Annotated in this window: 91 protein-coding genes, 1 tRNA gene and 2 pseudogenes (1 of these 94 cut by a window edge); 43 read left to right on the top strand and 51 right to left on the bottom strand. The window is 45.5% G+C overall.

Translation table 11 applies throughout. The features are described 5' to 3' along the window. Positions 1 to 433: 433 nt before the first annotated feature. Positions 434 to 2,185, bottom strand: a complete 1,752-nt coding sequence (gene recN / locus QZW47_RS15950; protein WP_293128482.1) for a DNA repair protein RecN — start codon at positions 2,183 to 2,185, stop codon at positions 434 to 436. Between the two features lie 101 nt (positions 2,186 to 2,286). Here recN and QZW47_RS15945 point away from each other — a divergent pair, with 101 nt between their 5' ends. Beyond that, positions 2,287 to 3,582 (top strand): TAXI family TRAP transporter solute-binding subunit, encoded by a 1,296-nt coding sequence (locus tag QZW47_RS15945; RefSeq protein ID WP_293128480.1) that lies wholly within the window; start codon positions 2,287 to 2,289, stop codon positions 3,580 to 3,582. Positions 3,583 to 3,650: 68 nt separating this feature from the next. Here the strand turns inward: QZW47_RS15945 and ruvB are convergent, their stop codons facing one another. Beyond that, positions 3,651 to 4,757 carry a Holliday junction branch migration DNA helicase RuvB gene (gene ruvB, locus QZW47_RS15940; protein WP_293128478.1) on the bottom strand — a complete coding sequence of 369 codons (1,107 nt, stop codon included), beginning with the start codon at positions 4,755 to 4,757 and terminating at the stop codon, positions 3,651 to 3,653. Between the two features lie 71 nt (positions 4,758 to 4,828). On the opposite strand from ruvB, the gene QZW47_RS15935 reads away from it, so the two are divergent. The 7 genes and pseudogenes from QZW47_RS15935 to QZW47_RS15905 form a co-directional block, all read left to right on the top strand. Beyond that, positions 4,829 to 5,392, top strand: coding sequence for a hypothetical protein (locus tag QZW47_RS15935; protein WP_293128476.1), 564 nt, complete (start codon positions 4,829 to 4,831; stop codon positions 5,390 to 5,392). A 200-nt stretch (positions 5,393 to 5,592) separates the two neighbouring features. Beyond that, positions 5,593 to 6,399 (top strand): ABC transporter permease, encoded by an 807-nt coding sequence (locus tag QZW47_RS15930; RefSeq protein ID WP_293128514.1) that lies wholly within the window; start codon positions 5,593 to 5,595, stop codon positions 6,397 to 6,399. 174 nt (positions 6,400 to 6,573) lie between these two features. Continuing rightward, positions 6,574 to 7,986: an ABC transporter ATP-binding protein gene (locus QZW47_RS15925; RefSeq protein ID WP_293128474.1), complete on the top strand. Its 1,413-nt coding sequence runs from the start codon at positions 6,574 to 6,576 to the stop codon at positions 7,984 to 7,986. Between the two features lie 15 nt (positions 7,987 to 8,001). After that, positions 8,002 to 9,522 (top strand): methyltransferase, encoded by a 1,521-nt coding sequence (locus QZW47_RS15920; RefSeq protein ID WP_293128472.1) that lies wholly within the window; start codon positions 8,002 to 8,004, stop codon positions 9,520 to 9,522. Between the two features lie 136 nt (positions 9,523 to 9,658). Further along, positions 9,659 to 15,055: a glycosyltransferase gene (locus QZW47_RS15915; RefSeq protein WP_293128470.1), complete on the top strand. Its 5,397-nt coding sequence runs from the start codon at positions 9,659 to 9,661 to the stop codon at positions 15,053 to 15,055. Positions 15,056 to 15,084: 29 nt separating this feature from the next. Next, positions 15,085 to 16,113, top strand: a complete 1,029-nt coding sequence (locus QZW47_RS15910; RefSeq protein WP_293128469.1) for a bifunctional 2-polyprenyl-6-hydroxyphenol methylase/3-demethylubiquinol 3-O-methyltransferase UbiG — start codon at positions 15,085 to 15,087, stop codon at positions 16,111 to 16,113. A gap of 223 nt (positions 16,114 to 16,336) precedes the next feature. After that, positions 16,337 to 17,935 (top strand): annotated as a pseudogene (locus QZW47_RS15905) (class I SAM-dependent methyltransferase); the annotation flags it as partial. Positions 17,936 to 17,946: 11 nt separating this feature from the next. Here the strand turns inward: QZW47_RS15905 and QZW47_RS15900 are convergent. Next, positions 17,947 to 18,090, bottom strand: coding sequence for a hypothetical protein (locus QZW47_RS15900; protein WP_293128466.1), 144 nt, complete (start codon positions 18,088 to 18,090; stop codon positions 17,947 to 17,949). Between QZW47_RS15900 and QZW47_RS15895 the strand changes: the two genes are divergently transcribed. Continuing rightward, a complete protein-coding gene (locus tag QZW47_RS15895; RefSeq protein WP_293128464.1) occupies positions 18,081 to 19,361 on the top strand; it encodes a glycosyltransferase family 4 protein in 1,281 nt (426 codons plus the stop codon). The genes QZW47_RS15900 and QZW47_RS15895 overlap by 10 nt on opposite strands. Positions 19,362 to 19,600: 239 nt before the next feature. On the opposite strand, the gene gatC is transcribed toward QZW47_RS15895, so the two are convergent. Next, positions 19,601 to 19,882 (bottom strand): Asp-tRNA(Asn)/Glu-tRNA(Gln) amidotransferase subunit GatC, encoded by a 282-nt coding sequence (gene gatC / locus QZW47_RS15890; protein ID WP_293128462.1) that lies wholly within the window; start codon positions 19,880 to 19,882, stop codon positions 19,601 to 19,603. A gap of 214 nt (positions 19,883 to 20,096) precedes the next feature. Then, positions 20,097 to 20,618 (bottom strand): photosystem I assembly protein Ycf3, encoded by a 522-nt coding sequence (locus QZW47_RS15885; RefSeq protein ID WP_293128452.1) that lies wholly within the window; start codon positions 20,616 to 20,618, stop codon positions 20,097 to 20,099. Between the two features lie 389 nt (positions 20,619 to 21,007). Here QZW47_RS15885 and QZW47_RS15880 point away from each other — a divergent pair, with 389 nt between their 5' ends. Next, a complete protein-coding gene (locus QZW47_RS15880; protein ID WP_293128451.1) occupies positions 21,008 to 22,321 on the top strand; it encodes a hypothetical protein in 1,314 nt (437 codons plus the stop codon). A 431-nt stretch (positions 22,322 to 22,752) separates the two neighbouring features. Here QZW47_RS15880 and QZW47_RS15875 read toward each other — a convergent pair whose 3' ends face one another. Both QZW47_RS15875 and QZW47_RS15870 read right to left on the bottom strand, forming a co-directional pair. Further along, positions 22,753 to 23,019 (bottom strand): hypothetical protein, encoded by a 267-nt coding sequence (locus QZW47_RS15875; protein WP_293128450.1) that lies wholly within the window; start codon positions 23,017 to 23,019, stop codon positions 22,753 to 22,755. A 179-nt stretch (positions 23,020 to 23,198) separates the two neighbouring features. Beyond that, positions 23,199 to 24,374 (bottom strand): SpoIID/LytB domain-containing protein, encoded by a 1,176-nt coding sequence (locus QZW47_RS15870; protein ID WP_293128449.1) that lies wholly within the window; start codon positions 24,372 to 24,374, stop codon positions 23,199 to 23,201. A 269-nt stretch (positions 24,375 to 24,643) separates the two neighbouring features. Between QZW47_RS15870 and QZW47_RS15865 the strand changes: the two genes are divergently transcribed. The 5 genes from QZW47_RS15865 to secA all read left to right on the top strand — a co-directional run bounded on the left by QZW47_RS15865 (position 24,644) and on the right by secA (position 29,991). Further along, positions 24,644 to 25,582 carry a ribonuclease Z gene (locus tag QZW47_RS15865; protein ID WP_293128448.1) on the top strand — a complete coding sequence of 313 codons (939 nt, stop codon included), beginning with the start codon at positions 24,644 to 24,646 and terminating at the stop codon, positions 25,580 to 25,582. 183 nt (positions 25,583 to 25,765) lie between these two features. Then, positions 25,766 to 25,984: a hypothetical protein gene (locus QZW47_RS15860; protein WP_293128446.1), complete on the top strand. Its 219-nt coding sequence runs from the start codon at positions 25,766 to 25,768 to the stop codon at positions 25,982 to 25,984. After that, positions 25,977 to 26,402 (top strand): retroviral-like aspartic protease, encoded by a 426-nt coding sequence (locus QZW47_RS15855; RefSeq protein WP_293128444.1) that lies wholly within the window; start codon positions 25,977 to 25,979, stop codon positions 26,400 to 26,402. The genes QZW47_RS15860 and QZW47_RS15855 overlap by 8 nt, the downstream gene beginning before the upstream one ends. A gap of 99 nt (positions 26,403 to 26,501) precedes the next feature. Further along, a complete protein-coding gene (locus QZW47_RS15850) occupies positions 26,502 to 26,801 on the top strand; it encodes a hypothetical protein (RefSeq protein ID WP_293128443.1) in 300 nt (99 codons plus the stop codon). 373 nt (positions 26,802 to 27,174) lie between these two features. Continuing rightward, on the top strand, positions 27,175 to 29,991 hold the full coding sequence (gene secA / locus QZW47_RS15845; RefSeq protein WP_293128441.1) for a preprotein translocase subunit SecA: 2,817 nt from the start codon (positions 27,175 to 27,177) through the stop codon (positions 29,989 to 29,991). Between the two features lie 499 nt (positions 29,992 to 30,490). Here secA and QZW47_RS15840 read toward each other — a convergent pair whose 3' ends face one another. Both QZW47_RS15840 and QZW47_RS15835 read right to left on the bottom strand, forming a co-directional pair. Further along, complete coding sequence (locus QZW47_RS15840; protein ID WP_293128439.1) at positions 30,491 to 30,784, bottom strand: DUF3288 family protein; 294 nt, start codon at positions 30,782 to 30,784, stop codon at positions 30,491 to 30,493. Positions 30,785 to 30,930: 146 nt separating this feature from the next. Continuing rightward, positions 30,931 to 31,482, bottom strand: coding sequence for a tetratricopeptide repeat protein (locus tag QZW47_RS15835; protein ID WP_293128437.1), 552 nt, complete (start codon positions 31,480 to 31,482; stop codon positions 30,931 to 30,933). Between the two features lie 271 nt (positions 31,483 to 31,753). Between QZW47_RS15835 and QZW47_RS15830 the strand changes: the two genes are divergently transcribed. Both QZW47_RS15830 and QZW47_RS15825 read left to right on the top strand, forming a co-directional pair. After that, the gene (locus QZW47_RS15830) at positions 31,754 to 31,909 is read left to right on the top strand and encodes an SDR family NAD(P)-dependent oxidoreductase (protein ID WP_293128435.1); all 156 of its coding nucleotides are present in this window, start codon (positions 31,754 to 31,756) and stop codon (positions 31,907 to 31,909) included. Further along, positions 31,902 to 32,495 carry an SDR family oxidoreductase gene (locus tag QZW47_RS15825; protein ID WP_293128433.1) on the top strand — a complete coding sequence of 198 codons (594 nt, stop codon included), beginning with the start codon at positions 31,902 to 31,904 and terminating at the stop codon, positions 32,493 to 32,495. Before QZW47_RS15830 ends, QZW47_RS15825 begins: the two co-directional genes overlap by 8 nt. A 374-nt stretch (positions 32,496 to 32,869) precedes the next feature. On the opposite strand, the gene QZW47_RS15820 is transcribed toward QZW47_RS15825, so the two are convergent. Both QZW47_RS15820 and QZW47_RS15815 read right to left on the bottom strand, forming a co-directional pair. Then, complete coding sequence (locus tag QZW47_RS15820) at positions 32,870 to 34,909, bottom strand: serine/threonine-protein kinase (protein WP_293128431.1); 2,040 nt, start codon at positions 34,907 to 34,909, stop codon at positions 32,870 to 32,872. Between the two features lie 236 nt (positions 34,910 to 35,145). Further along, positions 35,146 to 35,382, bottom strand: a complete 237-nt coding sequence (locus tag QZW47_RS15815; RefSeq protein ID WP_293128429.1) for a hypothetical protein — start codon at positions 35,380 to 35,382, stop codon at positions 35,146 to 35,148. Positions 35,383 to 35,461: 79 nt separating this feature from the next. Here QZW47_RS15815 and msrP point away from each other — a divergent pair, with 79 nt between their 5' ends. After that, entirely contained in the window at positions 35,462 to 36,445 is a 984-nt protein-coding gene (gene msrP / locus QZW47_RS15810) for a protein-methionine-sulfoxide reductase catalytic subunit MsrP (protein ID WP_293128427.1), read from the top strand. A 176-nt stretch (positions 36,446 to 36,621) separates the two neighbouring features. Continuing rightward, a complete protein-coding gene (locus QZW47_RS15805) occupies positions 36,622 to 42,765 on the top strand; it encodes an AAA family ATPase (RefSeq protein ID WP_293128425.1) in 6,144 nt (2,047 codons plus the stop codon). A 171-nt stretch (positions 42,766 to 42,936) separates the two neighbouring features. On the opposite strand, the gene miaA is transcribed toward QZW47_RS15805, so the two are convergent. Beyond that, the gene (miaA, locus tag QZW47_RS15800; RefSeq protein ID WP_293128423.1) at positions 42,937 to 43,848 is read right to left on the bottom strand and encodes a tRNA (adenosine(37)-N6)-dimethylallyltransferase MiaA; all 912 of its coding nucleotides are present in this window, start codon (positions 43,846 to 43,848) and stop codon (positions 42,937 to 42,939) included. A gap of 263 nt (positions 43,849 to 44,111) precedes the next feature. On the opposite strand from miaA, the gene QZW47_RS15795 reads away from it, so the two are divergent. From QZW47_RS15795 to QZW47_RS15785, 3 genes are all read left to right on the top strand, one after another. Then, positions 44,112 to 49,010 carry an ATP-binding protein gene (locus QZW47_RS15795; protein WP_293128422.1) on the top strand — a complete coding sequence of 1,633 codons (4,899 nt, stop codon included), beginning with the start codon at positions 44,112 to 44,114 and terminating at the stop codon, positions 49,008 to 49,010. A gap of 340 nt (positions 49,011 to 49,350) precedes the next feature. After that, positions 49,351 to 50,067 (top strand): heme oxygenase (biliverdin-producing), encoded by a 717-nt coding sequence (locus QZW47_RS15790; protein WP_293128421.1) that lies wholly within the window; start codon positions 49,351 to 49,353, stop codon positions 50,065 to 50,067. 567 nt (positions 50,068 to 50,634) lie between these two features. After that, a complete protein-coding gene (locus QZW47_RS15785) occupies positions 50,635 to 51,498 on the top strand; it encodes a sterol desaturase family protein (RefSeq protein ID WP_293128419.1) in 864 nt (287 codons plus the stop codon). Positions 51,499 to 51,803: 305 nt separating this feature from the next. On the opposite strand, the gene QZW47_RS15780 is transcribed toward QZW47_RS15785, so the two are convergent. Next, positions 51,804 to 52,469 (bottom strand): S-layer homology domain-containing protein, encoded by a 666-nt coding sequence (locus tag QZW47_RS15780; protein ID WP_293128417.1) that lies wholly within the window; start codon positions 52,467 to 52,469, stop codon positions 51,804 to 51,806. Between the two features lie 120 nt (positions 52,470 to 52,589). Next, a complete protein-coding gene (mfd, locus tag QZW47_RS15775; RefSeq protein ID WP_293128415.1) occupies positions 52,590 to 56,147 on the bottom strand; it encodes a transcription-repair coupling factor in 3,558 nt (1,185 codons plus the stop codon). Positions 56,148 to 56,761: 614 nt separating this feature from the next. On the opposite strand from mfd, the gene QZW47_RS15770 reads away from it, so the two are divergent. Next, positions 56,762 to 58,093, top strand: coding sequence for a hemolysin family protein (locus QZW47_RS15770; RefSeq protein ID WP_293128413.1), 1,332 nt, complete (start codon positions 56,762 to 56,764; stop codon positions 58,091 to 58,093). Positions 58,094 to 58,314: 221 nt separating this feature from the next. Here QZW47_RS15770 and QZW47_RS15765 read toward each other — a convergent pair whose 3' ends face one another. The 5 genes from QZW47_RS15765 to QZW47_RS15745 are packed head-to-tail and all read right to left on the bottom strand — an operon-like array spanning position 58,315 to position 62,804. After that, positions 58,315 to 59,649, bottom strand: a complete 1,335-nt coding sequence (locus QZW47_RS15765) for a hypothetical protein (RefSeq protein ID WP_293128411.1) — start codon at positions 59,647 to 59,649, stop codon at positions 58,315 to 58,317. Positions 59,650 to 59,655: 6 nt separating this feature from the next. Further along, complete coding sequence (locus QZW47_RS15760) at positions 59,656 to 60,981, bottom strand: hypothetical protein (protein ID WP_293128409.1); 1,326 nt, start codon at positions 60,979 to 60,981, stop codon at positions 59,656 to 59,658. Between the two features lie 19 nt (positions 60,982 to 61,000). Then, positions 61,001 to 62,227, bottom strand: a complete 1,227-nt coding sequence (locus QZW47_RS15755) for an SGNH/GDSL hydrolase family protein (protein WP_293128407.1) — start codon at positions 62,225 to 62,227, stop codon at positions 61,001 to 61,003. A gap of 4 nt (positions 62,228 to 62,231) precedes the next feature. Continuing rightward, positions 62,232 to 62,396, bottom strand: coding sequence for a DUF5989 family protein (locus tag QZW47_RS15750; protein ID WP_293128405.1), 165 nt, complete (start codon positions 62,394 to 62,396; stop codon positions 62,232 to 62,234). After that, the gene (locus QZW47_RS15745; protein WP_293128403.1) at positions 62,397 to 62,804 is read right to left on the bottom strand and encodes an SxtJ family membrane protein; all 408 of its coding nucleotides are present in this window, start codon (positions 62,802 to 62,804) and stop codon (positions 62,397 to 62,399) included. It lies immediately after the preceding gene. Between the two features lies 1 nt (position 62,805). On the opposite strand from QZW47_RS15745, the gene QZW47_RS15740 reads away from it, so the two are divergent. After that, positions 62,806 to 62,940 (top strand): hypothetical protein, encoded by a 135-nt coding sequence (locus QZW47_RS15740; RefSeq protein ID WP_293128401.1) that lies wholly within the window; start codon positions 62,806 to 62,808, stop codon positions 62,938 to 62,940. A 270-nt stretch (positions 62,941 to 63,210) separates the two neighbouring features. Here the strand turns inward: QZW47_RS15740 and QZW47_RS15735 are convergent, their stop codons facing one another. The 5 genes from QZW47_RS15735 to QZW47_RS15715 form a co-directional block, all read right to left on the bottom strand. Continuing rightward, positions 63,211 to 65,271, bottom strand: coding sequence for a carbamoyltransferase (locus tag QZW47_RS15735; protein WP_293128399.1), 2,061 nt, complete (start codon positions 65,269 to 65,271; stop codon positions 63,211 to 63,213). 180 nt (positions 65,272 to 65,451) lie between these two features. Further along, positions 65,452 to 65,850, bottom strand: a complete 399-nt coding sequence (locus tag QZW47_RS15730; RefSeq protein ID WP_366930886.1) for a hypothetical protein — start codon at positions 65,848 to 65,850, stop codon at positions 65,452 to 65,454. A gap of 340 nt (positions 65,851 to 66,190) precedes the next feature. After that, a complete protein-coding gene (locus QZW47_RS15725; RefSeq protein WP_293128395.1) occupies positions 66,191 to 67,543 on the bottom strand; it encodes a sorbosone dehydrogenase family protein in 1,353 nt (450 codons plus the stop codon). A 200-nt stretch (positions 67,544 to 67,743) separates the two neighbouring features. Beyond that, positions 67,744 to 68,250 carry an autotransporter gene (locus tag QZW47_RS15720; RefSeq protein ID WP_293128393.1) on the bottom strand — a complete coding sequence of 169 codons (507 nt, stop codon included), beginning with the start codon at positions 68,248 to 68,250 and terminating at the stop codon, positions 67,744 to 67,746. A gap of 198 nt (positions 68,251 to 68,448) precedes the next feature. Beyond that, the gene (locus QZW47_RS15715) at positions 68,449 to 68,628 is read right to left on the bottom strand and encodes a hypothetical protein (RefSeq protein WP_293128391.1); all 180 of its coding nucleotides are present in this window, start codon (positions 68,626 to 68,628) and stop codon (positions 68,449 to 68,451) included. A 417-nt stretch (positions 68,629 to 69,045) separates the two neighbouring features. Between QZW47_RS15715 and QZW47_RS15710 the strand changes: the two genes are divergently transcribed. Next, positions 69,046 to 69,681 carry a L,D-transpeptidase gene (locus QZW47_RS15710; protein WP_293128389.1) on the top strand — a complete coding sequence of 212 codons (636 nt, stop codon included), beginning with the start codon at positions 69,046 to 69,048 and terminating at the stop codon, positions 69,679 to 69,681. Between the two features lie 69 nt (positions 69,682 to 69,750). Here QZW47_RS15710 and QZW47_RS15705 read toward each other — a convergent pair whose 3' ends face one another. From QZW47_RS15705 to QZW47_RS15690, 5 genes and pseudogenes are all read right to left on the bottom strand, one after another. Then, on the bottom strand, positions 69,751 to 71,619 hold the full coding sequence (locus QZW47_RS15705) for a tetratricopeptide repeat protein (RefSeq protein ID WP_293128387.1): 1,869 nt from the start codon (positions 71,617 to 71,619) through the stop codon (positions 69,751 to 69,753). A gap of 65 nt (positions 71,620 to 71,684) precedes the next feature. Further along, positions 71,685 to 72,584, bottom strand: coding sequence for a Uma2 family endonuclease (locus QZW47_RS15700; RefSeq protein ID WP_293128385.1), 900 nt, complete (start codon positions 72,582 to 72,584; stop codon positions 71,685 to 71,687). A gap of 22 nt (positions 72,585 to 72,606) precedes the next feature. Next, on the bottom strand, positions 72,607 to 75,510 hold the full coding sequence (locus tag QZW47_RS15695) for a HEAT repeat domain-containing protein (protein ID WP_293128383.1): 2,904 nt from the start codon (positions 75,508 to 75,510) through the stop codon (positions 72,607 to 72,609). Between the two features lie 239 nt (positions 75,511 to 75,749). After that, positions 75,750 to 75,965, bottom strand: a pseudogene (locus QZW47_RS30165) (type II toxin-antitoxin system MqsA family antitoxin); the annotation flags it as partial. Between the two features lie 281 nt (positions 75,966 to 76,246). Then, a complete protein-coding gene (locus QZW47_RS15690) occupies positions 76,247 to 76,441 on the bottom strand; it encodes a DUF433 domain-containing protein (protein WP_293128382.1) in 195 nt (64 codons plus the stop codon). A 42-nt stretch (positions 76,442 to 76,483) separates the two neighbouring features. On the opposite strand from QZW47_RS15690, the gene QZW47_RS15685 reads away from it, so the two are divergent. From QZW47_RS15685 to QZW47_RS15660, 6 genes are all read left to right on the top strand, one after another. Further along, positions 76,484 to 77,296 carry an ABC transporter ATP-binding protein gene (locus tag QZW47_RS15685; RefSeq protein WP_293128381.1) on the top strand — a complete coding sequence of 271 codons (813 nt, stop codon included), beginning with the start codon at positions 76,484 to 76,486 and terminating at the stop codon, positions 77,294 to 77,296. After that, positions 77,293 to 78,051: an ABC transporter ATP-binding protein gene (locus tag QZW47_RS15680; protein WP_293128379.1), complete on the top strand. Its 759-nt coding sequence runs from the start codon at positions 77,293 to 77,295 to the stop codon at positions 78,049 to 78,051. The genes QZW47_RS15685 and QZW47_RS15680 overlap by 4 nt, the downstream gene beginning before the upstream one ends. Beyond that, a complete protein-coding gene (locus tag QZW47_RS15675) occupies positions 78,048 to 78,920 on the top strand; it encodes a DMT family transporter (protein ID WP_293128377.1) in 873 nt (290 codons plus the stop codon). Before QZW47_RS15680 ends, QZW47_RS15675 begins: the two co-directional genes overlap by 4 nt. 830 nt (positions 78,921 to 79,750) lie before the next feature. Further along, the gene (cobN, locus tag QZW47_RS15670; protein WP_293128375.1) at positions 79,751 to 84,052 is read left to right on the top strand and encodes a cobaltochelatase subunit CobN; all 4,302 of its coding nucleotides are present in this window, start codon (positions 79,751 to 79,753) and stop codon (positions 84,050 to 84,052) included. Between the two features lie 57 nt (positions 84,053 to 84,109). After that, on the top strand, positions 84,110 to 85,639 hold the full coding sequence (locus QZW47_RS15665; RefSeq protein WP_293128373.1) for a hypothetical protein: 1,530 nt from the start codon (positions 84,110 to 84,112) through the stop codon (positions 85,637 to 85,639). Between the two features lie 306 nt (positions 85,640 to 85,945). Further along, the gene (locus tag QZW47_RS15660) at positions 85,946 to 86,866 is read left to right on the top strand and encodes an NAD(+) kinase (RefSeq protein ID WP_293128371.1); all 921 of its coding nucleotides are present in this window, start codon (positions 85,946 to 85,948) and stop codon (positions 86,864 to 86,866) included. A 706-nt stretch (positions 86,867 to 87,572) separates the two neighbouring features. Here the strand turns inward: QZW47_RS15660 and QZW47_RS15655 are convergent. The 4 genes from QZW47_RS15655 to QZW47_RS15640 form a co-directional block, all read right to left on the bottom strand. Next, on the bottom strand, positions 87,573 to 88,139 hold the full coding sequence (locus tag QZW47_RS15655) for a DUF924 family protein (protein WP_293128369.1): 567 nt from the start codon (positions 88,137 to 88,139) through the stop codon (positions 87,573 to 87,575). 280 nt (positions 88,140 to 88,419) lie between these two features. Further along, positions 88,420 to 88,785: a peptidoglycan-binding domain-containing protein gene (locus QZW47_RS15650; protein ID WP_293128367.1), complete on the bottom strand. Its 366-nt coding sequence runs from the start codon at positions 88,783 to 88,785 to the stop codon at positions 88,420 to 88,422. A gap of 666 nt (positions 88,786 to 89,451) precedes the next feature. Beyond that, entirely contained in the window at positions 89,452 to 90,090 is a 639-nt protein-coding gene (locus QZW47_RS15645; RefSeq protein ID WP_293128366.1) for a ThiF family adenylyltransferase, read from the bottom strand. A 293-nt stretch (positions 90,091 to 90,383) separates the two neighbouring features. Then, on the bottom strand, positions 90,384 to 91,211 hold the full coding sequence (locus QZW47_RS15640; protein ID WP_293128365.1) for a hypothetical protein: 828 nt from the start codon (positions 91,209 to 91,211) through the stop codon (positions 90,384 to 90,386). Between the two features lie 153 nt (positions 91,212 to 91,364). On the opposite strand from QZW47_RS15640, the gene QZW47_RS15635 reads away from it, so the two are divergent. Continuing rightward, positions 91,365 to 91,757, top strand: coding sequence for a DUF4189 domain-containing protein (locus tag QZW47_RS15635; RefSeq protein WP_293128364.1), 393 nt, complete (start codon positions 91,365 to 91,367; stop codon positions 91,755 to 91,757). 315 nt (positions 91,758 to 92,072) lie between these two features. Here QZW47_RS15635 and QZW47_RS15630 read toward each other — a convergent pair whose 3' ends face one another. Further along, positions 92,073 to 92,414, bottom strand: a complete 342-nt coding sequence (locus tag QZW47_RS15630; protein WP_293128363.1) for a hypothetical protein — start codon at positions 92,412 to 92,414, stop codon at positions 92,073 to 92,075. 28 nt (positions 92,415 to 92,442) lie between these two features. Between QZW47_RS15630 and QZW47_RS15625 the strand changes: the two genes are divergently transcribed. Continuing rightward, a complete protein-coding gene (locus QZW47_RS15625) occupies positions 92,443 to 92,769 on the top strand; it encodes a hypothetical protein (protein WP_293128362.1) in 327 nt (108 codons plus the stop codon). A gap of 128 nt (positions 92,770 to 92,897) precedes the next feature. After that, a complete protein-coding gene (locus QZW47_RS15620; RefSeq protein ID WP_293128361.1) occupies positions 92,898 to 93,209 on the top strand; it encodes a DUF433 domain-containing protein in 312 nt (103 codons plus the stop codon). Between the two features lie 20 nt (positions 93,210 to 93,229). Here the strand turns inward: QZW47_RS15620 and QZW47_RS15615 are convergent, their stop codons facing one another. The 10 genes from QZW47_RS15615 to QZW47_RS15570 all read right to left on the bottom strand — a co-directional run bounded on the left by QZW47_RS15615 (position 93,230) and on the right by QZW47_RS15570 (position 101,532). Beyond that, positions 93,230 to 93,604 (bottom strand): type II toxin-antitoxin system PemK/MazF family toxin, encoded by a 375-nt coding sequence (locus QZW47_RS15615; protein ID WP_293128360.1) that lies wholly within the window; start codon positions 93,602 to 93,604, stop codon positions 93,230 to 93,232. Beyond that, positions 93,601 to 93,780 carry a hypothetical protein gene (locus tag QZW47_RS15610; RefSeq protein ID WP_293128359.1) on the bottom strand — a complete coding sequence of 60 codons (180 nt, stop codon included), beginning with the start codon at positions 93,778 to 93,780 and terminating at the stop codon, positions 93,601 to 93,603. The genes QZW47_RS15615 and QZW47_RS15610 overlap by 4 nt, the downstream gene beginning before the upstream one ends. 145 nt (positions 93,781 to 93,925) lie before the next feature. Continuing rightward, positions 93,926 to 95,173: a hypothetical protein gene (locus QZW47_RS15605; protein WP_293128358.1), complete on the bottom strand. Its 1,248-nt coding sequence runs from the start codon at positions 95,171 to 95,173 to the stop codon at positions 93,926 to 93,928. Positions 95,174 to 95,177: 4 nt separating this feature from the next. Then, the gene (locus tag QZW47_RS15600; protein WP_293128357.1) at positions 95,178 to 96,611 is read right to left on the bottom strand and encodes a hypothetical protein; all 1,434 of its coding nucleotides are present in this window, start codon (positions 96,609 to 96,611) and stop codon (positions 95,178 to 95,180) included. A gap of 380 nt (positions 96,612 to 96,991) precedes the next feature. Next, positions 96,992 to 97,456 carry a hypothetical protein gene (locus QZW47_RS15595; RefSeq protein ID WP_293128356.1) on the bottom strand — a complete coding sequence of 155 codons (465 nt, stop codon included), beginning with the start codon at positions 97,454 to 97,456 and terminating at the stop codon, positions 96,992 to 96,994. Positions 97,457 to 97,601: 145 nt separating this feature from the next. Beyond that, positions 97,602 to 98,273: a hypothetical protein gene (locus tag QZW47_RS15590; RefSeq protein ID WP_293128355.1), complete on the bottom strand. Its 672-nt coding sequence runs from the start codon at positions 98,271 to 98,273 to the stop codon at positions 97,602 to 97,604. Positions 98,274 to 99,215: 942 nt separating this feature from the next. Further along, positions 99,216 to 99,287 (bottom strand) — tRNA-Ile (locus tag QZW47_RS15585). A gap of 370 nt (positions 99,288 to 99,657) precedes the next feature. Beyond that, positions 99,658 to 99,858, bottom strand: coding sequence for a hypothetical protein (locus QZW47_RS15580; RefSeq protein ID WP_293128354.1), 201 nt, complete (start codon positions 99,856 to 99,858; stop codon positions 99,658 to 99,660). A gap of 130 nt (positions 99,859 to 99,988) precedes the next feature. Next, positions 99,989 to 100,192, bottom strand: a complete 204-nt coding sequence (locus QZW47_RS15575; protein ID WP_293128353.1) for a radical SAM protein — start codon at positions 100,190 to 100,192, stop codon at positions 99,989 to 99,991. A gap of 377 nt (positions 100,193 to 100,569) precedes the next feature. Continuing rightward, positions 100,570 to 101,532, bottom strand: coding sequence for a GNAT family N-acetyltransferase (locus QZW47_RS15570; RefSeq protein ID WP_293128352.1), 963 nt, complete (start codon positions 101,530 to 101,532; stop codon positions 100,570 to 100,572). Positions 101,533 to 102,073: 541 nt separating this feature from the next. Here QZW47_RS15570 and cpeB point away from each other — a divergent pair. The 7 genes from cpeB (at position 102,074) to QZW47_RS15535 (ending at position 108,524) form a co-directional block, all read left to right on the top strand. After that, on the top strand, positions 102,074 to 102,628 hold the full coding sequence (gene cpeB / locus QZW47_RS15565) for a C-phycoerythrin subunit beta (RefSeq protein ID WP_293128351.1): 555 nt from the start codon (positions 102,074 to 102,076) through the stop codon (positions 102,626 to 102,628). 76 nt (positions 102,629 to 102,704) lie between these two features. Next, a complete protein-coding gene (locus tag QZW47_RS15560; RefSeq protein ID WP_293128350.1) occupies positions 102,705 to 103,199 on the top strand; it encodes a bleomycin hydrolase in 495 nt (164 codons plus the stop codon). 319 nt (positions 103,200 to 103,518) lie between these two features. After that, positions 103,519 to 104,799, top strand: coding sequence for a HEAT repeat domain-containing protein (locus tag QZW47_RS15555; protein ID WP_293128349.1), 1,281 nt, complete (start codon positions 103,519 to 103,521; stop codon positions 104,797 to 104,799). 273 nt (positions 104,800 to 105,072) lie between these two features. Beyond that, a complete protein-coding gene (locus tag QZW47_RS15550; RefSeq protein ID WP_293128348.1) occupies positions 105,073 to 105,684 on the top strand; it encodes a HEAT repeat domain-containing protein in 612 nt (203 codons plus the stop codon). A 322-nt stretch (positions 105,685 to 106,006) separates the two neighbouring features. Next, the gene (locus tag QZW47_RS15545; RefSeq protein WP_293128347.1) at positions 106,007 to 106,534 is read left to right on the top strand and encodes a hypothetical protein; all 528 of its coding nucleotides are present in this window, start codon (positions 106,007 to 106,009) and stop codon (positions 106,532 to 106,534) included. 56 nt (positions 106,535 to 106,590) lie between these two features. Next, on the top strand, positions 106,591 to 107,961 hold the full coding sequence (locus QZW47_RS15540; protein ID WP_293128346.1) for an AAA family ATPase: 1,371 nt from the start codon (positions 106,591 to 106,593) through the stop codon (positions 107,959 to 107,961). Next, positions 107,961 to 108,524 carry a hypothetical protein gene (locus tag QZW47_RS15535; protein ID WP_293128345.1) on the top strand — a complete coding sequence of 188 codons (564 nt, stop codon included), beginning with the start codon at positions 107,961 to 107,963 and terminating at the stop codon, positions 108,522 to 108,524. Before QZW47_RS15540 ends, QZW47_RS15535 begins: the two co-directional genes overlap by 1 nt. A gap of 73 nt (positions 108,525 to 108,597) precedes the next feature. On the opposite strand, the gene QZW47_RS15530 is transcribed toward QZW47_RS15535, so the two are convergent. From QZW47_RS15530 to QZW47_RS15515, 4 genes are all read right to left on the bottom strand, one after another. Next, positions 108,598 to 109,071: a DUF2656 domain-containing protein gene (locus tag QZW47_RS15530; RefSeq protein ID WP_293128344.1), complete on the bottom strand. Its 474-nt coding sequence runs from the start codon at positions 109,069 to 109,071 to the stop codon at positions 108,598 to 108,600. Between the two features lie 8 nt (positions 109,072 to 109,079). Next, positions 109,080 to 109,961 (bottom strand): HEAT repeat domain-containing protein, encoded by an 882-nt coding sequence (locus QZW47_RS15525; RefSeq protein ID WP_293128343.1) that lies wholly within the window; start codon positions 109,959 to 109,961, stop codon positions 109,080 to 109,082. A gap of 9 nt (positions 109,962 to 109,970) precedes the next feature. Further along, positions 109,971 to 110,249, bottom strand: coding sequence for a hypothetical protein (locus QZW47_RS15520; protein WP_293128342.1), 279 nt, complete (start codon positions 110,247 to 110,249; stop codon positions 109,971 to 109,973). An 87-nt stretch (positions 110,250 to 110,336) separates the two neighbouring features. Beyond that, positions 110,337 to 110,945 (bottom strand): phycobiliprotein lyase, encoded by a 609-nt coding sequence (locus tag QZW47_RS15515; RefSeq protein WP_293128341.1) that lies wholly within the window; start codon positions 110,943 to 110,945, stop codon positions 110,337 to 110,339. A 181-nt stretch (positions 110,946 to 111,126) separates the two neighbouring features. Here QZW47_RS15515 and QZW47_RS15510 point away from each other — a divergent pair, with 181 nt between their 5' ends. Continuing rightward, positions 111,127 to 111,948: a pentapeptide repeat-containing protein gene (locus tag QZW47_RS15510; RefSeq protein WP_293128340.1), complete on the top strand. Its 822-nt coding sequence runs from the start codon at positions 111,127 to 111,129 to the stop codon at positions 111,946 to 111,948. A 201-nt stretch (positions 111,949 to 112,149) separates the two neighbouring features. Here QZW47_RS15510 and QZW47_RS15505 read toward each other — a convergent pair whose 3' ends face one another. Next, positions 112,150 to 112,881: a phycoerythrobilin:ferredoxin oxidoreductase gene (locus QZW47_RS15505; RefSeq protein ID WP_293128339.1), complete on the bottom strand. Its 732-nt coding sequence runs from the start codon at positions 112,879 to 112,881 to the stop codon at positions 112,150 to 112,152. Between the two features lie 7 nt (positions 112,882 to 112,888). Continuing rightward, positions 112,889 to 113,623: a 15,16-dihydrobiliverdin:ferredoxin oxidoreductase gene (locus QZW47_RS15500; protein ID WP_293128337.1), complete on the bottom strand. Its 735-nt coding sequence runs from the start codon at positions 113,621 to 113,623 to the stop codon at positions 112,889 to 112,891. A 274-nt stretch (positions 113,624 to 113,897) separates the two neighbouring features. Here QZW47_RS15500 and QZW47_RS15495 point away from each other — a divergent pair, with 274 nt between their 5' ends. Beyond that, positions 113,898 to 114,476 carry a phycobilisome protein gene (locus QZW47_RS15495; RefSeq protein WP_293128335.1) on the top strand — a complete coding sequence of 193 codons (579 nt, stop codon included), beginning with the start codon at positions 113,898 to 113,900 and terminating at the stop codon, positions 114,474 to 114,476. Between the two features lie 339 nt (positions 114,477 to 114,815). Here the strand turns inward: QZW47_RS15495 and QZW47_RS15490 are convergent, their stop codons facing one another. Next, on the bottom strand, positions 114,816 to 115,343 hold the 3' portion of the coding sequence (locus QZW47_RS15490; RefSeq protein WP_293128333.1) for a HEAT repeat domain-containing protein. Its footprint extends 138 nt past the window's final position; the window shows 528 of its 666 coding nt (coding positions 139–666); the start codon falls outside the window, past its right edge; it ends in the stop codon at positions 114,816 to 114,818.

Here is a 115,343-nt window from a genome sequence, read left to right as displayed (position 1 = left end):
ACTAGCGGCAATTGTGACACCAGCAGTTGCTAGTGATGTGTGCCCTTCTGTACACAATTGTGGTTTTTAACTATAAATTCTGTCAATTTTGCTGCTATTGGTTTCATCCCGGGACTAAAGTCACGCGGCTTTCAGCTTTTTTGTGGAATTCGCAGTTGCCCTTTTTAGTGTAACCTCCGGTTCTGAAAAAACTCCGCCTTTTTGACCCCCCGATCGGATCGAGGGTGAGGTAAGGATGCGATCGACTGAGTGTGACGCGGTGGGTTGTCGGTTGTGGGTGGGAAATTTTATTGGCAGTTTTGCGCCGGGAAACTGGTTTTTTAAGTTCGATCGTTCTACAAAGCTTGAATCAAATGTCACAACAGCAGTTTGTCCGAGTGGAAACCCTCGTTGACTGTTTTTGAGGGGTGATGCGGGAGAAATTGTCCGAGAGTCAGGGTTGGGCGGACTGAGTTTGTCGCAATCCGGCTGCTTCGACTAGCAGGGATTCGGCGAAGGCGATCGCCTCTGTGGCCGATCGGCCGCTGGCGAGTTGGGCGAGTTCTTCCCGCCGCTGCTGGCTGTTGAGGGCCGCAACTCTCACTACAGTGCGTTCGCCGGACTCGGAGTTGGCTGTTTGGCCGTTACTTAGTTCTGCTTCGATCGTCTGTTTGTTAACGCGAAAATGACAATCAGCCATGGCGGCGATCAGTGGCTGGTGGGTGACGCAGAGAACTTGGTGTTTGTCGGAGAGTTGATAGAGCTTTTTGGCGATCGCGCTGGCGACTCTCCCGGAGACTCCGGCGTCGATTTCGTCAAAAATTAAGGTTCCGGCGCCGTCTATCTGCGAAAAACAGGCTTTGATGGCGAGCAGAAAGCGACTCATTTCTCCCCCGGAGGCGATCGCCCCAAGCGGTTGCAGCGGTTCGCCCGGATTCGGGCTGAAACAAAAGGCAATTTGGTCGGCACCGGTGGCGGTTGGGGTACAAGGCGAGAGCTCAACTTGAAATTGGACTTTTTCCATCGCTAAGGGCTTGAGTTCTCCGACGAGGTGGGTTTCGAGTTTCAGGGCTGCTTCGCGCCGCAGGATGGTGAGGTGGCTGCAAGCGTCTTTTAATTGGTCTAAAGCGGTGTGATATGCGAGTTCTAAGGCTTCCATTGACTCGCCTCCTTCTAAAAGTTCGTTCAGTTCGTTTTGAATGCTTTGGTAGTAGGCGATCGCTTCAGAGAGCGGCCCGTATTTGCGGCAAATTTGTTTGAGTTCGCGAATCCGATCTTCAACTTCTTCGAGTCTTTGGGGATCTGCTTCTAATTGTTCGCCGTAGCTGCTAATTTGCCTGCTGGCTTCTGTGGCTTGAGCTAAGGCATCGCTGACCATTTCGAGGATTGACTGCAACTGGACATCGTAAACTGTCATGTCGCTTAAAATTTCCTCGGCTTTGCTCAACAAGTCGGCGGCTGAGGCGCTGTCGCCGTCGTTTTGGTAAAGGGCCTGGTGAACTTTGTAACTCTGCTGCTGCAATTCGACGATGTGGCCCAGGCGGATTGATTCTTGTTCTAACTGTTCGAGTTCGTCGCCGTCTTCGATGTGGGCTTCACTGAGTTCTCGGACTTGGTATTCTAACAAATCCAGTCTTTGCAGCCGCTGCTGTTCTGACTGGCGCCTGCGGTTGAGGGCTGTTTTGGCGGTGCTCGCTCCCAACCAAGCGGTGGTGATTGTCGATCGCGCCTCGGTCAATTTTTTGCCGCCGTACAAGTCGAGCCATTCTCGCTGGAGGGTTTCTTGTCCGAGGTGGACGGTTTGGCCTTGGGCGGTAATTTCCACGAGCCGATCGCGCAGTTGCTCCATTAGCTGGCGGTTGACGAGAATTCCGTTCAAACGCGATCGGCTCCGCAGAGTACCGCTAGAAGCGTTAATTTCCCGGCTGCAAACGGCTAAATTGCCGTCTATGGGTTCGATTTCTTGCTCGAAGAGCCACTTGGCGGCGGATGAGTCGAGTTCAAAGGTAGCCTCCAATATTGCCCGCCCTGCTCCGGTGCGAATCGATCGGCGATCGACTTTCCCGCCCAAAACTGCATCGATCGCATCTAAGATAATCGATTTGCCGGCGCCGGTTTCCCCTGTAAATACGTTCAAACTCGGGCCAAAGTCTAGATCCAGGCGGTCAATTAGGGCAAAGTTTTCGATGCTGAGGGATAGTAACATGGGAAATTGGGAATGGGGAAGGGGTAATTGGGAATTCTAATTTTCAACTACAATACTTGTAATTTTGCCATTTTGGCATTTTCGATCGAGTCTCAACATCAATGCAAAATAAATTTCTGCTGCCCCTTGCTCTATTAAGCTTCGTCCTGATTGGAGCTTTTGGCTGGAAGGTTTACCAAGACAAAGAGCGAGTCTATGAATTAACGCTGGCGACGGGCACAAAAACGGGTAATTATCATCCTTTCGGAGAGGCGCTTGCTGAGGTCGTCGCGCAACAAAATCCGCACATCCGCATTAAAGTTATTGAAACTCAAGGTGCTGAGGAAAATATGCACAAGCTTCAGGCAAATCAGGCTCAGTTGGCGATCGTACAAAACGATACGGCAGCAGTGCCTTCGGCTCGGGTAATTGCTTCGTTGTTCAAGGAAGTTTTTCACTTAATTGTTTCCGAAAAATCTGGGATTCAGAGTGTTGCTGATTTAAAAGGAAAACGTATTGCACTGATGGCTAAAGGCAGCGGCTCTTACAGTTCTTTTGGGTTTATGAGCGAACATTATGGATTGAAAGAAACCGATTTTATATCTACTTCTAATTCTTGGATTGAGGCAGGTAAATTATTTAGTAATGGCGAGGTAGATGCTATTTTTCGGGTACTGCCTCCCGGCAGCGATTTGGTGAGAGATTTGCTGCAAAATACGCGGGGCCGATTAGTGCCGATCGACCAAGGAGCAGCCATGAAAATTAAGTTACCTTACTTGGAAGCGGATGTAATTCCTAAGGGTACTTACAAGGCAGATCCGCCTGTTCCCGATGCAGATTTGGCAACAGTGGGAGTGCAGGCTACTTTGTTGGCCAGGGAGGATGTCAATCCGGAAGTCGTGCGGGAAATTACGCGGATTTTGTTCGAGTACCGCCGCAATTTGGTGGCTGCTAATTCGCTGGCGGCAATGATTAGTCAGCCGGGAGGGAGCGGGGGTTTGGCTTTGCCGCTGCATGAGGGGGCTCAGGCTTATTACGATCGCGAAAAGCCGGATTTTTGGGTAGCTAATTCTGATTTTCTGGCTTTGTGGCTGTCAATCCTCACGCTTTTCGTGTCTTGGCTGTGGCAGTTGCGATCGCGTTTTGTAGAAAAACAAAAAAATCAAGCGGATCAGTTTAATTTGGCGATTTTAAGTTTGATTAAAAAAATCCGCCAAGCGAAAACATTGCAACAAATCGATTTGTTGCAAGAAGAGTTATTTAATATTTTTCAGCAGGTGATTGTGGATCTGGATGAAGATCGCATTGATTCTGATTCGTTTCAATCTTTTACTTTTACTTGGGAAACTGCTATGAAAATTGCGCGCGAGCGAGAAAATATGTTGCGGGATTTGCGGCTGGCTTCAGATAATTTATGATTGTAATTATTATTGGATCGAATATCGATCCATCGGGAAACCGCAGATATCAGGCAGCTCAACCAAGATTAATTTTCAAATAATTTAGGCGAGACAAAACCTAAATGTTTCCAAGCAGCCGCTGTGGCAATTCTGCCCCGACTTGTTCGCTGCAAAAATCCGATTTGCATTAAATAGGGTTCGTACACGTCCTCAATTGTTTGAGTGTCTTCTCCGGTGGAAGCTGCGAGAGTTTCTAAACCCACCGGGCCGCCGTTAAAGTTTTCGATCATTGCTGTCAAAAGAGAGCGATCTGTCCAATCCAAACCTAGCGGATCGACGTTGAACAATTCGAGGGCGACGGATGCAACTTCGGCGTTAATTGGCTTTAAGTTTTTGACTTCGCTGTAGTCTCTGACTCGGCGCAACAAACGGTTAGCAATCCGGGGTGTTCCGCGAGCTCGGCGGGCAATTTCTTCAGCTCCTTCTGGGGTGATTTGAGTGTCGAGAACTTGGGCGCTTCTTTGGACGATTAGACTGAGTTCGTCTATTTCGTAGTAGCGCAGTCTTTGGATTAAGCCGAAGCGATCGCGCAATGGAGATGTCAGCGATCCAACTTTTGTAGTTGCACCTACTAAGGTAAAGGGTTTCAGGGGAATGCTGCGGATTTTGGCGGTTTTTCCTTGACCGATCGTAATATCTAAGCGGCAGTCTTCCATCGCCGGGTAGAGGATTTCTTCGGTAACTTTAGATAAGCGGTGAATTTCGTCGATAAACAGCACGTCGCCTGCTTTGAGGCTCACGAGCAATCCGACAATATCTCGGGGTTTTTCTAGGGCGGGGGCGGTGGTGATTTTGCATTCTACTTCCATTTCAGCCGCTAGAATTAGCGACATTGTGGTTTTTCCTAACCCGGGCGGGCCGTACAGTAACAGGTGATCCATCGGTTCGCCGCGGGATTTGGCTGCTGCAATTGCGATCGCCAAAACTTCTCTCAAGTCTTTTTGTCCGATGTATTCAGCTAAACGCTGGGGCCGGATTTTGTCTTCTTGTTTGTTGTTGATTTCGTCTGGTAATTCTTGGGATTCCAGCAAGGATTGTGTCTGGGGTTTGACGGCTTTTTTGCGGGTGGCTGGGGCTATGTCTTCGGGTAGATTTGGATCGGGGGGCTGTTGTTTGGAGGAGATAATTGCCATATTTATTTGCGCTCGCGCGACAGGGATTGTTTACAATTACTAGCAGAATGTTGACAATTATTGAGTTCGTTATGAGTATCCCATCTTCTTTACTAGCACCGGAAAGTATAACTTTTGAGGGGGCGATCGAGCTGACTCAATCTTTACTTTCGCTGATTGAAGCCGATTCCCTACGGGATAGCTACGCTTCACGACTTTTAGAGGCTGAGATCGAACAAGCTGTTACATCTCTGGTGAAAACGCAGAATGGTGCTAGAGGTTTTTTTGTCACCTATCTGACGGACGATTCACTCGTAGCAGACCGGCCGTCACCCGGAGTTGTCGAGGCGCTGCGATCGGCTCCTGAGATCGTAGCAGAACTGCTGGTGAAAAATGTGGCGATGTCCTCGGCTATGGTGTTGCATCATTCGCGCCATCAAAATCAGGAGATGGCAGCGAGTTCTGCTAGAGTGCAGGAGCGATCGCGCAATTTGATTGAGATGCTGCAACTGCCAGCCTGTCAAACTGTAGCGTCGCAAATGCTGGCAAGTGTGCAGAATGCTAGCGGCGAGTACGAGGAATTTTTTCGGCGCTGGGGCTACGACGAAGAGCAAAGACGAGCGATCGGTGCGGCAGTGCGATCGGCGATCGGCTAAAATAACTAACCGGCGATTCCCGCTGCTGGGGTGACAGATGCTTGATCAAAGCGGCGGGGCTGTGGAATAATTGCGGTTTAACAAAAGCTGCACGATTGTAGCTGGAGTTGATTTAGGTGTGATGGTAGTGAACGAGGGCGAAAAAATTGCACAGAACGGTGAAAGGAGTTGCCCAAAAAGCCCGAACAGTCGGCGGCAGGCTGCCGGCAAGCAGCCAGCGGTGGGCGAATTTCAATCTGCTGCTAACATTGGTGCGGCGGGACTTAGAAGCTCAATATAAAGGCTCGATTCTGGGCAATTTGTGGCCGCTGCTGAATCAGCTATCGCAATTGGTGATTTACACATACGTATTCTCGATCGTCCTTAAGGTAAAACTGAAGCTGGCAGGTTTCCCGGAAAACAGCGACATCACATTCGGAGTCTGGCTGTTTGCAGGTTTGTTACCTTGGAGTGCATTTACCAGCGGTTTGATCAAGTCGGGAGTATCGGTGGTAGGGCAGCCGAATTTAGTGAAAAAAGTGGTATTTCCCCTCGGTTTGCTGCCGCTAGTCCCGATTTGTACAGCTTTTATTGAAAGTTCTATCGGTTTAGCAGCTTTGATCGCGATCGTAGCAGTGTCAACGCAAAAGCTCAACGCTACTTTACTTTTGCTGCCTCTGGTTTGGGTGCCTCAGTTATTGATTACAGCCGGCTTGGGATATTTGACGGCGGGCTTGACGGTGTTTTTGCGAGACATTCCCCAGACTTTAGGTGTTATTCTAAATTTTTGGTTTTATCTGACGCCGATCGTCTATCCAGCATCGATCATCCCGGAAGAATGGCGAGTTTGGATATTTTGGTTGAATCCAATGGCGGCAATCTCGGAGGTTTACCGAGATTTGATACTGCTTGGAGAAGTCAAGCACTGGGGCGAATGGGGTGTCGCCACGCTGATTTCTGCTGCTATATTTTGTGGAGGTTTTGCGGTTTACCGGCGTTTGCGTCCCGCTTTTGCCGACGTGCTGTAAATTAGTTTGAGAATGAAAGTTAACCTAAAATCTCAAATCCCAATCAACGTTTGTAGTCAGGACTTGCATTCCTCATGCAAATCTCAGGGCTGGCATTCCGATCGCTCAAACCTATGTTTTGTCCCAGGGGACATAAGATCCATCTCAACTCTAAAACCTCAAATCTAAAATCGGATGACAGAAAATGTAATTTCACTAAAAAATGTTTCCAAATGCTTTAAGCGGTACGATCGCCCTGGAGACCGCTTAAAGGAAATTATTTATCCCAGCAAAAAACTCGCTGACGAATTTTGGGCGCTACACGACATCAATATCGACATTCCTCAGGGACAAACTCTGGGAATCGTCGGCCGTAACGGTTCGGGAAAAAGCACTCTTTTGCAAATAATTGTAGGAACCCTGACGCCTACCGCCGGCAGCGTGGAGGTGAAAGGGCGAGTCTCGGCTTTGTTAGAACTCGGAAGCGGGTTCAACCCAGAATTTACCGGGCGGCAAAATGTATTTTTCAACGCTCAGATACTGGGCTTCAATCAAAAAGAAACAGCAGAAAAGTTTGACGAAATAGCTAGTTTTGCCGATATTGGAGATTTTATCGACCAGCCGGTCAAAACTTATTCTAGCGGTATGTTTGTCAGGCTAGCTTTTGCCGTGGCGACGAGCGTCGAGCCGGATATTTTGGTGGTTGACGAGGCGCTTTCGGTGGGCGACGAAGCTTTTCAGCGCAAGTGTTTTGCTCGCCTGCAAAGCATTCAGGAAGGCGGCGGCACGATTTTATTTGTTTCTCACGCTGCTACTTCTGTGGTACAACTTTGTACCTCGGCGATTTTAATGGATAGCGGTGAATTGCTGCTGGCTCATTCGCCAAAGGTAGTAATTTCTAAGTATCAAAAGCTGATTTATGCCGATCCGGATTTGGTTGTGGGGTTGAAGTCGGATATTCGATCTCTGAACCAACTGACAAAGCAGGAAACCGAAGAAAACCTTGAGGATGCTAATTTAGAAAGCACCAAAACGGAAGTTAAACCCGATCAACATTTCTCCAAACCCAAGGAATATTACGATGAATTTTACGATCCGGGAATGATACCGTCGAATACGGTGAGGTATCCGTCTCGTGGAGCGGAAATTATCAACCCCCGCATCGAGACGCTGAAGGGAAAAATCGTAAATCACTTGCTGGGGCGTCAAGATTATATTTACACTTACTCTGTCACGTTTGCGCGCTCAACTTCTAAAGTTAGGTTTGGAATGTTGATTAAAACAATCAGCGGTTTTGAGTTAGCTGGTGCATCTTTGAAGGCTTCGAGTCAGTCAGTTAGATATGTGGAAGCGGGAACGACAATTGTTGTGAAGTTTCACTTTAAATGTTTGCTGAATCCGGGAGTTTATTTTTTGAATGCAGGGGTAGTGGGAACGGTGGATGGGGATTTAACTTATCTCGATCGCTGCGTAGATGTGGCGATGTTTAGAGTTCAATCTTGTACGGAGTCCTGCGGTAACGGCATCGTTGACTTGCTGATCGAACCGTGTTTAACTGTTGTTAATTCTGAGGCTATGGTGCCAGAGGCGTCAACCGAAGTTATCTAAAATTTAGTGAAAATAATGAGCGAGATTGATTTTAATTCCGTTGAAAATCCGGTAATCAAAACGTTTATTCGAGAACAAGCTAAGTTTCCCGAAGATTTTAAACCGAATATCTGCGAAGACGATGAAATGTATTTGTTTGCTCTGAGCAATACTAAGGACGATCGCGATCGGGCTTTGGTGCGCTATTATTCCCTGGGCCGTCGCATCCTGGATACCGTCAAACAAGTTGTGGACTGGCATTTTGGCAGTTTTGACAACGTACCGTCTTTTCTAGATTTTGCCTGCGGTTACGGGCGATTTACGCGGTTTTTGATTCAAGAAATTCCTCCGGAACGAATTTGGGTTTCCGATATTTATGCTAACGCGGTCAAGTTTCAAAGTGAATACTTCGCTGTCAGCGGTATTGTCTCGACGGGGAAACCAGAAAATTATTTAATAGAGCGAAAATTTGACTGCATTTTGGCTAATTCTTTTTTCAGCCATATGCCGGAAAGAACTTTTACCAGTTGGCTGCAAAATTTGTACGATTTGTTGACTCCTCAGGGCATTTTGATGTTCAGCGTTCACGATGAGTGTTTGCGGGCTGCTCATGTGGAAATGCCGGCCAGCGGTATTTTATTTAGTCCCCTCAGCGAAAGTCAGTCTTTGGATAAGGAGGAATACGGCACTACTTATGTAACCCAAAAGTTTGTCAAAGACATGGTGGCGAAGGTTAGCGGTGGCAAAGCTTTTGTACACCGCATCGAAAAAGGCATTTGCAGGTTTCAGGATTTGTATCTGGTTACAAATGAGCTAAATAGAGATTTTTCGGAGTTGAAATTTAACCACCACCCCGAAGGATATATTGATGTTGCGGCTTTTACAAATAACGAGAATTTGTATCTGGAAGGATGGGCGGCAGATATGAATGTCGGCGGTAAGATTGAGGAGGTGCAAGTGCTGGTAAACGGCAAGTTAGTGCAGAGGTGCGAGCCTTTTTACGATCGCCCGGATGTGGCCGGACATTTTGAAAGCGAGCTCGCTTTGCAGTCGGGGTGGAACTGTTTTTTACCTAAAAATACTGTGGGGGCGCAGGATGTGCTGACAGTCAAAGCCATCAATAACTGCGGTGGGGAATGGATTATGGACAATTGCACTGTGGAATCCCTTGTGGGTCAAAGGCAATCGCAGTATTTGTTGGGTTCTACCCAGACCAAACTCAAATTAGTTGAGACTAAGTTAGTAGAGGCTCAATTAAAATGGGAGCTAAGTGAAAACAATTTAATGATTACAGACACTAAGTTGGCAGACTCACAAAAAAAATTGCAAGAAACCCAAAATCAGTTAATTTCAACTCAAAGTCAGTTAGAGCAAACTCAAAGTCAGTTAATTTCAGCGCAAATGCAGTTGGAACAAACTAAAAATCAGCTAAGCAATCTCAAGCAAGAATTAAACAAATCGCAAACTCGGGTTGTGGCAATGGAAAGCAGCAAGTTTTGGAAGATCAGAAGCGCGTGGTTTCAAGTCAGGCGTTCGCTGGGCTTAGCAGGAGAATAAGACAAGAGTATTTGAGATTTTGGATGGGGGAGAGATGGTGGACTAAGTGTTGGGATATTACCTAAGGTTGCATTTTGGGGTAAATAGGGTAACGAGTAAAAAAAAACTGTGGGCATTAGGGTGAGGGAGAGAAATTGTGAGTATAAATGACAGCAAACCGTCGGTTTTTATTGTGACTGGAATGCACCGTTCTGGTACGTCTTTAACGGCTTCTTTGTTTCAGAAAGTCGGGGTTGATATTGGCAAAAAGTTGGTGGGCCCGGCAGACGGAAATGTCAAAGGTCATTTCGAGAATGTTGATTTTGTGGAGTTTCACAAGCGTGTTTTACGATCGCACGGTATAGATGAACTCGGCTGTACGTTTGAAAAAACGATTCCGGTAGCAGCGTCAGATGTGGAAATCGCCAAACGGGCGATCGCCCAAAACCAACTTCCTCACAACCACTGGGGCTGGAAAGACCCGCGAACCGCCTTGTTTTGGGATTTTTGGCTGAAGTTGCTCCCCGAAGCCAATTTCATCTGCGTTTATCGATCGCCCTGGGAAGTAGTCGATTCGCTGTACCGCCGGGGAACCGATGTTAGCTTGCTGCAAAATCCCCAAATGGCAGTAAAAATGTGGATTCACTACAACCAAAAAGTCTTAGAATTGTGCGAAGGTTTTCCCGATCGCTGTCTGCTAGCCAACGTTTACCCGATCGGCAACACTCCGGAACTTTTTATCGATCGAGTCAACGACAAATTTAACGTTAATTTAAGTGCAATACCTGCCGACAATTTTGAAGAATCTTTATTAATCAACGATATTGTCAAAAGCCACAAACCGAGTTTAATAGAACAATATTTTCCCGAAGCACTAGAACTATATCAAATATTGGAATCCCGAGCCAAAAATCTCAGCAGCGAATCGAACTTTGCCGATAAAAATATTCATTTCCCAGCATCTGCTGTCGGGGCTTTTGAAGATTGGCTAAAAATTCGCTTGCTGGAAAAACAGCAAAAAACCAGCAATTCCGAAGTCAAACAATGGCAAGAACAATTTCAACAAGCCCAGACGAAAGTGTTGGGAATGGAGAGAGAATTAGGAGAAACTCAAGTACAGCTTGCGGGCAAAGAAGCGAATTTTCAAGAAGCTTTAGCAAAACTGCTCGGATTAGAAACAGAATTAGGACAAACTCAAGCACAGCTTGCAGGCAAAGAATCGCAATTTCAAGCAGCTTTAACAAAAGTCTTGAAATTAGAAGCAGAATTAGGTCAAACTCAGGTACAGCTTGCAGGTAAAGAAGCGAATTTTCAAGAAGCTTTAGCGAAACTGCTCGGATTAGAAACAGAATTAGGACAAACTCAAGCACAGCTTGCAGGCAAAGAATCGCAATTTCAAGCAGCTTTAGTAAAAGTCTTGAAATTAGAAGCAGAATTAGGGCAAAGCCAGGTAAAAATAGAAGAAAAAGAATTTAATATTCAGGAAAAATCAGCCCAATTGCAGCGGTGGGAAACATTACAAAGTCAAACTGAGGAAAAATTAAATCAAACTCTGCAAGACTTAGAACAATCTCGCCAAGAAACAGAAATAAGTCGGGCAGAAATTGCTGAAATCAAGTCTTCTGACTGGTGGCAACTGAGAGAAAAATGGTGGGAATTTCAGCGCCGAATCCGCGACTTGTTCCCGAAATTTGTATTTTCGTTAGACAAACCCACTACTTGGCAAGTTTGCGATGCCCGCGTGGAAATTGTGGGCTGGGTTTTTCACACCCAAAAACAGATTAAAGCAGTCCGCGCTAGAATAGAGGGTCAGAGTTTTCCCGCTGTTTACGGCATCGAAAGAAACGATATAGCACTGGCACACTCGAATGTTCCGGCGGCGATTGAAGCGGGTTTTACGATTGAATTGGAAGCACCAGCCGGACGGCACGAAGTGGTGCTGGAAGCGCAAGACGATCGCGGTAAATGGCACTTGTTAGCAGCTTATCCGTTGTTGGTGTCAACGATTCAAGCATCGTTAGATGTACCAGTAGTTTGGGAACAGCGTCAAGGTCAAATTTTGTTTGCAGGTTGGTGCTGTCACCACGATCGCAAAATTGTTAAATTAAGCTTGTTGTGCGGCGATAATTCTGTAGAATGCGCCTATGGTTTGCGGAGAAAAGATGTCGGCGAAGTGTTTCCTGACTGGATTAACAGTTCCGAAAGCGGCTTTGAAGCCCTGGTCAATTTGCCTCCGGGGGAATGGCACGTTTCTCTGCAAGCTGAGTTAGATAACGGGGAAATTTTGTATTTTCAAGCGCCGCAAATATTGACTGTACGGCGCTACCATATCTGGCAGCGAAGTGCTGATAAATTTGAGGAATTTTCGAGCTTTGTAGAGGCAATCAGGCAGCGGGCGAGGGAGAGAAAGCAGCGTCTGGGTAGAATTGTGCCGATGCCTTGGGAAATTGTCAAGGTAATGCGCCAGTTTGGCAAGATTTACCGACAGCAAAAACTGTTGACTGCGCCGGGGGATTTGCTGCCGCCTGCGGGTTTTGTGGTGCCGAAACCGATTGATAGGTACGATGCTTGGCTGGAGGTGAATCAGTGGAACGATCGCGCGCGCGATTACCTGATTTCTCGGTTAAAATCTTGCCGGGAACCGCTGCCGAAAATTTCTGTGGTCATGCCGGTGTACAATCCGGAGATAGATTTTCTCGATCGCGCGATCGACAGCGTAATCGCTCAAGTTTATGCTAACTGGGAACTCTGCATCGCGGACGATCGCAGTACCGACGCTACGGTTGCTGACACTTTGAAAGATTGGGCCGAAAAGGACGATCGTATCCGCATCACATTTCGCACCGAAAACGGCAATATCAGCGCCGCCACCAACAGCGCCGCCGCCCTCGCCACAGGCGATATCATCCTGTTTTTAGACAACGACGACGAACTAACTCCCGACGCCTTAGGCGAAGTCGCCCTATATTTTGCCACCCATCCCACCACCGATTTTCTCTACTCAGACGACGACAAAATCGACACCAAAGGTCGCCGTTTTGCCCCACAATTCAAACCGCAATGGTCGCCAGAACTGCTACTTTCCTATATGTATCTCGGTCATTTGTGCGCCGTCAGAAAACATATTTTTGAAGAAATAGGCGGTTTGCGCCTCGGTTTTGAAGGCTCGCAAGATTACGATTTTGCCTTAAGAGCAACCGAAATTTCTCGCCACGTCGCGCACCTGCCTTTAGTGCTGTATCACTGGCGAACAGCACCCGGTTCTACAGCCATATCTGGGGCCGCCAAACCCGCCAGTTTTGGCGCAGGTCAAAAAGCAATTCAAGAGGCACTCAACCGCCGAAAAATTAATGGCAATGTCGCTCAGCACGCCTGGGCTACCAAAGAAAACTTGGGCATATTTGCCCAGGACTTCCCCGATGACGGCCCCTCAGTAACAGTAATTGTCCCGACTAAAAATCAGTTTAAATTGCTGAAGGCCTGTCTCGATTCTCTGGAAGCTACCACCTACAAAAACTTTCAAATTGCCGTCATCGACAACGAAAGCGACGATCCGAAAACCCTAGAATATTTAAAAGAATTAACCTGCCAAGTTTTGCGGATTAAAAATCCTGGTGGTAAGTTTAGTTTTGCGGCAATTAACAACCGGGCTGTGGAAAAAGTTGACAGCGAATACGTGTTGTTTTTGAACAACGATACTGAGATAATTAACCCACGCTGGCTGAGTCAAATGGTGGGATACGCTCAAATTGACGGCGTTGGTGCAGTGGGCGCGCGGCTGTTATATCCCGACGGCAGAATTCAGCACGCGGGTGTAATTCACGGCTTGCATCACGGTTTGGCGGGTCACGCTTTTAAGCTGATGAACAGTGACAATCGAGGCTATCTTTCGCAAGCGATGGTAACGCGAAATTACTCGGCGGTAACTGCTGCGTGTACGATTACTCCGCGTCAGTTGTTCTTAGAATTGGGCGGTTTTGATGAGGATGATTTTGCTGTTGCTTACAATGATGTCGATTACGGCTATCGATTGTTGGAACGGGGTTATCGGTGTGTTTATTGTCCGGATGCCGAGTTGTTGCACAAGGAGGGAACTTCGAGAGGTTTTACTGACAATCCTCTGGAAGTTGCGGCTTTTCGGCGCAAATATGCGGGAAGAAATGACAGTTTTTACAGTCCTCATTTGTCTTTGGAAGATGAGTATTTTCATATTCAACCCCGACGGGTGTTTATGCAGGGAGAGGGAAAGAAGGAAGAAGGAAGAGGGAAGAAGGAAGAAGGAAGATTAGCAACGGATTTTGTAGCGGATTTAACGGATGTCACTGATGGAAGGGACAAGGGAGAGTTACAATTTGTTGATTCTGGTTTGTTGTCAGTAGCAAAGGCAAATAATTCTATTCATCCTGTTAGGGTTTTGATGTGCAGCAATTCGTTGGATTTTACGGGGGCGCCGCTGCATCAGTACGAGATTGCGGTGAAGTTGGCGGCTGAGGGTGCGATTTTGCCGATCGTACTTTGCGCCACAGACGGGCCACTGCGTCAAGCTTACGAACAGCAGGGAATTAAAGTAATAGTGCACGACAATCCCCTCGAACATATCTACCAACGCGATGCTTACGATGAAGCTATCCGCAGTTTTAGCCAGGAAATAGAAAGTTTAAAAGTTGATGCAATTTATGCCAATACTTTAGAAAACTTTTTTGTAGTTGACGCCGCGCACCACATCGGAATTCCCGTAGTGTGGAACGTGCACGAAAGCGAACCATGGCAAACTTATTTTAACCGATTTGGTTCGGAGATTGCGGCGAGAGCCCTAGAGTGTTTCCGCTTTCCTTACAAGGTAATTTTTGTGGCGGATGCAACGCGGGACAGATATTTGTCTCTCAACAGCCACCACAATTTTAAAGTGATTCACAACGGCTTAGATTTGAGCAAACTGGAAAATTCCGAGAAGTCAGAAGAGGCTAGACAAACTTTAGGTGTAGCAGCCCAAGATGTCGTATTATTGCTGTTGGGGACAGTCTGCGAACGTAAAGGCCAGCAAGATTTAGTTCAAGCGCTTTCACTTTTGCCCGACAAATGGCACAATAAGATTAGATGTTTCATTGTGGGCGATCGGCCGAGTATTTACAGCAACAAATTAGCCGATATGGTCGCCCAACTGCCGGCCCAGTTGCGACAGAGAGTGACAGTAGTCCCGGAAACTGGGGAACCAGGAAAATATTACAAAGCGGCGGATATATTTGTTTGCACTTCTCGCGTTGAAAGTTTTCCGCGAGTGATTTTGGAGGCGATGGCTTGCGACTTACCAATTATTACATCGCCAGTTTTTGGAATTAAGGAACAAGTGAGGCCGGGAATTAACGGTTTGTTTTATACGCCCGATCGCCCAGACGAATTAGCCGCCGCTTTGATCAGCTTATTGGAAGATAAATCATTGCGCCAGCAGTTAGCTGAAAATGCTAAATATGTCTTGGATTCACTCAATACTTTTGAGGAGATGACTCAAGCTTATGCGGAGATTTTTTGCGAAGCCTATTTTGCGAAGAAATAAACGTTCAAGAAGATTCAAAGGTCAAAAGTATGCGATCGAATTCCTCTGATATACAAGATGAAAATACCGAGAAACAAACAGCTCAAACCAACAGCGAATCTCACCCCAACCCTGTGATTTCTCAGGAGAGTAACTGGTTGTCGAATCCGATTATTGAAAAAGCTGTAAATTATCGGCTATCTGGCGGAAAAACAGAAGGTTACTGGTTAACCTGGCTAGTAAATAGCTTCTTCAAAAAGCAACGGTTCGATAATCTTTTGTCTGTGGGTTGCGGAGTCGGAAATCAGGAAATCCTGATGGCGAAACTAGGATTGGCCCGCCACATAGACGCCTTTGATTTATCCGAAACTTCTTTAAAAATTGCGAAAAAAGATGCCGCCGCAGCGGGAGTCAAGATTAATTTTTATCAAGATGACTTTAATTCATTTACTATAGACACCAACAAAAAATACGATTTAGTTTTTTGCTCTGGCTCGCTGAATCACGTCCAAGAAATAGAACGATGCTTATCAACCATTCAGAAATGTTTAAAGCCCAATGGATATTTTATTGTCAATGAATACATAGGAGATTGCTATAATATATACAATGAAAATCAAGTCAATTTAATCGATCGCATTTACAAATGTTTTGACGGCACCCTCAAGTCGGGAACAACTGAAACCTTTGCCAGTCAAAGCATTGAGACAGCGTTGACTAAATATCCTTCAAAAGCAATCCGCTCAAAGCTGATACTGCCTTTCTTGAAATTCTACTTTGATATCGAAGTATTGAATCAAGCCGGTGGGGGTCTTCTTCACGAAATGTACCCTTTGCTAAATCGCGATCGACTGTCAGATGGAGATCCAAAAAATGAAACAATTGTCAAGTTATTACTGGAGATGGAAACAATCTTAATGGATTTGCCGGGAGGACTCTCAAGTGATTTTTGTTTGTGCATTCTGAGACATAAAAATCCAAAAATTTTAGAAAAATTGTGGCTGGGAATGTGGAGGAAAGCCAATCGTGGTAAACTTATTTTAACAAGTTTGGTTCGCAGATGGCGGCGAGAGCTTTAGAGTGTTTCCAATTTGGCGGGTGATTTTGGTGTTGGATGCAGCGCAAAAAAATATTTCTCTCTCCATAGCTAGCACATTTTTACAGAGATTCACTTCCCCTAAAATTTTTTCCCAAAGCTGATTTTATCAAAAAATATACGTTCAATGCAACTCAAGATTTAAAAAAAGTATGTTATCAAATTCTGAAAACAGACAACATGAAAAAGCCCATAAATTAACAGCTAAAAAATACTGGGAATCTAGCCCAACAGGCGGATTTACCAAGGAGGGTTACTGGTTATCCAATCCGATTATCGCCCAAGCTATAAATTATCGGCTATCAGGCGGACAAACAGAAGGTTACTGGTTAACCTGGCTAGTAAATAGCTTTTTTAATAATCAACGGTTCGATAATCTTTTGTCTGTGGGTTGCGGAGTGGGAAATCACGAAATTTTGATGGCGAAATTAGGATTGGCCCGCCACATAGACGCCTTTGATTTTTCGGAAACTTCTTTAGAAATTGCGAGAAAAGACGCAGCCGCAGCGGGAGTAGAGATTAATTTTTATCAAGACGACTTTAATTTATTTGTTTTAGATAAGAATAAAAAATACGATCTAGTTTTTTGCTCGGGTTCGCTGCATCACGTCAAAGAAATCGAACGATGTTTGTCAATTATTCAGAATTCTTTAAAACCGGATGGATATTTTATTGTCAACGAATACATCGGAGATTGCTATAATATATACAATCCAAATCAACTCGATTTGATTAATCGCATTTACAGATGTTTTGACTCAAAGCTTAGATCGGGAACAAGTGAAATATTTTTAAGTCCAAGTATTGATAAAATATTTGCGAAAGATCCTTCAGAAGCAGTCCGGTCAAAACTGATACTTCCTTTCTTAAAATTATACTTCAATGTGGAAGTATTGAATCAAGCCGGTGGTGGTTTGCTTCACGAAATTTACCCTTTGTTAGATCACTGTCAGCTTTCTGACGGGTCTCCAAAGAGTGAAACAATTGTCAAACTATTGCTGGAGATTGAGAAAATATTAATGGATTTGCCGGGAGGACTCCCAAGTGATTTTTGTTTGTGTATTCTGAGACATAAAAAGCTAAAAACAATGGAAATAACACCGCCTAAAATAGACTACGAAGCCGCATGGGACAGCTACGCCACAGAATGGAATAAAAATAATCCTGAACTGGCTTATCTGGGCGATGAATGGGTGGGAAAAGGTGCGGGTGCAGCCAACTCATTAGCGGAATATGAAGCGCTGATCGAACAGGAATTTATTGCACCGTATATCACAAAAGAACATAGTGTTTTAGAAATCGGTATCGGTGGCGGAAAAACGGGTTCGCTGTTACTGAAACATTGCGATCGCCTAATTTGCGCCGACATTTCCAGTCAAATGCTGCAAGCCGCCCGATCGCGCTTGGGAACAGATCGCGTTTCCTACGTCAAACTCGACGGTTTAACACTAGACGGCATCGCCCCGGCTGGTGCGGACGTGTGTTTTTGCTACGATACAATGGTACACGTAGAGCCTGTGGACATATTCAACTATTTAACTCGAATTCCCAAACTGCTGCGGGGCGATCGCATTTGCGTCTTCCACCACGGCAATATTCTCAGCGAATTAGGGTGGCAAAAATTTGCCGACGAGTGGGACAAAAACTTGCTGGGACGCCGAGATGGCACTGCATTCTCAGTAATGACAGATACAATTATGGAAAAATTTCTCAACCATTTAAACTATGAAATCATCCTGAAAAACACATCATCCGTACCCCGAGATTGCGTCTGGATCTGCAAAGCGCCACCCTACAAGGAATAAAATTAAAGCTTTTACTCGCAGTTAAATACTGAGTTTCTGCTAACAACTGCCAACTGAGAGGGCGGGCACGGGGGCACCGCCCCTACCAACTGCCAACTACCAACTGCCAACTGCCAACTGCCAACTGCCAACTGCCAACTGCCAAATGAAAGCATTATTTCTCCACCCCAACTTCCCCGCGCAATACCGCCACATTATCACGGCTTTAGGCGCAGATCCCAAAAATAAAATTGTTTTCGGAACTAAAAACGAGCGTCCCGAATGGAACATTCCCGGAGTTACCAAAGCAGCATTTACCCCCAGCCGCGAACCTAACCCGCAAACTCACCAATACGTGCGTCCTTTAGAAAGTGCCGTCATCTACGGACAAGCCGTATTTAGAATGGCCGAACAACTCAAAGCAGATGGTTTCGTACCCGATGTGATCTGCGGACATTCTGGTTGGGGGCCGACACTGTTCGTCAAAGAAGCTTTTCCCAATACGCCACTATTGTGTTATTTTGAGTGGTTTTATCACGCGATCGGTTCCGACGCAGATTTCGATCCGGCGGAACCTTTAACAGTTGACGACATGGCGAGAATTAGAATCAAAAATGCGCCGATTCTGATCGATTTATACTCTTGCGATTGGGGTTTGTCGCCGACTTATTGGCAGCGATCGCAATTTCCGCCAGAATTGCAACAAAAACTGTCCGTACTCCACGACGGCGTAGACACCGATTACTTCAAACCAGATCCAGGCGCTAAACTAATTTTGCCTAACTTAGATTTGTCCGGCGTTGATGAAATTGTCACCTACGTATCGCGCGGGATGGAACCATATCGGGGCTTTCCAGAGTTCATTGAGTCGATCGCCTACGTGCAAGAACGCCGCCCCAACTGTCACGTTGTAATTGTTGGTTCAGACAGAGTTTGTTACGGTCGTTCTTTACCAAACGGCGAGTCTTACAAAGACCATATGCTCAAAAAAGTGCCGCTAGATATGTCGCGAGTACACTTTGTCGGGCCGCTACCTTACGGACTGTATTTAAAAGTAATTCAAGCATCAGACGTACACGTTTATTTAACCAGACCTTTCGTGTTATCTTGGTCGATGATTGAATCTTTATCAGCAGGATGTTTAGTCATCGGTTCTGACACCGGGCCGGTGAGAGAAGTTATCCGCGATGGAGAGAACGGCTTGCTAGTCGATTACTTCTCGCCGAAACAAGTAGCCGATCGCATCGACGAAGTTTTAGACCATCCTACCCGCATGGCAGAAATTCGCGTCAAGGCTCGTCAAACCGCCCTAGAACGTTACAATTTAACTCAAATGCTGCCGCAGCACTTACAATTGATCGAGCAAGTAGCCAATCGTTCTATGCCGCCGACAGTTGGTATGCAGCCAGAAAGGGAATTAGCCGCATCTTTTGGAGTGAGAATTTAGTCGGTATTAAAAAGTGTAGTTTACCTCTTGCAAAAATAGCTAGGAACAGGCAAGATGCCTGTTCCACAAAAAACCTTTTTTTCTTGTGGAATGGGCATCTTGCCTGTTCCAAAATTTGATTAAAAGGACTTTTGCAAGATATCTAGTAGTAGTCGGCGGTTGAAACCGCCCCTACACAAACAAAACCCGCCTCCGCGGGTTGAAGAGTTAGTTTGGTATTAAAGCAATCTGTCGGCATCCTACATAATCTTAGGCACTTTGAAAAACTCCCCATCGCGATCGGGAGCACCAGCCAAAATGCTCTCGCCGTTAGCAAAAGGTTGCAAATCGTCCGATCGCATGACATTGCTAACATCGATCGCCCGAGTTGTCGGTTTTACCTTACTCGTATCCAGTTCGCTCAACTGCTCAAAATAATCCAAAATACCGTTCAGTTGACCAGTAAACTGCTCTTCTTCCTCCGGCGTTAATTCCAATCGAGCTAAATTCGCTACTTTCCGAACTTCTTCTTTGTCAATCATAATAATCTGGAATTGGGAATTGGGAATTGGGAATTGGTCATATCATATCCGGTCGATTACCATACTAAAAAATGGTTCGTAGTGCGTCCTGGCGTCCGCATCCAAAGAAGGACTAAACCTTACTACAAACCTGCATCCAAAGAAGGACTAAAGTCCTCACTACAAACCAATCTTATTATGGGAGTTCTAGGAGCGCACGATATAACAACCGAGGTTAAAAATACACATCAATCTGCGATCGCCCTGTCGTCTTCAGCCAATTCTGCACCTCAATGTAATTGTTCGGCGCCAAGCGAATAGCCTCCTTCCAATAATCAGCAGCTTTGTCGAACAGCCCTTCCGCCCCTTCAACATTGCCAGCTTCCTTTTCCTTTTCGCCTTGATAGTGATAAATCACAGCAATATTGTTTAGGGCTTGCGGCATTCTCGGATTGAGTTCCAGCGCTTCGCTGTAATACTCCAAAGCTTTATCGTGTTCGCCGTTGCTAGTATGGATCAGACCCATATTGTACAAGACATAACTGCGATCGTAAGGATCTTCCTCCAGCTTCAGCGCTTCATGATAATTGTCCAGCGCTTCAGCATATTCGCCATCAGCTTGAGCCGACATACCATCCCGATAATAAGCAAAAGCTTCCTTAGCCTGCTTTTTTGCCGGCATAATCTTCAGAATGATATCGGCCATTACCGTGAAACTTTTGTCAATAAAGTTATCGTTGCGTTGAGTTCTGGGCATAATTCAATTCTTTGGTTAGTGGCTGAGCGGGAAAATTAGCCTGTAAAGTTTTCGTATTAAGACTTTTGCAACTGTTTGGGTTGAGAGTTGCGCCGAGGACGTTCTCAAACGGCGATCGCACACAACGGCAAACCTGTAAACACGCGCTTGCCAGGTAAAACTCGTGTAAGTCTCATCTATTTTAAAGAACTATTGCCAGACTTGCAAAAAAAACCACATTTCTTTAACCTATTTGCCGTGCTCTGCGGGCGATCGGGCAAGACATAGCAAGATTTCGCCCCAAAGTCAAGGGTGCCAGCAAAAAGTTTTATAAACTAGGCAGTCAAAACGGGATCGAATGCCCGCAATATATAATAAAAAAAACGGGTAATTTTTAGAGAGAGAAACCTATGGCTCCGAATCCCACCATTATGCAAGCAGTCGAACAACTTGGCTACCGCGTTACGGTTGGAGACGTGGCGGCAAAAGCAGGATTAGATATCAATTTTGCCCAGCGAGAATTGTTAACCCTCGCCTCCGAAGCAGGCGGCAACCTGCAAGTAGCAGAATCCGGCGACATTGCCTACCTATTTCCCAACAACTTTCGAGATATTTTGCGAAACAAATTCTGGCGCTTGCAGTTGCAGGAATGGTGGCAAAAAATCTGGAAAATTCTATTTTACTTGATTCGGATATCTTTTGGCCTACTGCTGGTAGCTTCCATCCTCTTAATTGTTGTCTCTATCACGCTTTTAATCTCCAGCATGAACAGCGACAATAACGGGGGAGGCGGCGACAGCGGGGGAGGCGGTGGAGGTGACGGAGGCGGTGGCTTTTTCTTTTTTCCCTACTTCTGGAATGACTTAATCTGGATATTTTACTGGAATCATGACGAACCTTCCTACCAGCGATCGCGCGTCAGCGGCCAAAAACCCGAGATGAGTTTTCTCGAAGCAGTTTTCTCCTTTATATTTGGAGACGGGAATCCTAATAAAAATCTAGAAGAGCGCAAGTGGAGCAATATTGCCGCCGCAATTCGCAATAACCGAGGCGCCGTCGCCGCCGAACAAATTGCGCCCTATCTCGACAATCTGGGGCAGGGATACGCCAGAGAATACGAAGAATATATGCTACCAGCCCTCGCGCGCTTTGACGGGCTCCCCGAAGTCAGTCCCGAAGGGCAAATAATCTACCATTTTCCGCAACTGCAAACCACGGCTATCCTACAAAATCCCGAACCAGTAACAGCTTATTTGCGAGAAATGCTGTGGCGTTTCAGCCAAGCTAGCTCCGGCCAAGTCATGCTCGCAGCAGGGTTAGGAGCCGTCAATCTTGTCGGTGCGTTAGTTTTGGGGAATCTATTGACTAAAAGTGCGATCGCCAGTGGATTTATCGGCTTCGTCAGCGGTATTTATCCAATGCTACTGATTTACGGCGTCGGATTTCTGACAATTCCCCTAATTCGCTACTTCTGGATTCAGTGGAAAAATAGCCAGATAGAAGCTCGAAATCAAGAGCGGCAGCAGCGAGCCATGTTATTAAACCAACCCGATGCCAACTTGCAGCAAAAATTAGCCTACGCCCGGGAATTTGCCGCCGAAAACGTTCTGACGGGAGAAGACCTAGCTTATACCACAGAAACCGAATTAACGCAACAAGAACTAGAACAATCAGCAAAAATAGATGCTGAGTGGCAGCGGCGAATTGGGCGATCGGACAACTAATAATAGATGACAAAAAACAGGTGTCTGTGGTTAAGCTAGGTTAAGCGGAAATCTGGCACTATTTTCAAGAACAGACTTTCTGGCCAGTTTCACAAATAAATATATTAATTCTTGTGGAATGGGCTTCTAGCCCCTGCCCGTTCCCCAAGCAAACAAATATATTGATTCTTGTGGAACGGGCTTCTAGCCCGTCCCCGTTTTCCAAGCAAAAAAATATATTGATTCTTGTGGAATGGGCTTCTAGCCCGTTCCAGTTCCCCAAGCAAATATATTGATTCTTGTGGAATGGGCTTCTAGCCCGTTCCAGTTCCACAAATATATTGATTCTTGTGGAATGGGCTTCTAGCCCGTTCCAGTTCCCCAAGCAAATATATTGATTCTTGTGGAATGGGCTTCGGCTTCTAGCCCGTTACGGAGAATGATGCGAAAAGTCAATTTTTATGTGTCTGAGACTCTTTCGTATTCCGAGTTTTTTTAACAACCTTAGGGCGTTTAAAAATCAAACAATTTTGGTCATACTTCGAGTCATGGCGCAGAGCCACAAGTTCCCACCCTTCATCCCCCAACTGATTTACAAATAGATGTAGCGAGCCTTGTTTCCAATCTCGCAGTTCCTCACCATTGACATATAAACTAATTAGCTTATTTCCAAAAGGATACATATTCGCATCCACAAATAGATAATCCCACTTTTGCATAGCAATCCTTAATTTAATTAGTCATTAGTAGTCAGTTGACAGTTGGCTGTTGACAGTTGGCTGTTGGCAGTGGACAGTTGGTTAGTTATTAGTTATTAGTTATTACTTGTTATTGGTTATTTGTTATTTCTTACCAATGCCCAATGCCCAATGCCCAATGCCCAATGCCCCATTACCAATTACTGCACAGCAATTCTAGCCAAGGCAGCACCCCGGTAATAGTGCAACAAAATCTGCTGGTAGCCGTATCCCTGCCTAGCCAAATTGTAAGCCCCCCACTGACTCATCCCCACAGCGTGACCGAAACCTTTGCCAGCAACTTGAAAACCCGTAGGAGGCTTCCCGCTATTTTGGCCACTAAAAATCCCGCCGTACTGAGGAATCACAGTAAAGCGGGTACTCCTCAAATTTAGAACCCGACGCAAATCCGCGCCAGTCATCACCCTAGAACCGCCATCTCCGACCACTTTCATCGACAAAACGCTGCCGTAAGCGGTGGTGCGTTCTGGCTTCATCGAGATGACATTCCCCACGCCAGAAATCTTGCTACTCATTTGAGCGCGGGAAAAATTTTCTTTCCACTGGTAAACCGGCGCGCCTTGGTCAAAATCAGGAACAGCCCGCAAATAAGGCAGGGGCTCCGTCCAAACATCCTCGACATTTTCTGTATGTCCGCCAGACGCCGAGTGGAAAACGGCTAAAATAATCTGACCGTTGTAAGTCAGAACTTGACCGGCAGTGGCATCGACTGCGGCATAAGTGCCAGAAGATTCTGTTTGCAGTCCTTTGTACACCTGCGAAGACTGAGTGTCGTCCACATCGTAAAGGTCGGTGTCGCTTTTGAGGCGCTTGTGGAGAGCGTAGGAACGGGCGGCGACTGCTTGGGCTTTCAAAGCCTCTTGAGGCCAATTGCCACTCATTTCGGCACCGAGAACGCTGTAGAGATATTGTTCGATATCGACGTAGTTGACGGCAGTCAAGGCTCCTTTGTCGGGAACTAGAAGCGTGCGTCCCCGATACCATCGATCGCCAATCCAAACATAACCGTTTCCGGTCGGCTCGATCCAAATTTGATTGGCAGCCCAGGCGCCAATTGCCACGGTACCCGATCGAAATTGAGCCGACTGAGAACTATTTGCCGGCAGTTCGCCCAAATTGCGCCCGCTACCGTCGCGGATTGCAGCCTTAGTAGAACTACCGACTTTGATCTGACTTGTCCCGTCTTGTACCGCAACTCGCAAAATCAGCGCGGCCTGTGCTGGGGCTACCATTACCAGCCACAACAACAGCGACATCCAAAAGTAGCGTTTTTTTAATATCGAAACAAGGGAACCAAAGAATACTCCTGACTGCATTTGAAAAATTTCCTCCTGTGCTATATGAGTTTGAGAATTTTTAAGGGGAAGGTTCAATTCGGGAAAAAGGAAGCGGAACGGCAGAAAGAAAACGTTAGAATTGGGTTTGGCACTTGGTGCGCCAATGGCAATGATTGGAGCGACTAGACGATCGCAGGAACAGCGATTTATCCCGGTTCCTGCCTGCGACTATTTCCTTTATGTCGGATTGGCCGCACTCTGGATATATGTAACATATTTTTTAAGATTTAATTGAGGTGATTTGAGTCTTGCAGATTACATTTCTCGGAACTAGCTCCGGAGTCCCCACGCGATCGCGCAACGTTTCCAGCATCGCCCTGCGCTTGCCCCAGCGAGCGGAACTCTGGCTGTTTGACTGCGGCGAAGGAACCCAGCACCAATTCCTCCGTAGCGAGCTCAAAGTCAGCCAACTGAGCCGCATTTTCATCACTCACCTGCACGGCGACCACATTTTCGGGTTAATGGGTTTGCTGGCTAGCTGCGGTTTGGCGGGGAATGTCAAGCGCATCGATCTTTATGGGCCTCCGGGACTTGAAGAATATTTGCAAGCTGGCGTTCGCTATTCTCAAACTCATTTTTCTTACCCGGTGAAAGTCCACAAAAGTCACGAAGGAGTTGTCTATGAAGATGACGAATATATTGTTAGTTGTGCTCCTTTGAAACACCGAGTTACTGCTTTTGGTTATCGTGTCACCGAGAAAGATCGTCCGGGACATTTTGATGTCGAAAAAGCGAAGGCAGTCGGTATTCCTTCCGGGCCAGTTTACGGTCAATTAAAACAAGGAAAGACGGTAAAATTATCTGACGGGCGAGAGTTTAAAGGTAGTGATTTTTGCGGCCCGGATCAAGTCGGGCGCAAGTTTGTGTATTGCACTGACACGGTTTTCTGTGACGGGGCGGTGGCATTGGCGAAGGATGCCGATTTGTTGGTGCACGAAGCGACTTTTGCCCATCAAGATGCTCAAATGGCATTCGATCGCCTGCATTCAACCTCGACAATGGCGGCTCAAGTTGCTTTCCTAGCCGGAGCCAAGCAGTTAATTATGACGCATTTTAGCCCGCGTTATGCTCCGGGAAATGCGATCGTCCTAGATGATTTGCTCAAGGAAGCCCAGGCCATTTTTCCGAATACGAAAATGGCTTATGACTTTTTGACTTACGAAGTGCCCAGGCCTGTTGAAGAGTAGGGTTAATCTCACATCTTACACCATTCTCAATAACAGGCTCTCCGGCCTGTTCCACAATCAAATTCATTCTTTGTGGAACAGGCCGGAGAGCCTGTTCAGGAATTAGAGATTGACACTACTGTTTTGGAGTGGTTTAAATCTCAAGGTCGTGGTAAAATCAAAAAAACAATTCAATAGCGTTTTATGTCAAATCTTAAATTATTAACCCAACTTCAGCAATTGTCCCGTACTGATAAATTTCAGATCATGCTGTTTTTAATAGCAGAATTGGCGAAAGAAGAAGGAATTGTCATGGGCAACGAATCTGCTGAAATCATGTATTCCGTGCATACTTCTAATAGTGCAGCAGAGCAATTAATGCAGTTACTAGAAACAGAACAAAAACAAACTCAAAATGTTTAATGGTAGGCGATATTCTTTTCAAGCTAAACGAGATGAGTCAGGTGTTTTAGCTGATGTTCCGTATCTGCCTTTAACACTAACTTATCAAAATCGTTCTGTTGAGGTTATGGGTTTACTGGATACAGGAGCTAGCGTAAATGTTTTGCCCTATAATGTTGGGGTGCAATTAGGGGCAATTTGGGAAGAGCAAAGATTTTCTGTTACTTTAGCGGGAAATTTAGCGAGTGCTGAAACGAAAGGGTTATTAGTCTTGGCAAAAGTAGGGGACTTTGATCCAGTTCAGTTAGTTTTTGCCTGGACTAGGGTGAATAATATTCCCATTCTTTTAGGGCGAACTAATTTTTTTACTGAGTTTGATGTTTGTTTTTATGGATCACAATTAGCGTTTGAAGTGTCTCCTAAATTTAAGAATAGTTGAAATTATCAATCTTTTAAAATCCTGCGTTGCAGCCCGGTATATAAACTGGAAAATACTAATTTTTTTGATATTGACAGGACATAAAATATGCAGTAAATTATGAAATATGTAATTATCATAATAGTTAGAAAAATGGAAGAAAACGATTTGCTCGCTGGAATCGCTGCACTTGGTGGTTGTTCGTCATTGGCGGGTTCAATTACAATTGCCACCGTACCTATAGCCACTACTGCAACAGTGCCGGCTGCTGGTGTCGCAGGTTGGTTGGGCTTGACAACGACAGCCACAACTATTGTTGCTGCTCCAGTGACTCTCCCAATTGCAGGAATTGTGGCAGCAGGGGCACTTTTAACCTACGGAGGTTATAAAGCTTATAAGTTCGTCAATAAAAATCAGTAACCGTTTTGTTGACTACAGGACTTACGCATCTATGGTCTGTCATTCCGATCCCGACCCGGAGTTTACTTGCAGAACGGAGTGAAGGATTCTGCAAGTAAACTCCGGGTCGGGATCTCGCTCGATTCTTCGCAGTCCTGAGCCTTGCGAAGGATCAGAACGACATAATTACAGAAGTCACTTTTTCAATCCCAAATCCCAAATCCCAAATCCCAAATCCCAAATCCCAAATCCCAAATCGCCCCCAACGACCGCAGCGACGGCCTAGGACTGCCAATGATTGCTACAATCGGGAAAGGTAAACGCTGTGGCTAACACTACAGCCCATAACCCTGAAAGCTAATAGCTAAATTATTAAAAATCTGCCTCTCCTGCCATGTTTAAAAATCTGCTAGGCGACCCCAACGCGCGCAAACTGAGAAAATTTCAGCCTTGGGTAGCTGATATCAATATTTTGGAAGAAGACTTCCGCACCCTCTCAGACGACGCCCTCAGAGGCAAAACAGCGGAATTTAAAGAACGTCTGGCCAAAGCCAAATCTCTTAACGAAGAGAAAGAGATCCTAGACGAAATCTTGCCGGAAGCTTTTGCAGTGGTGCGGGAAGCGGGACAGCGAGTTTTAGGAATGCGCCACTTTGATGTCCAACTCCTCGGCGGCATCATCCTGCACAAAGGCCAAATTGCCGAAATGAAAACCGGTGAAGGCAAAACTCTGGTAGCGACGCTGCCGGCTTACCTCAACGCCCTCAACGGTAAAGGCGTGCACATCATCACCGTCAACGATTATCTCGCACGGCGGGACGCGGAATGGATGGGACAGGTGCACCGCTTCCTGGGCTTGACTGTGGGACTGATCCAGCAGGGCATGGATCAGGTGGAACGCAAGAAAAATTATAGCTGCGACATTACCTACACGACTAACAGCGAAGTGGGATTTGACTACCTGCGCGACAACATGGCTACTGTCATGGAAGATGTAGTGCAGCGTCCTTTTAATTTCTGCGTAATTGACGAGGTTGACTCGGTGCTGATCGATGAAGCTCGGACGCCTCTGATTATTTCCGGTCAGGTGGAACGCCCCAGCGAGAAGTACATCCGGGCTGCTGAGGTGGCGGCTGCTCTGATCAAGGAAAATGAGGAACATTACGAGGTTGACGAAAAGGCGCGGAATGTGCTGTTAACCGATGAAGGGTTTGGCGAAGCTGAGAATTTGTTGGGCGTTACGGATTTGTACGATCCGGCTGACCCTTGGGCGCATTACATTTTTAATGCGATTAAGGCGAAGGAATTGTTTATTAAGGATATTAACTACATCGTCAATCTCGATCGCGAAGTGGTGATTGTCGATGAATTTACAGGGCGGGTGATGCCGGGACGGCGCTGGAGTGACGGTTTGCACCAGGCGATCGAAGCGAAGGAACACGCAGAAATTCAGCCGGAAACTCAAACGCTGGCGACGATTACCTATCAGAATTTCTTTTTGCTGTATCCGAAACTGTCGGGGATGACTGGGACGGCGAAGACTGAAGAAACCGAGTTTGAGAAGATTTACAGTCTGGAAGTAACGCTAATTCCGACTAACCGGATTCCTAGCCGTGGCGACCTTTCGGATATGGTTTACAAGGCAGAGGCCGGCAAGTGGAAGGCGATCGCCCAAGAATGTGCGGAAATGCACGAAATCGGTAGACCAGTGCTGGTGGGTACTACGAGCGTGGAAAAATCCGAATTGCTGTCGCGGCTGCTTCAGGAACTCAAGATTCCTCACAATTTGCTGAATGCGAAACCGGAAAATGTCGAGCGGGAGTCGGAAATTATTGCTCAAGCCGGACGCAAAGGCGCTGTGACGATCGCCACCAACATGGCGGGACGCGGTACAGACATCATTTTGGGCGGTAATTCTGAGTACATGGGACGCCTGAAGTTGCGCGAGTATTTGATGCCGCGGATCGTGCGCCCCGATGATGAGGAAGGGTTTACGCTGGTGCAAGCCCCCGGTATGGGCGGCCGCCCCGCAGCTCAAGGTTTTGGTCAAACTGCGAAAAAAACTAAGTCTTGGAAAGCTTCGGCGCAGATTTTCCCCACGGAACTATCGAAAAATGCCAAACAAATGCTCGTGGAGGCGGTGGAATTGGCGGTGAAAGAGTACGGGGAGCGATCGCTCACTGAATTAGCAGCCGATGACATCGTGGCTGTAGCCTCGGAAAAAGCGCCGACCAAAGACATCGTAATTCAAAAATTGCGGGAAGCTTACAACCGCACTCGCGGCGAGTACGATGCTTTTACCAGCACCGAACACGATGAAGTTGTGGAGTTGGGAGGCTTGCACGTTATCGGTACCGAACGCCACGAATCGCGCCGGATTGACAATCAGTTGCGGGGCCGGGCGGGACGCCAAGGAGACCCGGGTTCTACGCGGTTTTTCTTGAGTTTGGAAGACAATTTGCTCAGGATTTTTGGCGGCGAACGAGTAGCTGGTTTGATGAAGGCTTTCGGTGTTGAGGAAGATATGCCGATCGAATCTGGAATGCTAACTCGTTCCCTCGAAGGCGCTCAGAAAAAAGTCGAAACCTACTATTACGACATCCGTAAACAGGTATTTGAATACGACGAAGTGATGAACAATCAGCGTCGAGCAATCTATGCCGAACGCCGCCGAGTCTTGGAAGGTTTGGACTCGAAGGAACAGGTAATTAAATATGCCGAACAAACGATGGACGACATCGTGGGAGCATACATCAATCCCGATTTACCTTCGGAAGAATGGGAACTCGACAAACTCGTCAGCAAGGTAAAGGAATTTGTTTATCTGCTGGCTGATATGACACCCGATCAATTAGAGGATTTGTCAGTTGAAGAAACTAAAACTTTCCTCCACGAACAAGTCCGCAACGCTTACGACATGAAAGAAGCCGAAGTTAATGCCATCCGTGCCGATTTAATGCGGGATGCTGAGCGGTTCTTTATCTTGCAGCAAATTGATACTTTGTGGCGCGAACACTTGCAGCAAATGGATGCTTTGCGCGAGTCTGTGGGATTGCGCGGTTACGGACAAAAAGACCCGCTGATCGAGTACAAAACTGAAGGTTACGAGCTGTTTTTGGACATGATGACGGATATTCGCCGCAATGTTGTTTATTCGCTGTTCCAGTTCCAGCCGCAGCCTGCAATGCCTGTTTCGGCTGAGATGGTTTAGAGGGAATTTGTTGGGACACAACTTTCGTTGTGTCCCGATGATTTGGCGCCAGTGCGATGTGGGTTCGATCGTTCGGACTTTAGTCCTTCTTGAATGCGGACTAAAGTCCTCACTACAAACCAATTTGACTGTATTAAGCCCAGTCTTCGTTGTGTCCTGATGATTTGGCGCCAGTGCGATGTGGGTTCGATCGTTCGGACTTTAGTCCTTCTTGAATGCGGACTAAAGTCCTCACTACAAACCAATTTGACTGTATTAAGCCCAGTCTTCGTTGTGTCCTGATGATTTGGCGCCAGTGCGATGTGGGTTCGATCGTTCGGACTTTAGTCCTTCTTGAATGCGGACTAAAGTCCTCACTACAAACCAATTTGACTGTATTAAGCCCAGTCTTCGTTGTGTCCTGATGATTTGGCGCCAGTGCGATGTGGGTTCGATCGTTCGGACTTTAGTCCTTCTTGAATGCGGACTAAAGTCCTCACTACAAACCAATTTGACTGTATTAAGCCCAGTCTTCTTGGTCACTTTTTTGCAGCCGATAAACTTCACCTGTAGCGTGAATTTTACGGGTTTGTTCATAAAGAGTTTCTTCGGTATAATTCCATTGTTGCAGGGCTTTTTTTAAGTCTGCTTGGATATCTCTAGCGCCGGGAAATCCTCGGTAGCGAATGATTAATCTTGCTAATTCTGATAAATTGCGATCGGTTGGTTCTTTTCCTAATAAACTATCGACGGTGGCTCGATCGCGTTTGTATTGCGGGTGCTGTTGGTCTTGATTTTTTTGTGCTAAATCCATGTTTTTGTTCCTGTAAATACGCTTAATTTTTGTTTGAAAAATCTGCTTTTATAATTTTCATAGTGAATCAAACAAATGTTTTTTTAACCGCAGAGGGCGCAGAGGACACAGAGGAGGAGGAGAAAAGAGAGGGTTTGGTTGTTAATTTATTTGTTGTCAATTTTTCCTAAGTCTGGCTCTAAGTTCAAAGCTTTTTGTTGATAAATTAAACCTTCATTAATTCGCCCTTGCTGTTCTAATACTTTGCCTAAGTTCCAGTAGGCTGCTGCTAAGTCGGGCTGCATAGAAATAGCTTTTTGGTAGTAGGTTATGGCTTCGTCTAACAAGCTTTGTTTGTAACACATACTGCCTAGGTTAACATAGGCGGCGACTAATTTTGGGTCGCATTCGATCGCCTTTGAGTAGGCGCGCATTGCTGCGTCTGTCTTCCCTTGGGCTTGCAAAATATTCCCGAGGGTTTTGTAGGCGGGGGCGAAATTGGGTTGCTGGCGCAGTGTTTGGTAGCACTCGGCGATCGCCTCTACATATTTCTGTTGCGTATAATAAATTTCTGCTATCTTGCTGCGTGCAACAGCCGCATCCGGTTTGAGTGCTAGTATTTTTTGGTATTGGGCGATCGCCTCATCAAATTTTCCTGATTGGTGGAGGTTCTCGCCCTCTGACAAATACTGCTCTGTTAACTCGGAATTTACGGTCATAGATTTTTAGTTTAACAGCCGACTCTACTTTACCACAGATGTTGGTTAGCAAGTACAATGCTTACAGATACTTTGATTGAGATTTTAAATTTGTTGCTGTACCGGAATCAGAAATTACGTCGGGAGGTTAGAAACCGGGTTTCTACGAGTTTTGAGTTGAGTTGCGAGAAATCGCGCCAGAAACCGGGTTTCTGAGGTCTATGTGTACCGGAGGAAAAAAATAGTATGATTATTTTGAAGCAGCATCAATCTTAATTGCGGAGCAAATTTGATGGCATCACTAGCAGGAAAAGTGGCAATTGTGACTGGTGCTTCGCGGGGAATTGGACGCGCGATCGCTCTGAGATTATCCCAAGAAGGCGCATCGGTTGTCGTCAACTACGCCTTCTTGAGCAGAAGCTGCTCAAGATGTGGTGTCAGTGATTGAAGCAGCAGGCGGCACAGCATTAGCCGTGCAAGCCGATGTCAGCAAAACCGCAGAAATTTGCAATTTGTTCGATCGCACTCTCGAAACCTACGCAAAAGTCGATATTTTAGTCAATAATGCGGGAGTAAGTGTTTACAAATCTGTGGCGGAAGTTACCGAAGCTGAGTTTGATAATCTGTTTGCCATTAACGTCAAAGGCACATTTTTTGCTTGTCAAGAAGCTGCTAAACGTATGTCAGATGGAGGCAGAATAGTCAACTTTTCCAGTTCTATAACTGCTATGCTGCTGCCAAAATACGGGGCTTACATGGCGACAAAAGGCGCGGTGGAACAGCTAACTCGATCGTTGACTAAGGAATTGGGCGATCGGCAAATTACAGTCAATGTCATTTCTCCGGGCCCCACGGATACAGAACTTTTCACTGTCGGCAAAACTCCCGAACAAATCCAAAGTTTTACGCAAATGACTGCTTTGGGAAGACTCGGAAAAGTTGACGATATCGCTGATGTGACAGCATTTTTGTGCAGCGAACAAGCCCGCTGGATTACCGGACAAAATATCCGCGTTAACGGCGGTATTGCGTAAACAGATACCTGATACCAATTTTATAAAGATTTGCTAGAGATGAACTCTTAGCCCCCCCTTAGTAAGGGGGGGTTGGGGGGGTGATTGTATAACACTACTTTAGAAAAATGGTATGAGATCGTGTCCCGTCAATTACTCGTAATAAAAACGGTTTGATCGTTCGGACTTTAGTCCTATAATGGATGCGGACTAAAGTCCGAACGATCAAACCCATTTTATTATGGTTGTTCTCTTCGGAGAACATGATATTAGTCCGCTGGGAGTGGACGAAAGTTTGTTTGGCGTGCGATTTCAATCGCCAAATCCCCACCAGAATCTTTGATTTGGTTGGGGATTGTTGAAACTCATGTCGCCCGGACAGTCAATCGCCCCAATTAAGGAGACACTTGCCACACCTTAATCGTGTCATCATAACTGCCGCTGATTAGGGTTTTGTCCTGAGGATTAAAAGCTAATTCCACCCAAGTCGAATGACCTTTGAGCGTGCCCTGTTCCCCGCCATCCATCGCCCACAGCTTGATAGTTCCGCTCAAATCGCCACTGGCTAGCGTCGCGCCGTCTGGACTGAAAGCTAGAGACTGAATTCGATCGCCATGACCGGGAAAAGTCACCTCGCCCGACGGTTCTGGCCCGTGATCCGTGGTGATATCCCAAATCCTGACCGTATTGTCCCAGCCGCCGCTGCCCAAAATTGTACCGTCGGGGCTGATGGTAAGAGCGGAAACAGCATCGACATGACCTGTGAGAGTGGCTTGGTATGCCCCTGTTTTCCAATTCCACATCTTGATCGTACCGTCGCCGTTGCCGGTAAACAAAGTGTCTTTATAGGCACTGAAAGCCACCGAATGCACTTCGTCTGTTATTCCTTTGAGTGTTTGCAACTCGGCGCCGCCTTCGACTTGCCACAGCTTCAAAGTATTGTCTTTGCCTACACTGCCGAGGGCTTGGCCGTCGGGACTGAACACCACCGAGAACACGCCGTCTTTGTGTCCGTTCAATGTCCGAATTAACTGGCCAGAATAGAAATTCCACAGTTTAATCGTACCGTCAGCGCCACCGCTGGCGATCGTCCTGCCGTCGGGACTGACTGCTACCGACCACACGGGCCCCAAATGTGCCCGCAAAACCTTGAGCACTTTGCCGTGACGCTTGTGCAGCAGGTGAATTGTGCCGTCGTCATTGCCGCTGACTATGACGCGGCCGTTGGGAGTGACTGCTACGGCCCACACTGGGTTTTTTTCTTGCTCGACCAGAGTCCGCACCGCAGGCCGTGACAGCGATGGCTCGCTGCTGAAGTTCTGCATGGGGGGCGGATCGAACCGAATGTCTGGAATGGTAGAAACAGGCTCGCTGGAAGTGAAAGCCTCCGATACCGGAGAGGGTAAGCGAGAACCCAGCAGTATTGAAATCAAGGCAACTACGGCAGAACCCCACACCGCCAAAGTCCACTTGGGTTTGCTGAGAATTACTTCTACTGGTGTCGGGCCGTATTTCATGTCTGTGAGAATTGCCTCGATCGATCGATAGCGTTTTGATGGTTCTCGATCGACCATTTGATCCAGGATGCGGCCGAGTCTCGCCGAAACCGGTACTTTCAAATAATGCCTCCAGGCCCAACTGTCGGCTTTGATGTCAAACAAATCAAAGGGCGACATTCCCGTTAACAAGTGAATGCAAGTCACGCCCAAACTGTAGATGTCGCTGCTCTTAGTTGCTTGACCTTTAATTTGTTCTGGGGCCGCGTATTCGGCAGAACCCGTCACTGTTTCTGTTTTGAGCGGCCCGCTGTTGGCCCCAATTGCTGCGCCGAAATCGACTAAAACGAGTCCGGATTCCTCTTCCCAAGAATAAAGATGCTCTTTCCCGGCTATTGCTGCTGAGGTTTGGGAAGATTTGCGGTGAATAATATTCGACGGTTTGATATCTCGGTGAATCAGTTGATTTTCGTGCACAAATTGCAGCACGGGCAACAATTCGCTCAGCAGGAACCAAATGTGAATTTCTTTAAAAGCACCTTTTTCTGAAAGCCGATCGGCTAAATTACGCCCTTCGATGTATTCTTGCACTAAATACTGGCAGCCTTCAACTTCAAAAGATGCCAGCAGTTTCGGTATTTGCGGATGTTTGCCCAACTTGTCGAGAACACAGGCCGAGCCTCTCCACGTCCGGTTGATCTCTTTTTGACCGTCGGCGACTGACGGCACGGGCCCGCAGAACTGTTGAATGACGCAGCGAGGTTGCGCTGGTTGGTCTTCATCGGCTGCTAGGAAGGTGCGGCAAGCGATACTTTCACCGAGGGTGTGAAAGACTCGGTAGCGCTCTTTTAGCAGCAAGTTTGAGTCGCAACTCGTGCAGACTGTCGCGCGATCGAGATTTTGGGGATTCTGGCAATTGGGATTGATACAGTAACTCATTTGTCTTGCCGCTGGAGACCCCCGTCCGACTTAAAGAAAGGAGTGGGGGAGGAAAGCGGGGCGGTGCGTGCCGCTTCCTGTGGACAAATTAAATAATTTGAATCTTTGCTTTATGATAATTGTTTCACAGATTTTAGCCACAATTGTTTCAGTCGATCGCGCCTAAATTCTTGCTGACACCTCTTTCCTCAAATAATACAACTGTAGAAAAAATCACAACCCCCCGAGCGCGTCAGTCATCCCCAATCCCCAATCCCTAATCTCCAATCTAAAATCTCAAATTGTAGGATTTTTCTGCGATCGAGATTTGGTAGGTCGATCGCCCGGGTGCTGTGAGATTGCTGTGCGCCCGCGGCTGTGACGGAATTAGAGTATACTGTGATTGCAAATACAGTAATTGCGATCGCCGATGACAACTGGCGCGATCGAGAGGCGTTGCCAAATATCCGGAATCTTTCGTTCTCTGGAATCAATCTCAACTGTCAAATCGATTGCAACATTGAAATTTGTGCAGTTGTCGCCCAACTAACTACTAACTTTTAACTATTACTTATGCCGTTAATTCGCGTTCCCAAACCTTGGGAAATTCTCGACTCGCAAATTACTTCAGAAACAGCTTTTATGAACCGCCGCCGCTTCATGAGCAATTTAATCGGCGCCGGCGTGACTGCTTCGGTGCTGCCGCTAACCGGCTGTCAAAGCAATAATGGCTCAAAAACAGCTTTGGATAAAGGTTCAACCCCAGCATACGCCGGATTGACGCGGAATCCAAACTTCGCAAAAGTCGATCGGGAAATTACCGACCAAGCTTTATCTACAAAATATAACAACTTTTACGAATACGGCGGCACCAAATCTATTTGGCAAGCCGCCCAAGCTTTACCAACCGAAAACTGGAAAGTAGAAGTAGCAGGTTTAGTAAAAAATCCCCGCACCTACGATATTGACGATCTCCAGAAAAAATTCCCCATCGAAGAACGAGTTTATCGATTTCGCTGCGTAGAAGCGTGGGCGATGGTAGTTCCTTGGGTCGGATTTCCCATGAAATTACTCATGGCTGATGTCGAACCAAAATCGAACGCTAAATTTGTGCGCTTCACCTCGTTTTACGACTCCAAAATCACTCCCGGCCCCGGTTTGATGTCGCAATTTTATCCTTGGCCTTACACCGAAGGTATGCGAATCGAGGAAATGGCTAACGATTTAGCATTTTTTGCCACAGGTTTGTACGGGCGGCAGCTACCCAAGCAAAATGGTGCCCCCCTGCGGCAGGTGATTCCGTGGAAATACGGTTTTAAGGGCGCAAAGTCGATCGTTAAAATTGAATTTGTCGAAAAACAACCAGCCACTTTTTGGAATACAATCGGCCCCAACGAATACGCTTTTGAAGCCAATGTCGAACCCGACAAACCCCACCCCAGATGGTCACAAGCCAGCGAACGAGTAGTCGGCCCGGGTAACAGTTGGTCGTGGGAAACTCGCCCGACTTTGCCCTACAACGGTTACGGCGAATATGTAGCTAGTCTTTACAGCTAAGACCGCAGTTGAAACTAGGTTGAGACAAACAAAGCCCGGATGGTGCGCGGTGTAAAGAAAATAACATAATTTGAATTTAACCCGCTCTTCTAGGGTTTTGTCTGTAGAGACGCCGTTTCAACCGCCCGGTCTTATTCTAAGTTAATTTCCAGTTCGCAAAAAAGGGAAACTATGCAATGCTTGAAATCCCCGGCATTCAAATATTAAATCAAATATACGAAAATTCTATTTCAAGAGTTTACAGAGCTATTACAGAAAAAGATCGACAGCCAATCATTCTCAAACTGCTCAACGAAGACTATCCAACTCCCGCCGAAATAGTCCGCTACAGACAGGAATACAAAATCCTTCAAACCATCAACCTCCCAGGAGTCATCAAAGCCTGCGATTTACAAAAATATCGCAACACACTCGTTCTAATATTAGAAGATTTTGGCGGTTCCTCATTGAAACAAATGCAGGAACAGCAAAGCTTTAGTCTGTCTGAATTCCTCAACATCGCCATTCAAACTGCCGCAATTTTAGGACAAATTCACGCAGCAAATATCATCCACAAAGATATCAACCCCGGCAACATTATTTTCAACCAAACAACCGGAAAAATCCAAATCATCGACTTCGGTATTTCCACGCTACTAACCCGCGAAACTCCCACCCTAAAAAATCCGCATATTTTAGAAGGAACTTTAGCTTATATTTCACCGGAACAAACCGGGAGAATGAACCGTTCTCTAGATTACCGTACAGATTTCTATTCTCTGGGTATTACTTTTTACGAACTGCTAACCAACCAGTTACCTTTTGACAGCAAAGATGTAATGGAATTGGTACACTCTCACATTGCCAAACAGCCATTACCAATCGAGCAAATCAAACCAGAAATTCCAGCCGCAGTTTCATCAATAGTTATGAAACTGTTACAAAAAAATGCCGAAAACCGCTACCAAAGTGCTTGGGGAATTCAAGCAGACTTAGATAAATGTCTCCGTCAATTGCAAACAACAGGAACTATTTTAGAGTTTCCTTTAGGTGAAGAAGATATTTCCGAGGGATTTCAAATCCCTCAAAAACTTTACGGGCGGGCGGCGCAAGTCGAGGCTTTGCTATCCGCATTCGAGCGAGTTGCGAACCCAGAACATAATTTTTCGGGAACCGAAATGATGTTAGTAACTGGTTATTCTGGCATCGGCAAATCATCGCTTGTACAAGAAATTTACAAACCAATTACTGAAAAACGCGGCTATTTTATTTCCGGCAAATTCGATCAATTTCAGCGCGACATTCCCTATTCAGCAATTATTAGTGCTTTCTCGGGATTGGTGCGGCAATTGCTAACAGAAAGCGCAGAAACACTCGCAGGGTGGCGCACCAAACTTTTAACTGCATTGGGTGCCAACTGTCAAGTAATTATTGATGTAATTCCCGTAGTAGAATTGATTGTTGGCAAACAGCCACAGGTAGCCGAATTGAGATCGAATGAAGCGCAAATTCGTTTTTATTTTGTATTTGAAAAATTTATTCGCGTGTTTTGTTCGCCGGAACATCCTTTGGTGATTTTTCTGGACGATTTGCAGTGGGTAGATGCGGCAACGCTCAATTTAATTCGATTGATGGTGGCGGATACAGACACGCAATATTTATTGATAATTGGTGCTTATCGAAATAATGAAGTCAGTGCCGATCATCCTTTAATGATTACTGTACGCGAGCTGCAACAAGAAAAAGCGACAATTAATTTTCTTCATTTGGATAACTTGGGTCAGGAAGATATTAGCAACTTGATGGTTGACACTCTACACAATGATGCAGAGTCTGTGCAATTTTTAGCAGAATTAGTTTTACAAAAAACTAACGGCAATCCTTTTTTTGTAAATCAGTTTATGAAAACTTTGCATTCAGAAAATCTGATAACTTTTCACTTTCCGGAGTCTTCCGACACACGCATGAAGGGAGGCAACAGCCGAAAAAACAAAGGTGAGAGAGGGTTTTGGCAGTGGAATATTGCTCAAATCCAAGCAACAGATATCACTGATAATGTCGTGGATTTAATGGTAAATAAGTTAAAAAGATTGCCGGAAGCTACACAAAATATTTTGCGTTTAGCAGCTTGTGTCGGGGCATATTTTGACTTGACTACTTTGTCTAAAATATGTGCTAATTCGCCGACTTCTGTTTTTGATGATTTGAGTCCGGCGCTGCAAGCTGGTTTGATTTTTCCGGTGTCAGAGTTGGATGTTGAACTGTTGTTTGAAGACTACAAATTTTTGCACGATCGCGTCCAACAAGCTGCTTATGCTTTGATTGACGAAGAGCAGAAAAAAGCGGTTCATTTGCAAATCGGTCGCTTGTTATTAGATAATACCGACGGTGGGGAATTGTCGGAGGACCTTTTTGAAATTGTCGATCAGCTCAATCTGGCGGTAGAGGTGAAAGAAGGGGAGTTTTCCCGAGAGATCGATCGCACGGAAAGAGATAAAATTGCTAAACTCAATCTTTTAGCTGGTAAAAAAGCCAAAGCTGCTACGGCTTACGTGGCTGCTGTCAATTATTTATCTTCTGGGATCGAACTTTTGGCTGCGGATAGCTGGGAAACTCAATACAGTTTGACGAGACAGTTATATCTCGAAGGTGCGGAATTAAATTATCTGCTAGGCAATTTCGAGCGATCGCAATTTTTGATAAATTTGGCACTGCCGCAGTCGCAATCGGCGGTGGAAAAAGCGGAGTTGTTCGATCGCCTAATTACGCTGCATACGATGTTGGGCGAATACGAACAAGCCATTGAATTTGGGCGTCAGGGCTTGAGTTTGTTGGGGGTTGATTTGCCTCAAAAGAAGCTGCTGCAAGCGCGCAAAGCCGAACTTGCTGCCGCAGAAGCTCAATTAGGCGATCGCCCCATTGCTGCTTTGCTGCACGTGCCGGAAATGACGGTGCCCGAAAAAATAACCGCGATGAAACTTCTCGATAAAATTATTCCCGCGAGTTTGTTTTCTGATCCGATACTTTACCAAATAGTTGTTACCAAATCTGTCAATCTTTCTTTGAAATACGGCCCGGTGGCGGAATCATCTTACAGCTATGCTTGCTACGGCTTGGTTTTGTCGGCTGCGATGGCTGATTGTCGATCGGGCTACGAGTTTGGGATGTTAGCTCTCAATTTGAGCGATCGCTTCCACGATTTGACGCAAAAATGCAAGGCATCGCAGATGCTTGTCGCTCATTTCAATCACTGGCTACAGCCTTTGAAACTGTCGGATTCGATTAGCAGTAATGGCTATCAAGCGGGCATAGACTCGGGCGAATTACAATTTGCAGGTTACATTCAGCTTTATAACATGATGTATTCTATCGTGCAGGGAAAAAATCTGGCATCTCTGCGTGTTGAAGTCTGGAATTTCCTGCTATTTAATTTTAAAACTAACAATCAAATCGCTACAGATTATTTACTAGGCTGTCAGCTAGCACTGTTTAATTTACTGGGAGAAACTTCGGATTGTGAGGTTTTTGGTAATGGCGAAATTAGTGAAGGGCAATATTTAGAGCAGTGTTACAATCGCGGCAGTTTTTTGGCGATTTGCGGCTATCAAGTTTTGAAATGCCAGGTTTTGTATTTGTACGGAGAGTATGCAGCAGCTCTCAGTTATGCTGTGGAAGCTGAGAAAAAATTGGGTTTGGCGATCGGCACAATTATTGTAGCCGAGCATAATTTTTATTACTCGCTAAGTTTAACTGCGCTTTACCCGCAAGCTTCCCAGGGCGATCGCCAAAAATACCTCAGAAAGCTCAAATCCAACCAAAAACAGATGAAAATCTGGGCTGATAGCTGTCCAGACAACTTTGAGCATAAATACTTATTGGTGGCTGCCGAGATGGCGCGGATTGGGGGTAAGGAGATGGAGGCGATCGATTTGTACGATCGAGCGATCGCTTCAGCCAGAGACGGCGAGTTTATCCAAAACGAAGCCTTAGCCGCAGAATTAGCAGCCAATTTTTGGCTGAACAAAGGTAAAGCAGAATTTGCCCAAATTTACCTCAAAAAAGCGCACTACAATTATCTAATCTGGGGCGCAAAACGCAAACTACAAAAGCTAGAAACAACTTACCCCGAATTATTAATAAAATCCGCCCCAGACACTCAATTTTCTAATGCCAGAACACTAACTGTAGCCAGCAAATTAAACACCCGCGGTGTAGGAAGTTCAGCTTTAGATTTAGCTGCGGTAGTGAAAGCCAGCCAAGCCATTTCTGGAGAAATTGTCCTGGATAAGTTGCTGGCGGCTTTGATGAAAATACTCATCGAAAATGCCGGAGCACAACGAGGCTATTTAATTTGGCATTCCCACTGTGAGTCGGGCGACAATTCCGGGGAATTGCGGATCGAAGCTGCTGGTGCGATCGATTCCGACAACATTCCGGTATTGCAGTCAATCCCTATAGATAATAACCTACCTGTATCGATCGTCAATTATGTCGAGCGCACAGGAGAAACAGTAGTTTTAAATAAAGCATTTGCCAGCAAAAATTTTAATACTGACCCCTATATCAAACAGAATCAAAGTAAATCAATATTGTGCGCCCCCCTGCTGAACCAAGGTCAACTTATCGGCATAATTTATTTAGAAAACAACCTGATCGCAGGAGCATTTACATCAGACAGAGTGGAACTGCTAAAAGTCTTATCTGCCTCAGCAGCCATCTCGATTGAAAATGCTAGACTTTATAATAATTTAGCCGAGTCCAACCGCACCTTAGAAACAAAAGTAGAACAACGCACCTCCGAACTCGCTTTTGCCAAGAAAAAAGCCGAAGTAGCCAACGAAGCTAAGAGCAGCTTTTTAGCCAACATGAGTCACGAATTGCGATCGCCCCTCAACGCCATCCTCGGTTTTTCTCAAATCATGCTCCGCAGCCACAATCTGCCCAAGGAACATCAAGAAAATGTCGGAATTATTATTCGTAGTGGCGACCATTTGCTAACTTTAATTAACCAAGTATTAGATTTATCTAAACTTGAAGCAGGCCGCACTCATCTTAACTATAAAAATTTTGATTTTTATCAATTTATAGACGATATCGAAGATATGTTTCATATCAAAGCTGACGATAAACAACTGCAATTAGTAGTAGAATACAGCCCAGATGTTCCCAGATACGTGCGCGCTGACGAGGTGAAATTGCGACAAGTTTTAATAAATTTACTCAACAATGCTCTCAAATTTACTCAAACAGGAGGAGTTTCATTAAAAGTTAATCTCAAACCAGAACTAAGCAGGCTAAAAGAATCGGAAAATTTTCAGCTTCCGGACAATTCGCACAATTTAAATCTTCCTCCAAATCCCAGTCTTGAAAATTCAAAAATCAGCCCGCTTGAAAATATTAGCGATTTAGATTCTGCATCTTCGTGCTTCCTGATTTTTGAAATTTCCGACACTGGCCTCGGTATCGCCACCGATGAATTAGATATTCTTTTTGAAGCTTTTGTGCAAACTCAAACAGGCAAAAACTCGCAAGAAGGAACTGGTTTGGGACTGCCAATCAGCCGCAATTTTGTAGAGTTAATGGGGGGAAAAATGACTGTCACTTCAGCAGTTGGGATTGGTACACAATTTTTATTTAACACTTTAGTTGGTGTCATTTCATCCAGGGAAATAGAAGGTAAAAAGGCTGCCGTACAAGTGATTTCTCTTGCACGGAATCAACCCCTCTATCGAATTTTGATAGTTGATGACAAACCCAGCAATAATTTGCTGCTTTTCAAACTGCTTTCTCCCCTCGGTTTTGAACTTAAAGAAGCCTGTAACGGTCAAGAAGCGGTTGAAATTTGGAATACTTGGGAACCGCATTTAATTTTGATGGATATGAGAATGCCAGTCATGGACGGGTACGAAGCCACTAAACAAATTAAAGGCACTGTTAAAGGTCAAGCTACTGCCATTATCGCGGTGACAGCCAGTGTTTTAGAAGAAGAAAGAGCGGTGGTTTCTTCAGCAGGCTGCGATGACTTTATCCGCAAACCGTTTCGGGAAGCAGAATTATTTGAGGCCCTGCACAAACATATAGGCGTGAAGTTTATTTATGACGAACCTGCTAGCAATAATGATTTAACTAAACTCGATATCCAATCGGCTTTGAGTGCCTCGGTTTTAGCCAAGTTGCCACGTGAATTGTTGGCTGCCTTATTGGAAGCTTCCAGCCTCTGTGACATGAATCAAATTGACATTTGCATAGAACAAATCCGCGCAGTCGATAGAGTGGCGGCTGAGGCTTTTGCTTTTTTGGCAAATGATTTTGATTATGCTCAGATAGTTTCTTTAGTTTAAAAATTGTAGGTTCGTAGTGAGGACTTTAGTCCGCATCAAAGAAAAAAGTGAAGTCCTCACTACAGGTTCGTAGTGAGGACTTTAGTCCGCATCAAAGAAAAAACTGAAGTCCTCACTACAGGTTCGTAGTGAGGACTTTAGTCCGCATCAAAGAAAAAACTGAAGTCCTCACTACGAACCTGTGATAATAAACTCCTGCACTTTCTGCCAAACTCGTTCTAGCAAATCTGGTGCGCTAACATCAAACCATTCAATTTCAGGATATGCTCGAAACCAAGTCCGCTGTCTCTTGGCAAATTGCCGCGTGTGCAAAACAGTCAAATTCTTAGCTTCCTCAAGCGTAATGTCGCCCGCTAAATATTGTTTGATTTCCTGATAACCGAGGGTGTTCAACAGCGGTAAGTCGCAGCCGTATTTTTTACACAAATATTCTACTTCAGCCAGCCAACCTCGTTCTAGCATTTGTTCGGTGCGCTGTTGGATTCGATCGCCCAAAACATCCATCTCGCAGTCCAATCCAATCTGTAGAATAGGATAATTGGGAGGATTTTCGCCCTGTTGCTCGGAAATAGGGCGACCGGTGACATAAAATACTTCCAGTGCTCGTAAGGTTCTGATGCTATCGTTGAGGTGAATTTTCTCGGCGGCGGGGCGATCGACCTGCTGCAACATCGCATAACATTGAGATTGTCCGAGATCCGTAAGTTGCGATCGCAATTCGGGCGCTGGGCCTACCCTCGGAATTTTCAAACCCTTGACAATCGATTTGATATATAAGCCCGTCCCTCCCACCAACAACAGCCCAGGAGAAACGGCACAATCGACATCAGCAATTATTTTTTGAGCTTGCTGCTGGAACTCGGCGAGTGTTAGAGTTTCAGTCGGATCGCAGATGTCAATTAAGTGATGCGGTACAGCAGCCCGATCGCCCTTTGTCGGTTTTGCGGTTCCGATGTCAAATTCGCGGTACACTTGACGGGAGTCTGCGCTCAGGATCGAAGATTTTAGTCGATCGGCTAAAGCCACAGCCACTCCCGACTTCCCCGTCGCCGTCGCCCCGCAAATTGTAATTAATCTAAACATAAGCTGTCGCACACTAAAAAAACATATTTCATTTCCCGATCAAAACCCTCAAATGCCTTTCTCCTCTCTTCTGTGGCCTATTGACGGCGCTGCACCTAGGAAATGGGCAAACAATCTCAAAACTACTCCTCTCCCTCCCCCCGATAAATTTGCATTTAGAAAGCCCTAGCATCGCCTTTAACGGTTTTGTGCTATAATTTTATGAGTTTTCCCATTTTAGAAGCTTTTGGGGCTTTAGGCCTCATTATTGGAGCTATTTTTGTATGACCAGCAGCTACAGCGCCGACCAGATTCAAGTTCTCGAAGGTCTCGAAGCAGTCCGCAAACGACCGGGGATGTACATCGGTACCACCGGCCCGCGAGGACTCCACCATCTAGTTTACGAGGTTGTGGACAATTCCATCGATGAGGCGCTGGCTGGCCACTGCACTCACATCGAGGTTGACTTCAACGCCGACGGTTCAGTCACTGTCACGGATGATGGTCGTGGGATTCCCACCGGTATCGTTGCCAAAACTGGCAAATCGGGAGTAGAAACAGTGATGACTGTACTGCACGCCGGCGGTAAGTTTGGCGGCGGCGGTTACAAGGTTTCTGGAGGTTTGCACGGTGTAGGTATTTCCGTTGTGAACGCACTTTCGGAGTGGGTAGAGGTGACGGTTTGGCGCGACCAAAAAGAACATTTGCAGCGCTATGAAAGAGGTTTTCCAGTTAGCGAACTTGATGCAAAGCCCTGCAAGGGAAATCGCACGGGTACTTCAGTTACTTTCTTGCCAGACACTCAGATATTTAGCACTGGGATTGAGTTTGATTACGCTACAGTTGCCGGACGTTTGCGAGAGTTGGCTTATCTGAATGCGGGCGCGAAAATTACGTTTGGCGATCGGCGTTTGGAATTGCTCAAAAGCACCGAGCCCCGCGTCGAAACCTATTGTTATGAAGGTGGCATCAAGGAATATGTCAACTACATGAACCGCGAGAAGCAGCCCCTGCACGAAGAGGTGATCTACGTCCAAGGCGAACGTAACAACGTGCACGTGGAAGTGTCTTTGCAGTGGTGTGTTGATGCTTTTAGCGACAACGTTCTGGGGTTTGCGAACAACATTCGGACGATCGACGGCGGTACACACTTAGAAGGTTTGAAGGCCGTTTTGACGCGGACGATGAACTCGATCGCCCGCAAGCGCAACAAAATCAAAGAAAACGAGCCCAACCTCGCCGGCGAAAACGTCCGTGAAGGTTTAACAGCCGTAATTTCCGTCAAAGTTCCCGATCCAGAATTTGAAGGTCAAACTAAAACTAAGCTAGGCAATACCGAAGTTAGAGGAATAGTTGATTCCTTGGTAGGCGAAGTATTGACCGAATATTTGGAGTTTCGCCCCCAAGTAGCAGACGCTATTTTGGAAAAGGCAATTCAGGCATTTAAAGCCGCTGAAGCAGCCCGCCGCGCCCGCGATTTAGTACGCCGAAAATCCGTCTTAGAGTCCTCTCCTTTGCCCGGAAAATTAGCGGACTGTAGCTCCAGAGACCCCGCCCTGTCTGAGATATACCTGGTCGAAGGGGATTCAGCCGGGGGCTGTTTTTTTTCATTCCAGGAAATAATATTAGCTGACGGCACTACAAAAACTATCAAAGAGATAGTTGACGAACAAGCAGAAGGTAAAGAACACTTTTGCTACACCATTCGTGAGAGTGGAAACATCGGGTTTGAGCGGATAACCAATGCTCGCATGACTAAAGCAAATGCTGAAGTTATCAAGCTGACATTAGACAATGGAGAGACAATTACTTGTACCCCCGACCATCCATTCATGTTGCGAGATGGCACTTACAGAGCAGCAGCAAAGCTGACACCGGACGATTCATTAATGCCTCTCAACCGCCAGTTGTCTCAAAAGAAGCCTAATGGGCAGGGACTTAACGGTTACGAAATGGTTTGGAATCCCGACAGTGACAAGTGGATTTACAGTCATCTGTTAGCGGATTTCTACAACCTGAAACATGAGGTGTATCAAGCCTCGGACGGCAACCACCGCCACCATGTTGATTTCAACAAACTCAACAACAATCCGACCAATATTCAGCGGCTGCCGGCTCAGGAACACTTGGCTTTACACCGCGCCAACCTTGAGAAAACATTGCACAGGCCGGATGTCATTGAAAAGAGCCGTCAAGCTCACATGACCGATGAATTTCGGGCGATGATGAAGGAGCGGATGCAGCAGCCCCAGACGCGGCAAATTCTCTCCGAACAGGCGAAAGCTCAGTGGGAAGATGAAGAGTATAAAGCTTACATGACGAGCAAGTGGCGGGAGTTTTACGACACTAATGAAGCTTATCGCGAGCAAAATAATGAACTGCTCAACCAAGCGCAGCAAGAGTATTGGAATTCCGAAGACAACCGCTTAGCTCAGTCGGAACGGGTTCGCAATCATTTTGCTAACAATCCTGAAGCTCGCGAGGCTCATTCACAATTTGCCAAGGAGCAGTGGCAAGATCCCCAGTTGTTGGACTGGCGGCGCGAAAAGACTAAGGAACAGTGGACACCGGAGTTTCGCCGTAAACGCAAAGAGGCTTTGAACGAAACTTATTACCGCAAAACTCTGGAAGCATTGAAGACTGTTCAGATGAAAATGGGCTGGATTGATGTAGATTATTACAATTCTTATCGCCGCCTGAAGAATGATAAGTCTTTGTTGAAGTACGAGACTTTTTGCAAGCGCTACTTTAATGGTGAAGAACTATATGCTCGCCAAGCGGTTCGTAACTACAACCACCGCGTTGTGAAGATTGAAGCTGTACAGGAACTGCATGATGTTTACGACATCGAAGTGCCTAACAGCCACAACTTTGCCTTAGGTGCGGGAGTTTTTGTACACAACAGCGCAAAACAAGGGCGCGATCGCCAATTCCAAGCAATCCTGCCTTTGCGCGGTAAAATTCTCAACATCGAGAAAACCGACGACGCCAAAATCTACAAAAATAACGAAATTCAGTCCTTAATTACAGCACTAGGTTTGGGCATCAAAGGCGAAGAATTCGATCCTGGACAATTGCGGTATCACCATATCGTAATTATGAGCGTAGCAGGCGATGAACCAACCCTCGTCATGGACAACACCGGACGCACAGAATTCGTCACAATTGGTGGGTTTATTGATGACTGCGTAGAAGGCCGCCGCGCTGCTGACGAATATCAGGTGATGTCCTTCGACCAAACTACCCATGCTACTCGTTTTCGCCCTCTGAAAGCCGTGATTCGTCACGGACACGAGGAAGCGATGTATAAACTAACGACTCGCTACAATCGATCGATCAAAGTGACATCTTCACACAGCGTTTTCGTCTTTGAAAATAACGAAGTTATTCTCAAAAAAGGCAACGAAGTGAAGCCAGGAGATCTCCTAGTAGCCAGTCGGCGCTTACCCCGCCCAACAGTTGCACCCACACAGATAGACTTGTTGCAAACCTTTTATAGTGCTGAATTGACCAAAGCACTTTATCTCAAAGGTGAAGACGTGCGGCAAATTGCAAGTCAGCGTGTCTTGGCAAAAGTTTCCCAGCCCGATCAATGGAGTGAACCGCGGGTACAAGTAGAGGATGAAGCGTGGCAAAAATTAATCGCCCAACGCCAAGCAACAGGGATTTCCCAAAAGCAAGTTGCAGCTTCAGTCGGAGTGAAACAGCCCATCACCATTAGTCAATGGGAACGTGGCATCAGCCGCCCAATTTTATCTCACTTCTTGAGCTATTTGGAGGCAATTGGCAGCAGCGATCGTGTTGTATACGAAACCGTACCATCCAAAATTGACGATCGCCTCGCTCAAGATGATACAAGCAAAAACGCCCACTGGCGCGAGGTTAGCTGTTACAAACCCTTTGATTACTTCACCGCAGGCGAAATCGCACAACTCGGCGAAGATGTGCAAATTGTACCGCAAGCACACGGCGACAAAGCCTTTGCACGCTACCTACCTGTCAGTCGAGAATTGATGTGGTTTCTCGGCTGGTATGTAGCTGAGGGAACTCTCAGCCAGCATCAAGTTAGCCTTAACCTGGGCAAGAAAGATCAGCGGTTTATTCCTGAAATGATTGCGGCCATTGAGTCGGTATTTAACGAAACACCTCGTCAATACAACGACCCAGACAGTGACGGCATTAAACTCTACTTCCACAGTGTGGCAGCCGCGCGATTGATCCGGGCTTGGGGTTTAGGCAAGCAAGCACATTTGAAGCAACTGCCAGATATGCTATTCAGCTTGGGCGAAGAACTACAAATGGCTTTTCTGGAAGGCTATTTCCTCGGCGACGGTACAACGGGTGGCAGTCATTTGTCGCTGACAACTAATTCTCCCAAGCTGAAAGATGGGTTGCTTTATTTGTTAGGACAGTTGGGAATTATTGCTAGTCCAACTTGTCACCAACCATCTACTGCTGTAGATGCGAAAATTCAAACGCGACATCCTTATTATACGATCGCGATTTGCAGCAAAGATCAGCTCGAACTATGTCGCCAAATTTGGCAGCGACACGCCAATGCCGATCGCGTGGAAGCTCATCTAGCGCGCCCCGATCGCAAATCATCGGACTACGTAGCAATCAGCGATGATTTGATGGGTTTGAAAGTAATTTCAGCATCTGAGATTGACTTAGTAGGCGACTATGTTTATGACTTCTCAGTCGAAGATGATGAAAACTTTGTCTGTGGTACAGGCGGTTTGTGCGCCCACAACACCGACGCCGACGTAGATGGGGCCCACATCCGCACGCTGTTACTGACTTTCTTCTATCGCTATCAGCGCGCGCTTGTAGAACAAGGTTACATCTACATTGCTTGTCCTCCTCTGTATAAAGTGGAACGGGGACGCAATCATTACTACTGTTACAGCGATCGCGAAATGAACAATCTCGTCCGCAATGAATTTCCGGCGAATGCCAACTACACCATCCAGCGGTTCAAAGGTTTGGGCGAAATGATGCCGACACAGTTGTGGGATACCACGATGAACCCGGAAACTCGGACGCTGAAACGGGTGGAGATTGAAGACGCTGCTGAAGCCGATCGCATCTTTACCATCTTAATGGGCGATCGGGTTGCCCCCCGCCGCGAATTCATCGAAACCTACGGCCCCAAACTCAATATGCTTGACTTGGACATCTAGGTTAGTTGACAGTTGGCAGTTGTCAGTTGGCAGTTGACTGTTGACTGTTGGCAGTTGGCAGTGGACAGTTGACAGTTGACAATTGTTTGCTGGCCAAGATGAGTCATTAGTCATTAGTTAGTGGCTGATGACTAATGACTGATGACTACTGCCAACCGAACTACTGACTACCGCCAACTGCCAACTGCCCACTGACTACTGCCCACTGCCCACTGCAACCTTTGTTATAAAAATTAATACAATCTCTCATCAAATTGATTTAAGGTAAGTGCTTAGGTAAATTTGAGATTTTTGGCGCATCCATCAACTACCACAAAAATAGAAGGTTGAACAATATATTATGAGCATCAATTTAGCTACAAAATTACGTGAGGGAACCAAAAAATCCCACTCAATGGCAGAAAATGTCGGTTTTGTCAAGTGCTTTTTAAAAGGCGTTGTAGAAAAAACTTCTTATCGGAAGTTAGTGGCAAACCTCTACTTTGTCTACTCGGCAATGGAAGAGGAAATGGAACGCCAAAAGCAGCATCCGGTTGTTTCAAAAATTTACTTTTCTGAGTTGAATCGCAAACAAAGCTTAGAGCAAGATTTATTTTATTACTACGGTGCTAATTGGCGGGAACAAGTAGCTCCGTCAGCAGCAGCTAAAGCCTACGTGAAGCGGATTCACGAAATCTCGGCTACCGCACCAGAACTGCTAGTAGCTCAATCTTACACTCGCTACCTAGGCGACTTATCCGGCGGACAAATCCTCAAGGGAATTGCTCAGCGCGGCATGAATCTTACCGAGGGAGAAGGCACTGCTTTCTACGAATTCCAGGATATTCCTGATGAAAAAGAGTTCAAAGCTAACTACCGTCAAGCAATGAATGAATTGCCGATTGACGAAGCTACAGCAGAGCGGATTGTTGATGAAGCTAATGCAGCTTTTGGCATGAACATGAAGATGTTTATGGAGTTAGAAGGCAATTTGATTAAAGCTGTTGGTCAAATGCTGTTCAACACCCTGACGCGGAAGCGCGGCGCCGCCAGTACCGAATTGGCTACTGCTGATTGAGCCAACACCCATTGGCAATAATTTGAACCTCGTTTAAGAGGAAAAATTTAAATCCTGGGGGTTTGATGGCTGGTTTTACAGTCACCAAAGCTCCGGGATTTTGCATGGCGCTTGAATTGCGGCGCAATTAGCAGCAGAACCGGGTAACCAATGAAAGAAAGTAAAGTTCAAGCACAAATTAAATCTGGACATCAATTGACGTTATGAGGATGTTGGATAACTAATACCATTTTTCTTTCATATGTGCTATGGATGAATTCTTAGCCCCCCCTTAATAAGGGGGGGTTGGGGGGGTAATATCTAGCGCTACTTTATGAAATTGGTATAACAAGCAAGATGGAAGTATTAAAATATTACCACAATTGTTTCCGTTCCAATTTCTATCAAAACATCGATTTTAGTGAACTCAGTGAATAAAAACAAAGGCGTTGCTGAATTGGGAGATGAAATCCTCCGGGGCAATCCCACGCATGAAGAACCCTCACCGCCGACCGGGTAAGCACGGGGGCTTTACCCCTACAGACCCATCATACTGAAGTTCAGCAACGCCAAACAAAGAGTAAAAAGATGATGCAAAAAATTTTAAACTTCTGTTTCGAGATTGAATTTTATCTAAAGATTGCTATTAGTTGCACGATTGTTCAGCAGGTATTTTATTGGCTGTTGCACGATATCGAACCCAACTTTATAACAGAGGTGCTGTTGTACTGGATCGTTGGTTCTATCTCATTTTATTGTATTGGCATTATCATTGAGAAAGGAATCAAAAGTAACGATATTTTGATGGAGAAACTGACTGCAAGAGTTAAGAAAGTAAAAAAGCAACAATTTCCTTCATTTACCGTAAAAGGTATAATTACAGGAGAAATCAAAGCTTTTATAGCAGCATTAATAATTATTTATTTAGCTCCCGAGGTTCATAGAGGAAATAGCTTACTCCTAAATTTGGGATGGTTTTTGATAAGAATAGTTGCTGCTGATTTCTGTTTTTACATTTCCCATTGGCTATTGCATAGAAAATCTTTGCAGAAAATCCATCTTAAACATCATGAATTTCGCGATTCTTCAAGTTTTGTGGCTGGACATAAAAGCCTTATTGAATATATTATTGTTACCATCACAGACCTTTTGCCTATCTTTATATTTGGATACGACATCACTCAACTCTGTGCCTGGACTGTTATAGGCAATGCTTACAATTTAGAAGGTCATAGTTCTTTGTCAATATTTTTCATCTCCTCAGATTTTCACGATCTTCATCATACTAATTTTCAGGAAAACTATGGAATTCACGGATTTTGGGACAGGGTATTCAACACATTAAATACTCCTACCAAGAAGCCGGGAATTCTGTTCCCAGTGAGTTGGCTAGAGAATAAAATCATTAAGTCGTCTATTAGTTTGGAGAGAGTGACGGATTCTATAGAGTAATACTATCAACCCTGAAGAAAAATCTCAAGGTTTCAAATAACAGGGGAAGCATATCCACTCTATAGCTGCACTCGTTCGTTCATTAGGTGGTGCTGGTATCAGTTTAGGTTGGCTGTTCAAGAATATTCTTGATGACTGGTTCGGTCGATATGAGTTAATACTCATTGGTAATAATTTGAGCCTTGTTTAAGAGGAGAATTTTAAATTCAGGGGGTTTGATAGTTGCTTGAAAAGTCACCAAAGTGACCGGAATTTGCATGGCTTTTGAATTGCGGGCGCTCGATTTCTTCTAGAAGAATTACCAATTATCTTCCCATACCCCGATTCGGTGGCTCCTCACCCGGAACAGGCAAAGAAGTTGGCCTTACTTGCCTCTCCAAATACTTGCTCAAAGCGTAAGCGATATCCCCGCGAGTCATCGGCTTCAAAGGATTAATTTTATTAGTTCCAATATCAACATTTACAAACCCTTCATACAGTGCAGTAGCCATAGATTTTCTAGCCCAACTCGGGATTTCGCCTGCATCTGGATACCTAGCTAAAATCTCGGCAACGGTGGCCTCGGGAAACTGAAAAACACCGTAAGCTTGAGCAAAAATCGCCAAAGCCTCAGCACGAGTCACCCTTTGATTTGGGAAAAACATTCCGTCGCGATATCCACTCATAGTTCCAGTTTTCAAAGCAGTTTGAATTGCACTATAAGCCCAGTAGCTTTTAGGTACGTCCGGCAATTCCATATCCGGTTTTTGAGCTGTTTTCCGGCGTTCTAAACCAAAAGTTTTCACTAAAATTACCGCTAAATCGGCGCGACTGATAATGCCCTCAGCATTAAAATTGCCGCTAGAATCCTTATTCATCAATCCTGCATTCACAACCCGGTCGATCGGGTCAATTGTTTGTTGAACTTGAACCACCGTTGGCACTCCTTGTGCTAGCGCGATCGCAAAAAAAACACAGACTAACTTTTTCACGATTTTAATCCTTTGTGCTGCTCAAACAATTATCAAAGCAGCAGCAATATTTTCTCCGGTTCCATCGGTATGATTCTGTAATTTCGACCGCAGGCGAAATAGCGGGATTTTAGATGAAAATCAAACCTGGACTTCCGGCAAAGCACCCTGCATTTTGCCCAACCAATCAATCAAATTATCCAACTGCTTTTCGGCGCTCAAAACCGCCATTCCGCGAATAGTAACCTTCCCCTTGCTGTAGACAAAACGAGAATGTAAATGTTCGGGCAAATTAGCCTTAAGCAAATTCCAAGCAGGCTCCTCCATCGGCGTTTCCAAAACAATGTGTTGCTTATTTTCCGGTTTGATCCGAGAAAAACCGATTTGCTTGGCGATTTGTTTGAGTTCCACAACACGAATCAGTTGCTGGGCTGGCAGAGGAATCGGCCCGTAACGATCGCACCAATCGGCCCGAATCTGTTGCAACTCTTCTGGAGTATTCGCAGAAGCCACAGACCGGTAAGCGCTCATCTTTTGATCCAGGTCTCCAATATAATCGGCAGGAATAAACGCCGTCAAACTGAGGTCGATTTGTGCATCCTCAACCTTCGGAATTTCCTGACCCTTAATTTCGCGAATAGCCTCCTCTAACATTTCAGCATACAAATCAAAACCGATCGCCTCCATTTGACCAGACTGTTCAGTCCCCAACACATCACCAGATCCCCGAATTTCCATATCCCGGACAGCCAACTGATAGCCAGAACCCAACTGCGCGAACTCTTGAATTGCCCGCAGCCGCTGCCTTGCAGCATCCGAAAGCTTGTTCTGCTTCGGATAAAACAGCCAAGCATGGGCTTGAATTCCCGCGCGTCCCACCCGTCCCCGCAACTGGTAAAGCTGACCCAAACCAAACTTCTGCGCGTCCTCAATCAAAATTGTATTGACGCGCGGAATATCCAAACCAGACTCAATAATCGTAGTGCACACCAAAATATCAAACTCAGCCGCACTGAAAGTCAGCATGATTGATTCTAATTCCGCAGCATCCATTTGACCGTGGGCGATCGCAATTCTCGCCCCCGGAACCATTAGCTGTAAAGTATCCGCCAACTCATCAATCCCCTCAATCCGGGGCACAACATAAAAAATCTGACCGCCCCTGTCCAACTCTTGACGAATTGCAGTCCGCACCACTTCCAAATCGTAGGGGGACAAATGAGTCTGAATCGGGCGGCGACTGGGCGGCGGAGTTGCAATCAAACTCATCTCGCGAATCCCCGACAGCGACATATACAAAGTCCGGGGAATCGGAGTCGCGGTAAGAGTGAGTACATCTACCTCGGTTTTGAGAGATTTAATCGCTTCCTTTTGCTTCACTCCAAACCGCTGTTCTTCATCCACCACCAACAAACCCAAATCCCGAAATTTAATCGCTTTACTCAAAACCGACTGAGTACCGACAATTACGTCTAACTCCCCAGTTGCTAAGCGCTTGTGAATTTCCCGGCGTTCAGTTTCCGTGCGAAAGCGATTGAGCAAACCAACTTCGATCGGATAAGGCGAAAAACGCTCCTTCAGCGTGTGATAGTGCTGTTGGGTCAAAATTGTCGTCGGCGCGAGCATTGCCACCTGCTTGCCCGCTGTAATCGCCTTAAAAATAGCTCTCAGAGCAACTTCGGTCTTGCCAAAACCGACATCGCCGCAGACTAAGCGATCCATGGGTCGATCGCCCTCCATGTCACGTTTCACATCAAGAGTAGCCTTCAACTGATCCGGCGTTGGTTGGTACGGGAAAGAATCCTCTAACTCTTGCTGCCAAGGCATATCAGGAGGAAAAGCATAACCTTGTTGCTTAGCTCTTTTCGCGTAAAGATTTAGCAAATCTACCGCTACTTTCTTAACAGCTTTGCGAACTTTTGCTTTAGTTTTTTCCCAAGTTTGACCAGTCAGCTTGTTTAGTTCCGGCACTTTATCGCCGACAGTCCGAAATCTCGACAGCGCACCCAATTGATCTGCCGCCACTCTGAGAGTACCGTCAGCGTATTGCAGCACCAAATATTCGCGAGTTTCCCGATCGATCGTCAAGCGTTCCAATTTGAGAAATTTGCCCACTCCGTGCTGGCGGTGTACCACAAAATCCCCCGGACTCAGCTTGTTCGGGTCAACCTTTTTAGAAGCGGCGCGGCGGCGCTTGCGGACGTAGCTAAAGGTAGCGAGAGAATGTTGGCCGTAGAATTCGCGATCGGTAATTAAGACAATCCGAAAAGTTGGCAGAATAAACCCTTCCAATTCTGCCAGCCCGCTGTACTTCAAAGCTACCGGAATGTGCTGCAACTGCAATTTGTCGATCGCCAAAAAATCCCGAGGATTCACCACAAACTGAGCCGGACAGTCGTGTTCCGATAACAGAGAAACCGATCGACTCGGTTGAGCCGAAACCATAAACACGGTAAAACCGCGATCGCGCTCTTCCCGGAGCATTTGAGACAGTTTCGCGAATTGGTGAGGCATCACAGGCACTGGCCTGCTGGACAAATTAATCGCCGGCGATAGCTGCTCATCCCGAGAGCTTTTAATTTTTTGAATTGTAGAATCTTCTGCCAATTCAGAAAGTTCTAGCCTGTCAAAAACTGCAACATCTGCGAGCGATTCCGCAAAAGTGCGGTGAATTTTCGGAACCTGTAAATTAGCAATTGGCAATTTTTCCGTTTCCCCATCGGTAACTTCTGATTGTCGATTGCAACTTTCCCACTGTTCCTGTGCATTCTCAAACCAGCGGTCGCTGTGACCTTCGCAGCCTTGCGGTTCGTCAACTACAACCAACGTATTTTTGGGCAAATAATCCAACAAACAAGCTGGTTTCTCGAAGGCTAAACCTAACAGCCTGCGGACATATTTTTCTGCTTCATTTTCTGTATCAATAGAGTCAATTTCGTTGGCTATATCAAGATTATTTTCAGCTAATACCGCCTTGATAATTGGGTTAAAGCTAGTCGGAGTTAAAACTAATCGATCGACCTTATCGAGCGATCGCTGGTTGGAAGGATCGAACTCGCGCAGTTGATCCAAAGTATCCCCGAACCATTCCAGCCGCACCGGTAACTCCGCCGCCACCGGAAACACATCGACAATATCCCCCCGGCGGCTCCACTGGCCCTCGGTTTCCACCAAAGTCACCCGATCGTACCCCATCGAGACAAGTTGGCGGTCAAGTATTTTCGAGTCTTGAACTTCGCCTCGCTTCAGCGTCAGACAGTAGGGTTCAAAAGCACTTCTAGGCGGTAAGTGAGGCTGGAGGGCTCTTTCTGTGGCTACAATCGCGATCGGCTTAGACGTAGTGGCGCTTGTTTCTTCCTTGTCCACCAAATCCGCCAGCACCTGCATTTGCCCCCAAGTCATTTCGTTCTCGTCGGAGTAAGATAGCTCGTAGGGCGAAGCTTCCGAAGTTGGGTAAAAATGTACGGTTTGCCAGCCCATCGCTTCTAATTGAGCTACCCAGCGGCCTGCTTCTTCCAAAGTTGCTGTCACGGCTAATAGGTTTCGCCCCTCTTGTTGTGCGAGGGCGGAAGCTACTAAACCTTTAGGTAAGCGAGCGATGCCGTTAAGTTGCAGACAGTGATGCCGTTTGAGCTTGTTGAGCAGTTCTGTTGCTAGGGGCGATCGCCCCAATGTCCGAATTATTGAAGAGAAAGTCATGCGCTGTTAGTTTTTATCCCCGATGGGCGAAGGCTCTTCCCCGCTCGCTAGTAAGTCCGATTGTACGACAAACATCTATGATTGTGGCGATCGACTGTTGGCAGTTCAACTGTACTGCGGGTAGATTTCTACTAGAAGCCTTCTTTCAGTTGACAGTGGACAGTTGACAGTTGACAGTGGACAGTTGACAGTTGACGGTTGACAGTTGACAGTTGACGGGCGACCTCTACCTGAAAGCAAGAGGATTCGAGTAATGAATAGTCTGATTTGAATTTCTAGCCTTCAAGGGTTCCGGCTTTCAACCAATTCTTTCTGGTAAATATCTCGAACTTGCGATCGAAACGAGCCTGTTCCGTTAATCTAGGGACAGGTTGACAACAATTTCGATTTTTGCGATCGAGATTAGTAGATACCCCAGATTATGGATTGGGACTTACGCAAAGAAACCGGGTTTCTCTGCAAAATCGTCGCTTTGAAACAGGATATCTACGAAGAAACCCGGTTTCTGGCCTCGACGTGCGTCCAGGAGTGTGGATGCAATTCAATCTAAAATCTAAAATCTAAAATCGACCAACCAGGCAACGGCTTCGCCTTTACCACCGATAAATTGAGAAATGTCCCCAAGTACCGACCTTCTGATTGTTTTCCTGCTGGTTTTCCTCAATGGCGTGTTTGTGATGTCAGAGATGGCCATCATCTCAGTACGGAAAGTGAGACTGCAACAGATGGCTAACCAGGGTTCGAGGAATGCCCGCGTAGCTTTGGAGCTGGCTAATGCCCCCAATCAGTTCTTGCCGACAGTTCAAATCGGAATTACGCTGCTAGCTATCCTGTCGGGGGCTTTCGGAGAAACGACCATTTCTAAAAGAGTAGAGCCTCTTTTGCGGTTGATTCCGGCCTTGGCCCCCTACTCTCAGGCGATCGCCTCAGTCATCGCAATTTTAACCATAACTTATCTCACCATAATTATCGGCGAACTCGTGCCGAAGCGGCTGGCACTCAACAACCCCGAGCCGATCGCCTCTAGTGTGGCTATTCCCATGCGAATGCTCTCAAAAATTGGTGCTCCTGCCGTTTATGTGTTAAGTTATTCCACGGAATTAATCTTGCGGATTATGGGGATTGTCCCTTCAACGGAGCCGCAAGTTACAGAGGAAGAAATTAAAGTTTTAATCGAGCAAGGAACCGAAGCCGGAACCTTTGAAGAAGCCGAACAGGACATGGTAGAAAGAGTGTTCCGTTTAGGCGATCGGCGAGTCAGCGCTCTCATGACACCGCGACCCGATCTGACTTGGCTCGACCTCGACGATTCAGTAGAAGAAAACCGCCAAAAGATGCTCGGTAGCGGTCATTCCCGGTTCCCAGTTTGTCAGGGCGGACTCGATAACGTTGTCGGTTTAGTACACGTTACCGATATGTTATCTCGCACTTTAACAGGTCAAACCCTCGATTTAAGTGCTTCTTTGCGGAGGCCTTTATTTGTGCCGGAGAGCACCCGCGGTTTAAAAGTCTTAGAGCTTTTCAAGCAATCTAGCAATCAAATTGCCTTGGTGGTAGACGAATACGGCGTCATTCAAGGATTGGTGACAGTCAATGACATTTTAGTCGAATTAGTTGGCGAATTTCCCTCGATTGAAGATGCCGACGAACCGCAAGCCGTGCAGCGTGAAGACGGTTCTTGGCTGTTAGACGGAATGCTGCCTGTCGAAGATTTTGTTGAACTGTTTGGTATCGAAGAAATTTCGTCAGAAAATAGGGGAAGTTACCACACAATGGGCGGTTTTGTGATTACAAATTTGGGCAAAATTCCGGCTGCTGCCGAGCATTTTGAGTGGAACGGCTTGCGCGTCGAAGTCGTGGATATGGACGGCAACCGAGTTGATAAGATATTGGTAATGCCGATCGACTCAGCGGGCGATCGAGCTAAAACCGAACCAAAAACCTAAAAGTCCATAAGATCAGACGGCGGTTGAAACCGCGTCTACACAAAGATCAGACGGCGGTTGAAACCGCGTCTACACAAAGGAAGTCCGCCTCCGCGGACTGAAGAAAAAAACGTAATTTTCACGGCTCTGTCTTCAACCCGCGGAGGTGGTCGCTGAGCTTGTCGAAGTGCGGGTTTTGTCTGTATCGACGCGGTTTCAACCGCCCGGTCTTCTATATCTCATTATTTCTTTTTACTCCTAGCCCGATCCTTCCGCATAGATTCCAGAATAGAACTGGCGACATAATCGCTAAAAATTTCCTGTCCAGCTTGATTGTAATGACAGCAGCTATCTACATAAACAACATCTTTAGTCTTGTCAAACACCTTAACCCCATTCAAAATATTGATATTATTTTTTTCTAAATTAGGAAACTTCTTTAAAAGAGCCGGATAGCCAATTTCAACAGCCTTAGCATAAGGAGTCTCCTGATTAAAAGCAATCCGCTTCTCAGCATCGCTAAACACCCTTTTCGTCTGATAATATTGATTGGGCTGGAGAACTTGAAAATAAGGAACGTTGCTAGCCGACAGCACTTTGTGCATAAAAATCGAACTTTTCGCCCAATTCCACGCCATCTGTTCAAAAGCTGCTTTATCGTCTAAAACCAAATTAGTTTTATTAAAATAAATTACGCTGCCCTCATCATCTTGTTCGTTTTTGATGCGTTCTCTCTCAAACCGAATCACATCTTTGCGATAATTGTTAACTAAATTTTGAACGTAAATAGAAGTCAAAGCATCGCACGCAGCTAAAGAGCAGTGCTGCAAACTTGTCAAACCATCATTAATCCTATTTTTATTGTCTTTGATTTTGAGAGTTAATTGCATCGCCTTGACAGAAAGGCTATTATTAGCGAGGCTAGTCAGCGGCATCAGGTGCTGGACGCTCGGCATCGCTAAATCAAGTTTATTTTTATTATTTAAACTAGAAAGTGCTACTTCATTAAATCCATCTATGTTGACCACAAAATCCAGTTCTTGACCTAAAGCTAAAAAATAGTTTAAAATCAATAATTGTTGGGGTTGTTTGTAGCCTCCGGTAGCAAAAGATAAAATTACAAATTCTTTATCCTTTAAACCTGGAAGCTGCTTGAGGTAGCGAGGTAAAACTTTATTTTGAACTTCAAATATGCCATAATTAGCAGCAACTGAACCGCCAAAAACTCCGATAATAAATTGATTGGGCTTGGTTTTTTTGAACGGATAATCGTAGGGAGACATAAACCCGTAATTGTTAACTTTAAAACCGGGGCGAAAATCGGGGCCTGGTTTTTCAATAAATCCAAAAAAAGGATGCAGTCTGTTGACAATAGACTGATTCAGCCGCACTCCTTCTAAATTAATTCCTAAAGCCGACTTATCTTGTGCCTTGGATCTAGTATAGAAAAATTGCTTGTGCTTGACAAAATACCATCCCAAGGAACCGAGTTCTAGGAAAATCAGTAAAAACGCCAAGTTAATTAAAGCAATTTTGATAATTTCTGAGGTTTTGCTACTCAATTTAAAATCTTTCATAAATATTTATTTAGACTTGCTGACTGCTTTAATGATGGAACTCGAAACATAATTTGCCAAGACTTCCTCTCCCACTGAATTATAGTGACAGCAGGCATCTTTGTAAACCGTCTCTTTTGTATTGTCCAAAATATTCACGGCGCTAAAAATATTAACCCGAGCTTTTTGCAAGTCATCGACTTTGGAGAGCAGCACTGGATAACCTTTTGTCACTCCTTCAATGTAAGGACTCTCTTTGCTGATGGCAATTTCCTTTTCCTTGGCGGTAAATGCTCGCTGAGTGGGATAATACTGGTTGGGCTGGATAAAGTGAAAATATTTAATGTTTCTACTCGATAAAATTTGATTCATGCCGATCGACGATTGATACCACAGATCCGCCATTTTCTCAAAAGCGGCAGCATCGGGGAAAACAGAGTCAGCTTTGGGAATGTATACTATACTGCTTTTTGCGGGATCTGAGTTGGCTTGTTTGACTTGGGCATCGTACTTGACGAGTGCTTGCTGGTAATTGTTGACTAATTGTTTCACGTGTAGCGAGGTAACGGCGTGACACAAAGCAAGTTGACAAGTTTGCAATTTGTCAATACCTGCTTTCAACTGTTGTTTGTTGTCGTTAATTTGGACTATCGCACTCATCGCTTCCGGTGATAAATTGTTGTTGGCTAAACTCGTCAGCCCCTGTATGTGCTGAACGCTGGGCATTGCTATTTCTAGCTGGGCTTTGTTGTTTAAATTTGACAGTGCTACTTCGTTAAAACCGTCAATATTGATGACTAAATCTAATTCTTGACCCAAGGCTAAAAAGTAATTTAAAATCAATAATTGTTGGGGCTGTTTGTAGCCGCCGTTGCCGAAATTTAAAATCACGATTTCGCGATCGGCAAACTCAGGATTCTTCTGCAATTTTTTCGACAATCTTTGATTTATATATTCGCCTACAGCAAAGTTGTTAGCAACTGAACCGCCAAAAATTCCGATAATAAATTGTTTTTTATTTGTTTTAACAAACGGATACTCATACAGCGAAAAAAAGCCGTGTTTGTTGACTTTTAACTTTAATCTTTCATTGGTAAAAGCACCTTGTTTGAGGACGTAGCCAAAAAACGGGTGCAGTCTTTCTACGATGGATTCATCTAGCCTAATGCCGAGGCGTTCGATATCTTCTGCTACTTTTTCTTTACCTTTAGTTCTGGTATAAAAAAACTGCTTTTGGTTGATAAAATAAAAAGCTAACGATAAAGCTTCCAAGCAAATAAAGGCGACTGCCAAATTAATCGCGATTAAGGTTAATATATTTTTACCTTTTTGGAGCTGCGTTGAATCTTTCATGAAATTTGATTGATTACGGTTATTTTTTGGGGACTTGAGACTGTTGCAAAGTTTCGCACAAATTTCGGTTGATCAGGATACTTCCCAGCCGGTGTCCGAGTTCGTTCCAGTGACCCCCACAGGGTACAGAATTATCAAAACCGTGGGCGCAAACTTGAAATTTTTCGGTATAACCTTGGAACTGTTCAGTTAAATTCAGTACCCGAAAACCCTGGCGCGCGCCCAATTTTTCCAGCCGCCTGTCGGGATAAAATAAATCCTGAATTTTGTGTTCCTGCATAAATTTTTTCCGCTTTACCGGATCGCGATCGACTTGGATCGGATCGCCAATTGTCACTAGCAAGAAATCAGCGTTTTTCTGCGCTACTTCATTGTGCAACTTCACAATCAAGCCCTCTGTCACTCTCCACGCATCTTTCCAAGCTGCATCCTCAGGTGGATTGAAGTTTTTGCTACTCAAAGCGGTAAAGTCCTCAGATAATTGTCGCTTTTTCCGCTCTAAATCTACCTTTTTAATCACCTGCAAGATGCGCGAATTGTTGACAAGAAAACTCGGCATCCTGTCTACAAAAGAAACTGCTTTTTGGTTGCGATCGATCGGTGGCAGGTTGCGAAAAGACATATCGGCTACCAACTTGCCGTTAGTATTATATCTAAAAAATGGTCGGTAGAGGTCGTATTCTAATTTCGGCGAATTGTTAATTACATCATTGCCAATAAAAAAGGCAAGAACTACAATATCAGGATTGTAATCCCATACTTTTTGGCGCAGCATTACCAATTCTTGAGCAGTACCGTAACCTTGGACGCCGAAATTGATGACTTCAACTTTTTTTTTGCCCTTGACAGCATTGCAATTGTCTAGTTTTCGTTCCAATTTCGACCAGAAAGTTTGTTCGACAGGTACGTGAATGGCTTCAGTGAAAGAATCGCCCAAAACCGCGACGCGCAAGGTATTCGGAGGTTTTGCTTTTGCGTGTTCGCGATCGCGCAAACCCTCGCTATTCACCTGCACAAAACTCGCACCTTCGCCCTTCCACTCGCCCGACACACCGGGTTTGAGCTTCCAACCCAAATCCGGATCGCCAGTATGGAAACGAGTTGGTGCAGAATCTGCGACATCTGCTATTTTGGCGTAGCCATCAACTTTCGCAACTCGCAATCCAATTTCACCAATTACCACCCCCATCAATAAACCGCCGAGTGTCAAACCTAAATTGACACCCAAAGTTTTCAACTTGCTCATTCTTTCAAAACAGCGTGTAAATAAACGGAGCAATAACAGAACCCTGACTCAATACAATCAAAGCTCCCAAAAACACTAAAGTCACAATTAATGGTAGCAACCAATACTTTTGGCGTTCCTTCATAAACGCCCACAAATCTTTGAGAAAGTCTACTGTTGATTCAAACACTTAGAAAGGACGCTCCATACTAACTTTTGTTCTGGCTTTACTCGGGACGCGGTAAGTATCCATTTTCGGGTTCAACTTGCGCCGCATGGCATCTTCGCCAAATATGCCTTTGATAACTCCCATCGGCCAAATTATCAGATAAAAAACTATCCCCAAAATAATCGGCGTTTCAATCTTGTTGAGGGTTAGTCCAAACTGCATCCATGCGTGATAAACGGGATTCAGGGATTTCGGCGCAACTAATGCTAGCACAACTAGGACTGCACAAATTGCCCAGGGCCACCAAGGTAGAGAACTGCGCCGCAGTAAAGGTACTACTAAACCAAAGAGCACTGCTATTAAGCCGCCAATTAGGAGGCCGAAGTCGCGCAGGCCTTTTTTATCGAGTTTTTTAATTTCGTCGCTCATTTTGAAGGAAGAAGGAAGAAGGAAGAAGGAAGAAGGAAGAAGGAAGAAGGAAGAAGGAAGAAGGAAGAAGGAAGAAGGAAGAAGGAAGAAGGAAGAAGGAAGAGGGAAGAGGGAAGAGGTATCAACAATCGTCTAAAATTCTTGAGAAATCTCTCTTGTATCAGAGGCCCGATCCCCCTAAATCCCCCTTAATAAGGGGGACTTTGACACTCTTCCCCTGGTTGTAGGGGGACTTTGACACTCTTGTCCCCCCCTTATTAAGGGGGAGTAGGGGGCAAGCTAAGGGGGGATCGGGGCTTAATACTCATAAAGCAGACTTTGACTACATTTGAGCTGGTTGTTGACACTAATGGTTTTACGCGAAATTTTTTCTGTTATGAAAAAACTTACAAACCGCCTTTTTTTGCTAATCTAATTCAAATTCATTTTTCCAAGCATCATCTTGTTTCCAAGGGATTTGTTCAGATTTGGGAATCAAGTAATTCTCTATAACTAGATAGTCCATTTCGGTTCGCATGAAACAGCGGTAAGCATCTTCGGGAGTGCAAACAATTGGTTCGCCTCGGACGTTGAAAGATGTATTTACTAAAGTCGAACAGCCCGATCGCTCTTCAAAGTGACTGATTAAGTCATAGTACCGAGGATTGGTTTCTTTGTGAACTGTTTGGATGCGGGCGGAGTAATCGACGTGGGTGACAGCCGGAATTTCCGATCGCGGAATGTTAAGCTTTTCAATGCCAAACAACTGTTCTTGTTCCGCAGTCATGGGAATGCGGAGACTGGCTTTGACTGGAGCAACCAATAGCATATAAGGGCTAGAATGGTCAATCTCGAAATAATCGGCAACTCGTTCGGCTAAGATTGACGGTGCAAAGGGTCGAAATGATTCCCGATATTTGATTTTCAGGTTCATCACGGATTGCATCTTAGCATTGCGAGGATCGCCAATTATCGATCGCCCGCCCAGAGCCCGCGGCCCAAATTCCATCCGCCCTTGGAACCATCCGATGACGTTTCCCTGTTCCAAAATTTCCGCCAACTGTGGCATCAATTCGGCATCGTCCAATCGGTGATAGCTAGCTTTGACAGCATCCAAATATTCGATAATTTCCGCGTCAGCATAGCGTGGCCCCAAATACGAGCCCCGCATTTTGTCGTGACAAGTTAAATGAGCCACAGACTTCGCCACAGTTGCGACAGCTTGGTTCGTAGTAAGGACTTCAGTCCTCTCCAGGTTCGTAGTAAGGACTTCAGTCCTCTCCAGGTTCGTAGTAAGGACTTCAGTCCTCTCCAGGTTCGTAGTAAGGACTTCAGTCCTCTCCAGGTTCGTAGTAAGGACTTCAGTCCTCTCTTCCTTAATATTATTTGCAACGAGTGACTCATCGCCCACAGTGCGAGTTTGTTCGCAATACTGATACCAAATCGCCAAAGCTGCGCCCAAAGCACCGCCAGCATCTCCCGCCGCCGGCTGAATCCAAATATCCTTGAAAATATTTTCCCGCAAAAGCCTGCCGTTAGCAACGCAGTTGAGAGCAACGCCGCCGGCGAGACAAAGATAATCGACATCCAATTCTTTTTTAACTGTTCTGCACAGCCGCAAAACAACTTCTTCGGTGACAACTTGAATCGAAGCTGCAATGTCCATTTCCCGCTGAGTTAATTTACCTTCAGCTTGGCGTGCAGGGCCTTCAAACAGTTCGTCAAACTTCTGATTTGTCATGGTTAAGCCAACAGTGTAGTTGAAATAATCCATGTCTAAACGGAAAGTTCCGTCATCTTTGAGGTCGATTAAATGGGTGAGAATTTTGTCTACAAACTTGGGTTCGCCGTAGGGCGCTAAACCCATGAGTTTGTATTCGCCAGAGTTGACTTTGAAGCCTGTGTAGTAGGTGAAAGCTGAATAAAGCAAACCCAAGGAGTGGGGAAAATCGATTTCCCACTGAGGTGTGAGTTGGTTGCCGTCTCCCAGCCAGACTGAGGTTGTGGCCCATTCGCCCACGCCGTCGAGGCACAAAACGGCTGCTTTTTGAAACGGGCTGGGGAAAAATGCTGAGGCTGCGTGGGATTGGTGGTGTTCGGTAAATAGCAGAGGTGGCAGTTTATTGCTTTTGCAGTTTGCCATTTCTGCGAGCTCTCTTTTGAGCATGGTTTTGAGGTAAAGCTTTTCTTTTAGCCAGATGGGCATGGCGGTGAGGAAAGAGCGAAAACCTTTGGGTGCGTAGGCTAAATAGGTTTCGAGTAGGCGCTCGAATTTGACTAATGGTTTGTCGTAAAAGACGATGCGATCGAGTTCCCGCAATTCTATGTTTGCTTCTTTTAGGCAATAGGCGATCGCATTCTTAGGAAATCTGGCGTCGTGCTTTTTGCGGGAAAATCTTTCTTCCTGCGCTGCGGCGATAATTTCTCCATCGCGAATTAAGGCGGCGGCGCTGTCGTGGTAATACGCCGAGATTCCAAGTATGTTCATCGCTCTCCTCACACATCCCTATGCGCTGGTATCTGACTGTTTAGAATAGCTAACGATTATAGCTTTAGTGGTGCAGATTTGGAGTTGAGTTTTGCGATCGCCTCTAATTTTCCTGAAATTTTACCTAAATTGATGCTGGTGGGCGGCCCGCCGGTCGATCGCCCGTCTGAGTGCTTCGAGCTAGCGCCGGCGAATTCTGCGCCCCCAAGCTCTGAAGTAAGCGATCGTCGGAAATTGATAAAATTCTGCTACCAACCACAGCACAATCCCTAAATGGGACAAAAAAGCTAAACCAGTCCAAGCTGCGGGGAACCACGACAAGCGGCTGCCGGGAACCGGGGGAAAGTAGTAAGCCGAAAGTCCTAGCAAGGTGGTAGGAAGGAAGATCAGACCGATCGCCACGGCAAAATAAGGCCATCCCAATTCTAAGCCTTCGAGGTGCGCTCCTATCCATTTTTCACCGTTCCAGTGCCAAGTTACGGGCGGTTGGCGATCGGCCATTTTCAGCGATTGTCTTTCTTCGCTAGCCGTAAAAATGTGCTGGCAGAAGTTGCAACCTAGGGCTTCCATCATTGGCATGGTGGAAATTTCACCGGTGCGGCACACGGGACAGGGATATGTATCTTGAGAGTTGAAAGGTCGGGTTGATCGTTTGAGCGTCTGCATGGATCGGGCTGCTTGTCAAGATATTGAGTCATCTTAACAGAACACAGTTGTCAGTTGTCAGTTGTCAGTTGTCAGTTGACGGTTGACGGTTGTCAGTTGACGGTTGACGGTTGACGGTTGACGGTTGACGGTTGACGGTTGACGGTTGACGGTTGACGGTTGACGGTTGACGGTTGACGGTTGTAGGTAGCATTGTAGGTAGCATTGTAGGTAGCAGAATATTTTTGAGGTCGATCGAGCTATGGCGATCGCCCTATTGCGGCCCGCGGTACTGAACCCGATAAATCCGGTTGTTCGCCTCCTCAGTAAACAGCAAACTCCCGTCCGGTAAAACCAGCAAACCAACTGGTCGCCCCCAAGTTTTCGGGCCCGACGGGTCTGTGAGAAAACCCGTCAGAAAATCCTCATAATAACCTTGAGGGCGTCCGGTTGCCGCATTAAAAGGTACAAACACAATTTTATAACCGGTTCCAGCATTGCGGTTCCAACTGCCGCGAAACGCCACAAATGCCCCGTTCAGAAATCTTTTAGGAAACGTTTTTCCGTCGTAAAATTGCAGTCCCAAAGCTGCGGAATGCGCCTGAAACAAAACATCCGGCATCAATGTTTTTGCTGCTAAATCCGGTCGCTCGCTATTCCCATTTTTGACGTGGCGCGGGTCCAGCAAATTCGGTTTAAAATAAGTGTAAGGCCAGCCGTAAAACTCACCTTGACGAATTCTTGTCAAGTAATCCGGCACCAAATCATCTCCCAAACCGTCGCGTTCGTTGACTGTCGTGTAGAGTTGATTGGTTTTGGGGTGAAAATCCAATCCCACGGGATTTCGCAAACCTGAAGCAAAAGTTTGCTGGTTGGTGCCGTCCAAATTCATCACTTGCACCGACGCCCTCGGCAGCGGTTCGACATCGGCATTAGACTGGGAACCAACTGATACAAAAAGCTGGCGGTTGTTGGGAGAAACTACAACATTTCGCGTCCAGTGTTGGTTGTAGCCGCCGCCCGGTAAATCGGCAATTTTTTCACCGCTACCTGTTAATTGTTCCTGCCCTTTTGTGTAGGGAAATCGGCGGACTTCAGCGGTGTTTGCTAGGAAAAAATAGCGATCGGCAAAAGCCATACCAAAGGGAATATTTAACTTGTTTTGGGCGCTAGCAAAAGTCATGTTTACCTCAGCAACGCCGTCACCGTTGGCATCGCGCAACAGCCTGATCCGATTCTGGCGGGTTTCTGTTACCAAAACATCCCCTGTCGGCGTCAAAGCCAGCCATCGGGGAGCGTCTAAATTGTCAGCAAAAACGTTGACGACAAAGCCAGGAGGTACTCGCAGCACTGGCGATGGGGGAATCGCTATGACTTGAGGAGGTTTCGAGGCGCTTTCTGTGGCGAAAGGCTGCGGTAAAGAAGCTGGTGCAATCCGGATTGGCTGCGGGGAAAGCGGTTTGGTGGGCAGAGTTTGAGGGGTGCGAACATTGGTCAGCGGTACTGGGGAGGGAATCTGCGACAGCGGGCTTGGGGCGGCTGCGGGAGTCGCTGTGGCCTCTGTAGCTCGATCGCACGCAACCAGCGGCAGCAGTAGAATTAGCAACAGGAAACGCAGGTAATACATAGCAGCGATTTCTCAACAATTGCTCGACAATTCCATTATTACAATTCCTCGAAAAAAACGAAGCCACCGCGCGCGCGATGGCTTAATTAATTTCGCTTACTAATAACAGTTCGCAAAAAATGCAACTTTAGGGAGATGGTTTAAACCATCAGCTTCATCAGTCATCAAAAATCGAAAATCGAAAATGCTATAACCTAGCTCTACCAAAGGCCTCTCACGGGAGCCGGACGGGGAGCCGGAACCGGACGGGGAGCCGGAATCGGAGCTGGGGCCGGACGGGGAATCGGGCGGGGAGCTGGAGCCGGACGCGGCGGTGGCTCTGGGGCTGGGGCTGGACGCGGTGGTGGAGTGGAGGGACGAACAACCGTTGTCGATACCACCTTATAGTTGGGGATCACAACGATATTGTCCACCTGAGAGCCAACGTAGCTAGCCCTGACTTTCATTCCCGGTACGAGGCCGAGAATTTTCAGGACGCATTTTTGAATCCTGAGAGTCCGGTAGGGGGCGTTGTCTTCGCGAATTGTTACTACGTCGCCAACAATACTTTTGACAAAACCGGTAACGGTTTGAGCGTTTGCTGTTGTGGTGGTCTGCGTTTGGGCTATTTCAATTGGAAGGTTAGCCATCGCAGGATTCACTGAAACCGCCGATATTAGCACCGACAGGGTTGCACCTGTAAATAATTTGATCTTCTGAAGACGCATTGAAACCTCACATTAACTGCTTTTCAGGGTCGGGCTTGCTTCCGCAGCGCGAAAGTCCCAACCTCTTCACCTAATCCAGTTTAATCCCCGAAGTAGGAAATTTAGGACAATCTCAAAAAAGATTATCGAACAAGTGTTGAAAGACTAAATTTTACACGGTAAGTTCCCAATTTACAACAAGTTCAGGGCTTGGGAGCTCTAGAGTGCGGGCGTGATATATTGAGTTTGTTCGATCGATCGAACGGCCATTTTTTGGCGCCCGCCTAACTGTTGCTGCGGGGCCCAAACTCTCCCACAAGACAGATTGTACTTACCCGATGCAGCAGCGCTGTGGTGGCAATTTCTCGATCGCCGATCGGGAAATGCCAAAAAAATCAAATTAGTCGGATGTAAAATTAAATCATTTTCTTAGATGATTTATGCGTAAAGCGGGCTTTTTCGCGTATTTTTATGGCCAGACGACACCGATCCCGGTATAAAACCCCGGTTTCTTTAGTATTAGTGGCTAAGTTTTGTGTTGAGTTATCTCATCTCCGGTCAATTACCCGTAAAAAAAAATATTAGTTTGTAGTGAGGACTTCAGTCCGCATCAAATTTCAAGGACTCGGATTCCTCACTACCAAGCAATTTTCATGTTGTTATACAAGTTATAACTTGTGGAATTGAAACTAAAAACTGGGCTGGGCATTTACAGTCAAAAAGCCATGTCAAAATTTTTCAACTCGGGTGCGGTTTGCGGATAATTAGATCGAAACTTTGTAGGAACTGCTGGTGAGGAGTTTAGCGAACAAAATAATGGTAAACAGCAAATTTTTATTGAACAAGTTAATAGTGCTGAGTTTGAGTGCAACCGCGCTGTCGATCGCACTACAGCAACAAGCAACAGCCCAATCAGTTGCTAATTTGAATAATAGCGCGATCGCCCAGCAGGCGCCAAAATCAGAGGTAAAACTGCCAGCGCTGGGAGTTCCCGAACTGCCGCCCCTAGACGAACCGTCTCGGTATCTGCCGCAGGACCCAAAAGCTGCGGAAAATCCGATGGAGGAAGTGCGTTTAGTGCTGAGATTGCGAGAACGCCGCGTCTATGTTTACCGCAAAAATAAGGTGCAAGCCAGTTTCCCGGTGGCTGTGGGGAAAGACGGCTGGGAAACTCCCACGGGTAACTTTAAAGTTATGCAAATGATTAAAGATCCTGTTTGGGAGCATCCTTGGACGGGAGAACTTGTACCCGCAGGGCCGGACAATCCGCTGGGTACCAGGTGGATCGGGTTTTGGACGGATGGCAAAAATGTCATCGGTTTTCACGGGACTCCTACTCCAGAGTCGATCGGGCGAGCGGCTTCTCACGGTTGTGTCAGAATGTTCGATAAAGATGCCCAAGCTTTATTTGAGAAAGTCGCAGTGGGTACCCCAGTGATAGTTGAGAAGTAATCAGGTTTGTAGTGAGGACTTCAGTCCTTCTTAATGCGGACTAAAGTCCTCACTACAAACCTGGATTTTTCAAATAGATTGCTGATATTTTTCCAGCAATTCCGGGATATAATCGTAGCCGTCAACACCAATTACCGGAATGATATTCGATCGACTTTTTGTCAAAGACTCTTTAAAAGCGTCAGCCCCCATTTGTCCCCGCAAAATAGTCAGTAAACCAGCCGATTTCCGCCACTCCATCGCCCCAATTTGCTCCAAAGTATACATTCCCAAACAGCCCGCAAATATCGCTTGTTCTAGCTCGTTCAAGCTATAATAAGCTTGAGCGAGATAAGCCAAATTCAAACCTTGCAGGTACAAATCGCCGGAAAACTGAGCAGCTTGCCAACCTTTGATCAAATACTCGATCGCACCCGCGGCATTTTCCAGAGCAATTTTAGCAATACCGAGGCTGCTAGAGCAAAAAGCTTGACTTTGCCTGTCGCCTAATTTTTCTGAAAGTAACAAACCTTGCTCCAAATAGCCGATCGCACTTTCATAAACCTCCGGTTCCACCTCCTCCAACTGCCGCGCTTGAAACACCTCGCTGTAGCCCAAATTAGCCAGCGCATTCGCCTCACCTTGCCGCTCTCCGGCTTGCCGTGCCAGAATCAAAGCCCGCTGGCTGTAATTAATCGCTTCCTGATAATTTTTTTGAGCAACATAATTGCGGCTGATGTGATTGAGATTCGCGACTTCGCAGGCTTTATCTCCTTCCGTGCGGGCAATTTCCAGCGATTGCTTGTGCAATAAGATCGATCGCTCATAGGCCCCCGCAGCCTGCATCGAATAACCCAAAAGCGTCAAAATCCGAGCCTTCGCTTGAGTACCTTCAACACGTCGCAGCGGTTCATCTAAATAATCTAAAGTGTGCCGCAAAGCCTTACCATCAAAGGAAGCAAAAATTCCGCCATAAAGCGGAAAATATTCTCGCTGAGAAAACGCGCGTAAGATTTGCAAAGTTACTTGAAAACAAGCATTAGCCAACTGCTGGCCACTCTTAGTAGAATTATTAAACCCACTAGCTAGCTGACTCCAAATTACCGCAAAAGTAATGTAAGTAGAAATCGAAGCTTTTGTGGATACTTTGGAATCGTAAACTTGCTTATCAAACCATGTCGCCAAAGCCCGCTGTAAGCACTGCAAAACAATCGCCAACTCCAGCAATGTACTTAATTCTACATTAGATTGCTTAGCGGCAAATTCAACGATAGAATCACCCCTAGCAATAGTCTGCAAAAGAGCCTGAGAAAACGGACTGTTAACCTTTTTTGCCCAAAACGCCCAAGGCCCATTTTGTTCGGGACTGCCGGCGAATCCTAGCTGCTGTGGTTGATAAATCCAGCCGACGAGTTCCGGTTCCAAACGCTGCCAAGATTCTAAACCTTTAGCAATACCGGCGGTGATTTGCTGCAAATCTCGTTCAGTTTCGGGATTGGTAGTTTGCAGCATTTGTTGATGCACAGATTTGGACAACTGCTGCAATTGGTCGAGAGTCAGCGGATGTTGTTTGTTTGGGTCAATTATTTGCAATAATGCCAGGAGGCGGTCGTTGGATTCGACGGTGAGAATTTGTTGGATGGAAGATGCGATTTCGCGATCTACTCGGTTATCTTTCTGCCAGCGTTCCCATTCTCCTTGGATGGTTTTTAGCGCTCTGAGGCTACGATTTGCCTTGGCTTGTTTGATTTCGTCCTTTTCATTTCTGAGCAGGTTGTCGGTGGCATCTAAGCGTTCGCCGAAACAGCGTTCAAAGATTTCGCCGGTGCCGGTGCCAATGTCTTGCACCAACATTTGATATACTTGTTCTTTGGAGCGAATTTGACCTTTGAGGGTGATTTCGACAATTTTATCGATCAGTGCTAGGTAGCGATCGCGCAATGAAGTAGATTCTGGCATAATTTATGATTAGTTAATAAGTTTTTATTGACAAGGCAGACAGTATTTCAGGTGGCTAATTAATTTTACAAATCCTCTGGATTCATGCCCATATCCCGCAGTAACTCTGCCAATCGATTGGCGCGCTGTCTTTCTGATTCCGCCCGCTGTCTTTCTGATTCAGCGCGTTGACTTTCTAATTCAGCCCGCTGTCTTTCTGATTCAGCCTGCTGTCTTTCTGAGTCAGCGCGCTGACTTTCAGATTCAGCGCGTTGTCTTTCAAATTCAGCCTGCTGTCTTTCAAATTCAGCGCGTTGTCTTTCAAATTCTTCGGGAGTCAGAACCCAATCACCACTAGCATCGTACCAGCGCAGCCACAACCTCGAAAAACCTTCATAACAGCCTTCCCACAAACCGATACCTAACTCTAACTCCGGTATCCAGAATCGTGACTCGGTTAAAACTTGTTCCTCGTAACGATTGTCAATCAATTGAAATACCCTCAGTTGATTGGTGTAGCGACTAAAAACAAAGTAATAAGGAATCTGCAAAATCTCTTCATAAACTCGCCACTTAGTAGGCGGTTTATTTCGTACTTCTGGGGTGATTCCCAAATCCTCATCTTCAGTTCCAGGTGACAGCAATTCTACTACTACTAGAGGACTAATATTTTCTTGCCACATCACGTAGCTGAGGCGTAAATCCTCACCTCGATAGAATCTCTGGGCCCCTAAAACGAGAAACCAATCGGGTCTTTTATACCAATTGAGATGGTTAGAATCGTAGTATAGATTCAGGTCTGTCGCTATAAATATTTGGTCTAGGGGATGGTTGCGCGGACGGCAGGTTAGACGCAGCAGTTGGGGTTGATAGTCGTGGAATTCGTCAGGCAAACCGGGCTCCTCCGGGTCTTCACTAGGTAAATCATACATCGTGGGGAGCAGTTTGGTCTGGGAAGGCTGCGAGTCATGTTTGTATGCAGTCATAAGATTACCCCGGCTAGACGGCTTAAGGAGATTGAGGCGGTACGGCGATTAAGACATTATAGCGGTTTTCGATTTGTTTGGGCAAAAAGTCAGTATCCTTGGCACCGGGAATCTTTGCCAAATAACAATCACGAACTGCTAACATAAAACCTTTAATTGCCTCTGGCGGATTTTGAAAGTCTGCATATATTAGAAAATCGCACCACTTGTTTTCGTCTTCACCATAAATATCGACCAAATGCAGCCCTGCTAAATACTCGGCTACGGGGTCAAGTACAAAGCGGACATTCTCTTTGCTAGGAACATTCGTTTGCATGAGATGGAGTTTTTCTTCGAGATATTTAAAGCGTCTTTCCACATCTTGTGGATCAAATGCAGATAGCGCATTGATGGCATCTTGAATCTTAGTGCTAGTGGGTCGATAAGTCAGCTTCAGGCATTCCCAAGCGAGCAATTTAGCATCTTCGTGAACGGTGATATCTGTCAATTTATTCTCTACCATGTCCCGGTTTAGCTCGTTCAGGTATGACAGCATTAAATCTGGTATATTTTCAGGTAACTTACCCGTTTTGTTGCCTTCCATTTTCGCAACTAACACATCGGCGTACAGTTTGGCAAACAATACAGTTGTACTTCGGCCTTGAATTCTGATTTCCTCTAAAAGTTTAGCCAAATCGCCGCAGGCATAATGAAATTGGGAACCGTTAAAAAGATTCAATTTCCCTAGCTTGTCTAAGTATTTTTCCATAAAAGATGATAGTTCCGAGCCCTCAATTCGCAACGGGTGAAGCGTGTTTTTGTTGGCTTGACCCATTGTGGAATCAAGTCGCGAAGTCACAACCAAAGCATTGACGGGAAAATCGGCAGCATTAGGATTGATTTCCTTTTGGGTTGTTTCTGCCATTTCTGAAAAATGGTCGGCAATTACCAGGATACGGCGCTGTTGTAGCAATTTTTGTAGCAGTTCTTCAGAAATAGGGGTGGGATGGTTGGTGATAGATTTTAGTTGACCGCGTATGGCTTCAAAAAAGGGATGTTTGCCCTCGGCAACTTTAGTTTCTAATTCTTCTTCGATCAAGATTGGAATCATCAGGTGTTTGCAGAGGCGTTTTGTTTTATCGGGTTCCATTGCCCAATCGGCAATTTGACAAGCGATGCTGGTTTTGCCGATACCGCCTTCACCCCAGATGAGCAGACAGATTCGCTTTTTGGTGAAAATTGTTGGCAAATCTTGACCTCTAAGTTGAGGTAGTTTTTTGTCGTCTAATTCAAAAGAAACTGGGATGTAAGTAGCGCGGTTTTTGACTGTATTTCGTTGAGCAAATTGTTCGCGGACTGTTTCTATGTGGGCCGAAATCCAGGAATCTAGAACTCTGGGACGGTAAATGAAAATACTGATAAAGGTAAGGTCGCGAATTCGGACGGGAGCACCGCCCCATGTTTCAGGTAGTTTAAATTCGTAGGGTTTGAGTGCGTCGTTGATTCGCAGCAGCCATAGGGGACGCAGCCGGAGGATTGCAAACCACAGGGAGGGGAAGAAGATTAGGTAAATTATTGTTGCTGCTACCCACTGATTCTGGCTAATTAAATTGAATAAGTTGGCGTTTTGTTCGGCTTTGAGATTCTTGATGTATACACGGAAGTTTGGGATTATTTTCTTGCTCTGTGAGTCATAATCTAAACTAGACTTATCAGCTTCAGGTGTAGACTCTTCCAAAATTTTTAAGGCTGATTCTAGGTTTGATACCGCCTGATTTAACTCCGATGGGGTTAGCGTCTTTGCCTTTTCTTGAAGGCTAAGAGCAATGTTTTCCAAAGCAGAGGCTGCACTCCTACGCACGTCTGCATCCGAGTCTTTGAGCAACAGAATTAGCTGCGGCACAGCAGTTTTAGCTTCTGCACCGATACTCCCCAAAGCATAGGCTGCACGGCTAGGCACAAATGGATTTGAGTCTGTAAGCAGGGGAATTAGCTGTGGCACAGCAGCTTTAGCTTCTGCACCAATATTCCCTAAAGCTTGGGTTGCACTGCCACGCACCCCTTCATGAGAGTCTTGAAGCAGGGGAATTAGCTGTGGTACAGCAGCTTTAGCTTCTACACCGATATTCCCCAAAGCAGAGGCTACACTTATACGCACCTCTGCATCTGAGTCTTGAAGCAGGGGAATTAGCTGTGGCACAGTAGTTTTAGCTTCTGCACCGATACTTCCCAATACAAAAGCTGCACTGCTACGCATCTTGGCATCTGAGTCTTTAAGCAGGGGAACTAGGTGTGGCACAACAGTTTTAGCTTCTGCACCGATTTTCTTTAAGGCATAGGCGGCTCTGAAACGTACCTCTGCATCTGAGTCTTTAAGGAGCGGAATTAGTTGTGGCGCAGCAGTTTTAGATTCTGCACCGATTTCCCCCAAAGCAGAGGCGGCACTGCCACGCACGTATGCCTTGAAGTCTTTAAGGAGGGTAATTAGCTGTGGCACAGCCATTTTAGCTTCTGCACCGATACTCCCCAAAGCAGAGGCTGCGCTGCTACGTACACCTGCATCGGGATTGTTCAAAGCTTTAGCAAGGTCAGGAATAGCAGGATAGCCAATTTTTGTGAGAACCTCGGCAGCACTCCGGCGGACTAGCAAATTCTGATCCTGCAAAGCTTTCATCAAAGCAGGGATGGCTGGTTTACCTATTTGTCCTAACTTGTTAATAGCTGCATCAAGTTCCCTTTCATCGTTAGTCTTTAACTTCTCGATGAGGGAGGCAATTTCTTTGGGGTTAACTGTGGGTTCGTCCACAATTCCAGCCGTAGCATTACGAATCAACAGTAAAGGCGATGTGAAAGATAAAAACGAGACGGCAATTACGGCAACTAATCTTTTTCGGTAGCGCGTCGTCATGGGCCAGAATCCTTGTATTTGATGAGCCGTATCAGCCATTTTAATAATTGTATCTACATTCTCATCACACTGGTTTTCTGAATCCGGGCGATCTAAATTTGTGCTTGTCTGGGGTAAAATTGATAATCGATCTCCCTAAATTTCCTTAAACAGCGGGACTTTAAGAATATAAGTAATTGAACTCATAGCTGGTGTGAGGGGAGAATTACAGCAGTGAATCTATTTTAAATGCTGCCAAGGGCTAGCATCGCATCTTCCAAAACACACCAAAAAAATATTTACGTGTAACTTTTACTGGGAATTTGGATATATGAATCAGGCATTTCATGCTGCTGGTGAATAGCAAAGAAACGGCGCTCAATTTCTTTAAGCACTGCTGCATCATAATAAATCATACCGCAATCAAGACAAATCTCAACAGGCGTGTTAGGAACTAGCAAGTGTTTACCTTTGTGACTGTAAAGGTAATTGATTTTACGTTCTTCATAGCGGTTGCTACCGCAGCATTGGTGTCAACTTAACCTCAAACGTAGTGCGATTTTTCTGTCTAGCGATTCAGGCCTGATCCCCCCTAGCCCCCCTTAAGAAGGGGGGGACAAGATTCTTCTCAAAGTCCCCCTTCTTAAGGGGGATTTAGGGGGATCAGGCTTCGGATAAAAGCGATATTTCTCAATGGTTTTAGGCTTAAGCTGACAACAGTGCTACCACAGGTATTGCATCGGATTTCTCGCATGAGTTTATCCTCATTATCCGGGATTTCGGATTCTCAATCGACCTAATTCATTAGACAAGCTTGAATATCTGCTCTTTCTAGCCAAGGATAGCCTTCTAAAATGGTTTCAGGAGTATCACCGGCCGCTAGCATTCCTAGAACATGATCGACAGCCAGACGGCGACCCCGAACGATCGGTTTTCCGTTAAATATTTTGGGGTTGACGGTGATTCGTTCTAAAAGTTTTTGATTATCCATAATTTGAGGGATAATTAGATAATCACTATTCTATCATATTTGATGATTTCGGAACGACTTACTCTCTCAAAAAGCTCTCCTGTTTTAGAAGCCCAAGGATTAACTCGCCGCTTTGGCGGTTTGGTGGCTGTAAACGATGTATCTTTTACAGTTCAAAAAGATGAGATTTTTGGATTGATCGGCCCTAACGGCGCTGGCAAAACTACTCTGTTTAATGTAATGACTGGACTGATACCTGCTTCGAGTGGGAATCTGATTTATCAAAACGAAAATATTTCTAAATTGCGGCCTTATCAAATTGCTAATAAAGGTATTGCGCGGACGTTTCAAAATATTAGATTGTTTGGAGAACTTTCTGTGTTGGAGAATGTGGCGATCGCCCGACACATCCACAGCCGATCGCAAAATCCGGTATTATCGCTACTATCGGGGATTTTCGGCTTGCCAGAGTCTAACGCAATGGAGCGCAAAACCCAGCGGAAAGCCAGGGAATTGTTGGATTTGGTCGGTTTGGGCGATCGCGCGGGCGAACAAGCCAAAAACCTGCCCTATGGCGATCAGAGGCGTTTAGAAATTGCCCGCGCCTTGGCCCTAGAACCGAAAATCTTGTTGTTAGATGAACCTGCGGCGGGGATGAATCCTACGGAAAAGCACAAGTTAAGCGATTTCATCCGCGAAGTGCGCGCACAATTCAATTTAACTGTAATATTGATCGAGCATCACGTACCGCTGGTGATGGGATTGTGCGATCGAATTGCGGTGTTGCATTTCGGTCAAATGATTGCCTTGGGTGAGCCTGCGATTGTGAGGAATAATCCGGCTGTGATTGAGGCTTATTTGGGAGATGAAAGATGAAAGAGACACAAAATGAAATGCAACATAGCCCAATTCAAACAAAAGAAAATATCCTCTTAGAACTCAAAAATCTCTGTGTAAATTACGGCGGCATTCAAGCCCTACAACATATCAATTTAACCGTAAATGCGGGCGAGGTTGTCAGTCTCATCGGCGCTAACGGTGCGGGAAAAAGTACCACGCTGAGAGCAATTTCTAAAATGGTTAATTTGCGGGAAGGACAAATCATCTACAGCGGGCGCGATATTAGCCGCCGCCAAGCTCACGAAGTGGTAAAATTGGGAATCGCCCACAGTCCCGAAGGGCGCAGGGTTTTGGCGCAGCAAACGGTGTTAGCTAACTTGGAATTGGGGGCATATATTCGATCGGACTCCGCAGCAATCAAAGCCGATTTAGCCCAGCAATTCGAGCTATTTCCGCGCCTAGCAGAAAGACGGACTCAACTAGCGGGAACCCTTAGTGGCGGGGAACAGCAAATGCTGGCGATCGCCCGCGCGCTCATGAGCCGACCGAAACTGCTATTATTAGACGAGCCTAGTTTAGGCTTAGCACCTGCGATCGTTAAAGAAATTTTCGCGATCGTGCAAAACTTACGCTCCACGGGCGTTACAATCCTGTTAGTCGAACAAAACGCGAATTTAGCATTGCAGATTGCCGATCGGGCTTACGTACTAGAAGCTGGTAACATTACCATCACAGGTATAGGATCGGATTTGCTAAACGACGAGCGAATCAGGAGCGCATATTTAGGTTGACTTGGTTAATTTTTGGCATTCTCACGGCTTTTTTTGAAGCAGTAAAAGACGTTTTCGGCAAACAAAACCTGAAAAACAACGATGAATATGTTGTAACTTGGTCATTAGCATTTTTTTCAGCAGTCTTTTTAGCACCCTTTCTGTTTTTCATAAAAATACCACAACTCAACCCACAATTAAACCCGCAATTCTGGATAGCCTTGTCAATCGGAGGAAGCATCAACGCACTCGCAGCTATCCTCTACATTAAAGCCATCAAACAATCTGACTTATCCCTCACCGTGCCGCTAGTAGCTTTGACACCTTTATTCATGCTGCTAACTTCACCATTAATTGTCGGCGAATATCCCAACTTTTTTGATTGTATCGGAATCTTTCTCATAGTCACCGGTTCCTATCTATTAAATATCAAAGAAAAATCTCAAGGATACCTAGCGCCCTTCAAAGCACTGCTGCACCAACCAGGGCCAAAATTAATGTTAATCGTAGCATTTCTCTGGAGTATCACCTCAAACTTTGATAAAATCGGCGTGCAAAACTCCTCCCCAATTTTTTGGTTGTTCTCTTTATTTACGGCCATGAGTGTGTTACTGCTGCCAGTTTTGCTGCACAAAACCCCTAATCCCAGCCGCAAAATTATCAAGCACTTACCGATGCTAGTAATAATGGGTTTTTTCAATGCTTTAGGAGTCGTTTTTCAGATGCAAGCTTTGACAATGACTTTAGTTATGCAAGTAATAGCAGTTAAGCGTACCAGCGTATTAATGGGTGTACTCTTCGGCCATTTCATTTTCAAGGAAAAAGATATTCAGCAAAGATTGTTAGGATCTGCTATTATGATTCTGGGAGTTTTCTTTATCACCCTATGATCGGCCTGAGGTTCGTAGTGAGGACTTTAGTCCGCATCCAAACCCGAAGCCGTAGGGTGCGTCGCCTGCGATAAATACCTAACTAAGTACAGACAATCTGAAAGCGACGCACTTGGTTATTTAAGTATGATTTTCCGTAGTACATAAAAAAATCTAGCCGTAGGGTGCGTCGCCTGCGATAAATACCTAACTAAGTATCGACAATCTGAAAGCGACGCACCTAGATTATTTAAGAGCGAGTTTGATCGATTATTTTGTCAGGTGCGTCGCTATGAGACTGTCTGTATTTTTTTAAGGATTTTCGAGGGCGACACACCCTACAATTGTACCGTTATCTAAGTTTGATTGTAGTCAGGTGCGTCGCTAGGAGATTGTCTGTATTTTTTTAAGGATTTTCGAGGGCGACACACCCTACAATTGTACCGTTATCTAAGTTTGATTGTAGTCAGGTGCGTCGCTAGGAGATTGTCTGTATTTTTCTAAGGATTTTCGAGGGCGACACACCCTACAATTGTACCGTTATCTAAGTTTGATTGTAGTCAGGTGCGTCGCTAGGAGATTTTCTGTATTTTTTTAAGGATTTTCGAGGGCGACACACCCTACAATTGTACCGTTATCTAAGTTTGATTGTAGTCAGGTGCGTCGCTAGGAGATTTTCTGTATTTTTTCAAGAATTTTCGAGGGCGACACACCCTACAATTGTACCGTTATCTAAGTTTGATTGTAGTCAGGTGCGTCGCTAGGAGATTTTCTGTATTTTTTCAAGAATTTTCGAGGGCGACACACCCTACGCCTTATTTCATCTGGACTTAATTATAGAGGAAAAATTAATGCACAAAATAGCCGCCACACCCGGAGGTTGGAACCCTCAAGCAGAAGGAGTAATTTTTATTCAGCAAACACCAGCACCAATCGTATTTATTAGTGCTGCTGATACCGATATTCAAACCCTCGCGGCCGCCTCGTCAAAAATGCCCGCAATGTTTCCGAAAGTGCGGGCGGTAAATCTACTTCAGTTGCAGCAACAATTAACCATTGACACCTATGCTGAGGAAATTTTAGAACGCGCGGAGGTGATAATTTTAAGGTTGTTAGGCGGGCGTTCTTATTGGTCTTACGGGTTAGAAGTTCTGCGGGAAACGGTGCAGAAAACTAATGCAGCGTTGATTGTGATGCCGGGTGAAGATAGTCCCGATCCGGATTTAATTAGCCATTCTAATGTATCGCTGTCAGCGGTAAATCAGTTGTGGCGTTATTTTACTGAAGGCGGAGTGCAAAATTTTGTTAATGCACTCAAGTTTACTGCTGATACTTGTTTGAAAACTGCTTATCATCCGGCTCTTCCTCAAACAGTTGATCGCGTTGGGATTTATGATTGGGGCGGGCGCGCGGCGACGTGTTTTGAAACTTTTCAACCAGATTCTGATCCCCCTAAATCTCCCTCAAGGGAGACTTTGACAACTTCTTCCTCCCCCCTTATTAAGGGGGGCTGGGGGGGATCTCCGGGTTTTAAACCACACCCTAAAGGAGACGGGGAGGGCGGGCACGGGGGCACCGCCCCTACGGTTTGCTCCCCCCTTATTAAGGGGGGCTGGGGGGGATCTCCGGGTTTTAAACCACACCCTAAAGGAGACGGGGAGGGCGGGCACGGGGGCACCGCCCCTACGGTCGGGATTTTATTTTATCGTGCTCATTATTTGTCAGGGAATTTAGCACCAATTGATGCACTTTGTCAAGCTTTGGCAGAGCGAAACTTAGTACCAGTTCCCGTTTTTATATCTTCCTTGCGCGAACCAGATTTGCAAGTGGAATTGCTGGAATATTTTAAACCCAAAGAATCCGAGTCAATTCAATTATTGCTCAATACGACAAGTTTTGCAATCTCTGGTTTTAATAGTCTAGAATCTGAACAAAATACATTAAAATCCTTAGATGTTCCAGTATTGCAAGCCATCTTCAGCGGCGGTGGTTTGGAACAGTGGGAAAGCGAATTACAAGGACTTTCGCCTCGGGATGTGGCGATGAATGTGGCATTGCCGGAAGTAGATGGTAAAATTATTACTCGGGCTGTTTCTTTTAAAGCTGTACAAACTTGGAACAGCGAGTTAGAAACTGATGTGGTAGGATATGTCGCAGCGGACGATCGCATTTCATTCGTAGCTGACTTAACCGCGAATTGGGTGAAAATGAAACAAACCCCAGTCGCCAACAGACGTATCGCCATAATTCTCGCTAATTATCCCACCCGCAACGCCCGCTTAGCTAACGGTGTCGGTTTGGATACGCCTGCTAGCTGTGTGGAAATTCTCAAGGCTATGCAGGAAGCTGGTTATCAAGTTGAAAATATCCCGGATAACGGTAATGAGTTAATTGAACTCCTGACTTCTGGCGTGACAAATGACCCGGAAGGACGCGAATTGCAGCCGGTTCGTCAATCTCTGGATTTGGCAGAATATGAGAAATATTTTACTACTTTGCCGCCGGAAGTACAAGATGGAATTTCTCAAAGATGGGGATTAGCAGAAAGCCATCCACAAGATTTAACAACTGACAATAAGTCTTTCCCGATTCCCGGTATTCAATTCGGTAATGTGTTTGTCGGAATTCAACCATCGCGGGGATACGAAATTGACCCAACTTTAAATTATCACGCGCCAGATTTGGAACCGACTCACAATTATCTCGCTTACTATTACTGGCTGCGCGAAAAGTTGGGAATTGATGCGATTATTCATGCGGGAAAACATGGGAATTTAGAATGGCTTCCCGGTAAAAGTGTCGCATTATCTAATAAATGTTATCCCGAAGTCGCATTAGGCGCGCTACCGAATTTTTATCCGTTTATTGTCAACGATCCGGGGGAGGGTTCCCAGGCAAAAAGACGATCGCAAGCCGTGATTATCGACCACCTGACCCCGCCGATGACGCGCGCCGAACTTTACGGGCCTTTGCAGCAGTTGGAGGCTTTAATCGACGAATATTGCGAAGCCCAAAGCTTAGATCCGTCCCGATTACCGATGATTCGCGATCGCATTGTCGCCCTCACCAACCAGGAAAACCTCGATAAAGACTTAGGAATCCAACTCAACAAATCGGAGTTTACTGAGTTTATCACTCGCACCGACGGTTATCTCTGCGAACTCAAGGAATCCCAAATTCGCGACGGATTGCACATTTTTGGCCAGTGTCCCCAAGGTAGACAGTTGCGAGATTTGATAATTGCGATCGCCCGCCATCCTAGCACAAATCGTTCCGGCTTAACCCGCGCCCTCGCCAAAGACTTAAATCTAGATTTCGATCCTTTAACCACCGCAGGCGATTTAACCGCAGAATTAGAAGATAAAGCGGCTGAATTAGTAGATAATTTAATTGCAAACATCCGCGTTCATCCGCGTTTATCTGCGGTTATAAATCCACCAATAGGAGAAGCCACCCAACAAGAATTAGATTGGATTTCCAACTATCTCTTACCTTCACTCCTCCAAACAAACCAAGAAATTACTAACCTGTTGCGCGGACTAGATGGACGACACATCCCCAGCGGTGCATCCGGCGCACCAACCCGTGGTAGACCAGATGTATTACCTACAGGCCGCAATTTTTACTCAGTAGATATCCGCGCTATTCCCACAGAAACCGCCTGGAGAGTTGGCAGAGTTGCGGCCGAAACTTTAATCGAAAGATACACTCAAGAAAATGGCGAATATCCCAAAACTTTGGGTTTGTCTGTGTGGGGAACATCCACAATGCGGACGGGCGGAGATGACATTGCTGAAGCTTTAGCATTAATCGGAGTTCAACCGATATGGGATGGGCCTTCGCGCCGAGTTGTCGATTTTGAAATCTTGCCTGTTTCTGTTTTGGGGCGGCCGCGGGTTGATGTTACTTTGCGGATTTCGGGTTTTTTCCGCGATGCTTTTTTTAATTTAATTGATTTGTTTGACTCCGCTGTGAAAGCTGTGGCGGATTTAGATGAACCTGCGGAATCTAATCCCTTAGCAGCACAAGTTAAAGCAGAGATTCAGCATTGGGAATCGGCGGGTTTTAGTCGGGAAGAGGCGGAAGTGCGATCGCAATTTCGAGTCTTTGGTTCAAAACCGGGGGCTTACGGCGCGGGACTTCAAGGCATAATCGAAGCTCAAAACTGGACAGACGATGCAGATTTAGCAACAGCTTACATTAATTGGAGCAGTTACGCCTATACAAGTAATCCCACCCCCGCAACTGGGGCGGGCACGGGGGCACCGCCCCTACAAAATCCGGGGGCTAATTCCCATACCCCCCCAACCCCCCCTTACCAAGGGGGGGCTAATTCTCATACCCCCCCAACCCCCCCTTACCAAGGGGGGGCTAATTCCAACTCTTGTCCCCCCCCTTACCAAGGGGGGGCTAGGGGGGGTGAATTAATTTCTGAGGCTAATTCCAATTCTTGTCCCCCCCCTTACCAAGGGGGGGCTAGGGGGGGTGAATTAATTTCTGAGGCTAATTCCACTTCTTGTCCCCCTCTTTTGCAAGGGGGGGTTAGGGCGGGTGAATGGGGATGTTCCGCGCCGGAAGCCTTTACACAACGTCTCAGCCAAATGCAAATTGTTCTGCAAAACCAAGACAACCGCGAACATGATATTCTGGACTCCGACGATTATTATCAATTCCAAGGCGGAATGACAGCGGCAATTCGCAATTTGCAAGGGAAAAATCCTGAAACTTATTTCGGAGATAACTCGATTCCCGAGAATCCCAAAGTGCGACAACTGAAAGAAGAAATTGCGCGGGTTTATCGCAGCAGGGCGGTAAATCCGAAATGGATTGAAGGGGCGATGCGTCACGGTTATAAAGGTGCTTTTGAAATTGCCGCGACAGTCGATTTTTTGTTTGCTTATGATGCTACGGCGAATTGCGTTGAAGATTTTATGTATCAAGGAATTGCTGAGGCTTACATTTTTGATGAAAAAGTGCAGGGATTTATCCAGGATAATAATCCTTGGGCGTTGCGAGATATGGCGGAAAGATTGTTAGAAGCCCGCCAGCGGGGGTTGTGGCAGAGCGCCGATCGCGATACTCTGGATAAATTGCGATCGATCGCCCTCCAAGCCGAAGCAGTCATCGAATCCCACACAGACATACGCAATTAACCTCGCCAGACCGTTTGCGGTAATATTTAGTCATGTTTCGCGAACGGTGAAAGTTGTATGATTCGCCGCTACATTGCTACCCTCAGCACTAACATCTTAAAACGTACCTGCGCCGCAGTTGCTGCGATCGCACTTACAGCCGGATGTTCGCCTTCCAAACCGCCCAACACCACAGAGACATTAAGCCCGATCGCCTCACCTATCGTTCTAGCGCAGCCACCAACCTCTGTGTTAGCTGGAAACCCCAACAAACCCAAAAAATCGATCGCCGTTCCTTCTTGCCCCCAAAACGATCGATTTGCGGAGTCAGTTAACTTTGCCACCAAGGCCGCAAATTTGGCTCAATCTGCCAATTCAAAACAAGAGTGGGACGAAGTAGCAGCCCTGTGGGTTCAGGCTGTCGCTTGGATGCAAGCGGTTCCTCCCGCTAGTCCCCGGCGGGCGTTTGCTGAGAAAAAAGTAACCGAGTACATGAAAAACCTGGTTTATTCTCAACAGCAAGCGGGCGCAACCCGATCGCTAGCCAGTAATGTCAGTTTCAGCAGCGATTTACTCGACGAACAGCTAGAACTATACCTATCCTACGTTGCAGCCGTCGGCCCGCCAGATGTTTTAATTGTCGGTAGTTCCCGCGCCTTGCAGGGAGTCGATCCCAAACAGCTAAAACAATCTTTGGCCGCTAACGGGAGTCCGGGTTTAAAGGTATTTAACTTTTCAGTCAACGGCGCAACAGCCCAAGTTGTTGACTTTCAAATGCGGCGGCTTTTGAAGCCCGATCATTTGCCTCAAATGATTGTCTGGGCGGACGGCGTGCGCGCATTTAACAGCGGCCGGGACGATCGCACTTTTAATTCGATCGTCGATTCTGAAGGCAGCCAGCTTTTAGCAAAAGGGGTTCGCCCCAAACTCGCGTCTGGTGAACCTAACGTGACTCCCAAGTGTTACAGATTCCCGCAGCCCTGCAACACTGATGGCGATGCCACTTTCCGCCGATCGCAAGCATCGGTCGATCGACCTTTCAGCGGCGGGCCAGATGCCCACCCCACAGTCAAATTCCTGTCAAGTGGAACAGGCATCTTGCCTGTTGCCCAGAATGCTACAACAGTAGCAATCAGACAAGTCAGCGAATTAGCAGATGCGATCGACTCTAACGGATTCCTGTCAATGTCGGGCAGTTACAATCCCGACACATATTATCGACAAAGGCCTTACGTGTCAGGTAGATACGATCGCGACTACGAAGACTTCAACCTCAGCGGCGAACAAGCAACAGCCTTTAATTCAGTCGTAGCATTTACCAAAACTCGGAAAATCCCCCTAATTTTCGTCAACTTGCCCCTCACCGACGACTACTTAGATCCAACTCGTCGATCGGCAGAACAACAGTTTAGACAACGAATGAAGCAACTCTCAGCCCAAAAAGGCTTCGCCTTCCGCGACTTATCCCAGCGGTGGCCAAATCGTAACGACTATTTTTTCGATCCCAGCCACCTCAATCGCTTTGGGGCGATCGCAGTTGCGCGCATCCTCGCAGCCGATACCAGCATTATCTGGCCACAGCCCAAATCCCGAATCACCGATGGATGATGCGATTTGAGATTTGAGATTTGAGATTTCCTCGTTACCAGGCTCTGCCTGGTAAAACTGATCCGGAGGCTCTGCCTCCAAATTGTGAAAAATGCTGCAAAATATAAATTGACATCAAACACCGGTTTGTGTCGATCGAACAAATTGTGAGAGTTTTGCTGATATTGTTCTGGCGATCGGACACTTCCACTACGGCATCATCCGGATGCCACAGCATTTGACATCAGTCTCAAATCTCAATAATCTAAAATCTAAAATCGTTCGACTGAGCGCTAGCCGAAGTCTAAAATCTAAAATAGATTCATTGTGCAACTAAAACAAGTAATTATCGCCCACAAAGCCAGAGATCTCCTTAGCCAGCGGTGGGCAGAACAATGCGCCCGCCAGTTAGAAAGTCGTGGTTGTCAAGTTTTAATGGGCCCCAGCGGCCCGAAAGATAACCCCTATCCAGTATTTTTAGCTTCTAGTAACAGCCCAATTGATTTAGCCGTAGTCCTCGGTGGCGACGGTACAGCCCTAGCGGCAGCGCGGAATTTATCTGCTGACGGCATCCCGATTTTAGCTGCGAATGTCGGCGGACATCTGGGCTTTTTAACCGAGTCTTTTGAGGATTTCCAAAATACAGAAGAGATTTGGGACAGACTCGCCGAAGATAGGTATGCTGTGCAGAAGCGCATGATGTTGCAGGCGGCGCTTTTTGAGGGAAACAGAACTAATTTGGAGCCCCAGAGCGATCGATTTTTGGCACTTAACGAAATGTGTGTCAAACCTGCTTCTGCCGATCGAATGCCGAGCTGTATTCTAGAAATGGAAGTTGACGGCGAAGTAGTCGATCAATATCAAGGCGACGGTTTAATTGTCGCAACTCCCACCGGTTCGACTTGTTACACCGCATCCGCCAACGGGCCGATTATCCATCCTGGCATGGATGCGATCGCAGTTACTCCAATTTGCCCTTTAAGTTTATCAAGTCGGGCAGTAGTTCTGCCTCCCGGTTCCGTCGTCAGCATTTGGCCATTAGCAGATTACGAACTCAGTACAAAACTCTGGATGGACGGCATTTTAGCTACATCAATTTGGCCCGGACAGCGCGTAGACGTGCGGATGGCAGACTGCGAAGCCAAGTTTATCATTTTGCGAGAAAACTATTCTTATTACGGCACTTTGAGGGAAAAACTTCAGTGGGCCGGAGCTCGAATTCGTTACAGCAACAATCACCGCAATTAATCGAAATCATCGACAAGCGACTGATATTCACCTGTAGAGAATGTCAGTCGCTTTCAAGACATTCTCTACAGCGTTCTCACCTATAGCCTCGATCGCTCCCGAGTGATATCGCGTGCGATCGACTAACCTCACTAAAATTCGTTCGTAGTGCGGACTTAAGTCCGCATCCGGAGCGGACTGAAGTCCGTACTACGAACCGTTTTTATACCATTTTTACAAATTGTTGCTACGCCCATTAAGCCTATATAAATTATCTGTCTATCGTCATAAATTGCCGGAGACGGCTTGGCCTTACGTCCCTACAGGTAAAAACCTCTAATTTATTTTTTGTAGCAAGGTTTTTTTAAATTGGTATTATTATATCGATCGGGCATCATAGGAAGTATTCTGGTAATCCATAGTACCAGCTTTAAAACCGCAAGCTTTTTATTTGATTGCCAAACATTTGGTTTAAAGCCTCTCCCTTGTAGGGATAAATTAAAATAAAACTATTCATTACTCCCATCCTATTCCTTGCACGTCACTGTCAACTGTCAACTGTCAACTGTCAACTGATTAACGCTGTCAACCCAACGACTGCGCGAGCGGGCTATCAACTGTCAACTGTCAACTGTCAACTGACCAAAGCTATCAACTGATTAACTGTCAGCGTCCGCTAATCTATCGGAGATTATGTGAGTAACGATCGATATTTGGCTGTCGCGCTTTAAAATCCCGAACCGGGTTGTTTGAGAAACTCTGCTTCTTCCGGAGTTGTGTCGCGTCCCAGAATTTGATTGCGGTGGGGAAATCTCCCAAAACGCTCGATGATTTGAAAATGCCGCATTGCAAAATCAATCACTGAATCGCTGTCAGGTTCGCCACTGAGTTGGCGAAATAATTCCACAGACTTTTGCTGGTGTTCTAAATTTTCGCTGTGCTCAAAAGGCAGGTAAACAAACCATTTTTGTACAGTCAGCAATTCGCGATCGAACTGACTGTTAACAGCGTGTTGGGCGGCGGCCAAAGCTTTGCTGTCTGTGGCGAAGGCTTGGGCTGTGGCGCGAAACATATTGCGCGGGAATTGATCGAGGAGTATAATTAATGCTAGGCAGTTTTCCGGGGAATCTTGCCAGGAGTCGAGTTCACCGGAGGCTGCTCGTTCGTATTGCGGCAGAAAGCGATCTCGCACCTCGGCATCAAAGTCCGTATCTTTTTCAAACCACTTCTTTTGGACTTTGCCAAACTCGCGAGAGTGCGATCGACCAAACCAAAAATCTAAAACTTCATTCATTAGCAAGCCCCTTAGCGATTGATTCTTGATTGCAATTTAGGTATTTGTAGTTGCACAAAATATGCTTTACGTGCAACTACAAACCGCAGAAATTAATCATTATCAAAGATGACCATCCCAAAAACAGGTACTAGCTTTCCGAGGCTATAGAGGGTTTAGTCAAAAAAATTAGACCCTAGTTTAAGCTTCCAGACTCATCTGTTTTTGAGTAAATCTAAAATCTAAAATCTAAAATCTAAAATCGACTGACTTAGGAACTTTTGTTGTCCGGTAATAAAATTCACGAACTCGTAAACAGTCTGTCCCAAGTTTTGCCTCCCACAATTCCGTCTACAGGAAGCTTGGCTTCCCGCTGAAATATTTTCACTGCATCTAGAGTTGTTCTACCGAAAATGCCATCAAGTGCGATCGGTTCTGGACACACACCGCGGGCGTTTAACAGTTTTTGCAGTTTCTTTACATCTTCACCTCTCGATCCGTGTTTTAAAATCCTTTTATGGTAACGGACTTCTGGTTCGTGGCAATCATTAGTGTGGCAAACTGTGCTGCTGCTGCTGGTGCCAGAATAACTGGCTGCATTTGCCCCAGTCAAAACTAATAAGCCGAGCACTGCTAGTAAATAATAAAAAGTCTGCGATCCAACCATACTTTCCCTGTTAATTTTCTCAAGCGTTTTCTGCGATATTGACTTGCAATAAACGGGTACAAGCTGCCGACTCAAGTCGTGGACGAACCAAAAATCTTAGACTCTAGTTTAAGCTTTCAGATTCCTCAAGGCGAGTCAATCTAAAATCTAAAATCTAAAATCGAATGGCGATTGTTTGAGAGTGAGAAACCTGGTGTGTGGGATGGAGGTGTCCAACCTCGATCGGGTTTCTGGCAACATTGATACTCCCCATGCTTAAAAGCGAGGGGGATTCTTGAAGAGTCCAGAGTCAGACCTTCAAAGGCGCTATCAAGTCGCCGCTACTCACTCCGTTTGAATTTATTCAAACATTGCGTATACTTTATTTGGTTTTTTTGCGAACGCGAGTCCATCGCTAGCCAACAGATACGGTACGCTCTACATCCTGCTATTGTTTGCTATGAGAACTATTCCGAATCTGAGTCGGATCTGTCCGTTGCCGGAATTGCTCGCCCTCTAGGATGTTTCAACACGTAGATGGTTGTTCTTACTTGATCGCCCTCTATGATAACATCATTTCTTGATTAACCACGTAAAAAAAGTATTGAACGCGGTTGAAACCGCTGCCGACTTTTCCCCGTGTCTAAAGCCAGGGGCTTGCATCTCGTTTTTTGGTCAACCGGCATTTTACAACATAAGTGGCTTTACCGCAAAATCTTTGATCGTGCAAGTTAAATTTTGTTGTTCTTGGGTAGCAGCAAAGGTAACAATTACTTCGCACGCTACAGAAACTGTCAGCATTACCAAGTTTCTCGCCAGCGGGTAATCACAAATGTCATCATTCGCCGGTGAAGGAACCCGATAGTGTTGGTTCCAAATTATTTCTGAGTAATCGGCGGCTAATCCGACGTGCAAGCACGGAATGGAGGCACTCGCACAGTAGTCTTTGACTGCTTGTCGCCCGATGCTATTATCAAAAGTATCGATCGCCACGGCACTCTTGGCAAGCAGGCGATCGACATTGGCGGGTGTCAATTCCTTGGAGTGCGCCTCAATGCTGACAGACAAGGCGCGGTACAGGTTGTTGGCGAGAATTTTGGCTTTGAAGGCGCCGATGTCCGATCGATAATAGGGTTGAGTGGAAAGGTTGCGCTCTTCGATGCGATCGCGATCGATGACTCTTAACTGACAAAAGCCCGATCGCGCCAGACTCTCTACCATATTCGCACCCAAAGCGCCCGCACCGCACACCGTTACCGGGAAATTTTTAACCAGCGACATCACTGCCGGACTGCGGTAAAGTTGTTCGTGAAAGAATATACTCATATTAGTTGACAGTTGACAGTTGACAGAAGATCCCGCCCGCGGAGTCGAGGGGTTGACAGAAGAGCGCGCTCGCGACTTGCCCGCCCGCGAAGTCGAGGGGAGTCGAAGAGTTGACAGTTGACAGAAGAGCGCGCTCGCGACTTGCCCGCCCGCGAAGTCGAGGGGAGTCGAAGAGTTGACAGTTAACAGCTAACAGTTAACAGCTAACAGTTAACAGCTAACAGTTAACAGCTAACAGTTAACAGTTAACAGTTAACAGTTAACAGTTAACTGTTAACAACCAACAATGCCCATTATCTATTTTCGACGACTCCGACTAATGACTGCAAGTCGAAATCCTTGTCCAATCCGCTGAGACAAATGCCAGCACTCATCACAGTTAAGTCTTTTTTGGCGATCGCCGAACTATGATGCTCTCCGCTGCCGCTAGTCCATTCAACCAACCAATAATCTTGGCGATCGCTAAAATCTCGCAACTCGCCGCCGCCCATTTTTAACGCCCGCTGCAAGCGTTGTTCGTCCCGCACTTTCGGATTGAAATCTTTAATATTTCTTGCCACAAATTCATAAACAACTCGCATTTCCGGCGTCATTCCTTTAAGGCGAACATCTTGAGGTAAAATCAACTTTTTTAAAGCTGCTTTTAACTGCTCTGGCAGCAGCGGATCGGCGCGCCTGTCAATTTCCTCAAACCAGAAAGAATCACCGTCCCACCGCGCCACAATCCTATCGAACTGCGAGCCTTCAGTTACTAAATGTACAGCTACGGGTTTAGCAACACCCGTGCGCTGTTTAGCATCAGACTCGTTAACAGGATAAGCCAGCCAAGTTTGCCCTTGCAGAATGCGAGCCAGTTGCAAGCGAATCGGTACCAGCAGTTGTAAATACTCTGCCATTTGTGGCAAATCCGGTTCGTCAACCACAGCAGCAATTTTCTCATTAATCGGCGCAAAAATAGCCCATCCTTCAAAGTTGGACGGCTGCGATTTAAAAGTATAAATCATGCCAGCTATCCTTGTCCGCACCTTTCCCCTCCGAACGCAAGGAGCCAGGAATTGGGTATTGAGTAGCTGCCCTTCTTTTGCCCCAAGTTGGGTGAGGATTTTGCGGATATCTGCCATTGAAGTGACCTCCGTAATTTTACTTATTTTTACACAGTCTGCATTTAAATTAAGCGTATATAAACATTTATAAATACTATTGACATCGATTCAATGCCAAATATAATAGTTAACGATAATTCACAGTTAAGTGTATTAAAAAATTAAGTGAATATGCTGCAAAAACTTGGTTTAAAGTTGGTAGTATTGACTGTTCTGACACTTCCTATGTTTGGCTCTGCCCAGATGGCCCAAGCTCAGAACACTCATGGAGCTACTGCTTATTCCCCGACTTCTGACGCCACGGGTATTAGTTGGGATCATGCTACAGAGAAAGAAGCCCTAGATGCAGCAGTAGCTGCCTGCAATACACAAAGCGGAGGGGCTAACGACTGTCAAGCGCTGACATCTAATACCAATAACTGTGGAGCGATATCAGTAGGAAAAGGAGGAGCAGGTGCGGGCTGGGGCGATGATAAAGCATCAGCAGAAGCTCAAGCTCTGGCTGGTTGCAGCGAACTAGATGGTGGCAACTGCAAAATACAGCTTTCAGCTTGCAACAAGTAATTGACAATACAAAAATCGGTCGCAAAGGTGTAAATTTGCGATCGTCATAATAGCTGAGAAAATAGTCATATTATGTCCGGTCGATTACCATAACAAAAATAGTTTGTAGTGCGGACTTTAGTCCGTAGCCGGAGAGCGGACTTTAGTCCGCACTACAAACCTTTTATATTGGGTTAATCGATCGCAGACAATATCATATTATTTCCGGTTATTTCTGCGACTATAAAGGTTTGTAGTGAGGACTTTAGTCCTCTGATTATAAGGACTAAAGTCCTCACTACAAACCAGTAGGTGCGCCACCAGCACCTCGGCCAGTTAATCTCCTACTTCAGACGTAACTGCATCCGGCGGTAGCAAACTTTCTAATCTATCTTTAGACCAGTATTCAGTAGGATAGGCGAGTGCAATAATATCAGAAAGTCGAATCAACCACGTAACTTGTCCGTAAGCATCGGTATTTTCCCCGTGTTCGTTAGGGGGAACTATTACCAAAAGTTCGGCAAAATCTCCGTACAAATTAACCGGAATGCCACCGAAACTGCTATTATTTGTTTTAATCCAAACTTTACAGCCTCGATCGAGAGCTTCTTGCAGTCGCTGGCTGAGCAAAGTGGATTTTTTGACCAGGGATTTTTTGGCTTTCGACTTTTTTCCCATAGTTTTAAGAAGTTAAAGTAGTTGTACTGTGGTTGCACAGTGGGTTGCACAGTGGGTTGCACAGTGGGTTGCACAGTGGGTTGCACAGTGGGTTACACAGTGGGTTGATATCGGCGTGCGATCCTCTTTGAGGGCTTCGCTAACGCGATTTGGTATTGAAACGGACAAAATGAGAAAGGCGATCGCCCCGTCGGCACCCATCAGTATAGTCTACAAGAAAGTGCGGCACTGCGATCGCAATAACAATTTAATCCTCAAATCGCGCAATAATACCTATAAAAAAATACAACTCGTCGCTAAACGGCTAACCCTCCTTGCTCTCAGTCACGGCCAATTATTCAATTCTCAAATATAAAATCTCAAATTTCAAATCGTCTGACTTGCGGTAGCGCTGTTACAGAGTCAGTCAGCAATCCCCGTATTTATACTGTGACAAAATGCAGTATAATCGGCAAAATCTTCCCAAATGGTTTAAGTAAAAAAATGGACTGGCGAAAGCTCATTCATCCCAAGCCAAAAACTGCAACAATTCAACCCGCAGCGGCAGAAACTCGATTGTCTGTAGAATTCTTGTTGGGGCTGTTTGCGGCAGGATGGACCCAAGAGCAGGTGTTAGAGAAATATCCCGCACTCACTTCGCCGAAGCTGCGCGCTGCTTTAGCTGCTGCGGATTCCCAGTTAGTGTCATCGATCGCCAATCCTGAGTTACTGGAAATTATCGCACAAACTAGGGAAGAGTTAAAAATCGGGAAAAACTTGTCGCTTCAGGATATTCAGGGGGATGTTTGGGAGTAAAGGGCGATCGTACTATTATCTCACTCATCTTGTTCACCTAAATCTATTTCCATTGGCTTAGTCACAAGTGCTAACCCTGCTAGAATTTGTCGGACTCTCTCCTGAGAAACTCTGCCAATTTTATCTATCAATAAAGCTTTATCTAATGTCAAAAATTGAGACACATTCACTACACTTTGGTCTGCTAGATTAGCTTCTCCGGCTTCAAGTAATACATTACCCATCGCCTTAGCTCGTCTGAGATTAGTAGTCAATGTACAAACAATTACAGTTCTGATTTGAGAACTGTTCAGTACATCGTTTTGAATGACGACATAAGGACGAATATAACCTGGTTCATAACCTATCGGCTGTCCTAAATCTATCCAGTAGATATCTCCCTGACGAATTATCATTCTGTTTCTGCCAAATATCTATGATGTTGACGCATTCCCTCCAGCATAACTTGTTCTGACGGATCGAGTCCATCTGCATAGGCTTCATTGATGCTTTTGAGGAGTTCTTGTTGATGATGGCGACGCAAGTAGTCTTCTATTGCTAGAATCAGCAGTTGTTTTTCAGGAATCTGCATCTCATTTGCCAGGATGGATACTTGGTTATAGAGTGAATCAGGGAGGGAAAGATCCGTTTTCATGTTGGATATGAGGTTGTAGCTGTTTGATTGACTATGATTCTAGTTTAGCTTAAGTGCGATCGATCTGCCTCATATAAAACTATTACTTAATGCGATAATTCCAGGTTTTGATAGCTAAATCTATGAACCATCCTAAATTAGTGGGTGTCTCCTTTGCGTAAGATTTCCACCATTCCAGAGTAGTGTTATCAAGAGGAGGAGTAATACCTTTAAGAAGATTGATAAGTAACCAAAAAGTATTATTATAACCTAGTGCAGCTTGCGATAAGTACATATTAGGTTGGCACCATTTTAACATTCCATGTCGGGTCATTCCTGAATATGTATTTGGTTGAGGTTCCTCATTCAAGTTGAGAGTATTTTTTGTACAGACGACCCATTCTATGGAAGAACTTTCCGAAAAAGGGTTGCTTCCTTTTTTCAAAACAAATCCAAATCGAGTTACCGGTGTTTTAATGTTTTTGATAACGGCTGTTGGCAACCAAAGAAATAAAACGATTCCGTTAGTAGTGTTAGTTATTTCTGCCACTTTTTTGTGATTCACTCCATCCCCAGTTGCATACAATATTTTTCTGTAAGTGGTACTAACCATTTCTTTTACTTTTGGCTGAGACAAAAGCAAAGTTCGCAACTTCAGAAAATCTGTATGATAGTCTCGTGGTAGCCTACCTAAAAAATTGCAAGTAAAAGCAGGTAAACTGCTCCTATCTAAATTAGGAGAGATTTCTGGCAACCCAAATACAGGGTAAGAAATTTCATGAATTTCACTTAATAGTTTAAATCTGCCTGAATTATTATGATTTTCTACAGCAAATTCCCAAAAATCAAAATCATCTTCAAATTTTGATGATTCTTTATCTGTATAATTATCTTTATGAAAGCCCGGTGCGATCGCTATCATTTTAACGGGCAATGAATAGTCAATTTTATCATCAAAGCATTTATTGCTGAGAATAGCTTTACGATACCGAGTTAGCTGCGAAACTAATCCTCGATCTTCTTCATTTTTTAACTCAATAATTACAGGCTGATTTTCGGATTTTGTACAGCACAATAAATCGCATCGCTGCATTTGTACAGTATGCTGCCTTTTGATTTTCAGTAATGATGGAAATATTTCATCGAATTTCTCATCTATATAATCTTCCAAATCCATCTCGGATTGAAACCTGATTTCACCACCAATATAAATTAACTTGCGATTAGCAGTTTTTACCCTCTCATTAAACCTTTTACCTTGGGTTGATAGATGTTTGGCTTTGAGGTATGGCACAGTAGCTATCCCATAAAGTGAGCATTGCCCGCCAGCATAACTGACGGGTAATCCCATTCTATCACTTGTCATCCCTCACAGGCAAAGCCACATCCAGAATTTCCATCAACAACTCCAGCCGCGAAGGACGAGATAACATTGGCACCAGATTCGGCAGCGAGTAGTAATCACCAGCAAACGTAAACGTTTCCACCGACACTTGCTTCTCCTTCAATTGCTTTTCTACATAATCGCAGTAAGCGCCAACTCGCACAATCACCACATCAGGAATTACGCCCAAAGTGTGACAGTATTTCTGATAAGCATCAACAAAATAAGGTGAAGCATTTTCGCCTTCATCTGTGACGATGATAAACTGCTCAACCACCTGCTTTTTAAGCCGCATTGCTTCCACCGCGCAGCCGCAACTTGTGCCGCCACCTGCGCGAATGTGCTTGAATGCGCGCTCCCAATCGGTCAATTCGCTGCCGTTTGCTGTCACTGGGTAGGGCATCGTGTCGAAGGCGTAGACGAACAGCGGGGCCTCGGAAATACCGGAAATCATCGCAGCTAGTCGCTTACCAACTTCGATCGCACTTTCCATACTTCCCGACTTGTCAACCAACAAACCGGTGGCTTTGGCAATCTTACCGCGCTTCTTCACTTGTTCGTTTGTCACCGCTTCTAGCTTCGCCGTTGTGGCTGCGTCGAAGTTCGCGCCCGCGCCCGCAACACTCGCTTTGTAAGCAGAAACGCGCGAACTCTTGGCGGCTTCATCCAGCTTCGAGTCAATCAACAGCTTGACTTCCGGGTGATCCATCGCACCGCGCGACTGAATCGATTTCAGATTGTTGATCACTTCCTGCGGTGACATCGAGTTAATCAGCGCTGCTAACACCGTTGGCGTCAGCATTTTGATCGCACCAATGGCGATCGTATACGGAATCTTGTATTCAACAATCAAATTCGCCTGTTCCGTAGGAGTCGCAGCCTTCGCTAACTGCTTTAAAACAAACGCCAGCGAGTCTTCCGGCGGATTATCCTTAAACAGAATAGCATTAGCTCGATCGCTCGGCTTGACGTGCAAAGTCGCGTACAAGTGCTTCATCGCCTTGCGGTTGCGAATGGCGGCGCGATCGAAAAACTGTACATTCTTTTCCCGCGATCGCAGATAGCGAGTGACAGCAGTGCGCGCGCTGCGAGGCACTTTATTCTGGTGCCGCTTCATAAAGTCTACAATCCGCGAAACCTCGTAGGGCGGGAACTCTTGCAGCATCATAAACCCAGCATCTCGGTGCTCGGTCAGGGCGGAAGTCAGCAAGTTTCCGGCAAAAACTTCCTTGTGATCGCGCACGTCACCATGACGTTGATACCACACTGCTAAATGACCGTAAAAAATCGGGTCTAATTCGATAATTAACTTGTGAATTTCTGTCACCTTTTCCAGTTGGCGGTGAGGTGTGGTGAGCAGACTATTAAGCATTTCTAAACGTAAATCGCGCTCTATTGTATTCATTGGTGCGGCCTCCAGTATTGATTTTGGATTTTCGATTTTGGATTTTCGATTTTAATAAGCTGTTGGGCATTTATTTTGTATTTTTGGGGCGGGTAGGATGCCCACCCCACAATAGTTTGCATAAAAGCATATTACAAATTAAATGGGTGACAATTTATCCAAAAATCAGCGGGTGGCAGTTGTTGCACGCTTGCGAATAAATGTTATAGACTTGTTCAATAATTATTGTGGGGTAGGCATCTTGCCTGCCCCCAAAATTTGCTATTATCAATAAGTCTAAGAGTCGCCGCGCAAGTTTGAGGAGCTTTGTTTTTAGAACCAGGGTAGGGTTGTATGTAAGCTCTTCGGATTGGGGCGCGGCAACAACTGCTGTTGTAAAATTATTTCAGGGACAATTCTGGGATTTCGATCGCCCTTAAATCCGGTTCAACCCAATTATTTCGGGCTTCTGAGGACATCAGGTGCGATCGGGTGTAGTGACTCCAGGGTAAAGTGCGATCGGCATATTCAGCAATCAAACCGTTAGCTAAATGTACGATCGAGCAATTCGGGCTTTCATCAGCCAGATACTCGCGTACAGTTTGCGCCCAAAATAGCGTTAGCGTTTCGTGATACCCGCTGTTTGGTGTCGTTTCAATTCCTTGAACCGAGTTGTAATGTTTAATGCCATTGCGAATCATATCGATCGCCTCTTGTTCCGATTCGCAAAACAGAAAATACCATAAAGCAACGGTTAAATGGGCTTCGTGCGTCCACTCGCTGCGCGGTAGGCTGCATTCTCCGAAGGCGTGGAGGAGGGTATCTATCTCGTAGGGCGATCGGTAAATTGCAAGTTTATTGCTCATAGCTAATACCCAATCTATTTTTGAGGACTGAAGTCCTCACTACAAACCTGATGCGGACTGAAGTCCTCACTACAAACCTGATGCGGACTGAAGTCTTAACTACAAACCTGATGCGGACTGAAGTCCTCACTACAAACCTGGTCTTTTAATTCTTACTGAGTTGTGCTGTGATGAACTTAATTTGCTTCTTGTTGCACTGACGTTTACTCGCAGTACATTTCCATGTTTCCACCTGAGAGTAATATTTAGTTAATTCCAATTCTTCTCGATCTGCCAGCTCAATCAGATACCAAATTCCATCAATCTTGCGATAATGATGATAATCATCTATCTCAACAAAATCATCAGGCTTTTTGGGAGGAATTTTGCGGATTTTGTTGGCTAAACATAATATCCGCGTCTCAGGATGAACGTAAAATTCCTCACGCCACTTACCAAGTTGACGCTGATATTTGGAGTTGTAGAAAATTCCATCAACTAACACAGCATCTCTTTCCACAAACCCCCAGACATGGGACAGAATATGTTTTCCAGAAAGCGTATTGATATCAAGTATTCGACACAACTCGCTGTAAACATCATCCCAATTTTGTCCTAGTTTGCTCCGCAGCCAACGAAATAACGGCCCCAGACAATCAGAAAAATATTTACTTTTTCTTTTCAGCTTGAGTAGATAAGGATTAAAGAATCCATCTGTGTAAGCGGCATCAGTGATTTCTTTTAGATGTTTCGTGTTTCCTGGTATTTTTCTTAAATTGGTTCTCCACCCACCGCGAGGCCGTTCGATAACGCTTCTATCTAATCGATGTTCGCTCATAATTATTGAGATTGAGAAACTCAAATCAAATTATTGTGATACCAAATTCGTGTTAAATATTTCCCCTCCAACTCAGCGATTGAAACCCTAGACGATGCAAAACAAGCTGTCATCGCGGGCAGATTGAAGAGGAGAAACTCTGGATTCATCATAAGATTGAGCTCCAAAAATGTTAAACATTAAAAGACTTCGCGCAAGTTAACAAAGCTTTAAGCACAGCCGTCCTTACGAGTTTTTACCTAGCAGTGGACGCGCAAACCTTATCTAGCGAGAGACTCGGAATGCTTCACTAATTCGATCGCTCGAATATCGCTACATTAGGGCCGTTATATTTACGAAAGTGTGTAAGCTTCATCAGTTGGGGCGCGAAGTGAGAAAGTCAATGTTGACCGGATTAAATAGGAGATTTCTTACAAAATAGCTAGGAACGGGCTCTCCGGCCCATTCCAAAAGTAGATATTCTCCCCTTATTTGCCATCAGGTTTGTAGTGAGGACTTCACTCCTTCTTTTTCTGCGGACTAAAGTCCTCACTACGAACCTTTTTTATTAGTAGATATTCTCCCCTTATTTGCCATCAGGTTTGTAGTGAGGACTTCAGTCCTTCTTTTCTGCGGACTAAAGTCCTCACTACGAACCTTTTTTATTAGTAGATATTCTCCCCTTATTTGCCATCAGGTTTGTAGTGAGGACTTCAGTCCTTCTTTTCTGCGGACTAAACTCCTCACTACGAACCTTTTTTATTAGTAGATATTCTCCCCTTCTTTGCCATCAGGTTCGTAGTGAGGACTTCAGTCCTTCTTTTTCTGCGGACTAAAGTCCTCACTACGAACCTTTTTTATTATTGGTAATTGAGTGGACATTATATGAGGCAGCAACCAAACATAGTTGAAATCAAAATTTTACGGCAACAAAAGTCACTTCGCGCAAGTCAATAAAGCCGTTGGCACATACGCAGGAGTTGAACCTGCGACCTTTTCTTTATAAGAGAAATGCTCCACCAGGAGCTAGTATGTAAGCTTCATTTGTGAGGGCGCGAAGTGGAACTTTGTAACCGCATGATCATTCTAAAAACTTCAGGTATAAGAAGCGGCACACAAGTCAGAGAAGCTTTTTTACGTCCGAGGGCGAGTGGGAATTGAACCCAAAATTCGATTTTAAGTCGAACTTTACCAGTTTGTAAGCTTCTTTTGTTGGGGTGCGCCACGGACAACAAATATTTTTTATGCCGCAGAAGTTTGAAAAGCTTTTAAAACTTCTAGCGTGTCTGCCATTCCACCATAAATACCGAAGTATTTAGCGGGAATTGAACCCGCAATCTTTTCAGAAATAGATCCCTAATGTTTGTAAGCTTCTCGAATTTGGGCGCGGCATAAAAGTTGATTCCTAGCCGTAAACTGCCTCTGGGCGGACAATTAAATCGCCACTAGGACGGCGATCGAGTACGTAAGAGTCGAAGCGATCGCTCTTGACATCAAAATGATTTGCTAGACGTTCCCCTATTGCCTTGTCGCTCATTCCCGCCGTGATACCCAGTTGGTTTTCTGCCACATCATAGGAACGTCCTTCAAAACGAATGTGAACCATCACTGTTACCTCCTTAAGCGATTTTGGATATATAATTTTGGGATTTTGGATTGGTAGCTTTTCTGCTCTTGAGCCGGGAGTTGCTCGATAAAAATTGCCACGGTTAGCATCTGCGCCAACACGATATTTTTTACATAAACAAACGCCGCTCTAAATGGTAAGCTTGTTGGAGATGGCGGATTTCTTCAGTCTTTTGAGCCGATCGCTCGCGATCGCAATTTTTCTGTTCTGTATCCGCCTGAAATTCGTTGAAATTTGGTTGACTTGGTACAATATCTGACTCGTCGGGTCGAGTCAGTCTGTAACTGAACAGTCTCGTTAAAAGTAATAACATGACAATCAAGTCTGTATTGCAAGACTTTTAAATTGATGTTCCTTGAAATCTCGAACGCTATTTAGTTGTCAAGGTTCAGATTTGGTACGGAAAATACAGGTTTTTGGCTTTCCTGCGCTTTCCATATGTTCATGCTACATAAATACTACACAGGTGTCAAGGGGGTAGGAAAAGTTTTTTAGATAAAACTTACAGGGGTGACAAAAATATGGCGTTTGAACTCGTAAATCAGTTAAAAAACCAGGTTGATTGAGTCGGAGTGCGATCGCCAACTGTGCACTCGGGCCCAGAAACCCGGTTTCTACGAGAAATATTGTTTGGTGACGAGGCATACACAGAGAAACCGGGTTTCTTGAATCCTGCGCCCCCCAATTCGATCAGACATCCTTAACATAGGAAATGCTATCGCGAATATTGTGGAAGCCCGCAGACTCGTAAAGTCGCAATGCACCGGAGGGATTTGCAGTATCGACGCCGAGAATCGCAGTTTCGACACCGGCAACTTTCAGTCGCTGCAAAAGGGCCAGCAACATTGCTCGTCCCAAGCCAATTTTGCGGAAGCCACGGCGGGTGCCGAGAACACAGATCCAGCCTTCGTTTCGCCCGGTACGATCGCACTCTTGGGGGCTAATTTCCCCGTAGCAAAAAGCTGCAAAAGTCCCATCAGCAGCAACAGCAATCAAGTCTAAATCCTTTCGGTAACTGGGTTTCGCTAAATCGTATTTGAATTTCTCCACCGTTAAATCGTGGTGATTCCAGTGGTCGATAAACGATTGGTTAAACATTTCTACCCAAGCTTCCGCATCCTGTTCGCCCGGAAATACACGCAGCGTAAAACCTTCGGGAAACTGCGCTTGGGGGATCGGTTCCGAGAGCGATCGCGCCATGCGACAAAAATAGCGATCGACCCTAAAACCGCAATTTGTGAGTACAGAAATGCGATCGGCATCCTGTGCCCTCACCCACGATCGCAGTTTCACCTGCGCGCCCCTCTCTTTTGCTACTTCGCGCATCCGCCTTTCGCCCCAAGCCACTGCCGCCACTTCCACATCCCCGCAGCGCGCCTCGGGATGGACGCGAAACCACAGCCAACCATCGATGGGTTCTCCGGTTTCCGAAATCGACAACTCTGTGAAACCGATTAATTTCCCGTCTGCATCTTCCCAAAGGCAGATATCGCGCGCTAAATCTCGGGACGGTTGGTTAAATTCTGCTTGTAATTCTGAGATGGTGGTTCCTTCATCGAGCCGATCGACTTCTTCGCAAATATTCATTAAATCGGCGATCGCGGTTAAATCGCGATCGCCCGCATAGCAGCGCGCCGAGAGATTTGCTATCATCGCTAATTAACTATTCGGGTTATCGATTAATTTTAAAATAGCTTGGGCGATTCCTCAAAGTGCGATCGGGTGACTCAAGGGAGCATCTGAAGAGGTTGCAACTCGGCATTTTTTATTGAAGCCCATGCACTTCATAATGAGCCGAGAGTCCCGATCCTGCCGAATCAATCCCCCAATCCCCCAATCTAAAATCTAAAATCTAAAATCTAAAATATATAGCGGTTCTCAAAAACATGAGGTATGCCCCATGCCCAATGCCCCATGCCCTATGCCCAATGCCCCATGCCCTATGCCCTATGCCCTATGCCCTATGCCCTATGCCCTATGCCCTATGCCCCATGCCCTATGCCCCATGCCCTATGCCCTATGCCCTTTAACCAAAAAATGTGCTTTTAGCGACTAAAGTAACAAATTGTTACTTTGTTTCTCAGGAATGAGACGAAGGCATCATCCCAAAGATATATTCAAAACCATCAAGTTCGTCACCAAGTTGACCAACTAAGATAAGAAATAATTTTTCGTCTAAGTTAAGGAGAACTCAATGCTTGACGCTTTTTCAAGATCTGTAGTTTCAGCCGATGCCAGCACCTCCACCGTCGGTGATATTGCTGCCCTCAGAGCTTTCGTTGCCAGCGGCAACCGACGCTTGGATGCTGTAAACGCGATCGCCAGCAACGCTAGCTGCATGGTTTCTGACGCTGTTGCCGGTATGATCTGCGAAAACCAAGGCTTGATCCAAGCCGGTGGTAACTGCTACCCTAACCGCCGCATGGCTGCTTGCTTGCGCGATGCAGAAATCATTTTGCGCTATGTCACCTACGCTCTTTTGGCTGGTGATGCTTCCGTTCTTGATGACCGTTGCTTGAATGGCTTGAAAGAAACCTACGCAGCTTTGGGCGTACCCACCACCTCCACCGTGCGTGCTGTTCAAATCATGAAGGCTCAAGCCGCTGCTCACATCCAAGACAACCCTAGCGAAAAATTTGCTGGTGCTAAGTTGCGGAAAATGGGAACAATCGTAGTTGAAGATCGTTGCGCTAGCTTGGTTGCTGAATCTTCCAGCTACTTCGATCGCATCATTTCTGCCCTGAGCTAGTTCATTGCTAATCGCAATTCGCTCAGCAAAATAGAAACTACGCTCACAGTCAAAATCAGTTTAGGAGATTTAGGAAATGAAATCAGTTCTCACCACCGCGATTGCTTCTGCTGATGCAGCAGGACGCTTCCCCAGCACCTCAGATTTAGAATCAGTACAAGGTTCTATCCAACGCTCTGCTGCTCGTTTAGAAGCCGCAGAAAAACTGGGCAACAACCTAGATTCAGTTGCTAAAGAAGCTTATGATGCTTGCATCAAAAAGTATCCTTACTTGAACGAAGCCGGTCAAGCTAACTCCACCGATACTTTCAAAGCAAAATGCCACCGCGACATCAAGCACTACCTGCGCTTGGTTCAATATTGCCTAGTAGTTGGCGGCACAGGCCCTCTTGATGAATGGGGTATTGCTGGTCAACGCGAAGTCTATCGCGCTTTGAGCTTGCCTACTGCTCCTTACGTTGAAGCTTTAAGCTTTGCTCGTAACCGCGGTTGCGCTCCTCGCGATATGTCTCCTCAAGCTTTGACTGAGTACAATGCTCTTCTTGACTACGCCATCAACTCCCTATCCTAATTAATTAGACAGGTTTGTTGTAATGTCGTAACTGGGTAGTTTCTACCCCGACAAGTCTAGGAACTCTTGGCTCGTTGCTCTGCCGATTTCGGTGAAGTAAGGGTAAAGAATTCCTGGGCTTGTTATTGTGTTTTAATATAAAACAGGGCGGTTGAAACCGCGTCTATACAAGCAAAACCCGCCTCCGCGGGTTGAAGACAGGGCAGTTAAAATTACGTTATCCTCTCTTTGTCCGCGGAGGCGGACATCGTTTGTATAGACGCGGTTTCAACCGCCGTCTGATCTGAACCGTATTAGGTTATTGCAGACTGCTAATTTTATGGATAAACGCTTTTTTAGTTTTTTTAATTTAACGGAAGACCAGGCGATCGCCATTTTAGATACGCCACAAGACCAAATCGGCGAAGAAGATTCCCGCTACATAGCCGCTTCCCATTTGATAAATTTTTCCACAGAGCGATCGATCGCAGCACTGATGCGAGCAGTACAGCAAACCGATCCATCCCTAGACAACCGCATTGTGCGCCGCAAATCGGTAGAAACCTTGGGAAGACTCCAAGCTGTCCAAGCATTGCCGGTGATTCGCACCTGTTTGAGCGATGATGACTGCTACACCGTAGAAAATGCCGTATGGGCGATCGGCGAAATAGGCACTCAAGACACCGATATCCTAGAAGAAGTTGCTCAATTGCTGGATAAACCGGGACAAACCCACCGAGTAATTATCCACACCCTGACTAAATTAGATTATCAGCCAGCAGAGGCAAGAATTCGCAAATTTGTTAACGATCTCGATCCACCAATTGCTAGCGCTGCGATCGCCGCAATTTGTCGCCTAACCCGAGACTTTTCTCAAATGAGCAAAGTTGTCGCCATGCTACAACACAAAAATGTCCTAGGGCGCAGATTATCAATTCAGGATTTGATTGACGCCCATTACTACGATGCCATACCCAATATTGCCAAATGTCCCGTATCATTAGTCTTTCGGCTGAGGGGAATTCGGATGTTAGCAGCAGCCGGAATCGCTGACAAATCCCTAACCTTTGAGACAATTCAACCCTATTTAGAACAAACCTTGCGGGACGAACCGAAAGATTTGGATTTAGTACACAGTTACGAAGAATTACCAGATTTACCGTTTCTGATTCAGCAATTATACGAAACGGATTTTGGACGTTGCTATTTAGCAACTAAAACAATTCTAGAAAATTACTCAGAGGAGGCACCAGCAGCCCTGTTTGCCACCTTCGCCGAAGAAGCGAACAATGACTACGGAGCGCATTTTCATGTAGTAAAATTGTTTGGTTGGCTCAAACACTCTCCCGCTTACGATTTGTTATTGGAAGCTTTGAACAACTCCCAACCCCAGTTTCAGAAATCCCGTGCAGCCGCGGCGATCGCCCTAGGGGAACTCGGAGAACAGCGTGCTATTCCAGCATTGCAAGCCTGTTTGGAAACAAAAATCTGGGATTTGAACTATGCTGTATTAATGGCACTCGAAAAACTTGGTGATGTCAGCGGTTATAAAACCGATGCGACCGATCGAGATTGGCTAGTACAAGCTAAAATAGAAGCTTATAATTCAGCAAAATCCTAATTATCTTAATTTGGGAACTACAAGGTTTGTAGTGAGGACTTTAGTCCTCATAATGCTGCGGACTAAAGTCCGCACTACAAACAGTTTCCATCGCTATTTAGGAATTACAAGGTTTGTAGTGAGGACTTTAGTCCTTTAATGTTGCGGACTAAAGTCCGCACTACAAACAGTTTCCATCGCTAGTAATCGAACTGAGACGATCTTACTCAGAAACCAGAGTATTCTTCGTTCTTCCTTCTTCCTTCTTCCTTCTTCCTTCTTCCTTCATAAATCATGACAACAGATGCTTTGTTTGAAAAACTAAAACACCCGAATCCTCATATGCGCGATCGGGCGATGTTTGAAATTGCCGATTCCCGCGATGAAAATACAATTCCCCAACTGGTGAGCATTTTAGATGACGAAGATGTCGTCTATCGTCGGGCGGCTGTGAAGGCTTTGGGTGCGATCGGCGAGGATGCCATACCAGCCGTAGTTGACGCAATGTTAAACAGTGAGAATGTGACTGTGCGAGGGAGTGCGGCGAAGGTATTGGCGCAAATTGCGATTAATTATCCAGAGTTGCCTTTCCCAGAAGTGGGTTTGCAGGGATTGAAAAAGGCGATCGATGATGCTAATCCTGTGGTGCATATCGCAGCCGTGATGGCCTTGGGCCAGATGGGCTCCTCTGCGTTTGAAATTTTGGTGGAAGCGCTGAATACAACCGATAATGTGGCCGTGCAGGTGGCGATCGTGAGTGCGCTGGCTTCTGTGGGAGATCCTCGTTGTGTAGAAGTTCTTACCAGATTTGCCAATGATGAAGCAGTTGATTCCTACGTGCGGGAATCGGCGACAAGTTCTTTATCGCGCTTGGATTTGGTGATGAATTACAAGCGTGCAGAATAGTTAGGTTTATAGTAGCGTGTTGAACGATATGTAAGCAAAAATTGTAATGGTCAGAAAAACTCACCCAAAGCCAGAAGTTGAGGATGCGTTGAGGTACGCTGAAAAAAATGGATGGCGCGTTGATGTTGGTGGTTCTCATGCTTGGGGAAAAATCTACTGCTCCTACAACGATAAAGAGTGTAGAAGTGGGATTTTTTGTATATCTAGTATTTGGAGTACCCCAAAAAACTCAGGGAATCATGGGAAACAAATTCGTCGAGTAGTGGATAACTGCACAAAGCATAACAATGTGAACGAGTCTTCCCCAGGGGAGGAATAAAAAATGAACGAATATGATTTTACTTTGAAGTTTAATCTGGACAATTCCCTAGCGGATACTGATGATTTTATTGAGAGACTATATGCAGGTGGCTGTGATGATGCTTTGATTGGAGTTGGAAATAAAGGATATGTCGCACTAAATTTCATCCGCGACGCATCATCGGCTTATGAAGCTATTTCTAGTGCGATTCATGATGTCAAAAGAGTTGTTCCAAGTGCCACTCTAATTGAAGCGGCACCAGATTTTGTTGGCTTGACGGATGCAGCTAAAATTCTGGGGTACACTCAACAGCACATGACCAATCTCACCCTCGAAAACGACTCAAAATTTCCGATTCCTGTTTATGAAGGTGCCCATTCTGTCTGGCATTTAGCGGAAATTTTAATTTGGTTGCGCGAAAATCAAACACATTCAATTGATGATACATTGTTAGATATTGCTCAAACCAATATGAATATTAACATTGCTAGGAGTTGGCAAAAGATCCCTCCTGATACCCAAGAAAGTATCAAGGCGCTGGCTGTTTAGTTTGGTTTGTGCGATCGAAGCGGATTTGTTAGCGATGCAATCTAAGGAAAACACCAATGAAAATTAAAGTCAAAAATCTTGGTGCCCTAAAACAAGCTGAATTCACCCTGGGCGAGTTGACAATTATTTGTGGCGGCAACAATACCGGGAAGACCTACGCTACCTATGCACTGTTTGGCTTTTTGTTTACTTGGCGGCAGATTTTGGCGATCGAAATCAACGACGATAATATCCAGCAACTCCTTGCTGACGGTGTAATTCATCTCGATCTACAAGAATATGTCAAACAGGCTGAGCAAATTGTTTCTAAAGCTTGTCAAGTTTATACACAGCAATTACCTCAGATTTTCGCAGCGCCGGCTAAAAGATTTAAAAAAACAGAGTTTCAGGTAAATCTAGACATCAAAAATATTCGTTTAACAGGCAAGTTCGAGCTAACAATAGGATCTGCCAATGTCGAATTATTCTCTATGACCAAAAGAGAAGAAAGTAGAGAATTAGTTGTCACCTTGCTAGTTGAAAAAGAAAAGGCAAAAATTCCCAATCAAATACTTAAACACACCATTGCTGATGCACTGAAAGATATCATTTTTGCCGAAATTATTCCTCGTCCTTTTATCGCTAGTGCAGAACGAACTGGTGCAGCTATTTTTCGCAAAGAGTTGAATTTTGCCCGCAATAGATTGCTTGAACAAATGGGTCAAGGCAATAATAAGATCCATCCAATGGAGCTCTTATTTAAGGCTTATCAGGACTACGCTTTGCCAATCAAGACAAACGTTGACTTTACGAGGGAACTGGAAACCATTGTCAAGAAAAGCAGTTTTATTGCGGAAAACCATCCTGATATACTGGCAGATTTTGCTGATATAATCGGCGGTCAATACACCGTTACTCGTAATGATGAACTTTATTATGAGCCAAATGGTAAAAGGCTCAAGCTTTCTATGGATGAAAGTTCTAGTGCTGTACGTTCTCTATTAGACATCGGTTTTTACCTCAAACATGAGGCTCAAATTGGCGATTTATTGATGATAGATGAACCAGAATTGAATCTACATCCTGAAAACCAGCGCCGCGTCGCACGTCTATTTGCTCGCTTGGTAAATCTGGGTATTAAGGTTTTTATCACTACCCACAGTGATTACATTATTAAAGAACTGAATACATTGATTATGCTTAACCACGATAAACCTCATCTGAAGCGAATTGCAGAAGAAGAAGGTTATAGGGAAGTAGAACTAATTTCGTCTAACAAAATCAAGGTTTATATTGCGGAAGAGACAGGGAAGACAAAAACAAATAAATGTCAAACTCTTACACCAGCCGATATCGATCCAGAAATGGGTATTGAAGCCCGCAGTTTTGATACAACCATTGAAACGATGAACCGGATTCAGGAATCGATTGTCTGGAGTCAGGATTAATGTCTGATATTGCTATCCTGAAAGAGATGATTCAGGAAAGTGCTACAGTGCCATTGGAAGATAGCTACGGTAAAAAGAAGGTGACACTCCGAGAACCCGATCTCCCCAATTGTTCTGTCACAATTCATGGAATGCCCAATGATGATCAAGTTATTGTCATCAAGGCAGATACTTTTACAGCACCTAAAGCAATATTTGGTGGTTCAAAAGGTGAATGCAAACGTGCAGATTTTGTGATAGTTGCTGATACTGGTAAGAAAAAAGTTATCCTCTGTATTGAGATGAAGGCAAAAACTACAACAAGCCCAGAACAGAAAATTATTCAGCAACTTAAAGGTGCACAGTGTTTTGTCGCGTATTGTCAGAAAATTGGCAAAGAATTTTGGTACGCAAAGCAATTCCTTGATACTTATGTCTATCGATTCGTCACTATCAGAAATATTAATATTCATAAGAAACCAACACGGGAGACAATAAGTGATGAGCATGATTGTCCAGAAAAAATGCTAAAAATTAGTTCTCCGCATCACCTTCAATTCAATCTTTTGATTGGAAAGAAATAGATAATAGTTTGGTGAAGGTCAAAATCAGCGCTTCGGGACTTACTTTTTACCTTCCAAACGACTTTTTAAGCTTTTACCCCTTCCTCCTTTCAACTTTGAAAACATCCTCAATACTTTTCCCGGATGTTTTCTCATCCCAGCCCATCGCCATCAAGAAACTCTCAGCAGACTGAGTTTCCACCACATCAACTCCCCATTCTCCCGGTTGTAAAGCTTCAGGATTGTCACTCAAGGGCGGAGTTTTTTTCAAGCCGGCTAAAATCAAAATATCGGGAAAAGTCTCATCGGCTTTCCCCTGACTCATCCGCTTATCGTGCAAAGCTTGAGCGCAAAACTCTCCGACTTGAGGCGGAGAAAAATCATTAGAAAATAAAACTTCTACCATCCAGTGCGGATGATTTAATTCACGACATTTAATCTGAGGATATTGACTCAAACCCTCAGCAAATACCCGAGTCAAATCTTCCCGACTTAATTGCGGAAAGACACCCTCTGGCATATCAAAATTGTGAGAAAGTAACATCCGCCCTGTACCTGATTCTGTCATATTTTTAGTTATTTAATTTGAGAAATTGCTAACTTAATTACGCCTTGCACTGCGGCTTCCGATTCTTTAGCTAATGCGGTTTGTAGCGGCTCGATCGCAATTCGATCGCCCACCTTCATCAAAGACAACGCCGCCGCCCTGCGACTTTCGGCATCGCCGTGGTGCAGTAACTCAATCAGGTTGGGGATTGCAGGCTTATATGCCAGATTTCCTAAAGCAGCCGCCGCCTCGCAGCGCACGTCAACATCAACATCCGTTAGAGACTTCACCAAAATCTCAAATAAGTCCGCTTTGGGCTCTTCCTGCGCTACTTTGGCGATCGCCCCAACCACAGCCCCGCGCACCACAGGCGAATCAGAGGCGATCGCCCGATACAAATACTCCTTCGCACCCGCCCCAATAAACGCCAACGCCCAAGCCGCATGACCGATCGTACTTTCCGGCACATCAGTAGAGGCTAAAATATCCAACAAAGGCTGCACAGAAGGTTCCCCAATCCTCGCCAGCGCCCCAATTGACGAACCCTTAACCACCGTATCCTCATCATTTAACAAAGCATAAATTAAATTAGGAACAGCAGTCGGATCGCCAATCAAAGTCAGAGTTTTACCAGCAGCACGCCGCACAACCGGATTCACATGATTTCCCAAAGCATCCAACAAAAAAGGAGTAGCATCTTCACCAATTTCTGCCAGAGTTTCCGCACAACGCAGTCGAGTCATCCCCCGCGTATCTCCCAAACATTCAACCAGACGCTTCAAAAGCTCAGCATCACTAGCATCAAAAGTATCTAAATCTATTTGTTCAGTAACTTGTTGAAGCAAAGCATCTGTTTCTGCATGAGCCAACAAAATTGAATTGTCCTGAGATTGAGCGTTAGAATTGACCATAATTATCACCTAATTATTTGTAGTTATAGCCGCCAATTGAGCGCGGAGACTATCTAATCCAGCATCAATTTTAGCAAGTTCCGGCTCAATTTTCGCCATAGCTGCTTTCTGTGGTAGCTTGGCCTTTTGTGCCGCCGCCATCGTCTCACTCACCAAACGTTCCCGATACAGCTCAAAGTCTGCAATAACTTCTACCAATTCTTCAGCCTCTATCTGTGTTGAATCTTCTGTTAAATCTTCGGCAGATTCATTGCGATCAAATGTTGTCAAATCTTCATTTTCAGACATAGTTTTGATAGTTGGATAATTAGTCCGCGTAGGCGGACTTTGTTTTTGTAGCCGCGATTTCAATCGCCGGGTTTTTATTTGTGTACTTTAATGTGACACCGCACCCGCCCCAGAAGCTCTCAAGCGATTGTGTTCCAACAACTCTTCTAAAACAGATGGAGCAATACAACGACGCTCAGAACAGTATGCCATTTGTTTAACCCCATTGCTCATTTGAACAGTCATCACCCGCACGCGAAAATGATCGTTAATAAACCAACAGCGTTCCTGTCCTTGATTTGTCTCATATTCCGTTTCAATAGTCAATACCCCATCATCAGCAAAATTGTAAATACCAATCACCGGAATCCCTTCAACATAGCCGCGATTTCGGAGAAACTTACCCATCTTCGGGTTATGGGGATTCGGCACATCGATCAAAATTGCAGCATAATTTTGGTTGGGGATGGCATCATCCAAATTATCTTGCCACATGAAACTGCATCCCCCACTAACTAAAGCAGGATCTACATTTTGCTGTTGACAAACCTCTAAAACTCTGGGATCATCAATTGACAAGACATCAATCATGACATTAGATTCTCCCGACTCATCAGCAGCAGCAGTATCAAAATTGTGGACTGTTCGCTGAGTGAACCAAACGCCCTCACTCTTGCGAAAGAAATCCATCATAGTCATCGGTGGTGTTAGCAGCATTTCTGTGTCAGCTTAGCGAGAGGAATCAAGCAAGTCCCCCTTGTCAAGGGGATGGGAGCGGAATCAGAGCGAATTTTGGTTAAGAAAATTAACTTTCTGGCGATCGCTCATCAATCAAATCCTAGGATAAATGACACCGGACAACTTTGAGCAATTCCATCAATAAATCTTCAAAAATATAATGGCACTTCGTCAACACTCATTTTTCCTCTCAGAGCCCCTGACTCTCACAGAAGTCTTACAAGCTATTGAACACAGTAAAAGCCTAGCTCAAACCAACCTCCAGGGAATCAACCTCAGCCAAATGGATTTATCCGGGATTGATTTGAGCGGAGCAAATTTGATTGGCGCCAGCCTCAGCAAAACGAATTTCCAAGGCGCCAATCTCCAGGGAGTTGACTTTCGGCGCGCCAATCTCCGAGACGCCAATTTAAGCGGAGCAAATTTACAAGAAAGTTATTTTTTTCGAGCTGATTTACAAGGTTGCAATCTAGCCGGTGCCAAACTAGAAGGAGCTAAATTCAAACTAGCTTTATATGATAGCAAGACCATTTGGCCGGAAGGATTTAATTATCAAAAATCCGAAGCTATTGGGCCAAAAGCTAGTTTGAGCGGGGCTTTTTTGAATGCAGCCAATCTCCGAGGAGCGGATTTGAGTTACTGTAATTTGCGAGGTGCTTATCTCAGCGGAGCAGATTTAACGGGAGCAAATTTAGAGGGAGCGGCTTTAAGCGGGGCTAATCTTCAGAATGCTTTTTTGACTGGTGCTTATTTGCGGAATGCGATGTTAATTGGAGTTGAATTGCAGGGCGCAGATTTACGGGCGGCTGATTTGACAGGAGCGAATTTAGACCAGTTGCAAAGTATTGCGGGTGCTGATTTTAGCTTAGTACAAGGATTGACTGCGGAAGCCAGGGCGATGCTTTGCAGTCGCGATTCCAAGGAATTAGGTACTTGGAATTGTTTTACTCGGAATAATACAGCTCAAAGTCTTGCAAACTAAATATCATTCGTAGTGCGGACTTCAGTCCGCCAATGAGGTTCGTAGTGCGGACTTCAGTCCGCCAATGAGGTTCGTAGTGCGGACTTCAGTCCGCCAATGAGGTTCGTAGTGCGGACTTCAGTCCGCCAATGAGGTTCGTAGTGCAGACTTCAGTCCGCCAATCCAGAGGACTAAAGTCCTCACAAACAAATCTTAACTCTCCTATAAATGCCGTTCCAAGTCGAAAAGAAAACCGTGAATATACTCCTCAGTCCACTCCTCACCATAAAAGCGCAGAAACATTCCCCTAGCAGGATCTTTAGCCGCCCGATAGTTGATATAATTGCGTTGCGCCTGAAGAATCTCGGCCAATCTCTCGCTGTCAGTGACTGGTTGCGCGCGATCGACTAAATCGAGATAAGCTTGTAGATAATCCTTAAAAGCATCAAACACCAGAGTCTGCACAGCCTCAGTTTCCTTCGGACGAGTCCACAGAAAAGCCGGAGAAAAGAAAGGTTTTGCCTCTTCAGGAAAATCTCCCCCCCAGGGCAAATCTTTTTGATACTTGTTAAAAATCGGTAAAATTGGCTCTGAGTATTGCTTCTGATAAGCCGCATCGTGAAAAAGCGGCTGCATATCCAAAGCAATCAAATGTCCCCCCGGCAAAGTCACCAAATCCGCCCCAAAAAAAGGCAAATCATAATTAATTTGCGGGAAAATCACAAAATTCAGTACCTGAAGAGCATCACCACCCTCAACATGAGCCGCCCGAATCTGCCGCAGTTTTGGGGATTGAAAAGCATAGCTAGTAGTGACAACCAACTGCTCTTTTTTTCCTTTCCCCGTGATACATTCTTTTTTTTCAAAACCGGTCGGAATCGGATAGGGAGCTAAATCAAGTCGCTCCCTTAGTAGTGGAATCGCGTAATCTAAAAAAGGCTGATAGAGAGTCATTTTAAATTTATTTTGTCCCGGCGGGAACCGCTAAGGGAACAGCATCTTCAAACAAAAACTCGTACAAAAAGCGCTCTGACCATTCATGGCCAAAATAGCTGCCGAATAGCCCGGATGCGGGGTCTCTTTCTGCACTATACTGGTCGTAATCTTTCTGTGCTTTCACAATCCGCTGAACTTCTTCGGGAGTTGTCAGGGGAGTAGCTTGCTGTAGCATTTTCCAGTACAACTGGACGTATTCTTGATAGGCGGGAAACAATTGGTTGACTACTGTTTCGGCGTCGGTTTTGGCAAAAAGCAAATTTTTGGAAAAATACTGGTTGGCATCATAAAACTTCATTTCTAAGTCTTGTACCAACGAGCTGTATTTAGCTCGAATTTCGGTCAATGGTTCGATATACTTATCTATGTAAGGCCGATCGCGAAATAACGGCTGAAAATCGATCACTACCAAGATTTTCTTTTGTCCAAACGCTAAAAAATCTATCCCTAGCAACGGCACATCGTAATTGTGGTTTGGATAAATCACACTATTGAAAATTTGCGCCGTTTCCCCAGCATCGATGTAGGTGTAGCGAATTTTTCTCAATTCTGGGCATTCATAGCACCAACTTTGAATCGTGGCGGGATTTTTACCTCTTTCACTCACCACAGACTCCAATCCAGAGGGAATGGGACGGCTCTCTAGTGCAAAGTTGTCAAACAGTTCTTTTTCTAGAAATTGCTGAAATGGCTTAAACATAGATTATAATTTAGCTCCTTCAATCTCTGCCTGAACACAGGATAATAGGCGATCGCCCTAAACCTAGTCTCTTTTATGGATAACAAAGTAATATTTCGTTATGAAACCATTCGTTATGAAACCAAAGGTGCGATCGCACTTACATCTAATGAAAAGTTTGTACCACACTCTCATCTTTGATTTTCTTAAATGTAACAAATCTTAATAAAACTTCTCATAATTCTAGTCTATAACTTGGATTGTGTCCAACTACCTCAGTACATTTTTAATAGCTATGCAACTAAGTGAAAGAGCCAAACAATTAATTCCCAAAGCCAGAATCGTCAGCTTTGCCACTTGGAAAAACCTCTATCCAGATGAAGTTATCACCATTTTTCAAAAGGCTGACGATGAAAGTAGATATCTCACCGACGCAGATTTAGAAAATATCAAAAATCTGCTTCCCAATACATCTTTAATGTTAGAACAAGCCAGATTGCTGCGAGAGCAAGCTCCTCATCTTGTATCCAATGCCAGGGAAAAAGTGTTAGCCGACTTTCCTAATATCGCCGAACCAGGTAATGACCTCTATCCTCCAGAACGCGCCGAAGCCTGTTGGCGAGATTTTTGGCATTTCCTGCGCTCTGTCTCCTATAGCATAGCAGCGAAAAATCCTGAATTTACCAGTCAAGCCGGACTAGAAAACATGGAACTACTTTATCAAGAATTGCGAGTTCCCGTGGCGGCGATGCTCTGTGGATTAGAACAGTTGAAAACAGTCTGTTTACAGCACTTTAGTTCTGAGGAACAGGATTTATCTGGTCTTTGTTTTGACAATTTAATCGCAGGCTTAAAACAGTTCAGTCAAGCTTGAGCGGTTAACAATCCCAGGAATTACGCACATTTAAGAAACCGGGTTTTTCACCCAATACCGTTCAGTTGTGTCATTGCGAGGAACGAAGCAATCGCAGAGTCTATTTTTTACATCGTTTTTGCTCCCTGACCAGCTTAACCCAACGATATTGGTTTTTCCACTCACATTCCTCGCACTCCAGACTATATTTCCCGAAAAAACCCGGTTTTTGCCTCTAATACCAATTTTATAAAGATTTGCTAGAGATGAACTCTTAGCCCCCCCTTAGTAAGGGGGGGTTGGGGGGGTGATTGTATAACACTACTTTAGAAAAATGGTATAAAACTGCATGAAATATTCTTAATTGTTCTCAAGCAAATTTTCTAAAGCCGCACCAACCACTCGATGGTGAGAGTCTTGGCGCAGTTGACTCAACACCTCCTTCGCCTCGGGAGCATCAAAATGTTTCAAAGCCGATGCAGTGTGCTGGCGAATCCCTTCATACTCAGAACCAGCCAGCACCAACAACCGAGCAAGTGCAGCTTGTTCCTGGCTGCTTCGGGCCAAAGCACCGAGTGCATCCACCGCCGCTTCCTGCGTCGTCATATCTTCCCCAGCTAACGCTTCGACACATACCTCAAAAAGTTCGTTGTAGCACTCCATATCTACCAGCGCCCCCAGAATGCTGCGACGCACCAGCCAGTGGTCATCTTGAACAAAAGTCAGCACTAAATGAGACGCAGCACACCTACCAAACAGGGACAGGGAATTTGCAGCTTCGGCGCGCACATTCGGAGTGTTATCAAATTTCATGATTTGCAGCAAAGCCGCGAAAGATTCGGCGGTTTGTTGCTGTCCAAACGCCCTACTGACAAAGGTGCGTACTAA

Origin of the sequence: Microcoleus sp. bin38.metabat.b11b12b14.051 (assembly GCF_013299165.1) — a bacterium.
Lineage (GTDB): Bacteria > Cyanobacteriota > Cyanobacteriia > Cyanobacteriales > Microcoleaceae > Microcoleus.
This window is presented reverse-complemented; position numbering and strand designations above follow the sequence as displayed.

What these genes read in the sequence shown, in the direction of transcription:
- recN (WP_293128482.1), bottom strand. Translation starts at nt 2,185, where the DNA reads ATGTTACTATCCCTCAGCATCGAAAACTTTGCCCTAATTGACCGCCTG.
- QZW47_RS15945 (WP_293128480.1), top strand. Translation starts at nt 2,287, where the DNA reads ATGCAAAATAAATTTCTGCTGCCCCTTGCTCTATTAAGCTTCGTCCTG.
- ruvB (WP_293128478.1), bottom strand. Translation starts at nt 4,757, where the DNA reads ATGGCAATTATCTCCTCCAAACAACAGCCCCCCGATCCAAATCTACCC.
- QZW47_RS15935 (WP_293128476.1), top strand. Translation starts at nt 4,829, where the DNA reads ATGAGTATCCCATCTTCTTTACTAGCACCGGAAAGTATAACTTTTGAG.
- QZW47_RS15925 (WP_293128474.1), top strand. Translation starts at nt 6,574, where the DNA reads ATGACAGAAAATGTAATTTCACTAAAAAATGTTTCCAAATGCTTTAAG.
- QZW47_RS15920 (WP_293128472.1), top strand. Translation starts at nt 8,002, where the DNA reads ATGAGCGAGATTGATTTTAATTCCGTTGAAAATCCGGTAATCAAAACG.
- QZW47_RS15910 (WP_293128469.1), top strand. Translation starts at nt 15,085, where the DNA reads ATGCGATCGAATTCCTCTGATATACAAGATGAAAATACCGAGAAACAA.
- QZW47_RS15895 (WP_293128464.1), top strand. Translation starts at nt 18,081, where the DNA reads ATGAAAGCATTATTTCTCCACCCCAACTTCCCCGCGCAATACCGCCAC.
- QZW47_RS15900 (WP_293128466.1), bottom strand. Translation starts at nt 18,090, where the DNA reads ATGCTTTCATTTGGCAGTTGGCAGTTGGCAGTTGGCAGTTGGCAGTTG.
- gatC (WP_293128462.1), bottom strand. Translation starts at nt 19,882, where the DNA reads ATGATTGACAAAGAAGAAGTTCGGAAAGTAGCGAATTTAGCTCGATTG.
- QZW47_RS15885 (WP_293128452.1), bottom strand. Translation starts at nt 20,618, where the DNA reads ATGCCCAGAACTCAACGCAACGATAACTTTATTGACAAAAGTTTCACG.
- QZW47_RS15880 (WP_293128451.1), top strand. Translation starts at nt 21,008, where the DNA reads ATGGCTCCGAATCCCACCATTATGCAAGCAGTCGAACAACTTGGCTAC.
- QZW47_RS15875 (WP_293128450.1), bottom strand. Translation starts at nt 23,019, where the DNA reads ATGCAAAAGTGGGATTATCTATTTGTGGATGCGAATATGTATCCTTTT.
- QZW47_RS15870 (WP_293128449.1), bottom strand. Translation starts at nt 24,374, where the DNA reads ATGCAGTCAGGAGTATTCTTTGGTTCCCTTGTTTCGATATTAAAAAAA.
- QZW47_RS15860 (WP_293128446.1), top strand. Translation starts at nt 25,766, where the DNA reads ATGTCAAATCTTAAATTATTAACCCAACTTCAGCAATTGTCCCGTACT.
- QZW47_RS15855 (WP_293128444.1), top strand. Translation starts at nt 25,977, where the DNA reads ATGTTTAATGGTAGGCGATATTCTTTTCAAGCTAAACGAGATGAGTCA.
- QZW47_RS15850 (WP_293128443.1), top strand. Translation starts at nt 26,502, where the DNA reads ATGAAATATGTAATTATCATAATAGTTAGAAAAATGGAAGAAAACGAT.
- secA (WP_293128441.1), top strand. Translation starts at nt 27,175, where the DNA reads ATGTTTAAAAATCTGCTAGGCGACCCCAACGCGCGCAAACTGAGAAAA.
- QZW47_RS15840 (WP_293128439.1), bottom strand. Translation starts at nt 30,784, where the DNA reads ATGGATTTAGCACAAAAAAATCAAGACCAACAGCACCCGCAATACAAA.
- QZW47_RS15835 (WP_293128437.1), bottom strand. Translation starts at nt 31,482, where the DNA reads ATGACCGTAAATTCCGAGTTAACAGAGCAGTATTTGTCAGAGGGCGAG.
- QZW47_RS15830 (WP_293128435.1), top strand. Translation starts at nt 31,754, where the DNA reads ATGGCATCACTAGCAGGAAAAGTGGCAATTGTGACTGGTGCTTCGCGG.
- QZW47_RS15820 (WP_293128431.1), bottom strand. Translation starts at nt 34,909, where the DNA reads ATGAGTTACTGTATCAATCCCAATTGCCAGAATCCCCAAAATCTCGAT.
- msrP (WP_293128427.1), top strand. Translation starts at nt 35,462, where the DNA reads ATGCCGTTAATTCGCGTTCCCAAACCTTGGGAAATTCTCGACTCGCAA.
- QZW47_RS15805 (WP_293128425.1), top strand. Translation starts at nt 36,622, where the DNA reads ATGCTTGAAATCCCCGGCATTCAAATATTAAATCAAATATACGAAAAT.
- miaA (WP_293128423.1), bottom strand. Translation starts at nt 43,848, where the DNA reads ATGTTTAGATTAATTACAATTTGCGGGGCGACGGCGACGGGGAAGTCG.
- QZW47_RS15795 (WP_293128422.1), top strand. Translation starts at nt 44,112, where the DNA reads ATGACCAGCAGCTACAGCGCCGACCAGATTCAAGTTCTCGAAGGTCTC.
- QZW47_RS15790 (WP_293128421.1), top strand. Translation starts at nt 49,351, where the DNA reads ATGAGCATCAATTTAGCTACAAAATTACGTGAGGGAACCAAAAAATCC.
- QZW47_RS15785 (WP_293128419.1), top strand. Translation starts at nt 50,635, where the DNA reads ATGATGCAAAAAATTTTAAACTTCTGTTTCGAGATTGAATTTTATCTA.
- mfd (WP_293128415.1), bottom strand. Translation starts at nt 56,147, where the DNA reads ATGACTTTCTCTTCAATAATTCGGACATTGGGGCGATCGCCCCTAGCA.
- QZW47_RS15770 (WP_293128413.1), top strand. Translation starts at nt 56,762, where the DNA reads ATGTCCCCAAGTACCGACCTTCTGATTGTTTTCCTGCTGGTTTTCCTC.
- QZW47_RS15765 (WP_293128411.1), bottom strand. Translation starts at nt 59,649, where the DNA reads ATGAAAGATTTTAAATTGAGTAGCAAAACCTCAGAAATTATCAAAATT.
- QZW47_RS15760 (WP_293128409.1), bottom strand. Translation starts at nt 60,981, where the DNA reads ATGAAAGATTCAACGCAGCTCCAAAAAGGTAAAAATATATTAACCTTA.
- QZW47_RS15755 (WP_293128407.1), bottom strand. Translation starts at nt 62,227, where the DNA reads ATGAGCAAGTTGAAAACTTTGGGTGTCAATTTAGGTTTGACACTCGGC.
- QZW47_RS15745 (WP_293128403.1), bottom strand. Translation starts at nt 62,804, where the DNA reads ATGAGCGACGAAATTAAAAAACTCGATAAAAAAGGCCTGCGCGACTTC.
- QZW47_RS15735 (WP_293128399.1), bottom strand. Translation starts at nt 65,271, where the DNA reads ATGAACATACTTGGAATCTCGGCGTATTACCACGACAGCGCCGCCGCC.
- QZW47_RS15730 (WP_366930886.1), bottom strand. Translation starts at nt 65,850, where the DNA reads ATGCCAATGATGGAAGCCCTAGGTTGCAACTTCTGCCAGCACATTTTT.
- QZW47_RS15725 (WP_293128395.1), bottom strand. Translation starts at nt 67,543, where the DNA reads ATGTATTACCTGCGTTTCCTGTTGCTAATTCTACTGCTGCCGCTGGTT.
- QZW47_RS15720 (WP_293128393.1), bottom strand. Translation starts at nt 68,250, where the DNA reads ATGCGTCTTCAGAAGATCAAATTATTTACAGGTGCAACCCTGTCGGTG.
- QZW47_RS15710 (WP_293128389.1), top strand. Translation starts at nt 69,046, where the DNA reads ATGGTAAACAGCAAATTTTTATTGAACAAGTTAATAGTGCTGAGTTTG.
- QZW47_RS15705 (WP_293128387.1), bottom strand. Translation starts at nt 71,619, where the DNA reads ATGCCAGAATCTACTTCATTGCGCGATCGCTACCTAGCACTGATCGAT.
- QZW47_RS15700 (WP_293128385.1), bottom strand. Translation starts at nt 72,584, where the DNA reads ATGACTGCATACAAACATGACTCGCAGCCTTCCCAGACCAAACTGCTC.
- QZW47_RS15695 (WP_293128383.1), bottom strand. Translation starts at nt 75,510, where the DNA reads ATGGCTGATACGGCTCATCAAATACAAGGATTCTGGCCCATGACGACG.
- QZW47_RS15690 (WP_293128382.1), bottom strand. Translation starts at nt 76,441, where the DNA reads ATGGATAATCAAAAACTTTTAGAACGAATCACCGTCAACCCCAAAATA.
- QZW47_RS15685 (WP_293128381.1), top strand. Translation starts at nt 76,484, where the DNA reads ATGATTTCGGAACGACTTACTCTCTCAAAAAGCTCTCCTGTTTTAGAA.
- QZW47_RS15680 (WP_293128379.1), top strand. Translation starts at nt 77,293, where the DNA reads ATGAAAGAGACACAAAATGAAATGCAACATAGCCCAATTCAAACAAAA.
- cobN (WP_293128375.1), top strand. Translation starts at nt 79,751, where the DNA reads ATGCACAAAATAGCCGCCACACCCGGAGGTTGGAACCCTCAAGCAGAA.
- QZW47_RS15665 (WP_293128373.1), top strand. Translation starts at nt 84,110, where the DNA reads ATGATTCGCCGCTACATTGCTACCCTCAGCACTAACATCTTAAAACGT.
- QZW47_RS15655 (WP_293128369.1), bottom strand. Translation starts at nt 88,139, where the DNA reads ATGAATGAAGTTTTAGATTTTTGGTTTGGTCGATCGCACTCTCGCGAG.
- QZW47_RS15650 (WP_293128367.1), bottom strand. Translation starts at nt 88,785, where the DNA reads ATGGTTGGATCGCAGACTTTTTATTATTTACTAGCAGTGCTCGGCTTA.
- QZW47_RS15645 (WP_293128366.1), bottom strand. Translation starts at nt 90,090, where the DNA reads ATGAGTATATTCTTTCACGAACAACTTTACCGCAGTCCGGCAGTGATG.
- QZW47_RS15640 (WP_293128365.1), bottom strand. Translation starts at nt 91,211, where the DNA reads ATGGCAGATATCCGCAAAATCCTCACCCAACTTGGGGCAAAAGAAGGG.
- QZW47_RS15635 (WP_293128364.1), top strand. Translation starts at nt 91,365, where the DNA reads ATGCTGCAAAAACTTGGTTTAAAGTTGGTAGTATTGACTGTTCTGACA.
- QZW47_RS15630 (WP_293128363.1), bottom strand. Translation starts at nt 92,414, where the DNA reads ATGGGAAAAAAGTCGAAAGCCAAAAAATCCCTGGTCAAAAAATCCACT.
- QZW47_RS15620 (WP_293128361.1), top strand. Translation starts at nt 92,898, where the DNA reads ATGGACTGGCGAAAGCTCATTCATCCCAAGCCAAAAACTGCAACAATT.
- QZW47_RS15615 (WP_293128360.1), bottom strand. Translation starts at nt 93,604, where the DNA reads ATGATAATTCGTCAGGGAGATATCTACTGGATAGATTTAGGACAGCCG.
- QZW47_RS15610 (WP_293128359.1), bottom strand. Translation starts at nt 93,780, where the DNA reads ATGCAGATTCCTGAAAAACAACTGCTGATTCTAGCAATAGAAGACTAC.
- QZW47_RS15605 (WP_293128358.1), bottom strand. Translation starts at nt 95,173, where the DNA reads ATGGGATTACCCGTCAGTTATGCTGGCGGGCAATGCTCACTTTATGGG.
- QZW47_RS15600 (WP_293128357.1), bottom strand. Translation starts at nt 96,611, where the DNA reads ATGAATACAATAGAGCGCGATTTACGTTTAGAAATGCTTAATAGTCTG.
- QZW47_RS15595 (WP_293128356.1), bottom strand. Translation starts at nt 97,456, where the DNA reads ATGAGCAATAAACTTGCAATTTACCGATCGCCCTACGAGATAGATACC.
- QZW47_RS15590 (WP_293128355.1), bottom strand. Translation starts at nt 98,273, where the DNA reads ATGAGCGAACATCGATTAGATAGAAGCGTTATCGAACGGCCTCGCGGT.
- QZW47_RS15580 (WP_293128354.1), bottom strand. Translation starts at nt 99,858, where the DNA reads ATGGTTCACATTCGTTTTGAAGGACGTTCCTATGATGTGGCAGAAAAC.
- QZW47_RS15575 (WP_293128353.1), bottom strand. Translation starts at nt 100,192, where the DNA reads ATGTTATTACTTTTAACGAGACTGTTCAGTTACAGACTGACTCGACCC.
- QZW47_RS15570 (WP_293128352.1), bottom strand. Translation starts at nt 101,532, where the DNA reads ATGATAGCAAATCTCTCGGCGCGCTGCTATGCGGGCGATCGCGATTTA.
- cpeB (WP_293128351.1), top strand. Translation starts at nt 102,074, where the DNA reads ATGCTTGACGCTTTTTCAAGATCTGTAGTTTCAGCCGATGCCAGCACC.
- QZW47_RS15560 (WP_293128350.1), top strand. Translation starts at nt 102,705, where the DNA reads ATGAAATCAGTTCTCACCACCGCGATTGCTTCTGCTGATGCAGCAGGA.
- QZW47_RS15555 (WP_293128349.1), top strand. Translation starts at nt 103,519, where the DNA reads ATGGATAAACGCTTTTTTAGTTTTTTTAATTTAACGGAAGACCAGGCG.
- QZW47_RS15550 (WP_293128348.1), top strand. Translation starts at nt 105,073, where the DNA reads ATGACAACAGATGCTTTGTTTGAAAAACTAAAACACCCGAATCCTCAT.
- QZW47_RS15545 (WP_293128347.1), top strand. Translation starts at nt 106,007, where the DNA reads ATGAACGAATATGATTTTACTTTGAAGTTTAATCTGGACAATTCCCTA.
- QZW47_RS15540 (WP_293128346.1), top strand. Translation starts at nt 106,591, where the DNA reads ATGAAAATTAAAGTCAAAAATCTTGGTGCCCTAAAACAAGCTGAATTC.
- QZW47_RS15535 (WP_293128345.1), top strand. Translation starts at nt 107,961, where the DNA reads ATGTCTGATATTGCTATCCTGAAAGAGATGATTCAGGAAAGTGCTACA.
- QZW47_RS15530 (WP_293128344.1), bottom strand. Translation starts at nt 109,071, where the DNA reads ATGACAGAATCAGGTACAGGGCGGATGTTACTTTCTCACAATTTTGAT.
- QZW47_RS15525 (WP_293128343.1), bottom strand. Translation starts at nt 109,961, where the DNA reads ATGGTCAATTCTAACGCTCAATCTCAGGACAATTCAATTTTGTTGGCT.
- QZW47_RS15520 (WP_293128342.1), bottom strand. Translation starts at nt 110,249, where the DNA reads ATGTCTGAAAATGAAGATTTGACAACATTTGATCGCAATGAATCTGCC.
- QZW47_RS15515 (WP_293128341.1), bottom strand. Translation starts at nt 110,945, where the DNA reads ATGCTGCTAACACCACCGATGACTATGATGGATTTCTTTCGCAAGAGT.
- QZW47_RS15510 (WP_293128340.1), top strand. Translation starts at nt 111,127, where the DNA reads ATGGCACTTCGTCAACACTCATTTTTCCTCTCAGAGCCCCTGACTCTC.
- QZW47_RS15505 (WP_293128339.1), bottom strand. Translation starts at nt 112,881, where the DNA reads ATGACTCTCTATCAGCCTTTTTTAGATTACGCGATTCCACTACTAAGG.
- QZW47_RS15500 (WP_293128337.1), bottom strand. Translation starts at nt 113,623, where the DNA reads ATGTTTAAGCCATTTCAGCAATTTCTAGAAAAAGAACTGTTTGACAAC.
- QZW47_RS15495 (WP_293128335.1), top strand. Translation starts at nt 113,898, where the DNA reads ATGCAACTAAGTGAAAGAGCCAAACAATTAATTCCCAAAGCCAGAATC.